At 49.9% G+C, this 115,343-nt stretch carries 96 protein-coding genes; 41 read left to right on the forward strand and 55 right to left on the reverse strand.

The window, feature by feature from the left end; genetic code table 11:
- Nucleotides 1-913: 913 nt before the first annotated feature.
- From Q0577_RS05605 to Q0577_RS05620, 4 genes are all read right to left on the reverse strand, one after another.
- Entirely contained in the window at nucleotides 914-1,183 is a 270-nt protein-coding gene (locus tag Q0577_RS05605; protein ID WP_298733569.1) for a helix-turn-helix transcriptional regulator, read from the reverse strand.
- Nucleotides 1,184-1,214: 31 nt separating this feature from the next.
- Nucleotides 1,215-1,883, reverse strand: coding sequence for a Vps62-related protein (locus tag Q0577_RS05610; RefSeq protein ID WP_298733571.1), 669 nt, complete (start codon nucleotides 1,881-1,883; stop codon nucleotides 1,215-1,217).
- 66 nt (nucleotides 1,884-1,949) lie between these two features.
- On the reverse strand, nucleotides 1,950-2,618 hold the full coding sequence (locus tag Q0577_RS05615) for a Vps62-related protein (protein WP_298733573.1): 669 nt from the start codon (nucleotides 2,616-2,618) through the stop codon (nucleotides 1,950-1,952).
- Between the two features lie 169 nt (nucleotides 2,619-2,787).
- Nucleotides 2,788-4,836, reverse strand: coding sequence for a glycoside hydrolase family 19 protein (locus Q0577_RS05620; protein WP_298733575.1), 2,049 nt, complete (start codon nucleotides 4,834-4,836; stop codon nucleotides 2,788-2,790).
- Nucleotides 4,837-5,078: 242 nt separating this feature from the next.
- On the opposite strand from Q0577_RS05620, the gene Q0577_RS05625 reads away from it, so the two are divergent.
- Entirely contained in the window at nucleotides 5,079-8,246 is a 3,168-nt protein-coding gene (locus Q0577_RS05625; RefSeq protein ID WP_298733578.1) for a carboxypeptidase regulatory-like domain-containing protein, read from the forward strand.
- A 70-nt stretch (nucleotides 8,247-8,316) separates the two neighbouring features.
- Here the strand turns inward: Q0577_RS05625 and Q0577_RS05630 are convergent, their stop codons facing one another.
- The 6 genes from Q0577_RS05630 to Q0577_RS05655 form a co-directional block, all read right to left on the reverse strand.
- Nucleotides 8,317-10,848, reverse strand: coding sequence for a zinc-dependent metalloprotease (locus Q0577_RS05630; protein ID WP_298733580.1), 2,532 nt, complete (start codon nucleotides 10,846-10,848; stop codon nucleotides 8,317-8,319).
- 60 nt (nucleotides 10,849-10,908) lie between these two features.
- On the reverse strand, nucleotides 10,909-12,369 hold the full coding sequence (locus Q0577_RS05635; protein ID WP_298733582.1) for a RagB/SusD family nutrient uptake outer membrane protein: 1,461 nt from the start codon (nucleotides 12,367-12,369) through the stop codon (nucleotides 10,909-10,911).
- A 12-nt stretch (nucleotides 12,370-12,381) separates the two neighbouring features.
- Entirely contained in the window at nucleotides 12,382-15,627 is a 3,246-nt protein-coding gene (locus Q0577_RS05640; RefSeq protein ID WP_298733584.1) for a SusC/RagA family TonB-linked outer membrane protein, read from the reverse strand.
- Between the two features lie 303 nt (nucleotides 15,628-15,930).
- Entirely contained in the window at nucleotides 15,931-17,136 is a 1,206-nt protein-coding gene (locus Q0577_RS05645) for a FecR family protein (RefSeq protein ID WP_298733586.1), read from the reverse strand.
- Nucleotides 17,137-17,217: 81 nt separating this feature from the next.
- Nucleotides 17,218-17,835, reverse strand: coding sequence for a sigma-70 family RNA polymerase sigma factor (locus Q0577_RS05650; protein ID WP_298733588.1), 618 nt, complete (start codon nucleotides 17,833-17,835; stop codon nucleotides 17,218-17,220).
- Nucleotides 17,836-17,966: 131 nt separating this feature from the next.
- The gene (locus tag Q0577_RS05655; RefSeq protein ID WP_298733590.1) at nucleotides 17,967-18,605 is read right to left on the reverse strand and encodes a hypothetical protein; all 639 of its coding nucleotides are present in this window, start codon (nucleotides 18,603-18,605) and stop codon (nucleotides 17,967-17,969) included.
- 137 nt (nucleotides 18,606-18,742) lie between these two features.
- Here Q0577_RS05655 and Q0577_RS05660 point away from each other — a divergent pair, with 137 nt between their 5' ends.
- Nucleotides 18,743-20,647: an AAA domain-containing protein gene (locus Q0577_RS05660; RefSeq protein WP_298733591.1), complete on the forward strand. Its 1,905-nt coding sequence runs from the start codon at nucleotides 18,743-18,745 to the stop codon at nucleotides 20,645-20,647.
- Nucleotides 20,648-20,724: 77 nt separating this feature from the next.
- Here the strand turns inward: Q0577_RS05660 and Q0577_RS05665 are convergent, their stop codons facing one another.
- Nucleotides 20,725-20,994 (reverse strand): S26 family signal peptidase, encoded by a 270-nt coding sequence (locus Q0577_RS05665; RefSeq protein WP_298733593.1) that lies wholly within the window; start codon nucleotides 20,992-20,994, stop codon nucleotides 20,725-20,727.
- 97 nt (nucleotides 20,995-21,091) lie between these two features.
- On the opposite strand from Q0577_RS05665, the gene Q0577_RS05670 reads away from it, so the two are divergent.
- The 3 genes from Q0577_RS05670 to Q0577_RS05680 are packed head-to-tail and all read left to right on the forward strand — an operon-like array spanning nucleotide 21,092 to nucleotide 23,784.
- A complete protein-coding gene (locus Q0577_RS05670; protein ID WP_298733595.1) occupies nucleotides 21,092-21,835 on the forward strand; it encodes an SRPBCC family protein in 744 nt (247 codons plus the stop codon).
- Nucleotides 21,836-21,839: 4 nt separating this feature from the next.
- On the forward strand, nucleotides 21,840-23,021 hold the full coding sequence (locus tag Q0577_RS05675; RefSeq protein ID WP_298733597.1) for a zinc-dependent alcohol dehydrogenase: 1,182 nt from the start codon (nucleotides 21,840-21,842) through the stop codon (nucleotides 23,019-23,021).
- 4 nt (nucleotides 23,022-23,025) lie between these two features.
- Complete coding sequence (locus tag Q0577_RS05680; RefSeq protein ID WP_298733599.1) at nucleotides 23,026-23,784, forward strand: OBAP family protein; 759 nt, start codon at nucleotides 23,026-23,028, stop codon at nucleotides 23,782-23,784.
- A 102-nt stretch (nucleotides 23,785-23,886) separates the two neighbouring features.
- On the opposite strand, the gene Q0577_RS05685 is transcribed toward Q0577_RS05680, so the two are convergent.
- Nucleotides 23,887-24,126 (reverse strand): hypothetical protein, encoded by a 240-nt coding sequence (locus Q0577_RS05685; RefSeq protein WP_298733601.1) that lies wholly within the window; start codon nucleotides 24,124-24,126, stop codon nucleotides 23,887-23,889.
- Nucleotides 24,127-24,349: 223 nt separating this feature from the next.
- Between Q0577_RS05685 and Q0577_RS05690 the strand changes: the two genes are divergently transcribed.
- Complete coding sequence (locus Q0577_RS05690) at nucleotides 24,350-24,577, forward strand: CDGSH iron-sulfur domain-containing protein (RefSeq protein WP_298733603.1); 228 nt, start codon at nucleotides 24,350-24,352, stop codon at nucleotides 24,575-24,577.
- Between the two features lie 73 nt (nucleotides 24,578-24,650).
- Here the strand turns inward: Q0577_RS05690 and Q0577_RS05695 are convergent, their stop codons facing one another.
- A complete protein-coding gene (locus tag Q0577_RS05695) occupies nucleotides 24,651-25,103 on the reverse strand; it encodes a cold shock domain-containing protein (RefSeq protein ID WP_298733605.1) in 453 nt (150 codons plus the stop codon).
- A 162-nt stretch (nucleotides 25,104-25,265) separates the two neighbouring features.
- Complete coding sequence (locus Q0577_RS05700; RefSeq protein WP_298733606.1) at nucleotides 25,266-25,883, reverse strand: trimeric intracellular cation channel family protein; 618 nt, start codon at nucleotides 25,881-25,883, stop codon at nucleotides 25,266-25,268.
- A 64-nt stretch (nucleotides 25,884-25,947) separates the two neighbouring features.
- On the opposite strand from Q0577_RS05700, the gene Q0577_RS05705 reads away from it, so the two are divergent.
- The 3 genes from Q0577_RS05705 to Q0577_RS05715 are packed head-to-tail and all read left to right on the forward strand — an operon-like array spanning nucleotide 25,948 to nucleotide 28,164.
- Nucleotides 25,948-26,793 carry a ThuA domain-containing protein gene (locus Q0577_RS05705; RefSeq protein WP_298733608.1) on the forward strand — a complete coding sequence of 282 codons (846 nt, stop codon included), beginning with the start codon at nucleotides 25,948-25,950 and terminating at the stop codon, nucleotides 26,791-26,793.
- Between the two features lie 9 nt (nucleotides 26,794-26,802).
- Nucleotides 26,803-27,843, forward strand: a complete 1,041-nt coding sequence (locus tag Q0577_RS05710; protein ID WP_298733610.1) for a sterol desaturase family protein — start codon at nucleotides 26,803-26,805, stop codon at nucleotides 27,841-27,843.
- Nucleotides 27,844-27,873: 30 nt separating this feature from the next.
- Nucleotides 27,874-28,164, forward strand: coding sequence for a hypothetical protein (locus Q0577_RS05715; RefSeq protein ID WP_298733612.1), 291 nt, complete (start codon nucleotides 27,874-27,876; stop codon nucleotides 28,162-28,164).
- A gap of 16 nt (nucleotides 28,165-28,180) precedes the next feature.
- On the opposite strand, the gene Q0577_RS05720 is transcribed toward Q0577_RS05715, so the two are convergent.
- Complete coding sequence (locus tag Q0577_RS05720; RefSeq protein ID WP_298733614.1) at nucleotides 28,181-28,873, reverse strand: molybdopterin-dependent oxidoreductase; 693 nt, start codon at nucleotides 28,871-28,873, stop codon at nucleotides 28,181-28,183.
- A gap of 61 nt (nucleotides 28,874-28,934) precedes the next feature.
- Between Q0577_RS05720 and Q0577_RS05725 the strand changes: the two genes are divergently transcribed.
- The 3 genes from Q0577_RS05725 to glgX are packed head-to-tail and all read left to right on the forward strand — an operon-like array spanning nucleotide 28,935 to nucleotide 32,499.
- On the forward strand, nucleotides 28,935-29,633 hold the full coding sequence (locus tag Q0577_RS05725; protein WP_298733615.1) for a YetF domain-containing protein: 699 nt from the start codon (nucleotides 28,935-28,937) through the stop codon (nucleotides 29,631-29,633).
- A gap of 12 nt (nucleotides 29,634-29,645) precedes the next feature.
- Nucleotides 29,646-30,323, forward strand: a complete 678-nt coding sequence (locus Q0577_RS05730) for a YetF domain-containing protein (protein WP_298733616.1) — start codon at nucleotides 29,646-29,648, stop codon at nucleotides 30,321-30,323.
- A 49-nt stretch (nucleotides 30,324-30,372) separates the two neighbouring features.
- Nucleotides 30,373-32,499 (forward strand): glycogen debranching protein GlgX, encoded by a 2,127-nt coding sequence (gene glgX / locus Q0577_RS05735; protein ID WP_298733618.1) that lies wholly within the window; start codon nucleotides 30,373-30,375, stop codon nucleotides 32,497-32,499.
- Nucleotides 32,500-32,572: 73 nt separating this feature from the next.
- On the opposite strand, the gene treY is transcribed toward glgX, so the two are convergent.
- Genes treY through malQ form a run of 3 tightly spaced genes read right to left on the reverse strand, consistent with a single transcriptional unit; the run spans nucleotide 32,573 to nucleotide 38,602 of the window.
- A complete protein-coding gene (treY, locus tag Q0577_RS05740) occupies nucleotides 32,573-35,248 on the reverse strand; it encodes a malto-oligosyltrehalose synthase (protein ID WP_298733620.1) in 2,676 nt (891 codons plus the stop codon).
- Nucleotides 35,245-37,089: a malto-oligosyltrehalose trehalohydrolase gene (gene treZ / locus Q0577_RS05745; protein ID WP_298733622.1), complete on the reverse strand. Its 1,845-nt coding sequence runs from the start codon at nucleotides 37,087-37,089 to the stop codon at nucleotides 35,245-35,247. The genes treY and treZ overlap by 4 nt, the downstream gene beginning before the upstream one ends.
- Nucleotides 37,070-38,602, reverse strand: a complete 1,533-nt coding sequence (gene malQ / locus Q0577_RS05750) for a 4-alpha-glucanotransferase (protein WP_298733624.1) — start codon at nucleotides 38,600-38,602, stop codon at nucleotides 37,070-37,072. The genes treZ and malQ overlap by 20 nt, the downstream gene beginning before the upstream one ends.
- A 174-nt stretch (nucleotides 38,603-38,776) precedes the next feature.
- Between malQ and Q0577_RS05755 the strand changes: the two genes are divergently transcribed.
- Genes Q0577_RS05755 through Q0577_RS05775 form a run of 5 tightly spaced genes read left to right on the forward strand, consistent with a single transcriptional unit; the run spans nucleotide 38,777 to nucleotide 45,933 of the window.
- Nucleotides 38,777-39,322 (forward strand): RNA polymerase sigma-70 factor, encoded by a 546-nt coding sequence (locus Q0577_RS05755; protein WP_298733625.1) that lies wholly within the window; start codon nucleotides 38,777-38,779, stop codon nucleotides 39,320-39,322.
- 44 nt (nucleotides 39,323-39,366) lie between these two features.
- Nucleotides 39,367-40,317, forward strand: a complete 951-nt coding sequence (locus tag Q0577_RS05760; RefSeq protein WP_298733627.1) for a FecR domain-containing protein — start codon at nucleotides 39,367-39,369, stop codon at nucleotides 40,315-40,317.
- Nucleotides 40,318-40,365: 48 nt separating this feature from the next.
- Nucleotides 40,366-43,524 carry a SusC/RagA family TonB-linked outer membrane protein gene (locus tag Q0577_RS05765; protein WP_298733629.1) on the forward strand — a complete coding sequence of 1,053 codons (3,159 nt, stop codon included), beginning with the start codon at nucleotides 40,366-40,368 and terminating at the stop codon, nucleotides 43,522-43,524.
- A gap of 10 nt (nucleotides 43,525-43,534) precedes the next feature.
- The gene (locus Q0577_RS05770; RefSeq protein ID WP_298733631.1) at nucleotides 43,535-45,076 is read left to right on the forward strand and encodes a SusD/RagB family nutrient-binding outer membrane lipoprotein; all 1,542 of its coding nucleotides are present in this window, start codon (nucleotides 43,535-43,537) and stop codon (nucleotides 45,074-45,076) included.
- Nucleotides 45,077-45,135: 59 nt separating this feature from the next.
- A complete protein-coding gene (locus Q0577_RS05775) occupies nucleotides 45,136-45,933 on the forward strand; it encodes a glycoside hydrolase family 16 protein (RefSeq protein WP_298733633.1) in 798 nt (265 codons plus the stop codon).
- Nucleotides 45,934-46,044: 111 nt separating this feature from the next.
- Here the strand turns inward: Q0577_RS05775 and Q0577_RS05780 are convergent, their stop codons facing one another.
- Nucleotides 46,045-46,797, reverse strand: a complete 753-nt coding sequence (locus Q0577_RS05780) for a ThuA domain-containing protein (protein WP_298733635.1) — start codon at nucleotides 46,795-46,797, stop codon at nucleotides 46,045-46,047.
- A gap of 7 nt (nucleotides 46,798-46,804) precedes the next feature.
- Complete coding sequence (locus Q0577_RS05785; protein WP_298733637.1) at nucleotides 46,805-47,431, reverse strand: HAD-IA family hydrolase; 627 nt, start codon at nucleotides 47,429-47,431, stop codon at nucleotides 46,805-46,807.
- Nucleotides 47,432-47,574: 143 nt separating this feature from the next.
- Between Q0577_RS05785 and Q0577_RS05790 the strand changes: the two genes are divergently transcribed.
- Nucleotides 47,575-49,947, forward strand: a complete 2,373-nt coding sequence (locus Q0577_RS05790; protein WP_298733640.1) for a TonB-dependent siderophore receptor — start codon at nucleotides 47,575-47,577, stop codon at nucleotides 49,945-49,947.
- Between the two features lie 57 nt (nucleotides 49,948-50,004).
- Here Q0577_RS05790 and Q0577_RS05795 read toward each other — a convergent pair whose 3' ends face one another.
- Complete coding sequence (locus Q0577_RS05795) at nucleotides 50,005-51,729, reverse strand: hypothetical protein (RefSeq protein WP_298733642.1); 1,725 nt, start codon at nucleotides 51,727-51,729, stop codon at nucleotides 50,005-50,007.
- Between the two features lie 120 nt (nucleotides 51,730-51,849).
- On the opposite strand from Q0577_RS05795, the gene Q0577_RS05800 reads away from it, so the two are divergent.
- Nucleotides 51,850-52,119, forward strand: coding sequence for a hypothetical protein (locus Q0577_RS05800; protein WP_298733643.1), 270 nt, complete (start codon nucleotides 51,850-51,852; stop codon nucleotides 52,117-52,119).
- Between the two features lie 2 nt (nucleotides 52,120-52,121).
- On the opposite strand, the gene Q0577_RS05805 is transcribed toward Q0577_RS05800, so the two are convergent.
- The 4 genes from Q0577_RS05805 to Q0577_RS05820 all read right to left on the reverse strand — a co-directional run bounded on the left by Q0577_RS05805 (nucleotide 52,122) and on the right by Q0577_RS05820 (nucleotide 54,407).
- Complete coding sequence (locus Q0577_RS05805; protein ID WP_298733645.1) at nucleotides 52,122-52,550, reverse strand: MarR family winged helix-turn-helix transcriptional regulator; 429 nt, start codon at nucleotides 52,548-52,550, stop codon at nucleotides 52,122-52,124.
- A 21-nt stretch (nucleotides 52,551-52,571) separates the two neighbouring features.
- The gene (locus Q0577_RS05810; protein ID WP_298733647.1) at nucleotides 52,572-53,432 is read right to left on the reverse strand and encodes a pirin family protein; all 861 of its coding nucleotides are present in this window, start codon (nucleotides 53,430-53,432) and stop codon (nucleotides 52,572-52,574) included.
- Nucleotides 53,433-53,555: 123 nt separating this feature from the next.
- Nucleotides 53,556-53,852 carry a GNAT family N-acetyltransferase gene (locus tag Q0577_RS05815; protein WP_298733649.1) on the reverse strand — a complete coding sequence of 99 codons (297 nt, stop codon included), beginning with the start codon at nucleotides 53,850-53,852 and terminating at the stop codon, nucleotides 53,556-53,558.
- A 21-nt stretch (nucleotides 53,853-53,873) separates the two neighbouring features.
- Nucleotides 53,874-54,407: an isoprenylcysteine carboxylmethyltransferase family protein gene (locus Q0577_RS05820; protein WP_298733651.1), complete on the reverse strand. Its 534-nt coding sequence runs from the start codon at nucleotides 54,405-54,407 to the stop codon at nucleotides 53,874-53,876.
- 93 nt (nucleotides 54,408-54,500) lie between these two features.
- On the opposite strand from Q0577_RS05820, the gene Q0577_RS05825 reads away from it, so the two are divergent.
- Complete coding sequence (locus Q0577_RS05825) at nucleotides 54,501-54,986, forward strand: DinB family protein (protein ID WP_298733653.1); 486 nt, start codon at nucleotides 54,501-54,503, stop codon at nucleotides 54,984-54,986.
- A gap of 9 nt (nucleotides 54,987-54,995) precedes the next feature.
- Here the strand turns inward: Q0577_RS05825 and Q0577_RS05830 are convergent, their stop codons facing one another.
- The 24 genes from Q0577_RS05830 to Q0577_RS05945 form a co-directional block, all read right to left on the reverse strand.
- Nucleotides 54,996-55,727, reverse strand: a complete 732-nt coding sequence (locus Q0577_RS05830; RefSeq protein WP_298733655.1) for a DNA-formamidopyrimidine glycosylase family protein — start codon at nucleotides 55,725-55,727, stop codon at nucleotides 54,996-54,998.
- Nucleotides 55,728-55,777: 50 nt separating this feature from the next.
- A complete protein-coding gene (locus tag Q0577_RS05835; protein WP_298733657.1) occupies nucleotides 55,778-56,206 on the reverse strand; it encodes a DUF983 domain-containing protein in 429 nt (142 codons plus the stop codon).
- Between the two features lie 13 nt (nucleotides 56,207-56,219).
- Nucleotides 56,220-57,101, reverse strand: a complete 882-nt coding sequence (locus Q0577_RS05840; protein WP_298733659.1) for an AraC family transcriptional regulator — start codon at nucleotides 57,099-57,101, stop codon at nucleotides 56,220-56,222.
- A 196-nt stretch (nucleotides 57,102-57,297) separates the two neighbouring features.
- The gene (locus Q0577_RS05845) at nucleotides 57,298-58,731 is read right to left on the reverse strand and encodes a capsule assembly Wzi family protein (protein ID WP_298733661.1); all 1,434 of its coding nucleotides are present in this window, start codon (nucleotides 58,729-58,731) and stop codon (nucleotides 57,298-57,300) included.
- Between the two features lie 345 nt (nucleotides 58,732-59,076).
- Nucleotides 59,077-59,841 (reverse strand): hypothetical protein, encoded by a 765-nt coding sequence (locus Q0577_RS05850; RefSeq protein ID WP_298733663.1) that lies wholly within the window; start codon nucleotides 59,839-59,841, stop codon nucleotides 59,077-59,079.
- Between the two features lie 251 nt (nucleotides 59,842-60,092).
- Nucleotides 60,093-61,478, reverse strand: a complete 1,386-nt coding sequence (locus Q0577_RS05855) for an undecaprenyl-phosphate glucose phosphotransferase (protein ID WP_298733665.1) — start codon at nucleotides 61,476-61,478, stop codon at nucleotides 60,093-60,095.
- 26 nt (nucleotides 61,479-61,504) lie between these two features.
- A complete protein-coding gene (locus Q0577_RS05860) occupies nucleotides 61,505-62,767 on the reverse strand; it encodes a WcaI family glycosyltransferase (RefSeq protein WP_298733667.1) in 1,263 nt (420 codons plus the stop codon).
- A gap of 87 nt (nucleotides 62,768-62,854) precedes the next feature.
- Nucleotides 62,855-63,445, reverse strand: a complete 591-nt coding sequence (locus Q0577_RS05865; RefSeq protein WP_298733670.1) for a WcaF family extracellular polysaccharide biosynthesis acetyltransferase — start codon at nucleotides 63,443-63,445, stop codon at nucleotides 62,855-62,857.
- Nucleotides 63,435-63,899, reverse strand: coding sequence for a VanZ family protein (locus tag Q0577_RS05870; protein WP_298733672.1), 465 nt, complete (start codon nucleotides 63,897-63,899; stop codon nucleotides 63,435-63,437). The genes Q0577_RS05865 and Q0577_RS05870 overlap by 11 nt, the downstream gene beginning before the upstream one ends.
- A complete protein-coding gene (locus Q0577_RS05875; RefSeq protein WP_298733674.1) occupies nucleotides 63,900-64,835 on the reverse strand; it encodes a glycosyltransferase family 2 protein in 936 nt (311 codons plus the stop codon).
- Nucleotides 64,819-65,949, reverse strand: coding sequence for an XrtY-associated glycosyltransferase XYAG1 (locus Q0577_RS05880; protein WP_298733676.1), 1,131 nt, complete (start codon nucleotides 65,947-65,949; stop codon nucleotides 64,819-64,821). Before Q0577_RS05880 ends, Q0577_RS05875 begins: the two co-directional genes overlap by 17 nt.
- Before the next feature lie 4 nt (nucleotides 65,950-65,953).
- Entirely contained in the window at nucleotides 65,954-66,754 is an 801-nt protein-coding gene (locus Q0577_RS05885; protein ID WP_298733678.1) for a glycosyltransferase family 2 protein, read from the reverse strand.
- 42 nt (nucleotides 66,755-66,796) lie between these two features.
- Nucleotides 66,797-67,711 carry a polysaccharide pyruvyl transferase family protein gene (locus tag Q0577_RS05890; RefSeq protein ID WP_298733680.1) on the reverse strand — a complete coding sequence of 305 codons (915 nt, stop codon included), beginning with the start codon at nucleotides 67,709-67,711 and terminating at the stop codon, nucleotides 66,797-66,799.
- Between the two features lie 14 nt (nucleotides 67,712-67,725).
- A complete protein-coding gene (locus tag Q0577_RS05895; RefSeq protein WP_298733682.1) occupies nucleotides 67,726-68,994 on the reverse strand; it encodes an O-antigen ligase family protein in 1,269 nt (422 codons plus the stop codon).
- 17 nt (nucleotides 68,995-69,011) lie between these two features.
- On the reverse strand, nucleotides 69,012-70,193 hold the full coding sequence (locus tag Q0577_RS05900) for a glycosyltransferase family 4 protein (RefSeq protein WP_298733684.1): 1,182 nt from the start codon (nucleotides 70,191-70,193) through the stop codon (nucleotides 69,012-69,014).
- Nucleotides 70,194-70,197: 4 nt separating this feature from the next.
- On the reverse strand, nucleotides 70,198-71,766 hold the full coding sequence (locus Q0577_RS05905; RefSeq protein ID WP_298733686.1) for an MATE family efflux transporter: 1,569 nt from the start codon (nucleotides 71,764-71,766) through the stop codon (nucleotides 70,198-70,200).
- A gap of 22 nt (nucleotides 71,767-71,788) precedes the next feature.
- Entirely contained in the window at nucleotides 71,789-72,886 is a 1,098-nt protein-coding gene (gene gmd, locus Q0577_RS05910; RefSeq protein WP_298733687.1) for a GDP-mannose 4,6-dehydratase, read from the reverse strand.
- Between the two features lie 69 nt (nucleotides 72,887-72,955).
- A complete protein-coding gene (locus tag Q0577_RS05915; RefSeq protein WP_298733688.1) occupies nucleotides 72,956-74,299 on the reverse strand; it encodes a UDP-glucose/GDP-mannose dehydrogenase family protein in 1,344 nt (447 codons plus the stop codon).
- A 25-nt stretch (nucleotides 74,300-74,324) separates the two neighbouring features.
- On the reverse strand, nucleotides 74,325-75,272 hold the full coding sequence (locus tag Q0577_RS05920) for a GDP-L-fucose synthase (protein WP_298733689.1): 948 nt from the start codon (nucleotides 75,270-75,272) through the stop codon (nucleotides 74,325-74,327).
- A 71-nt stretch (nucleotides 75,273-75,343) separates the two neighbouring features.
- The gene (locus Q0577_RS05925; protein ID WP_298733691.1) at nucleotides 75,344-76,360 is read right to left on the reverse strand and encodes a sugar phosphate nucleotidyltransferase; all 1,017 of its coding nucleotides are present in this window, start codon (nucleotides 76,358-76,360) and stop codon (nucleotides 75,344-75,346) included.
- Between the two features lie 104 nt (nucleotides 76,361-76,464).
- Entirely contained in the window at nucleotides 76,465-76,992 is a 528-nt protein-coding gene (locus tag Q0577_RS05930) for a UpxY family transcription antiterminator (protein WP_298733692.1), read from the reverse strand.
- A 269-nt stretch (nucleotides 76,993-77,261) separates the two neighbouring features.
- Complete coding sequence (locus Q0577_RS05935) at nucleotides 77,262-79,664, reverse strand: tyrosine-protein kinase (protein ID WP_298733693.1); 2,403 nt, start codon at nucleotides 79,662-79,664, stop codon at nucleotides 77,262-77,264.
- Nucleotides 79,665-79,781: 117 nt separating this feature from the next.
- The gene (locus Q0577_RS05940; RefSeq protein WP_298733694.1) at nucleotides 79,782-80,585 is read right to left on the reverse strand and encodes a polysaccharide biosynthesis/export family protein; all 804 of its coding nucleotides are present in this window, start codon (nucleotides 80,583-80,585) and stop codon (nucleotides 79,782-79,784) included.
- A gap of 184 nt (nucleotides 80,586-80,769) precedes the next feature.
- A complete protein-coding gene (locus Q0577_RS05945; protein ID WP_298733695.1) occupies nucleotides 80,770-81,456 on the reverse strand; it encodes a response regulator transcription factor in 687 nt (228 codons plus the stop codon).
- Nucleotides 81,457-82,397: 941 nt separating this feature from the next.
- Between Q0577_RS05945 and Q0577_RS05950 the strand changes: the two genes are divergently transcribed.
- The 3 genes from Q0577_RS05950 (at nucleotide 82,398) to Q0577_RS05960 (ending at nucleotide 84,630) form a co-directional block, all read left to right on the forward strand.
- On the forward strand, nucleotides 82,398-83,126 hold the full coding sequence (locus Q0577_RS05950) for a HAMP domain-containing sensor histidine kinase (protein WP_298733696.1): 729 nt from the start codon (nucleotides 82,398-82,400) through the stop codon (nucleotides 83,124-83,126).
- A complete protein-coding gene (locus Q0577_RS05955) occupies nucleotides 83,126-83,491 on the forward strand; it encodes a response regulator (RefSeq protein ID WP_298733697.1) in 366 nt (121 codons plus the stop codon). The genes Q0577_RS05950 and Q0577_RS05955 overlap by 1 nt, the downstream gene beginning before the upstream one ends.
- 65 nt (nucleotides 83,492-83,556) lie before the next feature.
- Entirely contained in the window at nucleotides 83,557-84,630 is a 1,074-nt protein-coding gene (locus tag Q0577_RS05960) for an alpha/beta fold hydrolase (protein ID WP_298733698.1), read from the forward strand.
- 3 nt (nucleotides 84,631-84,633) lie between these two features.
- On the opposite strand, the gene Q0577_RS05965 is transcribed toward Q0577_RS05960, so the two are convergent.
- Nucleotides 84,634-86,664 carry a gliding motility-associated C-terminal domain-containing protein gene (locus Q0577_RS05965; RefSeq protein WP_298733699.1) on the reverse strand — a complete coding sequence of 677 codons (2,031 nt, stop codon included), beginning with the start codon at nucleotides 86,662-86,664 and terminating at the stop codon, nucleotides 84,634-84,636.
- Between the two features lie 269 nt (nucleotides 86,665-86,933).
- On the opposite strand from Q0577_RS05965, the gene Q0577_RS05970 reads away from it, so the two are divergent.
- Nucleotides 86,934-87,650 (forward strand): hypothetical protein, encoded by a 717-nt coding sequence (locus Q0577_RS05970; protein ID WP_298733700.1) that lies wholly within the window; start codon nucleotides 86,934-86,936, stop codon nucleotides 87,648-87,650.
- A 73-nt stretch (nucleotides 87,651-87,723) separates the two neighbouring features.
- Here the strand turns inward: Q0577_RS05970 and Q0577_RS05975 are convergent, their stop codons facing one another.
- Nucleotides 87,724-88,611: a hypothetical protein gene (locus Q0577_RS05975; RefSeq protein WP_298733701.1), complete on the reverse strand. Its 888-nt coding sequence runs from the start codon at nucleotides 88,609-88,611 to the stop codon at nucleotides 87,724-87,726.
- A gap of 154 nt (nucleotides 88,612-88,765) precedes the next feature.
- On the opposite strand from Q0577_RS05975, the gene Q0577_RS05980 reads away from it, so the two are divergent.
- A complete protein-coding gene (locus tag Q0577_RS05980) occupies nucleotides 88,766-92,200 on the forward strand; it encodes a VCBS repeat-containing protein (RefSeq protein WP_298733702.1) in 3,435 nt (1,144 codons plus the stop codon).
- Here the strand turns inward: Q0577_RS05980 and Q0577_RS05985 are convergent.
- The gene (locus Q0577_RS05985; protein ID WP_298733703.1) at nucleotides 92,165-93,148 is read right to left on the reverse strand and encodes an acyl transferase; all 984 of its coding nucleotides are present in this window, start codon (nucleotides 93,146-93,148) and stop codon (nucleotides 92,165-92,167) included. The genes Q0577_RS05980 and Q0577_RS05985 overlap by 36 nt on opposite strands.
- A 99-nt stretch (nucleotides 93,149-93,247) precedes the next feature.
- Here Q0577_RS05985 and Q0577_RS05990 point away from each other — a divergent pair, with 99 nt between their 5' ends.
- The 5 genes from Q0577_RS05990 (at nucleotide 93,248) to bioB (ending at nucleotide 98,622) form a co-directional block, all read left to right on the forward strand.
- Nucleotides 93,248-93,703, forward strand: a complete 456-nt coding sequence (locus tag Q0577_RS05990) for a hypothetical protein (protein ID WP_298733705.1) — start codon at nucleotides 93,248-93,250, stop codon at nucleotides 93,701-93,703.
- An 86-nt stretch (nucleotides 93,704-93,789) separates the two neighbouring features.
- Nucleotides 93,790-95,328: an acyl-CoA carboxylase subunit beta gene (locus Q0577_RS05995; protein ID WP_298733707.1), complete on the forward strand. Its 1,539-nt coding sequence runs from the start codon at nucleotides 93,790-93,792 to the stop codon at nucleotides 95,326-95,328.
- A 6-nt stretch (nucleotides 95,329-95,334) separates the two neighbouring features.
- Nucleotides 95,335-96,201 (forward strand): UbiA family prenyltransferase, encoded by an 867-nt coding sequence (locus tag Q0577_RS06000; RefSeq protein ID WP_298733709.1) that lies wholly within the window; start codon nucleotides 95,335-95,337, stop codon nucleotides 96,199-96,201.
- 129 nt (nucleotides 96,202-96,330) lie between these two features.
- Nucleotides 96,331-97,431 (forward strand): M42 family metallopeptidase, encoded by a 1,101-nt coding sequence (locus Q0577_RS06005; protein WP_298733711.1) that lies wholly within the window; start codon nucleotides 96,331-96,333, stop codon nucleotides 97,429-97,431.
- Nucleotides 97,432-97,629: 198 nt separating this feature from the next.
- The gene (gene bioB, locus Q0577_RS06010; RefSeq protein ID WP_298733713.1) at nucleotides 97,630-98,622 is read left to right on the forward strand and encodes a biotin synthase BioB; all 993 of its coding nucleotides are present in this window, start codon (nucleotides 97,630-97,632) and stop codon (nucleotides 98,620-98,622) included.
- 100 nt (nucleotides 98,623-98,722) lie between these two features.
- Here bioB and aroQ read toward each other — a convergent pair whose 3' ends face one another.
- Entirely contained in the window at nucleotides 98,723-99,178 is a 456-nt protein-coding gene (aroQ, locus tag Q0577_RS06015) for a type II 3-dehydroquinate dehydratase (RefSeq protein ID WP_298733715.1), read from the reverse strand.
- Nucleotides 99,179-99,192: 14 nt separating this feature from the next.
- Nucleotides 99,193-99,762, reverse strand: a complete 570-nt coding sequence (locus Q0577_RS06020) for a UbiX family flavin prenyltransferase (protein WP_298733717.1) — start codon at nucleotides 99,760-99,762, stop codon at nucleotides 99,193-99,195.
- A gap of 39 nt (nucleotides 99,763-99,801) precedes the next feature.
- Here Q0577_RS06020 and Q0577_RS06025 point away from each other — a divergent pair, with 39 nt between their 5' ends.
- Nucleotides 99,802-100,398, forward strand: a complete 597-nt coding sequence (locus Q0577_RS06025) for a glutathione peroxidase (RefSeq protein WP_298733718.1) — start codon at nucleotides 99,802-99,804, stop codon at nucleotides 100,396-100,398.
- Between the two features lie 74 nt (nucleotides 100,399-100,472).
- Here Q0577_RS06025 and ytxJ read toward each other — a convergent pair whose 3' ends face one another.
- Nucleotides 100,473-100,814 carry a bacillithiol system redox-active protein YtxJ gene (gene ytxJ, locus Q0577_RS06030; protein ID WP_298733720.1) on the reverse strand — a complete coding sequence of 114 codons (342 nt, stop codon included), beginning with the start codon at nucleotides 100,812-100,814 and terminating at the stop codon, nucleotides 100,473-100,475.
- Nucleotides 100,815-101,106: 292 nt separating this feature from the next.
- Here ytxJ and Q0577_RS06035 point away from each other — a divergent pair, with 292 nt between their 5' ends.
- The 10 genes from Q0577_RS06035 to Q0577_RS06080 all read left to right on the forward strand — a co-directional run bounded on the left by Q0577_RS06035 (nucleotide 101,107) and on the right by Q0577_RS06080 (nucleotide 115,257).
- Nucleotides 101,107-102,465, forward strand: a complete 1,359-nt coding sequence (locus tag Q0577_RS06035) for a Mur ligase family protein (protein WP_298733721.1) — start codon at nucleotides 101,107-101,109, stop codon at nucleotides 102,463-102,465.
- Between the two features lie 145 nt (nucleotides 102,466-102,610).
- Nucleotides 102,611-103,384, forward strand: coding sequence for a 3'-5' exonuclease (locus Q0577_RS06040; RefSeq protein WP_298733722.1), 774 nt, complete (start codon nucleotides 102,611-102,613; stop codon nucleotides 103,382-103,384).
- Between the two features lie 70 nt (nucleotides 103,385-103,454).
- Entirely contained in the window at nucleotides 103,455-104,192 is a 738-nt protein-coding gene (locus Q0577_RS06045; protein WP_298733724.1) for a polyprenol monophosphomannose synthase, read from the forward strand.
- A 2-nt stretch (nucleotides 104,193-104,194) separates the two neighbouring features.
- On the forward strand, nucleotides 104,195-105,067 hold the full coding sequence (locus tag Q0577_RS06050; protein ID WP_298733726.1) for a DMT family transporter: 873 nt from the start codon (nucleotides 104,195-104,197) through the stop codon (nucleotides 105,065-105,067).
- A gap of 284 nt (nucleotides 105,068-105,351) precedes the next feature.
- Nucleotides 105,352-108,537, forward strand: a complete 3,186-nt coding sequence (locus tag Q0577_RS06055) for a TonB-dependent receptor (RefSeq protein ID WP_298733729.1) — start codon at nucleotides 105,352-105,354, stop codon at nucleotides 108,535-108,537.
- A 21-nt stretch (nucleotides 108,538-108,558) separates the two neighbouring features.
- Nucleotides 108,559-110,226, forward strand: a complete 1,668-nt coding sequence (locus Q0577_RS06060; RefSeq protein WP_298733731.1) for a RagB/SusD family nutrient uptake outer membrane protein — start codon at nucleotides 108,559-108,561, stop codon at nucleotides 110,224-110,226.
- 173 nt (nucleotides 110,227-110,399) lie between these two features.
- Nucleotides 110,400-113,171 carry a prolyl oligopeptidase family serine peptidase gene (locus Q0577_RS06065; RefSeq protein ID WP_298733733.1) on the forward strand — a complete coding sequence of 924 codons (2,772 nt, stop codon included), beginning with the start codon at nucleotides 110,400-110,402 and terminating at the stop codon, nucleotides 113,169-113,171.
- Nucleotides 113,172-113,406: 235 nt separating this feature from the next.
- Entirely contained in the window at nucleotides 113,407-114,243 is an 837-nt protein-coding gene (locus Q0577_RS06070; protein WP_298733735.1) for a DUF6597 domain-containing transcriptional factor, read from the forward strand.
- Between the two features lie 39 nt (nucleotides 114,244-114,282).
- On the forward strand, nucleotides 114,283-114,735 hold the full coding sequence (locus Q0577_RS06075) for a GNAT family N-acetyltransferase (RefSeq protein ID WP_298733737.1): 453 nt from the start codon (nucleotides 114,283-114,285) through the stop codon (nucleotides 114,733-114,735).
- A 3-nt stretch (nucleotides 114,736-114,738) separates the two neighbouring features.
- A complete protein-coding gene (locus Q0577_RS06080; protein WP_298733739.1) occupies nucleotides 114,739-115,257 on the forward strand; it encodes a cupin domain-containing protein in 519 nt (172 codons plus the stop codon).
- Nucleotides 115,258-115,343 lie beyond the last annotated feature (86 nt).

Here is a 115,343-nt window from a genome sequence, read left to right on the forward strand (position 1 = left end):
ACAAAAGTAACACCTACCTCAACAAAATCATAGGTGCTGTCTACCGCGACCTTACGGAGAAAAGGAGTATGTCTAGACAAAAAAATACAGAAAGTAGCCAGGGATTCAATAAATAACCCACAATGGGGTAATAATGCAAATATTGCTGGAATCCAGATCGGGGGCTGGTAGTTCTATTTGAGTATGGTATATTTAACTTTTTACAGGCATTTATAGGAGCTTCACTTATACAATATATTTGGGGGAATACTTCCTATAAAATACTATTTATTTCCTTATTAGTGGGACCCTCTGCTTTGATAAATCATTTGGCATTGTTTAAGAAAGATAAATACTTAGTTTATTTCAAGGAATTTGAAAAGATGCCAAGAGACGAAAGCAGAAAATGGAGGTGGATATGTTTTTGTTTAATATCAGGAGTACTAGTATTTATTGTGGGAAGTTTTGTGGCTTTAATACATCTATTGTAAGCGGTTGTTATTGAAATAGGTTTTTAATATCAGTTATTATTATGAGAAGATATATGAATAAGGATATAAAGAAATGGTGGGAATCACATAGATTGCAATTTAACATTTATACAGTCACAACAGGTGTGCTTTGCATGGTGCTTATGAAGTTTTTTAATAGTGCTTCTGTGAATTTTTTTATGCTGCCGTTTGGATTATTTTATTTGTTATGTCTTAATGTAATTTATACCTTGTTTTATATTATATTCTATCGACATGCCTCGGATAATAGTGAAAGCTTAAATACCAAGTTCTTTATTAAAGTAGTTGTTTTTGCGGTATTAATGAATGTCCTATCAGGCACATATTGTGTTGTTTCTATACCACATCATTAAAAATAAATTGCGTAACAAAGCCAGGTTTTTTAACCTGGCTTTGTTGTTAATATAGTACTCCTTGCACCTTCATTTAGTAATAAACGCATCAAGCATTGCATATACGTAATTGCGTTCAACTTCAGGTAATTTGGAAACATCCTGAATGCGTTTGATGGACTCATTATCCAGGAGCATATCAGCTTTGCCTGCCAGGTAGTCTAAAGAATCTTCCAGCGCTTCGGAGATTTTTACTGCCATCTCAATAGTGGGACGAATTTCATTGCGTTCATATTTACCATAGACATCTCCGTTAATACCGATCTCCTTCCCTATCTCCGCCTGGAATACCCTTTTCATTTTTTAACCAGCGTTAAACGCTCTCCCCCCGCTATTCCGGCGGCGCCTGTATCCTGTCATTAAAAACATAAATAATACCATTGAAGCTATCATAATTAGGCTGGCCGGTAAATGTCAGTTGCGCAGTATGAACAGCATTCCCCGGTGTGTAAAGCGCAATGCTCATATCTGCGCCAGACCTGCGATCATCCCAGATAAATGCAGGTGTGCCATTGAATACCTGCAGAAAATCTGCCCGTACGCACATATAGTTGCTGAGGCCCGGCTCCAAAAGACCTGCCTGCCCTACCCATCCCAGCGCTACATAACCCGTGGGGGCCACCGGCTGCCAGATGGAGCCTTCGGCATCACTATCCGTACCGGAGGTAGACCACATCATTGTATAACCCGTAGGCGGCAGCAGTACGGGATCATCAGGATCTTCATTTACCGCGTAAATAATATCCATGATCTCAGGATCAAACTCATAACCACTCACGGCATAATCACCGATGATAAAATAGTTCTCAGGGGTGGGCACCCGGTAGATGCTAACGCTGTAAACCGCATCGCTGCCTTTATCGTTCCATATCTCGCTGGGAGTATAAGGACCAGGGCCGCCACCCATCCCGACAACGATATAGGGAGCATTCGAGGCCTCAGCCAGGTCCGGACGACTGGATCGGACAATGAATTTCAATCCGGTTTTTATTGGTTCCATAGAATACTGTTGTACATAATTTGAAATGAGCGAATGAATTTACATATTTAGGTGTAGAGTAGTTATCTAGTACGGTAAGATCTGTACCCTGTCATTAAAATAATATATCGTGCCATCGAAGCTATTATAATTGGACTGACCGATAAATGATACCGGTGCATATTCATTGGAGTAATCCGGCCCATAGAGCGCGATGCTTTTCTCTGCGCCAGACCGGCGATCGTCCCAGATGAAAACGGGGGCGTCCTGGGTTATCTGCAGGAAATCTTCCCGTACGCACATATAGTTGCTGACGCTGGGCGTCGAAAGGCCCGCCTGCGCTACCCACCCCAGTGCAACATAACCGGTAGGAGCCTCCGGCTGCCAGATGGAACCAGCGGCATCACTATCCGTACCGGTGGTAGACCACATCATAAGATAACCCGTTGGCGGAACCAGCAGGGGATCATACGGATCGTCATTTACTACGGAAATAACAGGCAAAGTTACGCTAAGGGGATCATAATCACCCTGGGCATAATCACCGAAGATATAATAGCCCTCCTGGGGATCCACACGGTAGATAGCAACGCTGTACACCGCACCACTGCCCTTGTCGTTCCATACTTGGGTAATGGGGGTACCTGGCCTGTTGCCGGAGTAGTCCACAACAAGATAGGGGCCAGTACTGGTGTCAGCTAAGTCTGCACGGCTGGAACGGATCATAAACTTTGACCCGGCTCTCTTTGGTTCCATAGAATATTGTTGTACGTGATGGTTTGAAATGAGGACGTGAATTTAAGCATTTATGTCCAGAATAGTTAATTAGCTAAAGACTATTCAATGACAAACGCCCTGCATCAAAAAGGCCGCCCCCTGCCTTTATCTCAACAGGAAACGGCCTCTTAAATCTGCTGGCAGCAGCCTACTGCAATCGTACAATTTTGGCAGCACCTACCTTCACGCCCCGCTCATCATTCACCTGCAATATCCATATCCCGGTTGGCACATGGCTCATGTCTACCTGCAACTGCTGCCCGTTTTTACCGGATGGCACATACTGCCGTTGCAATACCGGTTGTCCGCTAACGGCATCCAGCACGACTACACGCAGTTTTTGCGCAGCGGCTGTATTTAACGCTACCTGTAATGTATTACCTGTTACAGGATTCGGAAAAACTTTCAGCGTAACTCCCTTCACGTCATCATACGCCACCGCAGCATTGGTAACCAGTGCAGGAGCAGCTGCACTGCAAATGCTCACAAACTGCCAGGGTTGACCATCTCCTGCGTTTTGATCAGGGCGATCACCCTGTGTCCACCATTTTGCTTTATAGATCTTTCCGTTGTAGGCCACCTCGCTGCCCGCGGTATAGATGCCTCCCTGCGTCCAGCCGGGCACACTGCCGCATGTCTGACCATTACCACCGCCATCTCCGCCATTTCCATTGCAGGTACCTGCTGCCGCCCAGGTAGTGTTGGTACCCGGTACATCGCCCGCACCAGCCCACCATTGATTGCGGTAAATGACGTTGTTATAGCGCACAATGTTACCGGCGCTGGTATAGGTTTTGGTAGCATCCCACAAAGGCAGGTAAGCACATCCTTCCAGTGTCTGGCTGTTCCATACGGCGAATGTAACGGTGCTGACAACGGAATCCTTACCGGGACGTATACCCACTGCCGTAGCGGTATACGACTTATACGCACCGGGCGTCCATTGTACGGAAGTACCGGCTAAACGCTGCCCGTCAATATTGATGAACACCTGTGTGATCTCATTACGCGGATCATTCTTTGCAACACTGAGCGTTACCGGCGACAATGACGTAACGCTTAAAATGCCGTTGGCAGGAGCAGTGAACGACAACGAAGTGATCTTGCTGCACTCCGCATTATCTATCGCAAAACGGCCCATATTGGCGCAACCGCAGTTAACCGGATTGTTACCGCCATCCAGCTCAAGGCTTACCTGTTTCAAACCCGTATAGCGCTGATAATGTCCAATGCGGCTTAGTACTTTGGCGTTCTCTGTTCCGCTACCGCATTCTATACCGCCGTTAATGATATTGACCGTGGCGCCAAAACCTGGCTTAAGGCCAATGGCGGTTTGTTCTGCAGCAGGCGTCCACTTACCGGGGATCATTACATCATGGCAGGATGGCTTGGGATACTGCTGCGCCATCCAGAACCATATCGCTGTCTGGAATGCGATCACACCTTCCTGGATCACTTTCTCGGGATTGGCCAGCAATACGTTCTTATCGCCAAAGATAAACTCACTGGCTTGTCCGTAATTATAGTTATAGCTCAGCTGGATGGGTCCGCGGCCGTGGTAAGATTTACCGGGTGCAGGCGGATACAGTGCATTGTTCTCGTCACGGTAACCAATATTGGAGGTGCCCTCATAGCCTACCTCCTCCCGGAAGTATAAGCCCCAGGCGTATTGTCCGCCGGGCGCAGCAGGCCAGCCGCCGGTAGTCTCCTGCGAGATGTTGGCCAGGAAAGCCATCAGCTCACGCTTGCGGGCCGCCAGATCGCCTTCTGCCGCAAAGGTACCATAGTCTATGGTTGCTGTGATGATGGAAGCAGCGGAGGTGTTAAAATCTGCATCGGTACGGATCACCACCGTTGCACCGGTGGTCTTATCCACCCTGGTAAGCCGGTAGGCATTGGTGCCGCAACGGCGTTCAGAGATGATCTTAATATTAGCCATACGGCGTACCGCTTCCGCGAAATTGGCGTAAGAATAAAAATCCTTTGCAGGTGTATTGGGCAATGTACCACTCCCCGTACGATCGTCGGGGTTATAACGGTGCGGGAAGAACACATCCCATTCTGCAGCCGTCATTACATCCGCAAACTGCTGGGCACGGGCAGAAAAGGTAATTACTAAAAGCAGTAAGACTGCCAGTATACTTTGTGAAAAGCGTCGAGCAACGGAGCTTTTCGGGCAATGAGTAAAGGTCTTCATAGGTAAGTTTCGGTTTTCGGTTAAACGGATGATGATTATTTTGAGCTCAATACTTCCCTAGTCGTTGCTGCGGGCTGTTAGTACTATTGTATGGCAAAAAATAAAAATTACTGCTATCTTTGAGATAGTACTAATGTAGCATACTCTTCTTTACACGGTCCATTGTTATTCTTAAGATGAACTTTTTGTTAACGATTTACGCGGCTATAGTATCCGCGTAGACACCATATTAATTTCGCGCTATGAAAAACGTTGTCAACCTACTATTCTGTAGTATTCTATGCAGTTTTATCAGTATTTCGCTGCACGCACAAACCACCCAGGCATCTATCTTTGGCGTGGTATCAGATGAATCCAGACAGGTGATCCCGGGAGCATCCGTACTGGTGCGCAATGAATCTACCGGCTTTACCAGCCGCACCATCACCAATGCAAAAGGTGAGTACACCTTCAGGGAACTGCCGCTGGGCGGACCTTACACGGTTACTACTTCCTTCATTGGCTATGCAGAACAGAAACAAACAGGCTATGCGCTTAACCAGGGCGATGTGCTGCGGGTGAATGTTGCCCTGAAGTCTGCTTCCGTCAGCATGAACGAAGTAACCGTATCTGCCTCCTCCCTCCGCAACAAAGCGGATAACTTTGGAGCAGCCACCACCGTTACCGCACGCGACATCGCCAAACTGCCGGTGAACGGCCGTAACTTCACCTCGCTGATAGACCTGTCTCCCCTGAGCAGTGGCAACAACCTCTCCGGGCAACTGGGCTCCTCTACCAACATTACCATTGACGGTACTTCTGCAAAGAACCCTACTTCCAGCGCAGGTACCAATACCCGTATCGGCGGCCCTTACGCCATCTCCATGGAGGCGATCCGCGAATTCAAAGTGGTGACCAACCAGTATGATGTAACCTACGGCCGCAGCGGCGGCGGCACTATCAGCACCGTTACCAAATCAGGCACCAACACTTTCTCCGGAAGCGCCTTTATGTTTGCCAGGGCAGATGAATTATCCAGCCCGAATGATATCAGGGGCAACAAACGCCAGAACGATTTCTCTACCTATCAATATGGTTTCTCGCTGGGCGGCCCTATCATTAAAGACAAAGCGCATTTCTTTATAGCATGGGATCACCAGGCGGATGCACGCCCGCTGCTGTTAGCGGATATACAATCGCCTGCAGACGAAAGAAGACTGAATGTTACACAAAGTACGCTGGACCAGTTCCTGGGTATTGCCCGCAGCAAATATGGCGTATCAAACGCTCCGCAGTTCGGCTCCTTCAACAAGAAAAGAAACACAGACGCCGCTTTTGCACGGGTAGACTGGCAGCTGAATGAAAAGAACCTGCTCACCATCCGCAACAACTATATCAATGACCGTGCTCCGTTAGGGCGTGACGACAACAGCGCCATCGAACTGTACGAAGTATATGCAGATGCACATGCCTGGAACAACAGTTTACTGGCCACCCTGCGAACAACGGTAAGTCCGCGGCTGACCAACGAACTGAAAGTACAACACCTCTATACGTTTGAGGAAAGTACACCTGGCGATCAGCTGCCTGCTGAAAATATACCACGCGCTATCGTTGAGCAGGTAAGCTCCAACATAGACGGCAAGCCTGCCCTAACTACCATACAGCTGGGCGGACAACGTTATTCACCGGAGCACTTCTACAACAATGTATTCCAGCTGGTAAATAACGTGTACTACAATACCAACAAGGCAAATTACACCTTCGGCGCAGACCTGATGTACAGCCATATGAATTCCCTGTACGGCAGTGAAATGAATGGCCGCTTCTACTTCAGGGGCATCGAGAAGTTTGACAGCCTGAAACCTTACCGCTACGCACGCGAAGTAGCTATGCAGGATGACCCTAGCGTAAAACAGGGCATCCTGAGCGGGGCTTTATATGCACAGATGCAGACACAATTGTTCAGGGGCTTTGAAATGATTGCCGGTATCCGCGCTGATTACACCACCTACCTGAACAAACCGAATGCTAACCAGCTGGTGCAGGAAGATCTTGGCCTGCAAACAGACCGCTCCCTGCGCACTTTCCAGGTACAGCCACGTATACAGTTCAACTGGGACATCAACGAAAAGCACAGGGACTACCTGCGTTTCGGCGCCGCCATCTTTGGCTCAGACATCAACAACTACGCCATGATCAACAACATGGTGTTTGATGGCACCAAAGTACTTTCTGTAGATGTGCAGGGCGCACTGGTGCCTGCGCCCAACTTCATCGATTACCGTAAGAACCCTTCCAGCGCACCGGGCAGGGACTTGTTCGACAAAGGCGTACCGCGCCTGGCCACCATCAACATGAATGGAAAAGACGCCAGGATACCGGTGGTATACAAAGCGAATATCTCCTACAACCGCCTGATCACCGACCGTCTTAAAATGGGTGTAACCTTCTTTGCCACCATTGCCCGTAACAACTACATGTATGTGGATCGTAACATGGCAGACCAGCCTTACTTCCGCCTGGCCAGTGAAGCCAACCGCGGCGTATACGTTCCTGCCAACACGATAGACACCACCAATGGCGTAGCCAACTGGCTGATGGGACGCAAATCCGATCGTATTGGCCGCGTACTGGAGCTCACCAGCGACGGTAAAGTGAACCAGTTTGCCTTTGTAGTAGATGGTACCTGGCGCTATTATAAAGACGGGGAATTTTCCTTCAGCTATACATGGAACGATACCAAAGACAATACTTCCTATAACGGCGATGTGGCCAACACGGCTACCCTCTCGCTGATGACGCCCGAAGATCCGCGCAACCTCAGCAGGATGAGTTATTCTGACAACCAGTTCCGTCATAAGATCGTGTTCTATGGTACGCTGCCCACCTTCTACGGTTTCAGCGTGGGCGTGCGTTACTCAGGTATTGGCGGCACCCGCTACTCGCTGGCGGTGAACGGCAATGTGAATGGAGACTTTGTCAGCTCTAACGATCTCGCCTATATTTTCGATCCGAATGATGCCAGTGTTCCGCAGGCCGTACGCGATGGTATCCAGGCCATACTGGATAACCCGCTGGCGGATCAGCGCCTGAAGGATTATATCACTAAGAACAAAGGTAAGATCGCAGAACGCAATGGCGGTGTGAACGGCTTTTATGGTGTTTGGGACCTGCGTGCCTCCAAGAAGGTTTTCTTTGCGAAAAAGGCACAGTTCATTGAGATCTCAGCTGATATATTCAACGTAGCCAACCTGCTGAATAAATCATGGGGCGCTACTAAAACACTGGACAAACAGAATATCCTGAACTTAAGGGATTTTAACCCCGGTACCTTAAGCTATGTGTATGCGGTGAATGCCAATACAGGAGTGATCACACCATCCGGTAATCCCTGGCAGTTACAGCTGGGTATCCGGTATGGGTTCTAAGGCTGCCTGCTTAAAATAATAATCCCGGCTACCAGAAGGCAGCCGGGATTTTCCTTTTGTGTCAACCATTCTAATTTACCTTTACGGGATGTAACGCCGTATTCAATCTTTCGTATAAATCCTGGAGGTGTTCACGTGACATGGTCTCCGCTACCAGCAAAGAGGCCCTTTGCATACCGGCCGCCAGTCTTTTAGCATGTGCCTTTACTATTGAAATACCATCATTGCCGGCGCTCAGGCCGCTCTTCTCTGCCATTGGCGGCAGTAAAGTGATGAGTTTTTCTACATAAGCTTTTTGCAGGTTCCGTCTGAATATACTGATGGGTTTATGTGTTGTCAGTTCAGAAAAAATACCTGCCTGCAGATCCTGCAGCATCCCGGCAGCCGTGTACACCTTGTGCGGTGCATACTCCTGCTGCTGCAGCATGCGGTTGATCAGTTTACCATCCATCAGTGCAGACAGGATCTGTTGCTGTACGGCGGCTACCATACTGAAGCCTGCATCAGTGACGGCAAACAATGCCGTGTCGTTTAACCATAAGGGTGTGGTGAACAGCTGCTCCTGCAAAAACGCCATGGCCCTTTTCTGTGTGGCTTTCGGCGTAATTTCATACACGGGGCCCGGCTGCTCCACTGTTTTAGGCGTGGTCAGAATGCCGCCAATGTTGGAGGCCACATGCCCCATATAACGCTGGTATTGCGTCACCAGCTCCTTATACATCTCTCCTGCCTTATCATAGTTCTCACCGGGCTTGCGCGTCCACTGCAGCAGGCCGGCTTCTATCCGTTTCAGGTTCTTAATGCCGTAGGCGCTGGCTTTCATGGCATCATCCCCCAGGTCTTCATTCTGGTTGCGTGGGTCCAGCCAGGTTCTGGGCTCCCAGGGAATTCTTTCAATGCCAAATGTGTATTGTTTACCGGAGGCGAGCTTACTGACCACCCAACGGTTCAGGGTATCCCGCTCTTCTTCGGCGCTCTTTGCACCGGGAATGTAACGGTAGCCCCATTCAATGGCCCATTCATCATAGGCGCCAATACGGGGAAAGATGCCTTTCTCGCCGATGTGATCTTCCGGTTGCGCTACATAGTTGAAACGGGCGTAGTCCATGATAGAAGGCGTATGGCCATGCGCTTCCACCCATTGTTTATTACGCAGGCTGTCTACCGGTACCGTGGCCGATGATCCGAAATTATGCCGCAGCCCCAGCGTGTGCCCTACCTCGTGAGAAGAAACAAAACGGATCAGTTGTCCCATCAGCTCATCATCCAGCTGCAGCTGGTGCGCCCTGGGATCAATAGCGCCTGCCTGTATGAAATACCATTTGCGCAGTACATCCATCACGTTATGATACCAGTTGATATGTGTTTCCAGTATTTCGCCGCTGCGCGGATCTTTGATGCTGGGGCCCATGGCATTGGCGATGCTGGATGGTTTATACACCAGCACGGAGTGCCGCGCATCTTCCAGGCTCCAGCTGCTGTCGTTCACAGGTGCTTCTTTACCGATGATGGCATTTTTGAAGCCGGCCTTTTCAAAAGCTTTCTGCCAGTCGTTGATACCCTGGATAAGATAGGGCGCCCATTTCCGGGGCGTTTGCGGATCGATATAGATCACGATGGGATGTGCGGGCTCTACCAGTTCACCGCGCCTGTAACGTTCCATATCTTCCGGTTTCGGCTCTATTCTCCAGCGCCAGATGTTGCTCTTTGTTTTCACGCCCTGGGGGTTGGCGTCAAAGTCGGTAAACTCATCTGCAAAGAAACCTACACGGGGGTCAAAATAACGCGCACGCATGGGTACTTTCGGCAGCAGCACAACAGAGCTGTTCAGCTCAAAGGTGAAAGTCTTCGTGGAGCCGTCCGGTGCGGGGCGGGTGCTGTAGGTCTTCACGGCTTTTATCTCGATGTTCATCGGGAATGCTTTCACACTTTCGATATAAGACCGGTCTGTTGCCTGCATGGTTAAGGTAGTGAGGTGCTTAACAGCAGGATCAAAGAACAGCACGGAATTATCGCCGTTGATATAGTCCGTTACTTCTATCACGCTGCTGCCAGCGGTATCATTCAACGCTTTGATGGGAAATGCCGCCTGTACGGGTTGCATATTACTGTTGGCCACAGAACGATAGAGCCCGTTGGCAGAGCTGTCTGCTGCACGTTCTTTAAACGTGACCTTCTTCAGGAATATACGGTTACCCGGTACTTTCTGGAAGCGGATCACGGACTCGCCGATCTGGTCGCCGGGAAAGCTGAACATACCACCGGGCAAACGCAGGTCTGCCGGCGATTTGGCGATACGGCCCACTACCAGTATATCGCGTTCCAGCAAAGAGTCGGGTATCTCCAGGAAATACTTCTCATCTACCTTATGCACTTTAAAGAAACTACGGCCCGTAATGGCGGTGGAGGGAATGATCTCCCTGTAAGGCTTCGGCGCATCCGGTTTGGGCGCCAGCAGCGCCTTTACCAGGGCAGAAGTATCCACTTTCTTACCGGTAGTATCTGTTTTTTTGACGGCATCTTTCTTCTGCGCCATAGCGGGCAGCACGAAGAGTATCATACACAGCAGCCATGCTCCTGTGCTAAAATGTTTCTTGCACATGAAATTGCTATTATAAATATTGGGTTTTGCGTTCAGGCAACAGGTATAGGGATAAATGTATCAGCTCGGATATCCCGGGTTCTGTGTCAGGTTGCGGTTGATCAACAGTTCTGCCTGCGGTACAGGCAGCAGCAGCCAGTTAGTGTTCCATACCCCGCCCTTCTGCGGTGTTACCACACTCATTACCTCGTTTGCCTTGCCGCTTCTTTTAAGATCAAACCAGCGGTGGCCCCATTCCAGGAAGAACTCTACCTGGCGTTCATGGAGGATAGCAGCCAGCAATGCTTCTTTTGTAGTTGCGGTGACAGCAGGCAGTCCGGCCCTTGTTCTTACAGCATCCAGGTCGGTTTGTGCGCCCGTTAAGTTACCCTGTTGTGCGCGTGCTTCTGCCCTTATGAGCAGCTGTTCTGACAAACGGAGCACCGCCAGGTATTCTGTGCCGGGCGTTTTATCCCTGTACTTGCGGGAGTACCAGAAGCTGCCCCCCGGTGTGGTGGGGGTGGCTGTTACATCATTGCGGCCCACCCATACGCTGAGGCGCTGATCTCCCGGCTCAAATGCATTTACCAGGGAGGCAGACATGGTAGCGGTGCGGAATGCATCCGGGCCGGAGGCTGGCGTAAGGGTATAATAATCGATATCAAGATTGGCAAAATTCGTAGAAGCGGTGAAGGCCAGCTGCCAGATCGCTTCTTTGTTGTTGGCTAAAAAAACCTTCAGCAGGTCTGTTTCCAGCTCATAACGGCCGTCTGCTATCAGCGAGCCCGCAAGCGCTTCCGCCTGCTGCCAGTTCTGTACGTACAGGTACACCCTGGCCAATAATGCAGTGGCAGCCTGCTTATTGGGGTGTGCTTTATCTTCTGTAAGATTGCCATCGCCTGTCTTATAGTCGTTATCCAGTAGTGTCTGGGCCTCCTGCAAGTCGGCGATGATCTGTTCGTACACTTTTGCCTGCGGGCTCCGCGTGATAGTGTTATTGATGACGTAGTCAGTAGTAAGCGGCATGGGTATATCACCAAAAAGATTGGTGGCATAAAACAATAAAAAGGCACGCATGAACTTTGCTTCTCCCAGCAGCCTGTCTTTTGCCGGCTGGCTAAGCGTGCCCGATTTACTGATGCCTTCAACAGCGGCATTGCAATTATACAATGCACCATAGAGGCTGTTCCAGAAAGGAGTAACAACAGCTGTGTTCTGCAGGTTGTTCTGGTAGTACTGCTCCCTGGTCACATTACTGGCGGCATGGTTCTGCAGCTCATCTGCATACAATCCCATCAGGTAGGGAATGCCGCTGGTGCCTTGTGTTAAAGCGGTATTGGCCGACATGATCTCAGCATAGATACCGGTTACCACCGCCGAAGCCGATTTATCTGTTGCATAAGCGGTAGCGCTGGTAATACCTGATATGGGCGGATCTACCTGCACAAAGCTTTTACAGCCGGTGAAGCCTGTTATCAGCAGCACGCTGACAACGGAAAGATACAGGAGCGAAGTATGTATAGATGTCGTTCTCTTTTTCATGTTGCATGCTTTTTACAAAGTGATCTGGAAGCCGCCGGTGTACTGACGTAAAGGCGGCAAACTGGATGAGTTCAGGTTCTCCGGGTCGGTATTCCTGTAACTGGAAATGGTGAGCAGGTTTTGTCCCTGCAGGTATACCCGCAGGCCGGAAATGCGCCATTTAAGTAATGTTGCCTGCGGCAGCTGGTAAGCGAGAGAGAGGTTCTGCAAACGCGCATACCTGGCATTTGCATAAGCACGTGTACTGCTCAGCACATTGCCCTGTGCAAAGAAACCCAGCAGGCTGGTGGTATAACTGCGGATATCGGTAATATCACCGGGCTGCCGCCAGCGTGCCAGTACATCGGTGGTCATATTCAGCATAAATCCCGGCGGAAACATTTGCTGCTGTGCAAAAGCACTGTAGCCTGTTCTGTTCATGAAGCTGAACAGCACATCCAGTGAAAAGCCTTTGTACTGGAATGAGTTATTCAGTCCCCCGAAATACTTCGGCGTAAGCTCGATAATGGCCGTTCTGTCTGTTGTTGCATTCGGTGTTGTTACGATACTGCCTTTGCTGTCATAAAAAGTATACTGGCCTGTTTGCGGATCAACGCCTGCAAAGTTGTATACCCGTACAATATCAACAGGCCGGTTGAGCAGATATTTGCTTTCGTCTGAAGATCCCGACAAGTTGGGGTATTCAACCAGCTTGTTACGGTTGGCTGAAATATTGAAATTGGTGCTCCAGGTAAAATTCTTTGTACGGATATTGGTGGTGCGTAATGTTATTTCCAGTCCCTTATTCTGGATGGTAGCAGGTGAGTTGCGGTTGATACCTGAAAAACCCGTTACGTTGGAAAGTGTATAACTCAGCAGCTGATCAGAACCGCGGTTCACATAATAGTTCGCCTCCAGGAAGATCCTGTCTTTCAGAAAACCAAGCTCGATACCGCCTTCCAGCTTTTTGTTCAGCTCCCAATGCAGGTCTGGATTGTAAAGGCGGCTGGCCGACAGGCCCTGTGTATTCTGGTAAGCACCTGCGGATGAATAAAGATCATAAAAGTTGTAGTCCCCTATCTGGTCATTACCCGTAGTACCATAACTGCCTCTCAGCTTTCCGAAGCTCAGGAAGGAAACATTGTTCTTAATGAAAGCTTCTTCTGTAAAGATCCATCCCACACCTGCTGAGCCAAAGAAATGAAACTGTCTGCCCGGACCAAACCTGCTGGATCCATCATAGCGGCCGGTAAGACTTAGGAGGTACCGGTTGTTATGGGTATATTTTATACGGCCAAACGCCGCATTATAATGATATACTGATTGGCTGAAGCCACTGATGCTGGTGGTATTTGCAGCGGCGGGGTTCTCCAGCAGGGCATCATCGCTGAAACCCACCGCGCTGATGTTCTGGCTGTTAGACTTTGTGCTGTTGAAAGTGGCCCCTGCCAGGGCATCCAGCACACCTTTACCAATGGCAATGGTGTAAACCGCCTGTGGTTCTATTGTCCAGGTATCTGTATTGAACTCACTGAAATCGCTTTCACTCACGTTATTGGGATTGGACAGCTGATTGGGATAGTAGTATGTAAGGGGCGTTCCCAGGAACTCGTTGATATCTGAATTATTATATCCCAGGGTGGTTTTCAGTTCCAGTCCTTTCAGGGGGCGATAGCTGATAAACGCATTCGCTACCAGGTTATGCCCTGTTTTCTTATAGCGTTTTTCCAGCTCTGTCAATGGGTTCCTGTTGGTACCAAACTCGTAATAGTTCAGGGATCCGTCCGGGTTATGCACCGGCGGCGCATTGGGAGGCAGCAGCAAACTGGTGGAAGAAAGATCTACCGCGCGTATGTTGTTGAAGTTGTAACTGTAGTTGCCTGACAGCTGCACCATCACTTTCTTGTTATTGGTTTCCGTGGTAGTGCTGAAGTGCATACTGGCACGGCGGTCGGCGCCATCGCCCAGCATCACGGAAGTCTGGCGGTGATAGCCGCCGCCTATCAGGAAGGTGGTATTGCCTGCACCACCGGATATACTTACCTGTGCATCGTTCACATAGGCTTTCTTCTTCAGGAAGTATTTCTGCCAGTCGGTAGAGCGGGTGCTGTCCCATGTGCCGTTAATGTCATAGTCTGTAGGCAGTATCGGCAGGCCATCATTCCGTTTGGCTTCATGCCGCATTTCCAGGTACTGCTGAAGGTTCAGCAGCTTTGGTGCGGTAGCGGCAGAAGAAAAACCGGAGTACATATTTACATCCACTCTTGTTTTGCCGGGCTTTCCCTTTTTGGTGGTGACCAGTATAACGCCGTTAGCGCCCCTGGATCCGTAAATGGAAGTAGCATCCGCATCTTTCAGCACATCGATCCGCTCAATATCGGCAGGGTTGAAATAATCGAGGTAGCTGCCTCCGCGTAAAGTTTGGTTCAGCAATGACAACCTGTTGGAGGGATAAGGCACGCCGTCGATGATAATCAATGGCTCATTGCCATTCAGGCTGTTGCGGCCCCTGATATTTATGTTAAAGCTGGAGCCGGGCATACCACTGTTCTGTGTAATGATCAGGCCAGGTACCCGGCCCTGTAAAGCAGACAATACATTGCTCACGGGATTACGCTGAATCTCTTCTGCTCGTACAGTAGCCACATCGCCCGTGTTGAAACGTTTACTGGTACGGCCATATCCTATTACCTGCACCTGGTCAAGATCATTGGTGGAGGGGCTCAGGGGGATGGTCATCACCCTGTCTGGAATGGCTTTTACGGTTACTACGCCAAAGCCTGTATAGGTGATCACCAATGCATTCTCCGCCTGGTCTGTTTTCAGCTCAAAGTAACCGTTGATATCTGTCTGCGTTCCTCTTTTGGTGCCTTTGATCATCACGGTAGCACCGGGCAGCGGCATACCGGTGATATCAGTAACACGGCCCCTGAGCAGTATCTGCGGATCTGGTGGTTTTACTGCAGATGTTGTTGTTGCGGGAGTTTCGCTCCGTGTGATGATGATCACGTTATTCCTGATCTCATAACGTAAACCGCGTTCGGTGGTGAGCTTTTCGAGCAGGGCATCTACCCGCATGTCTTTCACCTGCAGGGTAACCGGCGCGGTATATTCTGTTACGGCAGGACTTAACAGGAATTCGTGCCCTGTCTGGACGCTGAGCATTCTGAACACCTGTGCGATGGGGATGTTCTTTACATCCATTGTTACCCGCTGGCCAAAACTTTCAGCGCTTACGTGCAGCGAGGCAACTAAAATACAGGCAATGATCAATTTCATAATCAGCAAGCATTTAATAAGCGAAAGATTTCGCATACCTTTACCAGGTACAATCCAGTTCATACGTTTGTACATTTAGGGATTTACGGAAAAATGTTTCAGGCATTGCAAGTGATCCCGTATCAGCGGGCCCTGATTGCCGTCAGGACCCGCTATTTTTTTCGGGATCAGCGGTTGGTTGTTGCGCTTCTCTACATAGATTTCTTGTTGGTAGTGATAGTGATACTTTTGGTTGACCTAATAATAATCCTGGTTGATTTCCTGTCCTGGTTGCTTCCTGCTGATCAATTGATTTGTCCCCCCTTATTCCTTCCCCGGAATAACCGTTACGGTGCTCCCTGTTATTTTGAAATGTACTTCCCCGGTGGCTGCAATGGCGTCCAGCAGTTCAGCCGCTGTGCCTTTTTTAGACAGCACTCCTTCGAAGTATATATTTTCTACATTGCCCTGGTAAACCACCTGCATATCATACCAGCGGGTCAGCTGCCGCATGATGCTGCGGATATTGGTTTTACCGAACCAGAACTGCCCGTTCTTCCAGGCGATGATCTCTTCCACATTGGGCCGGCTGATGGTAAAGGCGGTACTGTTATCATATAAGCTGGCCTGTGTTCCGGGCCCCAGGGTAGTTGCCGCCTTTTCTGCCTGCACGCTTACCGCCCCGGTCAATACCGTGGTGCGGATAGCCGCTTCATCCTCATACGCCATGAGATCAAATGAGGTGCCCAGCACCTGTACTTTCACGGCTCCCGCTTTTACAATGAAGGGCTGGCCGGGCTGTTGTGCCACTTCAAAGTAAGCCTCTCCGCTCAGCTCCACTTCCCTGCTGCTGCCTGTGAAGGTGTTGGGAAAACGCAGCGAAGAAACGGAGTTCAGCCATACGCCCGTGCCATCCGGCAGCGTGATCCTGAATTGTCCGCCCCTGGGGGTAGACAGCTGATGGTACTCTACCAGGTCGCTATTGCCCTGGTACGCTATCAGGCCGCTATCCAGCTTTACTACATGTACACCGGCAGCGCTGGCCAGCTGACCCGTAGCCGCCTGATCCAGCTGTATCTGCTGCCCGTTGGCAAGGGTGAGCAGCGCTTTATTGCCCCCGGGCTGTAAAGGCTGTGCGGCCACCCGGGGCGCCGGTGAGCTTTTTTCCTGGCGCATAAACCAGATGGCGCCCGCTCCCAGTATCAGGAATAATACGGCAGCTGCTCCCCACCAGTAATTGCGCCGGGAACGCATGGGCACCACTGGCGTTTCCTGTTCTATTAAACCTTCCGCTTCTGTATCGCGGAAGGCTTGCAGGTTGTTCAATATATTATGGGCGATTGCGCTATCATATGCCAGTGCCCCTCCTGCCGCCATTAGCAGTGATTCATGCGCTGCTGCCAGCTGTTCCAGCTCTGCGCTCGTGGCTTCGTTGAATACCCAGTGGCGGAATGCGGCTGCCTGCGCTTCATCCACCGGCATACCGGCTGCCAGTGCTTCCAGGTGTTGTATTGCTTTGCTCAGGTTCATGGCTTATAGTAGTAAAGACGGCAGCCGGTCAGAAATTTTCACCGCGCCACCAGATTTTTTTTTCAGATGGAGTAATAAAGTTTAAACGCCGGCAAAAACAAGCAGTAACAGTAGTGTAAAACTTACGCCATGTCTGCCCAGGTGCTCCTTCAGGGTGACGATGGCCTGCTGCAGTGATTTGTGTACGCCGCCCAGCGACATGCCCATTGCGTCGGCAATCTCCTGGATGGTCTTCTCTTCGCGGATACGCAGCTGGAAGATCATCCGTTGCTTCTCGGGCAGCGCGTCCAGCGCGGCGCGCGCAATGGCCTCGTATTGATCGGTGAGTAGTTTGTCGTCAGAGCAGTAGTTGCGGGGCTGCACATAATCCCTTTCATAACCGGCCTGCTGCATCAGGCGTGACTGGCGGGCGCGCAGGAAATCATTGAGGGCATTGCGCGCCATGATAAAGACATAGTTCTTAAAAGAACGGACGGTGATCAGTGTTTCACGGCGCTTCCATACTTTCAGGAATACTTCCTGGCCAATTTCTTCAACATCCTGTTTTTCGGGAAGATAGACGTGCAGGTAATGGAGGATCAGCGGACTGAATAGCGCATAAAGACGGGTAAAAGCATCCCAGCTACCGGCTGCGGTTTCCGCAAGCAGGTCCCGTTCCTCTTCATCATTGATCACGGTATAGTTGATAGCTTCTTTCAATGTAATCTCTCCAAAGCAAAAATAGAGATTACAGATGGTATTTTAACAGTCTTCTCATAGTGTTCTGCTTGTGTTCTCTATGTGTGCTCCTTGTGTTATCCTTGTGGCAAAGGGTTTTTGTTAAAATAGTATCAGGGTGTGTTAATACGTACCTCGCGGAACACCCCTGTCTCCAGCACGGCAGGGTTATGGGAACCTACAAAAAGGCCCACGTATATTTCATCTCCCAGGTCTATATCAGTGACCTCCGTAGTAACAAAAGGCCTGCCGGACCGCGACACGCGCATAGTATAGGTATTACCCCTTCTTTCCAGCTGTATTACATCGGCATGGGTAATGGAAGACTTTACCTCTTCTGTCTGGGCTGCCTGCGTTCTTCTGAACTGCAGGGAGGTAAGGCCATCCCCATGCACTACGGCATTAACGTGCGGTGCGCTGCTGTCCAGGCTTTTACGGGCCATCCATCCTACCTTACGGTGCAGTTCCACCCCCTTGCCCACAAAAGCAGCACGGGCAGAAACGGTAAAATCTCCCTTGATCTTTTTCCATACAAACTGGAACTCGTCATGATCAAACCAGATGTTATAACCGGCGCCTGAAATAACGTACTCTTTCTTTGCAGCATGATAGACCGCTGCACCGGGCTTTACCCCCTTGCCGATATCGGTATGCCCCTCAAAAATACCGATGGCTTTATTTTGTGCAAAGGCAGTATGGGCCAACAAAAAACCCGTAAAGAACAGCAGGTGGTAAAGCTTCTTCTTTGGCATGCTAGGCTTGTTTATGGAAATTTACCCATAAAGCTTTACTAAGCGGCATCAGCAGCGTACTATTTTTTAAAATAGTAAACCGGCCGGGTAGCCTGGCAGACCAGGCAAATGTTTTTGTGAACCGCTATCTTTGCCGGATGGACTATTTCAAAAAGCAACTGGACCTGCTGAAGATCGAACGCGAAGAAGACCGGCAATCTTACCTGCAGCTGACCCAATCCTCCTCCATCGCTACCCGCCGCGAGAACGGGTTGTGCTGGTACCCCATCGCCATCCGGGATACGGAACTGGGCCGTGGCGACTACCTGACCGTAGAAGTGGAGCGTACCACGCACCAGGACCTGTCTCACCAGTTCCGCAGCGGCGTATCCGTTATGCTCTTCTCCAACCATGATCCCAAACAGGACAATATAGAAGGTACCATCTCTTACCTGGGCGGCAGCCGTATGAAGATTGCCCTGCGCACAGATGAGCTGCCAGAATGGTCCCGTGACGGTAAATTAGGGGTGGATCTGCTTTTTGATGATAACAGCTATGACGAGATGCAAAACGCCCTTAAACAGGCGGAAATACGCTATGAAAAGAATGAGGACGACCACATCATCCGGATACTGACAGGCGATAAGCCGGCTACCTTCCGGGATGATCTTCCTGCTGTGAATATCCCCTCCCTGAATGCCTCGCAGCAGGCCGCGGTGAACAGGATACTGTGCGCCAACGAAGTGGCCGTTGTACATGGCCCCCCGGGTACCGGCAAAACCACTACCCTGGTACAGGCCATAAAGGCCACTATCCGGCAGGAACGCCAACAGGTACTGGTGGTAGCGCCGAGCAACACAGCGGTAGACCTGCTCAGCGAAAAATTATCTGACGAAGGACTGAACGTACTACGTGTAGGCAACCCTGCCCGTGTATCAGACCGCCTGCTGTCACTCACGCTTGATAGTAAAATGGCAGAGCATAACAGCATGAAGGATATCAAACGCCTGAAAAAACAGGCCAGCGAGTTCCGCGACATGGCGCATAAATACAAGCGTAATTTCGGCAAAGCGGAAAGAGACCAGCGTAAGGCGCTGTTTGATGAAGCCCGCAATATCATGAAGCAGGTTGAAAATACGGAACAGTATATTATAGAAGACCTGCTGAATAAAGCACAGGTGATCACCGCCACCCTGGTAGGCGCCAACAACTACATGGTAAGGCAGCGGAAATATAAAACGGTCGTGATCGATGAAGCCGGACAGGCACTGGAGCCCGCCTGCTGGATACCCATCCTGAAGGCGCAGAAAGTAGTGCTGGCAGGCGATCATTTCCAGCTGCCGCCCACCATCAAATCCAACGAAGCCGCACAAAAAGGGCTGAGCACCACCCTGCTGGAAAAATGCGTGGCCCTGCACCCGGAAGCAGTTACCCTGCTGGAAGAACAGTATCGCATGCACGAAATGATCATGGGCTATTCCTCCGCCGTGTTCTATGAGAACCGCCTGAAAGCACATGCCTCCGTAGCACAGCACCTGCTCTTTGCCAATGATACGCCGATCTCCTTTATTGATACCGCCGGCTGCGGTTTTGATGAGAAGAATGAAGGCACCAGCATTACCAACCCCGAAGAAGCATCGTTTCTCTTTAAGCACCTGCGGCAGCTGGTAGCGGAACTAAGTGCACATTACCAGCCGGATAATTTTCCCGGCATCGCCATTATCTCTCCCTACCGGCAGCAGGTACAGATACTGCAGGACCTCCTGCCCCACGCTACCGCCCTGCAGCTGTACAGCCACCGGATCGCCATCAACACCATAGACAGCTTCCAGGGACAGGAACGTGATATTGTATACATCAGCATGGCCAGGAGTAATACCGAAGGCAAGATTGGCTTCCTGTCAGACATCCGCCGTATGAACGTTGCCATGACCAGGGCCCGTAAAAAGCTGGTGGTGATCGGCGACAGCGGCACACTGTCACAACTGCCCTTCTACGAAGACTTCATTGCCTACACGGCAGACAGGGACGCTTACCAGAGTGCCTGGGAATTCGCAGAGTAATTAACAACTAATTTCCCGGTCCGGTTACTTTATCTGTTTAAAGAACCGCTTCCACCTTAAGCCCTCCCCGCCATAACTCAGCCAGGTGATCCAGGCCTTGCCAGGGGCACCGCCAGTGGTGTAATGGGAATACGCGGACCATAGCTTACCTTACTTACAAACAGGTAGTTGTTCACCAGCAGTGTTCTCTCCATGGAACCGCTGGGAATACAATACGCTTCAAAGATAAAAGTACGGATCAGGGTAGCGGCGATGACGGCAAATACACCGGCGTCTATCCATTCCCGTAGTACCGACTTTTTACGGGGCTGTTCCGGATGTTTCTTTTTAAGGAAAGGGAGCTTCATAACAATGGTTTAGCATGCGGAAAATAGAAATACCTCAAAAGCCCCGCGGAAATGTTACCAGCGGTACGTAATTTGAGGGTTATTTAAAAAAACGCTTATGGACGCTGCGCAAACTCCCGGGAAAAGTTCCATCCGTATCAATATCCGCAAGACAGAACGTATGCTGTCTGCCGCAGGCGGCGCTTTCCTGCTGACCTCGGGCGTGCTGAATATGAGGAAGCACCCGGTTATGGCACTTTTAAAGACCATCGCCGGCGGCTACCTGCTGTATCGCGGCGCCACCGGGCATTGCCCGCTGCGGGAGCTGATCACTAAAGCGCTGGAGCAGCAGCAGTCCCAACCACTCCTGATCCGTGAAGCGCTTACGGTAAACCGTCCGCGTAACGAAGTGTACCGTTACTGGCGCCAGCTGGATAACCTGCCGCTTTTCATGAAACACTTAGTGGAAGTGAATGTGGAAAATGAGCAGCACTCACAGTGGAAGATGCGCCTGCCGGGCGACCTGGGCACGGTAGACTGGAAAGCTGAGATCGTGGAAGACCGGCCGGATGAGCTGCTGGTCTGGCGTTCACTGGAAGGCTCAGATATAGATACAGCCGGAGAAGTGATTTTTAATGATGCCCCGGGCAACCGTGGCACGGAAGTGCATGTTACGATGTTCTACCACGCCCCCGCCGGAGCGCTTGGCAAAATGGCCGCTCAAATATTCCACAAGGGGTTTGAAGTACAGGTACGGCAGGATCTCCACCGCTTCAAACAAATGCTGGAAACCGGCGAAACATCCACTATAGAAGGCCAGACGGCCGCCAGGGAGCATACCGCTTTGTACCTTAATCCCTGATCACATGAGAGCGCTGGTATGGAAGGGCATCAACAAACTGGGTGTTGAAACCGTCAAAGACCCGGGCATTCTCAACCCACAGGATGCCATTATAAAAGTAAAGCTGTCTTCCGTCTGCGGTTCCGACCTGCACCTCCTGGATGGGTATGTGCCCAATATACACGCAGGTGATATCATTGGCCACGAGTTCATAGGGGAAGTGGTGGAAACAGGGCCGCAGGTGCAAAAGCTGAAAAAAGGAGATCGTGTGGTGGTAGGCTCCGTCATAGGTTGCGGTGAATGTCACTATTGCCAGCACGATGCCTGGTCGCTCTGCGATAACTCCAACCCGCACGCCTGGATGGCAGCAGCCACCTTTGGTTATTCAGGTGCAGGCATATTTGGTTATTCCCACGCCTTTGGCGGATATGCGGGCAGCCATGCAGAATACATCCGCGTGCCTTATGCGGATAAAGGCGCATTCAAAGCGCCGGAAGGTATTACTGATGAACAGCTGCTTTTTTGTTCAGACGCTTTTCCTACCGGCTATATGGCGGCGGATATGTGCGGCAGCTTAGCCGGCAAGGTGGTGGCCGTATGGGGTTGCGGCGGCGTTGGACAGATGGCTATACGAAGCGCCTGGCTGCTGGGCGCCGCACGGGTGATCGCAATAGACCGCATCCCCGAAAGACTGACCATGGCCCAACACGTTGGACAAGCCGATGTGATTGATTATACGATAACAGATGTACTGGAAACCCTTAAAGAGATGACCGGCGGCCGCGGTCCGGATTGCTGCATTGATGCCGTAGGCATGGAAGCCCATACTACCGGTATGGAACAATTGTACGACCGTGTTAAGCATACATTGCGTTTGCAGACAGACCGCCCGGCTGTGTTACGGCAGGCTATTATGGCCTGTGGCAAAGGCGGTACCGTATCTGTTGTAGGCGTGTATGGCGGCGTGGTTGACAAATTTCCAATGGGCCCGGCCATGAACAAGGGTCTTACACTGCGCATGGGACAAATGCATGCGCAGAAATATATACCGCGTCTCCTGGATCATATACTGAAAGGAGCAGCCGATCCTTCTTTTCTGCTCACGCACCGCTGGTCATTGGAACAAGGTCCTGAAGGATATAGGATGTTCAAGGAAAAGACAGACAATTGTATACGGGTAGTATTTGATCCTGCTCAAAAAACCTGATCATATGCGTTTATGGTTCCTGTTATTACCCGCTGCACTGCTAACAGCCTGCGGCGGAAAGAATACGCGCTCCAAAGTGGAAGCTCCCGGGGCGGATAAGAAAACAGATACGCGCGCGCTTGAAGCCGGTGCTGATGTATTGCAGGATAAATCACCACTTAAACGGTTCAACGTTTACCTGGATGGTTTCCATTTTTACAACGGCAACATGCAGGCGCAGATGGAGGCGCATCACTATGTATCACAGCTCAATGAAGAGCTGCACCAGGCCGTGATCTTTGATGGCAATGGTGCTGACGCCAAGATCATGGGCGTTGAATACATCATCAGTGAACGGCTGTTCAAAACGTTGCCGGAAGAAGAAAAGCTGCTGTGGCACAGCCATCAGTATGAAGTAAAATCAGGCGAGCTCATAGCCCCCGGCATACCGGATGCAGCAGAGCATGCACTGATGAAGAAACTGGTGTCCACTTACGGCAAAACCATACACACCTGGCATACTGACCAGCAACGTACATTGCCGCTGGGCAGCCCCATGATCATGATGGGCTTTACCAAAGACGGTCAGCTGCAGCCTTCGCTGATACAACAGCGGGATCAGCGTTTTAATACTTCTACGGCGGATAAAAGACAGCAGCGTGCAGATATTGTGGCGCCACCGGTAGCTGCGGGCGCCAATGCCTGGGAGCGCGGCATCATCAGGCAGTTTGTGATAACAGACAAGGTTGATTCAGCGGCACATAAACAACAAATGCATCACTAAATAAAAATGGAACGCCGGAAGGTGTCACACCGGGGTTTCATGGGGATGAAGCCATGGTATTGGCATGACGCCCTCCGGCGTTCCATTTGATTTAACAGGTCATTAGTCGTGCCCTTCCAGTTTTACAACCTTGTTGTAAAGTCCCATTAATAAGAAAGGCGCTGCCCATTGACCAATAAACAGGCTCTTGTGCTTAACGCCTGTCAGCTGTAATGCCAGTGATACGCCCATTGCGCCAATAGCGGCCCAGAGATAAACATCTGAGGGTATCTTGGCAGTTTGTTTCTCTATGGCTTTTGCCACCTTTCCTTCCTGATGCTCAGGGTTAAAACTTGTTGCCATATGCATGGTTTTTAAGTGATCGTTTCACGTTTACACTATAAGAGGCGCTAAAATTTATGCCAAAGCTTAACGCACGGATCGCTTCACAGGGAAGAAATGACGATAACAGCAGCGGTTTTGTTTCAGACAGCCGTTGCTGTTGCCCGCATTGCACGCTTTGTGTTGAATATTTTCTCAAAATGCCGTTTGAACTGATTATTTTTGGCCGTCTAAAAAAACACCAATGGCTACAACTAAGATCACCGTAAACAGTAATGGATCGCTGAAGATAGAAGGCGACTTTGAGATCGTTGACAAGAATGGTAATAAGTATGATTTAGGGGGAAGAGAGGTAGTATCTATCTGCCGCTGCGGGCTTTCCAAAAACAAACCGTTCTGCGACGCTTCACACAAGGGGCATTTTGAGCATGAAGCCATCGCTTTCGCCCTGCCTCCCAGGAAAACCAGTTAATAATATACAAGCGCTGCCCGGTATGTTGATAGCCGGGCAGTGCTGTCTTTGACAGCGGGTACGCCGCTCCGCATTATCCTTTCTTCACGTTAACGGCGCTGGGGCCTTTATGTCCCTGCTCTATCTCGAACACCACTTTGTCCCTTTCCTTAATGGGCTCCTGCAGCTGACGGATATGCACGAACACGCTTTCCTGGGTATGCTGATCGATGATGAACCCGTATCCTTTGGATTCGTTGAAAAACTTTACAACACCTCTGCGCAGGCCGTCTGCCGGTGCTGCTATCGTTTCCTGCCGGGGCACACCCAGCTGGATCTCTTCGAGGCTAATCTCTCTTTTTTTACTGGGGTCTGGAGGGGTGGAGGTAATGTTTCCGTTCTCATCCACATAGGCCAACATATCTTCAAATGAGGTGCTATGTTTACTTGCCTTACGTGCTTCTTTCTTCTCTTGTTTTTCCTGTTTATGTTGCCTTTTCTTCTTTTCGTTTTCCTGTTTATTGGAGGACTCGTTGGGTCTGGCCATATTGCATTGCAGTTTTTTTGTGTATTAAAGTTCTTGATTTTCTCTCAAAAATAATCGTCATTTTATTGTCAACGAAAGCTTTTAATGGCCTCATGATAGGAATTCTACAACTATAAAATATTTTATCATATGTTGACTGCTGAAGCTGATTTATTTTCTCTTTTAGTGCCACTCTTCCTGGTATACAAATTTCGGCATTTGCCACCTGAAACGTATAGCCAGCAGGCGAAGCACCAGCCCTGCTACCGCCGCTATCACCGTTGCCAGGTGTACGCTGCCCCCCAGGGCTTCTATACCCAGGTAGATAGCCCCCGTCACAATCGCGGCGCTGGCATAGATCTCTTTATGGAACAGCAGCGGAATATCATTGCACAATACATCGCGCAGCACACCCCCGGCGCAGCCGGTGATCATCCCGCTCAGCATGACGATGATAAAGGATAGCTGCATTTCCTGCGCCACCTGGCAGCCAATGATGGTAAAGACCACCAAACCCAGTGCATCCAGGTACAAGAACAGCATTCTCAGCCTGCCCATAAAGGAGGCTATCAGCCCGGCAAAAATAGCGCCGCCGGCAGTGATCAGCAGGTACTCCGGATGGGCTACCCAGGTCATCGGGTAATGCCCCAGTAATATGTTGCGGATAGTACCACCGCCGAGAGCCGTTACCCAGGCAATGATACACACCCCTACCCAGTCCATATTACGGCGTCCGGCAGAGAGGGCGGCGGTCATCGCTTCTGCCGTTATAGCGATGATATACAGTATGTGAAGCAGCATACCCCCAAAGGTAATAATTGATGAAAGGCTGGAATAAATAGCCAAAAAAAATTAGCTTTATAGCATGAAATTCCACGGTACGAGGATATGGTCCATCCTGCTTTGTGCGGCATGGTGCCTGGTCATGACTGTAGCAGCGGCACAGAACCCTTCTCCCCGGTTCAAAGTGATCGCCTTTTACACAGCAAAGAACGACCAGGCGCACATCAGCTATGTGCACGAAGCTAACCAGTGGTTCCCCGCCATGGCGCAGAAATATCACTTCAGCTATGACTCAACAGATAACTGGGATAACCTGAATGCCGGTTTCCTGTCGCAATACCAGGTAGTGCTCTTTTTAGATACCCGCCCCGAAAAACCGGCGCAGAGGGAGGCATTCAAGGCCTATATGGAAAATGGCGGCGCCTGGATGGGGTTTCATTTTGCAGGTTTTGCACTTACGCCGTCCGACTTTCCGCAGAACTGGGACTGGTATCACAATGAATTCCTGGGATCCGGTTCCTATGTCAGCAATACCTGGCGGCCTACCTCCGCTTTTCTGCGGGTGGAAGACAAGGCGCACCCCGTTACACAACACCTGCCCGCTGTATTTAAATCGGCGCCCAATGAATGGTACCGCTGGAGCAATGACCTGCGCCGCAACCCGGATATACGAATACTGCTGTCTATAGACAGTACCAGCTTCCCGCTGGGCACCGGCCCCAGGCAGCATGAAATATGGCATAGCGGCTACTACCCCGTAGCCTGGACTAACCAGCGTTTCAAAATGCTGTATTTTAATATGGGCCACAATGATATTGACTACGAGCATAAGAGCAATAAGACATTATCGTACACATTTGCCAACGAGCTGCAGGACCAGCTGATCATTGATGGCCTGTTATGGCTTGGCGGCAACAACAAAAAATAATTACCCGTTATGGCATTTTTCGAAACATTACTGAATGAACTGACCGGCTTCCTGGGTATTGGCGCACTGCTGGAAATGTATAAAACCGGCGATTACCACCGGCTGCTTACCTTGAACGGCATACTGGGCGCCATATCTCCCGTGATACCGTTCCTGTTGCTGATAGAGATCGGGCGTGCATTGCTGTATAAGAAGTTCAAGATCGAAGACTATAAGATGCCCTTCCTCATCTTCGTGGTGAACCGCTTTATTTCCCGTTTCCTTTCCATTGCGGCAGTGGCATTCTTCATCGGGCTATTGGAGAAATATGCCCTGTTCAAAACCAGCTTTACCTGGTACTGGCTGATATACGGGTATATTGTGTGGGAGTTCTCTCACTTCGTGTATCACTACCTGGGGCATAAGATTCGCCTGTTCTGGTGCCTCCACTCTACCCACCATACGCCGCAGACCATGAACCTTTCGGTAAGCTATGCGCACTTCTTCCTGGAAGCGCCCTATGCAGATACCATCCGCACCAGTATCTGTATACTGGCCGGTGTGAACCCGCCGCTGTTGTTCTTTATTATGTTCATTGACGGCTTCTGGGGCGCATTCATCCATGTAGGTGAGAACATCCTTCCCAATGCCAGGCTGGGCTTCCTGAACAGGATCATCCTTACGCCTTCCCATCACCGCGTGCATCATGCCCGCAATCCTTTGTATATGGATACCAATTTCTGTAACCTGCTGAACATATGGGACAAACTATTCCGCACCCACCAGCATGAAAAAGAAGACCTGAAAATAGAGTACGGCATTACCCGGGAAATGAATCCCAATAATTTTATGGACGTATATTTCGGGGAATTCTACGCTTTGTGGAAAGACCTGGTAAAAGCACCTGGTATCAAAAACAAGTTGCTATACATTGTTATGCCGCCGGGATGGAGCCACACCGGCGATCATAAAACCGCCAAAGTCACCAAACAGGCTTACCTGGAGCAACTGCAGCAACAGCAGCAGGAAAAGGAAAACATCACCGTACAGGCTGGCAGTGTGGTGGCCTGAAGATTGCTGTTCAACAGCTAAACGAGCAGTATGACAAGGCAGATCACTATTACGGTGGCCGGCGTTCAATACATGGTAAACGTGGATATTGAAAGCGGGCAAACCGATATTGTTTACCATGTAAACACCCCTCAGCATTTCAGAAAAGAGCTACCGGAAACCTTTGACATTGTAAAGCGGGGAAACGAACAGCAACCCAGGTACGATATACAGCACCTTGAAGGAACAGGCAGGGAGGTAGCGGAGGCGGTATGGCAGCAGCTTTGCACACTGCCCCCGCAATTCAAAGGTGCCCGCGGAAAGGAAGAAACCGATCTTTAACCGGATCGCTGCGGCATCAGCTGTAACGGTCATTCCTCCAGGGGTAAGCCGTATTGGAATATCCTCTTTCTTCCCAGAAACCCAGTTTGTTGTAAGGCAGGAATTCAATCCGTTTTATCCACTTGGCGCCTTTCCAGGCGTACAGCTGTGGTGTGATCATGCGCACCGGTCCGCCATGCGGTATGGGCAGGGGCTGCCCGTCTACGGTATGCGCCAGCAGCACATCCGGCTTCAGCGCTTCTTCCAGTGAAACATTGGTGGTATAATCGTCATACCCGTAACAGAGTATGTGGGTAGCCGTTTCCTTCGGCAGCACCAGCGCTGCAAGGTCCAGCAGCCGAACGCCTTTCCATTGCATATCCAGCTTTGACCAGGTGGTTACGCAGTGAAAGTCGGAGGTATCGTCTGTCTGCGGCAACGCCATAAATTCCTTCCAGTTGAGTGTTACCGGGTGTTCTACTTCACCGTCCAGCTGCAGCGTCCACTCATCCAGCGGGATCTCCGGTTCAATGCCCAGATCCAGCACCGGCCATTTGTGCGTGATGGTCTGGCCAATGGGTACCACCGGCATACCATGACGGTTAGGCTTGCCGCTACCCATCGGCTTATCATCTGCCACCGATGGTGTACGCTTCATTTTTTCCTCAAAGCGGGATTTTAATTTCATCCGCGCTTCCACAATCCGTTTTAGTTTTTCTCCTTCTTCCATATACCGAAGGTAAGAAAATTGTCACGCATGCATTTTGCTGCGGGTAAGGAAAAGTATTACCATGGAGGTTTCAGAGATCAGCCTGTCGGATATTAAAAGGATCTTAATGGGCGAGGCCCCTTTCAGCTTCCTGCTGGAAGTGGTGATAAGAACGCTGATCATTTACTTCGTGCTGCTTGTTGCCATCCGCCTGATGGGCAAAAGAATGACGGGACAGCAGACCTTAACCGAGATGGCAGTGATGATCGGGCTGGGCGCTATTATATCTATCCCGGCGCAAACCTATGACAGGGGCATACTACAGGGGGCGCTGCTACTGGTATTGGTACTGGGCTTTCAGCGCGGCACCACTTTGTTATACATTAAAAATCACCGGTACGAAAAAATGCTGCAGGGCAACGAAACCCTGCTGGTCAAAAACGGGGTGATACAGGTATCGCGACTGAACGCTGCCAAGATCACCCGTGAACAGCTCTTTGCAGTACTGCGCAACAAGGGCGTTACACAGCTTGGGCAGGTAAAGCGCCTCTACCAGGAAGCCAGCGGGCTTTTCAGCGTTTATACACAGCAGGCGCCCAAACCCGGACTTTCCATACTACCCGGAACAGATAAAGACATCCTACAATCACAATCCCACCCGGATGAAGCCCTGTGGGCCTGCTGCAGCTGTGGAAACACGGAAGCCATCCCGCCGCCAGGATCTGACCCCAGGGTGTGCAAATACTGCGGACGCCAGGAATGGGAACTGGTGGTTTTATAAAAGCGAAACATCATGTTATCATCCGTTTATTTGATAGATATAGTGCGGATCCTGAATGGCAACACCCCTGCCGTGTTTTTCATAGAGCTCGTTATCCGCGCCGTGCTGATTTATGTTACGCTGGTGGCAGGCCTTCGTTTTATGGGCAAACGCATGGCCTCCCGTATGAGCCGCAATGAGCTGGCCGCAATGGCCAGCCTGGCGGCAGCTATCGGCATACCCATACAAACGCCCGACAAAGGCCTGCTACCGGCTATTGTAATGGCAGGTGTGGTGGTAATGGTGCAGCGCATCATCGCCACACGTTCCATCAAACACCCATCGTTTGAGCGCCTCACCCAGGGAGATATCAGCCTGCTGGTAAAGGATGGATGTATGATGCATAAAGAGATGGAGAAAACACGCGTGAGCCGCGAACGACTGCTGTCTGAGCTGCGCTCCAGCGGTATCCGCCAGCTGGGGGAGGTAAAACGCCTGTACCTGGAGGCTGGCGGCTACTTTACGCTGATCCGTGATAACGATGCACCGCCGGGTCTGTCTGCCATACCCGACTGGGACAAAGAATTCGAGGCCGAACAGAAGAAAGCGCCTGACAAGACCGTATGCCATTATTGTGGCTGTGAAGTACCCTCCGGCAATAAAGCATGTCCCAACTGCGGGAAGGATGAACTGGAGCAGGCCATCTACTGAACTAACAGGCACCAAACTTGTTAGTACTCTCTGCAATCACTGTTGATATATGAGTATAACATCTTACCCGGGTCAACCCTACCCTTTAGGCGCCACATGGGATGGAGAAGGCGTCAACTTCGCCCTGTATGCTGAGAACGCCACCACTGTTGAATTATGCCTTTTTGATGAGCCTAAAGACGCTAAGGAGCGGGAATGTGTACGGCTGGCAGACCGCAACAACCATGTATGGCATGTTTACCTGCCGGGTGTAAAACCCGGGCAGTTGTACGGCTACCGCATAGATGGCCCTTTTGAGCCTGGTGAGGGCCACCGTTTTAACCGCAACAAAGTACTGATAGATCCGTATGCCAAAGCCATTGCGGGAACCGTGTCCTGGCACGATTCCCTGTTTGGGTATGAAATGGGACATCCGGACCAGGACCTGAGCTTTAACGCTACTGACAGCGCTCCCTTTATTCCCAAAAGCGTAGTGGTGGATGGAACGTTTGACTGGGAAGGTGATAAACCGCTTAAAACACCCTATCATGAAAGTATAATTTACGAAACACATGTAAAAGGCTTCACCAAACTCCATCCCGAAATTCCGGAAGAACTGAGAGGCACCTATAAAGGCATGGCGCATCCTGCCGCCATTAAATACCTGAAAGAACTGGGAGTTACCGCCGTGGAGCTGATGCCCGTGCATCACTTCATCACAGACAAATACCTGCTGGATAAAGGGCTTAGCAACTACTGGGGATACAACACCATCGGCTTCTTTGCCCCCGATGTACGCTATGCCTCCGCCGACCCGCGCGGCGAGCAGGTAAAGGAATTCAAGGAAATGGTAAAAGCCCTTCATAAAGCCGGCATTGAAGTGATACTGGACGTGGTATACAATCACACCGGAGAAGGCAACCACCTCGGCCCTACCCTGTCTTTCCGCGGTATAGATAATGCCGCTTACTACCGCCTTACCGAAGACAAACGTTATTACATGGATTATACGGGTACCGGCAATACGCTGAACGCCCGCCTGCCCAGCGTATTAAGGCTGATCATGGACAGCCTGCGCTATTGGGTGCTGGACATGCATGTAGACGGCTTCCGCTTTGACCTGGCCGCCACCCTGGCCCGTGAACTGCATGAAGTGGACCGCCTGAGCGCATTTTTCGATATCATACACCAGGACCCCGTCATATCCCAGGTGAAGCTGATTGCTGAACCCTGGGATATTGGCGAAGGGGGATACCAGGTAGGTAAATTCCCCGCAGGATGGGCAGAATGGAATGGCAAGTACCGCGACTGTATCCGCGATTACTGGCGCGGGGCAGACAGCACACTGGCAGAATTTGCCTCCCGCTTTACCGGCAGCGCAGACCTGTATAAAGATGAATTCCGCAGGCCTACTTCCAGCATCAACTTCGTTACTGCACACGACGGTTTTACACTGGCAGACCTGGTATCTTACAACGAAAAACACAACGAAGCCAATGGCGAGAATAACCAGGATGGCGACAGCCATAACCGCTCCTGGAACTGCGGTGCCGAAGGCCCTACCGATGATGTGCATGTGAATGCACTGCGTAAAAAACAGCAGCGCAACTTTATCACTACCCTGTTCCTTTCACAGGGCGTACCCATGCTGGTAGCAGGTGATGAAGCCGGACGCACCCAGCAGGGCAACAACAACGCTTACTGCCAGGACAACGACATCAGCTGGCTGCACTGGGACCAGATGGACCAGGAACTGCTTGATTACACAAGGAAAATGATCCACCTTCGCTTAGCGCATCCTGCTTTCAGGCGCAGGCGCTGGTTCCGCGGAGAAGCCGTAGCGGGCAGCAAAGTAGAAGATATTGCCTGGTTCCAGCCCGAAGGCCAGGAGATGACAGAAGAGAACTGGGATACAGGCTTTGCCAAATCACTGGCCGTATACCTGAATGGCATGTCGCTGAGAGCAAAAGACCCAAAAGGCCGCGAAATACTGGACGACAGCTTTTATATCGTCTTCAACGCACATCATGAGCCGATCACATTTGTATTACCTCCTTCCAATTATGGAAAACAGTGGGAGCTGGTGCTGGATACCAGCATGGGGCAGGAAGCCGGTAAACACTTCAAGGCAGGTGAGCAGGTAAGTGCAGCAGAATTATCGATTATCTTACTGAAGCATGAGAATGTAAAAAGCTGATCCGGGATGACTACCGTTTACTGCGGGGAGCGCAACTTGCTGCAGCTCCCCGCAATAACGCAACCCGCTATCGTCAGCCGCTGATCAGCAAAGCTACCGGGAACCTGTCTGCTATATCAGCCGGCAATTTCCCCTCCTTCACCATCACCTGCTCACCGGTAAACACATTCCGCCATTCGCCCGGTGCGCCTGCAGGTAACGTAATCCGCCGCTTCACCTTATCTTCTCCATGCCTGCATGCCGCCAGTAAGGGCGCTACCACCACGCACCACTGATCATGATAACGGCGTGCATACGCAATAACCGCATGCCCGTTATCCGCATAGATCGGAAGGTATTCACCTTTGGTGAACAGCTCGGGGTATGCCCGCCGCAGCTGCAGTGATTTCCAGGTAACATACATTTTTTCCAGGCCCTCCATTCGCCGTTCTTCCAGGAAAGACAGCAGCTGTGGCATACCTTGCTGCGATGCTTCCTTCAACACTGACAGCTGGTGTTTACGCAAGCCGTAATCCACCGGCCGCCGGTTGTCCGGATCTACAAAGCTCAGGTCCCACAGCTCACAACCCTGGTATATATCAGGGATACCGGGCGCCGTGATCTTCACCAATGTCTGCGTAAGACTGTACACAGCAGCATGCTCACCTACCTTTTCAAAGAAGGCGTGCACGCTGTGCGGGAAAGAGCTGCCGGCAGCAAAGAGCTGCTCAATAAAATGCAGGCTGGCCTTTTCATATGCCTCATTGGGTGCCGACCAGTTGCTGTGTACTTTAGCCTCGCGCAGTACTTTTATAAAATAGTCTGACAATCTTTTAATGAATGACTCCGTGATAACGCCATCTGCAGGATAGCCCGCAATAACAGACTGGTAAATGAAATATTCATCGTTCAGATCCGGCGCGGTGATCTCATCGATGTCCGTGCTATACACCTTATTCATGGCATGCCAGTGTTGCACCTGGTGTATCCACTGATGCGGATGCAGGGTAAGCGCGTTCAGCCGGATCCGTCCATCCTCTCCCCGCTTGGTATCATGGGTGGCGGTAGCATTCATTGACAATGGGCGATGACGATACTTGTTCACGGCACGTTCATGGAACAGTGCAAGTGAGCAACGGCAGCCTTCCGGCGCATCGCCAACTTCGTTGTGCGATATCAATGCGTTGTACACGTAAAACACGGTGTCTTCCACTCCTTTGGCGGTGAGCGGACCGGTGAACTGCATAACCCGCTGCAGGAAACGCAGCACAGACGTATTGTGCCTGTTCTGCAGCCACCAGGAACGGATCATTTCAAATACCCGGGTCAGCGCAGGTTCTGTACGATAAGCGCCGTGCACCGCGTATTCAAGCAAAGAAAGATCGCGGGTAGACAGCGGCTTATGTTCCAGGTAAATGCGATACACCGGCAGATGTACCATAAAGAGTCCAAGGGCCTCTTTGAATTCCTCCCTGTCAAGCACCGGTGGGATCACACCCAGCTGGTAGGCATAGTCCACCAGGTTATCCCATTCACCCGCCATCTGCGTAGTGAGGATCAGTTGTTTTTTGCTGACGGCCAGGCGCTCATACTTTGCCAGTTCAGGAAAATGACTGCGATAGAAACGTGCGATCATCTCCATGCCCAGCTGATCGGTGAGCAGCTGGTTCACATCTCCCAGGAATTCATAGCCTGTGCTGCCCTGCAGTTCCCAGTCGCGTGGCATTGTTTCATTGCCCGCCAGTATCTTTTCTGCAATGATATAGCACTCATTACCAAACAGCTTGCGCAACCGTTTAATGTAGGTGCCCGGTGCATAAAGCCCGTCAATATGATCAATACGAAGGCCCTGGATCAGGCCTTCCCGGTACAGCTGATGCAGGAAGGTATGATACTCATCAAACACCTTTTCATCTTCCATCCGCAGGCATATCAGGCCATTCACGGTAAAGAAGCGGCGGTAGTTGATCTTTGTTTCCGCATCGCGCCAGTAGTGAAAAGCATAGTACTGGTTATCGAGCAATGCTTTTAACAAGGCAGGTTGCTGGTTTACGCGTTGGGCCAGCTGCGCCAGTTGTGCTTTATCAACTGCATTAAAAAGATCTTTCTTCCGCTGCTGCCATTCTTCCGGCACGTAGTGTTTTAATACACTTTTCTTCAGGCCGCAAAGCAGCTGTTTGATATCGCCTTCACCGGGTTGCAGCGCAGCCATCAGGATATCATATGCGCGGGCCGACAGTGGTAGCTGCAGGTAATCGGTACCCAGCCGCCATCCGTCTGCAGCAGGCGCCATCTTTATCTCTTTTTCCGCCAGGCATTCCTGTAATGGCTTACCCAGGAAGGGCAGCATCAGCTTACCTTTGACAGCAGGATCGGGATACTCCCAATCAATATCGAAGTAATGATAGTAGGGCGATAAGGGGCCTCTTTCCAGCACATCCATCAGGCGGTGGTTGGCAGGGTCCAGGGACATATGGTTAGGCACTACATCCTGGATCCAGCTCATACCCAGCGCCTGTAGTTTGCTGCCCAGCACGCGCCATTCTTCCAGCGTGCCGATCGCGGGGTTTACCTTATGCGGGTCTGTAACATCATAGCCATGCGTGCTGCCCGGCGCTGCTTCAAAAACAGGGGAAGCATAGATGGTGGTAATACCCAGCTCATGCAGGTATTCCAGGTTGTTTTCAAGGTCTTTGAAAGTGAAAGCCTCGTTAAACTGCACCCGGTAGGTAGACACGGGGGTAAATACATCACTGGTCGTCATCTTCATAATAATTTCATTTCATAAACTACCACGGAAAAGGGAGGTATAATGATATCGCCACTTTCCGCACTGCCGGGCGCCTTGGCGCCGGGACCTTTCCACTGGATGTCTGCAGAATCGATCAGTTTCTGCAAACGCTGCGCCGGGGCGTTGGTATACACCTGCTCTTCCCCGCTGAAATTGAAAAGCATCAGCAGCCGCTCATTGTTTACCGCATCCTTACGTTCCAGCACCAGCAGCGCATCATGCTGCAGGGCTTTTACACTGGTGCCGCTGCGGCTGAAATTACGCAGGGCGGCATTGCTTTTACGCAGACTGATCAGCTGCCGGTACCATGCTCTCAGCACAGCATTATCCGCCTGCTCCAGATCCCAGCTCAATAAGGATGCCTCGAACGTTTGTTCCGATTGCGGATCAGGGGCGATACCCTTGCTATGGAATTCTGCAAACTCCTGCCGCCTGCCTTCTCTTACTGCTTTGATCAGTTCGGGATCTTCAAAAGAGCAGAAGAAGAGGAACGGATGTGTTTCACCGTACTCCTCTCCCATGAACAGCAAAGGCACAAAAGGAGATAACAGCATAGCCGCCGCAGCCAGCTTTAGCGCTTCGAAAGGCAGCAATGCGCTCAGCCTTTCGCCCAGCATCCGGTTGCCTACCTGGTCATGGTTCTGAATGAACGTAACAAAACGGCTATACGGCAGGTTCTCCGGCGGTAACCCGAATCTGCGTTTGCGGCCGGGTGAATACTGCCCGGTATACACATAAACATCCGCATAGGATTTTGCCAGCAGGCTTAGTGCGCCAAAGTCTTCATAATAGCCGTTACGCTCGCCGGTAAGGCGGCTGTGCAGTGCATGATGGAATTCATCTACCCACTGGCCCTGCAGGCCATAACCGCCTTTGTCAGTGGCCGTTACATAGCGGGGGTTGTTGAGGTCCAGCTCTGCTATCAGTATTTTCCTGCGGCCTGCGCGGCGTTCCAGGCGGCGCACTGCTTCTGTCAGTTCCTGTACGATGTGCAGCGCGCTGGCGTCCCAGTAAGCATGCACGGCATCCAGCCGCAGCCCGTCTATCTGGAACTCTTCCAGCCACATCAGCGCGTTGTGTATGAAGAAACCCCGCACCGGGTCGGAGTGGGCATCATCAAAATTAATGGCCTTGCCCCAGGGGGTTTTATAACGGTCTGTAAAATAGGGGCCGTAGTCATTAAAGTAATTCCCTTCGGGTCCGATGTGGTTGTATACCACATCCAGCAGCACAGCTATACCCAGTTGATGCGCCCTGTTCACAAAACTTTTCAGGTCTTCGGGGCAACCATAGGTGTTATGTAACGCATAGGGGTATACGCCGTCATAGCCCCAGTTGCGGTTACCCGGGAACTGTGCCGCCGGCATGATCTCGACAGTGGTAATGCCCAGCTCTGACAGCGCAGGTAAACGCGCTTCTGCTGCCTTCAGCGTACCTTCCGCGGTGAAGGTGCCGATATGCAGTTCATAGATGATCATCTCCGGCAGGTCCATCCCCTGCCAGTGATCGTCTGTAAAAACAAAGGAATAAGGGTCTGTTACTGCAGAAGGGCCATGCACGCCTTCCGGCTGGCAGCGTGATGCGGGATCAGGCCTTTGCAGCTCGCCGTCCAGCAGGTAATAATAGCGCATACCCGGATGCACGTCTTTCACCATCACCTCCCAGTATCCCTCCTGTTCGCGCTGCATGTCATACTGCCATTGTTTGGTTTCGGGCAGCAGCAGCGCTACCTTTTCCCTGAAGGGCGCCCACACCCTGAACATGCATTCTCCCGGTCCGTTCAATATTGCACCTTGTCTTTTATAGCTTCTTGTTGTCATCCTTATCCGTTCTGTTATATATGATGGTCCATTTTTTCAGGCGTGATATGCAGCCTTCGCTGAACTGATCCGGCAGCATACGCCAGGCCCAGTTGCCCGCTGCTACGGCAGGGATGTTCATACGGGCCGATGCGTCCAGCCGCAGCACATCCTGCATAGGCAGTATGGCGGTGCGGGCTACCGAGGCAAAGGCCATCCGGCCAAGCACATCGGGAGATGCTTCTTCCACCACTTTCAGGCCCGTATATTTGGCAAGCCGCTCGTGGTCTTCCGGGCTGCTGTCATGGCTATACCATCCCCTTGTTGTATTATTATCATGCGTACCGGTGTACACAACAAAATTGTCGGTGTAGTTATGCGGGATATGGGTGGAAACCGGCATGTCCTCTCCAAAAGCGAACTGCAGCACTTTCATGCCGGGCAGCCGGAACTGATCCCGCAGCTGCAGCACCGGCTCGTCTATCTGTCCCAGGTCTTCCGCCACAAAGGGCATCGCCGGGAAAGCCTTTTGCACAGCTTTCATCAGTGAGGCGGCGGGCCCTGGTTTCCATGTGCCGTTCTTTGCCGTATCTGCGCCAGCAGGTACTTCCCAGTAAGCCGAAAATGCGCGGAAATGATCCAGCCGCAGCAGGTCGTACCATTCCAGGTTGCGTCGCAGGCGGTTGATCCACCACTTATAGCGTTGCAACCGCAACGCCTTCCAGTTATATACAGGCATATTCCACAGCTGGCCGTTCTCATTGAAGTAATCAGGCGGAACACCGGCTACTCCCAGCATACGCCCTTTTTCATCCAGCCGGAAAATGTCCCGGTTAGCCCATACATCTGCTGCATCATAGGCCACATAGAACGGCAGGTCGCCAAACAGCTGTATACCCAGCTGGTTACAGTGTGCTTTCAACACCATCCACTGGCGGTTAAAAATGAACTGACACCATTGCTGTTTTTCCTTTATGGCATTTATACTGCGCGGTATTGGCTGTTCCCTGTCGCGATACTGTTTCCGCCATTTAATCCATGGCTCATGTTTATGCCACAGTGATAATGCTTTGAACGAGGTAAAATCATCCAGCCAGTAGGCATGCTGTTCGCAAAAAGCCTGGTATTCTTTTCTAAAAAGCTTCTCACTGCGGTTACAATAATTGTGATAGGCCAGTTCCAGCAGTTTTATTTTGATGTCGCGGGCCTTGTCGAAATCCACCCTGGCGGTGGAGGGCAATGTAACCTCCCGCAGATCTGCCTGGCTTAACAAACCGTCTTCCACCAGCAGTTCAGGACTGATCAGCATCGGGTTGCCCGCCATGGCAGACATCGCGCTGTAAGGAGATGTTAGTCCTGCTCCCGGCGGGGTTAACGGTAATAATTGCCAGTAACGTTGGCCGCTGCGCTGCAGTTTACGCGCAAATTCCAGTGCCGCAGGACCAATGTCTCCTATTCCAAAAGGCCCTGGCAGGGAAGTGATATGCATTAATATTCCTGCACTACGTACAGCGTGGGTTGGGCCTGTATCCATAACGCCAGCACGTTCAAAAGAAATGCCTAATTAGCGGCGCTCCCAGCAAAGCAGATATAGCGGATACCTGTGTAGATAAAAATTCACTCTTTGAGGAAATTGACCCGGTAAGTTTTTATTAATTTAAAAAAAGAAATACTTTGTACCACCTATGTTACCTTTTTAGTACCTCACATGACAGATATCTCTGCCGGCGCAGTTACCCAGGCGCTCAGGAACCACGATCAGGCCGTTTTTCAGCACTTGTACAATACCTACAGTGAAGCGTTATACCTGTTGGCTTACCGCTGGGTAAAAGACAGTGCGCTGGCTAAAGACCTGGTGCATAACCTGTTCCTGCACCTCTGGGAAAAAGGCGACCAGATCACTATTACGGGCCAGGTGCAGCATTACCTGTACCGCGCTGTCAGCAACCGCGCTATCAATGAGCTGAAGAGACAATCCAGGCAGGTAAGTGAAGAGGTTTTGCTGTTCCTGTCTGACCAATCCTCTTTTTACGAAACAGCAGATTACATACTCCTGCAGAAAGAGTTGTTACAACACGTACAGGGCATGCCGCCCCGCTGCCGTGAGATATTCCTGCTCAGCCGCATACATGGCCTGGAACCGGCGGAGATAGCCACGAAACTGAACATCAGCCTCAATACGGTATACTTCCAGTTGTCGCAAGCCCTTAAAACACTCCGGGAAACAATGCTGTCAAAAAAAATTTCCCCTTAACATCAAAGTATCCCATTTCTGAACTGTCATTAATAGAGCAATACATGGAAAACGAGCATTATGCATTCATCGCCGGTTGCCTGGCTGATCCCGGTAATACCGCAAAGCAGCAGGCGCTGCGCGAATGGCTGGCGGCTTCTGCTGAGCACCGGGCATTGTATGAAGCGCTGAAAACGTTGTGGGAGACTGCAGGTGACTTACCGCCGGTGCCATTAGACCGCACAGCCGGATGGGATGTCTTGTTGCAGCAGCTGTCTGCCCCGCGGCCCGCGCCGCGAACCAGGCGCATATCCATGCGCTGGTGGAAAGCAGCCGCTATACTATTGCCGCTGCTTACCGTAGCCGGGTACTGGTTATACCATACAAAGCATAACAAGCTTGTTACCTATACTGCTCTTCATGCAAAAGACAGCGTTGTATTGCCGGATGGCAGCGCCGTCTACCTGCAGCGGGGCGCCCGGCTTTCGTGGTCACGTAACTTTTCTGAAAGGCAGGTGCAGCTGGAAGCAGGAGAAGCTTTCTTCCTGGTGGTAAAAGATGAACAGCACCGCTTCAGCATTACGGCCCCCAACGCCACGGTGAAAGTATTAGGCACCTCCTTTAACGTGAGTACCCGGGCAGGCACTACGGATGTGGTAGTATGGGAAGGAAAGGTGAGCCTGGATGATGGCCGTCATCCGCCAGTCGTGTTGAGGACCGGGGAAATGGGCATAGCAGGCGGCGGCCATGACGGCGTGCGTAAACAGGAAGGTGATCACCGGTACCGCTGCGGCTGGGCCAATAACAACCTGGTATTTTACAACCAGCCGGTAGAACGGGTACTGCAGGTATTGGCATCACACTATCAACTCGGCGTAATGACACCCAACCCAAAGTTGCGGGGCCGCCGTGTTACCGTGCGGTTCGATCACCTGGGGCCTGAAGAGGCCATAAACGTTCTGAATGCGCTGCTGGATGATGAACTGATCAAGCTACAGGATACGCTGCGCCCTTAACCGGCGCAGCCACCGATATATCCTTACATGAAAAACCTGTGTATAACCATGATGGCCTTATTCATGTGCACCTGTTCCTTATCGGCACAGGATAATACCGCTATTCTTCAGAAAAAGGTAACGATCATTGCCAGCAACAGATCCCTGTCAGACATATTGCAGGTGCTGGGAGCAGAAGCAGGCGTTTTCTTCGCCTATTCCAATGACATTGCAGATATGCAGCGTGCAGTGTCCCTGCTTGAAAAAGAGGCGCCCCTGCAACAGGTGATAGAGCGGCTTTTCCCACCGGAACAATTCAGGATCAGGGTATACGGCCAGCAGATCATCATCAGCAAAAAAAAGCCGCATCCTGTGCAAGATACCCTGCCAATGCTGCGCAAAGTGCAGATGAATACAGTAGTGGTAACAGCGCTGGGCATCAGCCGCCTGCAACGTTCCCTGGGCTATGCATATACAGCCATCAGGGGCAGCGAGCTGACAAAAGCAAGAGAAACTAACCCCATACGTACGCTGAGCGGCCGCGTGGCAGGCTTAGACATAACACCCGTAAACAGTGGTCCCGGTGGATCAGTAAAGATCACCCTCAGAGGAGTGAAACTCATCGGCGGTGATAACCAACCGCTGTTTGTAATTGACGGTGTACCGGTGAACAATTCATCACCCGGACAGGCAGACAAGTACGGCGGCTATGATCTTGGCGATGGCAGCGGTATTATCAACCCGGATGAAATAGCCATTATCTCTGTACTGAAAGGCGGCGCTGCTGCGGCCTTATACGGCAGCCGTGCGGCCAATGGTGTTGTGCTCATTAACACCCGGAAAGGGTGCATAGGCAAAGAACTCTCCTTTAGCTCCAATATCACCATAGAAAGTCCGGTCAGCAACTACGACTTCCAAACGGATTATGGCAGCGGGCGGGATGGACTGCTACCCTGGGATGCCGCCAGCGCACGCGACTTTCCACAGCTAAGCTGGGGACCACGTTTAAATGCCGATAGTATGGTGTGGCTGTGGAACGGGCAGCAGGTACCTTATGTAAAAGCACAGCATGGCCCGCAACAATTCTTCCGGGAAGGGCTAACGGCAACACATAGCGTTACTGCAGCAGCAGGTATAGCCAGCTCACAGCTGCGCTTTACCTATACGCACACCGGCAACAAAGATATTGTGCCCAACAGCGGTTTACACCGGCACCATTTTTCACTGCGCGGTACAGCCGAGCTGCACCAACAGCTAAGCATGGATGTCAAAATAAGCTATCTGCATGAGGAAGTCAAGAACCGTCCTGCCTTGTCAGATAATCCTAACAACATCGGCTATACGCTTGCAGGACTGGCCCCGAACATTGACGTTCGCTGGCTGAAAGATTATAAAGATCCTGTGAGTGGCAACTACATCAACTGGAATAACAATGTTTACCAGGTGAACCCCTACTGGGCTATTAACAAACAACCTAACAACAGCCGGCAGGACCGCCTCAATGGGTTCATACAGCTGAAGTACCAGTTACTGCCTTCGCTGTACATACAAGCCCGGACGGGTACAGACTATTCGCAGTTCCGCTTTTCAGCCTTCACGGATTATTCCACGCCATACAATGAGCAAGGCTCCATCTACCTGCTGAACAGGACCTTGCGCGAGGTTAATTCAGAACTGCTGTTGCATGTTGATAAACAGGTGGGGCCTTTCCTGCTGAGCGCCTGCGCAGGGGCCAACCGCATGGACTATGAAGAAGAACTGCTATATACCAGCGGCCTGCATATCAACACGGCGGGCATACAAAACATCAGCAATTTTAAAACAAGGACCGGCAACGGGTTCCTGAACAGGAAACGTATCAACTCTCTTTACGGGGCCGTCAATATTGCCTACAGGCATTGGCTGTACCTGGATGTTACGGGGCGGAACGACTGGTCTTCTACGCTGTCAAAGGCGCACCGTTCCTATTGCTATCCTTCAGCATCCGCCAGCCTGGTGTTCTCTGAATGGATGCAGGGGCAAAACCTGCTTTCATTTGGCAAGCTGCGCTTTTCTGTTGCCCAAACAGGTACGGATGCCATTGATCCTTACCAGCTGACGCTCAGCTATGGCAGCGATCCTGCCATTCCCTCAACAGGTGGCTACGCCATTGGCGGTGTGGCGGTGAACAAAGTACCCTTTGAAGCGCTGAAACCCAGCATCAGCACTGCATACGAGGCAGGCACGCAACTTATCTTTTTTAACAACCGTATCAATCTTGACCTGAGCTGGTACCGGTCCAATACCCGCTACCAGGTATTGAATGCACCCCTCTCTCCTGCTACGGGCTATACCAGTGCCGTGATCAATTCCGGTAATGTGCTGAATAAAGGGATGGAGATCGCCCTGGGTGTTAAGCCGCTTGCCGGCTCTGTTTTCAGCTGGGAAATGAACATCAATGCTGCGTATAACCGCAACCGTATATTGTCGCTCAGCCCGCTGGTATCCGGCTATTATACGCTGTCAACCGCCCGTTGGGGCAATGTATCTATTGTGGCGCAGGAGGGCGCTGCCTATGGGATGATCATGGGCCGTCAATTCCTGCGGGATGAGCAGGGACGCCTGATCCTGGATGCCAGTTACCTGCCGCAGTATGATCCCGCCGCCGCTACATTGGGCAACAGCCAGTATAGCTGGACAGCCGGTGTACAACAGCAGTTCAGCTATAAAAATCTTTCAGTGAGTATCCTGCTGGATATCAAACAGGGTGGCGATATCTATTCCATGACCAACCTCCTGGCATATGCCAATGGAAAACATAAAGGCACGCTGGAAGGGCGCGATGGCTGGCTGCAGGGCAGCGGCGGCTACCTGGTAAAGGGTGTACAGCAAACCGGAACAGACGCCGACAGGCAGCCCGTCTACCGGGAAGTAAGCGCCTATGTTAATCCCAGGTTGTATTGGCAGCGGGTAAGCGGCAATATTCCCGAGCCCTTTGTTTACGACGCTTCTTTTATAAAACTGCGTCAGCTGAGCCTTGACTACCGTGTGCCCGCCGCCTTGCTGCGCAATACACGCATCAGGGAAGTGACCGTTTCTTTGGTGGCCCGTAACTTTTTAACGCTTAGCAAACACATACCCAACGTAGATCCTGAATCAGTTTATAACAATAACAATGCGCAGGGATTTGAATACGGATCTTTACCGGTCCGGCGCTCCTGTGGTATTAACCTGTATGCAAAATTTTAAATCAAGGTATATGTCAGCAAAACACCGGCACCTCCTGCGCATCCTGCTCTTTGCAGGGCTGCTGCCATATGCCTGTACCAGAAATTTTGATGCCATCAATACCGATCCGCTGCGTGGAAAAGACATTGCACCCGGGCAGCAGCTCTCGGCGGCTGCCTATTACCTGAACGGGGGCCGGGAAACCGGTTATCCCAACCTGTTCCTGTTCCAGCCGGCGGTGCAATACATTAACGGCGCTGAAGACATGCGGGCAGGCAGTAAATATATACGCGACGACTTTGCGAATGACCGTATCTGGGAGATCTTTTACGGCAAAAGCATCAAACAGCTCACAGACCTGGTGGAGCGCTGCAGGCAGGATACGGCACTGGTGAACTATGTAGCTGCGGCCCGTATACTGAAGGCGTACATCTTTTCCATCATCACAGATACCTATGGCGATGTGCCTTATTCGGAAGCGGGACTGGCGTACTATGGCAAGATATATACGCCCAGGTATGACCGCCAGCAGGACATCTACCAGGATCTTTTTGATGAACTGGCTGCAGCAGCGGCACAATTTAATCCATCGCAGCAGGCGCTGGACAACGATATTGTTTACAAAGGCAATATTGATCAGTGGAAACGCCTGGCTAATTCCCTGCGCCTGCGCCTCGGTATGCGCTTAACCCGTATTGATGCTGCCATGGCCCGCAAACAGGTAATGGCAGCTATCGCCGGAGGTGTCATGCACCACCATTCAGATAATTTCCTGGTGATCCATGAAAACGCCGCCTACCCAGATCTGCGGGGTAATGGTTATGCACAGGCCCTGCAGGAAGCGCAGACTTACCTGCGTACCATTGGTTGCAGCACCTTTGTGAATTATCTCAAACGGGAAAAAGATCCGCGCCTGGGCGCCTTCTTCGTTAACCGGGATGAAAAGGGAAAAGATATTACGGCATATACACATTACCTGCCCATCCCGCCGGGTTTATACTGGTGGGATGAAAGGGCCGATTATACCGCGTCAGACGGTACAATCATCCCGCATAACAACAAGTACTGCGTGATCAGTCCGCCCTTTTACCAGCTGGAAGCGCCCTTTCTGCACCTGTCTTATGCAGAGGTACAATTTCTGCTGGCAGAAGCAGCGGTCAGGGGATGGTATAATGGAAACGCCCAAACGCTTTACCGGCAAGGCATACGCGCTGCCATGCAACAGCTGGAAAACTATCCCGGCATGCAGGCTATATCCCCGCAAACCATTGATTCCTTTGTGGCCGCACACCCGCTGCTTGCCGAAAATGCCCTGGAAGAGATCAATATGCAGAAATGGGTGGCTTTCTTTCCCAATGGCTACGAAGCCTACGCCAACCAGCGCAGGAGCGGATGGCCCGTACTGGCGCCTATCACAGACATTGGCGGCGAGTCGGAAACAGGCGGCAGGATATTCAGACGGCTTTTCTATCCATCTGCAGAAGCTTATACAAACACCCGTCATTACCGTGAAGCGGTGGATCGTATGGGCGGAAAAGACGACTGGCTGCAACATGTGTGGTGGGATCCCTGACAATAAGAGATAGCTATCAATCTATAAGTAACCCTTTTTTTCACCATTAAAACTTTACCATGAGAAAAACCATTATGCTGGCCTTTACCCTTGCCGTGCTTGCAAGCTGCCGCAAGGAAAACGCCACCACCTCAGAAAACCCTTTGAGTAACGAAAATGCTGTGCAAGGCGCCGATGTAAAAATTGCTGCAGAAAGAACCATCTCTTTCAGCGGCATCAACTGGACCGTAAGAGACCAGGCAGGGCCCAGTGGTCCACATGATAACTACTGGAGCGGCAGCACCAGCAACGTATGGGTAGATGGCGCCGGTCGCCTGCACCTGAAGATCAGGAAAGACGCCGCTACGGGCCGCTGGTACTGTTCAGAGGTGATCTCCCAGCAAACCTTCGGTTACGGTTCTTATGTCTGGCAGATAGAAGCGCCGCTGGACCTTTTGGATAAGAATATTGTATTCGGATTGTTTAACTACAAATCAGGAGACAATGGCCATCATGAAATAGATATTGAATTTGCACGCTGGGGCAATAATGCCTGGCCCAATTTCAACTACACCGTGTACCCGGCTTACGGCGATCCGGAGACCAAAGCGCACCATGAGTTTGAACTGGACCTGAACGGTACTTACAGCACGTACAAATTCTACCGTACCAGCTCCTATGTGTCTTACACGGCCTACCATGGACATACGGAAAACCCCAGCAATGCCTTCTTCCCCTGGACCACGCCTGCCGGGTTCCCAGTAAGTACAGAAGCTTTACCGGTACATATGAACCTGTGGCTGTTTCAGCACCTGCCGCCGTCTAACGGCCAGGAAGTGGAAATTATCATCCACTCTTTCAAGTATACGCCACTTTGATTGATATAGGATAATGCACGCTCATGTATGACGTGTTGTGAGCGATGCAGTTTTTCGGTTTTAGCGGGCCGGCTATCCAGCCGGCCTTTTTATTGGCCGATCTGCTGCATACTACCTGCCCGCTGCCCAGAAAATAGCATTGCGGAACAGCCGTTGATAATTCTCATTCCTGAAAAGGTCGGGGGAATGTCCCATGAAGATATATACATTCCTGGCGGGGAAACGGGTATTTGTCCAGATGACGGGGTGGTCGCCCATCTTTTTGTCTGAAGGCGGCATATAAGTGCTTTCATCTACGCTGGCTATTATATGTACATCGGCACGGGGGCTTCTGTCATAGGTATACCATTCGTCTTTCTCTATAACAAATGAAGTGGGCAGGCCCTTCATCACCGGGTGCGCATTATCTTCCACCTTCACTTCAGCCGCGGCAAAGCCGGCTATATAATCCTTGAAACGGATCTTTCCCATAAATGCATAGAACCATTGCCACATGGGGTAGCCGTCAAATTCGCCGAGCAAGGTAGCGTGATGGAACCCTATCCAGCCACCCTGCGCGGTACTGATATAATGCTCAAAAGCTTTTACGGCTTTCTCTTTCCAGGCGTAAGGCGGGTAATCCAGCTGAATGAAAAGACGGTAGCGTTGCAGAAAGGCTTCGTCAATACTATCGGTGTTTTTGATATAATCAATGGCAAAGCCGCTGTCGGCAGCCAGCTGGTTAAGCCATACCCTGGCCGCCCGGGAATAGGCAATGTGATGGCCGCCCGGTTCTGCAATGGCTAATGCCCTGAATGACTGTGCGAAGGCATTACAAGCCAGTAACAGGAGGATGATGACGGTGGATAGTGATCTTCGCAGCATGCGATCATTAATCGGGTAAGGTAAATCCAAAGGCGGCCAGCTTGTCGCGGGTGCTGGTATAGTTTTCGTGCAGCAGACCATGAATGCCGAGGCCTTCGGCAACAGATACAAACATGGCGCGGTCTTCCACGTAAACCACTTCCTGCGGTTTCACCAGCGCGATGTCCAGTGCAATGCGGAAGATGTCGGCATCCGGTTTACGGAAGTGTACGAAGCAGGAAGAAACAAAGAAATCGACAAACTTGTTCAGGCCAAACCGGCGGATGCGGTATTCATTCAGCTCACGGCCTTCATTGTTCACGATGGCGATCTTTACGCCGTAAGTGGCCTTGATCCTGCAGATCATGTCTATCATTTCCGGGTAGGCCTCTGTTTGCGCATACATAAACTCTTTAAAGGCCTCACGGGTAAAAGCGCGGGGTTCGTAGAACACGATCCTGTCCAGGTATTCGTCCAGGGTCAGCTTCCCTTCCTCGTAAGTGTCAAAAGTGAGGTGATGCCGTTCCTCGAACTCCGGCAGGTCCAGCGAAAATTCCGCTGCTGCACGTTTACGGGCGGCACGGTCCCAACCGTTGCTCAATAGTACGCCGCCAATATCCAGGAATAAGGTGGTGATTGGAGTTGTCTGTTGCATGACTTTAAAAGTAGGAAAAAATTCCCGATCACGTAAATAATTTACCCGATTGCGTAAACGGATAGCCGCTGTTCACACGACCTTTGCGCCCAGATTTTAACATCACGGGGGAAGAACGCCTATATCGAACTAAAAATATTATGATGAACAGACGAATTGTACTCATGTTGGTATGCCTGCTGGCATCCACACTTACTTTCGCCCAGAAGGGGGGCGGCAACATCTCAGGAAAAATCATCTCTCCAGACAATCACCCGGTAAGCGGGATCACCGTAGAACTGGTAGAAACAGGCAGCAACGCCGTTTCTGACCAGGAAGGCCTGTACCATTTCAGGAATGTAAAAGCGGGAGAATATACCCTGCTGGTCAGCCTGCGCAATCACGAAGAGATACGCCGCAGCGTTACCGTTGAGAACAACAAGACCACTACCGTTGACCTGCAAATGAGCCTGCAGGTGGGCGAGCTGCAGGGCATTATCGTAACCGGGAACAGGAACAGCTTCAAGGCGGACCGTACTTCCCAGTCGCTCCGCATCACTACCCCCCTGCTGGAAGTACCACAAAATATTCAGGTAGTGAACAATAAAGTGATGGCCAGCCAGACCATCACCTCCATGAGCGATGGACTGATCAAGAACGTGAGCGGCGCTACCCGCCTGGAACACTGGAGCGATATCTATGCCCGCATAAACGCCCGCGGCGGCCGCCTGGCAGCCTTCCGCAACGGGGTGAACGTAACTTCCGACTGGGGTCCGCTGACCGAAGACATGAGCTTTGTAGACCATGTAGAATTTGTAAAAGGCCCCGCAGGCTTCATGATGTCTAATGGCGAACCCGCAGGTATCTACAACGTGGTAACTAAAAAGCCTACGGGCATCAAAAAAGGAGAAGCGGCCATGACCTACGGCAGCTTTGGCCTGTTCAGGTCTACACTGGACCTGGACGGCAAACTGGATCAATCCGGCAAACTGCTGTACCGCTTCAATGCAATGGGACAAACCAGGAACTCTTTCCGTGATTACGAATTCAATGACCGATACAGCATTGCACCCGTAGTCAGCTACCAGCTTGACGAAAAAACGCTGCTGACAGCAGAATATACCTATCAGCATGTAACCATGTCTGACCTTGGCTCTGCCTATGTGTTCTCTACAGAGGGTTATGCACAATACCCGAAAGAGTTCAGTATGTCGAACCCCGGCATTACGCCCAACAAAGCAAAAGAGCACGACGCATTTCTGAACCTGCAGCACCAGCTGAATGACAACTGGAAATTCACTGCGCAGGTGGCATACTTCAGGTACAAACAAATCTCCAGCGATATATGGCCCGACGCCGTACTGCCCGACGGCAAGGTGATCCGCAGGCTGTACGCATTTGATGCAGATCTTAAAAATACTTACGGACAGGCATTTGTGAACGGTGATCTGAACACAGGCAGGATCCACCACCGCATACTGGCGGGCGTGGACCTGGGCTCAAAAGAAGGCCTGTACGACTGGGGGCAGTCTGCCCTGCTGGACAGCGCCAACGGCGGTGAATTTGACGCCCACAACCCCAACTACGGTACACCGGCTTACGGTTTCCCTACCTTTGACCGCACTACCCCGCTGGATCAAAGGGCGGTATCCCGCAGGAACCAAACCTACACCGGGCTTTATTTCCAGGACGAGCTGGGCTTTTTTGAGAACAAACTGCGCCTTACCCTGGCTGGGCGCTATACTTATGTAAAAGAAACTGATGGCACCACCCTGGAAGAGAACAGGTTCACCCCAAGGGCAGGCCTGAGCTATTCTGTAGACCGCAATACGTCTGTTTACGCATTGTATGATCAATCTTTCATTCCGCAGGCGGGCAGGCTCAGAAGCGGCGTTCCTCCGAAGCCTATTACCGGCAACAACATCGAAGCCGGTATCAAACGGCAATGGTTTGACGGTAAGTTAAGTACCTCCGCTTCCGTTTACCGTATCATCAAGAATAATGAGCTGTCTGCAGACCCCAACAGTACACCGGCAGAACCTTACTCTCTCCAGCTGGGACAGAGCAGGGCCGAAGGCGTGGAACTGGACATTATGGGTGAGATCGTAAGCGGACTGAGTATCGTTGCCAACTACGCATTTACCGATTCTTATGTAAGCAAAGACGGTGGCTCTGTAAGCAATGTAGTGAAAGAAGGTACACGGATAGCCGGCTTTGCCAAACACAATGCCAATGCCTGGCTGACCTATACCATGCAGAGCGGCGTACTGAAAGGTGCAGGTATTGCCGCCGGTTTCAGCTACCAGGCCGACAGAAGCACCTGGACCTGGACCGAAGAACCCAGCAGGATGCAGCTGCCCGATTATTTCAGGCTGGACGGCGGTTTGTTCTACGAAAAGAAAAAAATCCGTTTAACACTCAACGCCTTCAACATCCTGAATAAATATCTTTATTCCGGCGCAGACTATGGCGCTTATTATTACTGGCAGGCAGAAGCCCCGCGTGATATCCGTTTCAGCGTAGCGTATAAATTCTGATTGCGTAAAAGAGCTGTAAAAAGAGAAAAGCCGTCCGCCAGTTGGGGACGGCTTTTTTTAATCTGTTATACGCGGGAACATGTAATCCACCACCCTTCCATCCACCCTCAGCCAACCCTCTTTATGTACTACTTGTGCATTGGCAGGCGTGAACACCAGTACCGCTGAAGAACGCGGTTGCAAGGTAAAAGCATAATTGCCCTGCGCCTTACGGGCAACAAAGGAATGTGTGATGGTATTATAAACGTCAACCGCCTTCTCTCCCAGCTCTACATGAATGGTTTTAGCAGCTGTGTAAGGATTATAGTATAAGAATGAAGGCCAGGCTTCATCCCTGAAAAAATCTGTAGCCAGCAGATCAAGCTGCAGGATACCATCTACATCTGTAGGGCGTATAATGCTGCCGAAAATGCCCACATGCCCGCTGCCATAGATACTGAACTGCGATACGTCCGGGTTACCTTTTGCCCACAGGGGACCATCTCCCTGCGCTACCGGCGCTTTCAGGTGTGCATACTGCGGGTAGGAAGGCGAATGTATAATGCCTTCATAACCTATTACACCTTTGGTAACGGCTGCCTGTTCCGGGATGGTTTCATGATCATCCGGCATGTACTGCGTATAGAAAAAACGGGCAGCATTGGCGGCGTTCAGCATCCATTTGCCAATAGCGTCTGCATAGGAGGCATCGTAACGCACCAACGACACCAGCGGCCAGGCGGCGTCAAAAGTGTTCATCAGGAAACCATAACCACCTCTGTCTGTTGTGCTGCCTATAATACCGGAGATATCCATCCCGTTCCATTTGCCTGCAAGTACGCCCCAGCCCTGGCGGCACTGCGGATCGCCGTTAAAGGTCCATTCCAGGAATCGCTTTACCTTATAGTGTGTTCTGATTTCTGCATTCAGCCTGGCGGCCAGGTATGCAGCAAAGGGCATGAACACTTCATAGAAAGTATTGTTGTGTTGCTGCTGCAGCCACAATAAAGCTGTTGCAGCCCGGATCAGGTAACGCCGGTCGCCAAACTTTTTATAAGCGGCATAAAGCACCCAGGCATGACCGGCAGCTACATCCTGCTGTTTACAGATGTCGTTATCCATAGGACGCATCTGCCCGTAGTGGAAGAAAGAATGATCATAGTTTCCTGCCAGTATAGAATCTGCGGCATAGAACTTTTCTGCTATACTGCGGGCCAGGGTATCAAAACCCGGCTCATCGGGGTAACGGTCATAGATGGCGTAGAACAGCATGTTGGGATAAACATCGTACCACCAGTCCCGTCCATAGCCGCCACCCAGCAGGGCCACTTCAGGACAGGTATTGTTCATCATGATATTCCAGCCAGTTTCCCGGTTAAAGTAATTCTTCAGCATGGCCACATAGTTCAGGCCCTGCTGGCGGCGTTTGTCTATCCCGGCAAGGGTGGCGCCCAGCGTGGCGCCCATGGTAGCCAGGGCCTCATGGAACATGCCTTTGTTATGCGTGCCCTGGCGCTGATCGTCCATGGCGGTATAAAGGCCTACCACGTTCTGCGGAAAATTGCGGCGGCTGCTGTCCCACCATACCACCGGCCAGTGTGGACCTATGGCATTGAAATCGTATACGGTGCTGTCAAAGCGGCGGGCCATATCATACCAGCTGATGATCTGTAAGGGTTGTGGAATATCTGCCATGGAGTCTATACGGGGCAGGTGTACCTGGGTAACGGCGGGCAGGGGCTTTTCACGGCAGGATATCACCAACAGGCTCACTACCAGCGGTAAACGAAAACAGTTTTGCATTTTTGCCATCTATTTCACAAAAAGTTAAAAAAATAATGGTGAAACACACAACTTTTCCTTTACAATGAAAAGACGGGGGTATACGGCCTTCTTTTTGTAGCAGATAGAAAAACGGACACTATGAATATGCAACCCGTCACTTTTGATCTCCTGCTGGAGCAGGTGCCTTATTCCATCAGGGCAGTACCTTATCCTTTTAATAACGAAACCCGGTTCCGGGTACGCTATAACGACAGCCCGGAGTTCGTTTTTGCCTGGGATGAGGAGGCTGAGCAATTTATTGCCATCGGAGATGAAGCATCCACTATACCCGATGAGGTGGAAGAAGCAGTAGCCGTAAGGTTGTTGCAGATAGTAACGGACGGTAAAGGCGGTCTGATAGAGGATTAGCGTTAAGCAAGGTTCTTCAGCACTTTCTTCAGCAGCTGATCAAGTAGCTTTTTTTCGTCGGCAGACAGGTCTTTAAGGGTTCTTTTATCCAGCTCACTCCAGATCCTGCATGTAAGGGCCTGTACTTCCCTGCCTTTGGCAGTGAAATAGATACGGTGCGCCCTTTTATCATGCGGGTCAGCTTCCTTCCTGATAAGACCATTGGCCTCCATTCTGCGTATCATGGTAGACAGCGTGGCTGCCTGTACACATACCTTGGCGGCCAGTTCAGACATGGTTTGCCCGTCGGCTATAGCCAGGTAATGCAGCAGGATGTCCTGCCCTTCGTACAGATTGGCCTCGCTCAGCAGCTCGTTCTTTTTATTTCTGCGGCGTTTGCAGATCTCAATGAACAGCATGCCGATGCTTTCATTTTGCTGTTGTTCTTTCACGGGGTAAAGATAGGAGAAGTGTTAATAGTCCAGCACGCCGAATTTTCCGGCGGCAAAATCTGCCTCCGCCTGGTCCAGCTCTTCGGTAGTATTCATTACGAAATTGCCCCTGGCAGCCACCGGCTCATCGATAGGCACGGCAGAAAGATACAGGAGGCGAACATTTTCTTTGGCAGTGACGGTCAGCCCGGTGCCTGCTTTGCTGAATACTACCAGGTGCTGTTTATTCACCGGTTGGCGGTCGTTAATAAGCACCGTGCCGTCCAGTACGTATAGCAGCGTCCAGTCGCCTTCCCGGGGAAAGAAACTGATCGTTTTACCGGCCTGCATGCTGCCGAATATGGAAGTAACAGGGGTAAATGACTTGTTAACCGGGCCCCTGAGCTGCTGGTAATCTCCGCTGACCAGGTGCAGATCTATGCCGGGGTCTTCGCTGATGGCAGGCATTTGTTCCGCGGCGGCCTGCTGATAGAAGGGTGTTTCCATTTTGTGCTTTGCAGGCACATTTACCCAGAGTTGTACCAGTTCATAGGTACCCCCCTTTTCCAGGAATGCCTGTGAAGGGCCTTCGCTATGCAACAATCCACTTCCGGAAAACATCCACTGTACTTCCCCGGCTTTCAGGATGCCGCTGTTACCCTGGGAATCGCGGTGATAACCTTCTCCCTGGAACAGGAAAGTAACCGGTGCAAAGCCCCGGTGTGGATGGGGATGCAGCCTTTCAGGGGGAGATCCTGCCGGGTAAGTGGTAGCCGGTAAGTGATGCACTACAATAAATGGACTCGCAAAACGGAAATCTTTATGAGGCAAAGACTGCAGTACCGTTTCCTCACCGATGCGTTTGGTTCTTCCTTCAAGGATATGTTCTATCTGCTTTTCCATCAGAAAGTATTTAAGGGTTAATTATATTTCGGCCAGCAGCTGGTGCTGATGCACTTCTATATTCGTAGTATACAGTTCTCCACTGTTTTCCGCTGCTGCGGTAGCAATGATCTTTGACACTGACTATTCTTTATTTTTCCAGATATCGGCATACATTTCCGGATGCCGTTTAAACTGCGCAAATACATATGGGCAAAGTGCAATCACCATCAAATTGTTCTTACGGGCATAATCTGCCATATGCTCCAGCAGCTTCTTACCGATCCCCTTCCCTTCTCCGCCGGAGAATACTTCCGTATGATAGACGGTAAGATCATTGTCCTTAATACCTATTACCATCTCTCCCAGTCGCTCTTCGCCATCCATGAAATAAAAAGCACCGTGATGCTTCTGATTTAATTTCAAAGTGATTATTTCCATATGCTGCTGCGTATCAATGATCTAGTATTCGCTGAAATGCGCTTTCATTACTGTTTCCTCCTGCCTGATCCTGACAGCCAGCGGTACCAGGTAGATGATCATACCGGCGATCAGTGTGATCCATGCATGAAAGAACAGCGCAAATCCGATCAGCTCCGGGATAATGTTCAGGAAGTAGTTCGGATGCTTAATATACTTAAATAATGGCGATTTGTTAATAACATGATGGGCTTGGGGAGCGATAATGAGCTTTACCGTCCATACATAGCGAATGGTATAGATCACATAGTATAACATCACAATAGAGAATGCATATATAGCCAGTCCAAGATAACTGAGGCCATCGTAGAAAAAGGCGCCCTGCAGGCTGCCTTCCGTAACCGCCGCAATATAGTAGGCAAAATGGGCTACTACCAGTAACAGGGAATTACCCTTACCATATTCTACGGCCCCTATCTTTTTCAGCTTACGTTCGTTGGCAGCGGAGATAAATACGGAGATCAGACGGGCGATAACCAGTACATAGAAGACGAACGTCAGTATGACATGTTGCATATCCGGTAAAAAATATGGGCAAATGTAGACAAAAAAAGTGTTCATTGCTGTTTACAAAATTTGCCTAACTTTCGCGCTCAAAATTAAATACCTATGGGTCAGCAGCAATTATTTGTAAAGATGGCCATGCATGCATGGGATGTACACATCAGAAGAACCAACAAGCTATTAGGCGAGCTTTCAGACGAAGATTTATTACAGGAAATTGCGCCGGGTAAGAACAGGGCGATTTATTTGCTGGGGCATCTTACGGCAGTACATGACGCTATGCTGCCTATACTGGGCCTCGGTGAAAGGCAGTACCCCCAGTTGGACGAAGCTTTTATCAAACATCCTGACCGAACCGTCACAGATCTGCCCAGTGCAGGAGATCTGAGGGAATACTGGAGTAATATCAACAGCCAGCTCTCCGTTCACTTCAGCGGTATGCAGCCTGCCGAGTGGTTTCAGAAGCATTCACTGATCTCTGCCGAAGACTTTGAGAAGGAGCCGCACCGTAACAGGCTGAGTGTGTTGATCAACCGTACCAACCACCTCTCCTATCACCTGGGGCAACTGGTATTGCTGAAGAAGAAATAGTCAGTATCCTTACTGGTACAGCACCTGGCAATTGTTGCAGAAAAAACTGCGGCGGTTTGTTTTGCCAAGATGTTCTTTGATCAGGGGAATATTACAGCGCGGGCATATCTTTTTAGTATGGGCCAGCCAATGCTTTTTCAGCACAAAGGCTTTTTTCCATTCCAGGAAATCATAGCTGTAATTCACTGCTTCTTTAATCAGAAGATTCAGCTGTTTAGCGGGCAGCTTACCTACTTTACTCCTGGGATGTACCCGTATACGGAACAGCACTTCATTCTTGATGATATTGCCGGCGCCTGCGAAAATATTCTGTTCCAGCAATGCATCACATACCAACAGATCCGGCAGGGCCTTCAGTTTTTTGCGGGCCTTGCCCGGGTCCCAGGTATCACTCAGCACGTCGCCACTCCAGTCATATACTTCGTCCAGCGGCTCTGTGATCAGCTTAACGGAGCAGGCGTAAAAATTCAAAGCCCCATTTTCAAACTGCAGTCCCAGCCGCGGCGGCGTATCCTTCTCTTCGTTAATACGATAGCTTCCAAACAGCATAAAATGGATGCGGATAGTAACCCTGCGGAAACAGATGAGGAAGTGTTTTCCCCAGCTCTTAAAATCAATGACACGTTGCCCTTCCAGTACAGGCATGGCGACCTTTGTATTCCCGCTCACCTTTACCACCTTCTTTCCTTTGAAAGACTGTACGGCTTCCTTTAGTATCACTATAGAAGGGCCCTCAGGCATTTGACGAACATTTGTCTGATGAACATCAAAAGTTACGCCAGCTATCTGTGTTAATGCCGGGGCAATGGCTCTTTGCGCCAGTTGCGGTCATAGTAGATAAAGAAAGACAACCAGATGATCCTGGACAGGCGCATCAGTAATGGCTGTATAATGATCAGCAATACTGCGTTAACACCTATCCACCAGAACAGGCGGTTATCATCCAGTGAAAAGCCGATCAGCACCCACCACGCAATAAAAGTGGCTACGCTGATAGCAACAGATAATGCATAACTAACATACCCTGTTCCGAAAAAGAAACCTGTTTCAGGTTCTGAGGCTTGTCCGCATACATCACAGTATTCCTTCATCTTCATAAAATCCTTCAAATGCAGATAAGGATTGGAGTGTTCGTACAGCTTTCCTTTACGGCAGCGGGGACATTTATTTTGTAGTACGCTTACAATCAGGTTGGGCTTGGATTCGTGATAAGCACACATGGCATAAAGATTTTTAATGAACAAGTTGTTTTCTGAATGCTTCCGGGGTCATACCTGTGTTCTTTTTAAAGAAACGGTTGAAGTAGGAATTGTCCTGGAAATTCAGTGCATAGGCGATCTCGGTAATAGTAAGGGATTCATTGACCAGCATCCTTTTGGCTTCCAGCAATATGCGGTCGCGGATCAGTTCACCAGCCGTTCTTCCCAGCAGATCCTGGCATAAGGCGTTTAAATGATTAGGCGTTATGTACAGCAGTTCCGCATACTCCTTTGGCAAACGGATAGTATTATAATGCTTGTTGATCAGCTGCCGGAAATTGGCCAGCAGCAGTTGTTTCTGTTGGGGCACCTGTTTCTTTTCACCTTTCCCGCAGCATCTCTCCACCTGCATAAAGAATTGCAGCAGGTACATACGGATCATATCCAGCCCGCCTTCTTCCGGCTGTTCCAGCTCTTTCAGGATCTGTTCAAACAGCTGCACCACACCTTCACGGAGCGGCGAAGGTATCTTTAGTACACCATCGTTGCTGTTGCCGCGTAAAAACGGGAAACGTTCCAGGTATTGCTGGTCCAGCAGGAATGATTGAAAAAATGCAGGAGAGAAATGTACCAGGTAACCATCCGGATCAGGGCCTTCAAAATGCCAGCTGTGCACCTGGCCCGGCGCCATGAAATATACCTGGTAAGGTTGTACATTAAAACTGGAGAAGTCAATGGTATGGGTGCCGGCGCCTTTTGTAAATAGCACAAGATGGTAAAATGAGTGGCCATGCTGCCGGTAAAGGTGTTTATGCTCCCGTACATAAGGCCCGAAACGTGCTACCATCAGATCCTGCTGTGTGTGGCCATGACTGATGCTATAGATATCGTACACCGGTATTTTGGGCTTTGCCATTGTACTTTTGTTTTAACAGTACAAAGGTACGAAGGGCCCTTATGCGCCAATTGCACCAAACGGGGCAATTATGGTACTTTTTACCGATTCAGACATATTAGTTTGAGGTTTGAAGTTCGTTCAAAGTTGAAGGTCCTGACATATGACCCGGCCATTAAACAACACCTGTAACATTTAACCAACCTCAAACCTCAAACTATTTTCTAAACTGCCAGTTCACCCCTAATATCAAACCGGCATTATCGCTCAGCTCTCCCCAGTCCACGGCTACGCCGGCTTTGATGGCGAGCGGTATGGCAGGCAGCTGGTAGCTTACCTCCTGCAGGGCATATACCTGTGCCCGGGAGGGCGAAAAGAGGCCTTTCTGGTCATTACCGAAGTTCTGGGTGTAGGTAAGCATGGTTTTGGCAGACAGCTCGCCTTTGATGGTATACAGGAAGCCGAGGTGGCCGCCAATTATGCGGTTGTTGATGATATTCCAGCCTCTTCCTCTTACAGAATCCCAGGGCTGGTTCCAGTCGAAAGGTTTTACCTGGCCCGGGAAATACTCGGCGCCCCTGGTCCTGTTAATGAACAGGGGAGTACCAATAATGCGGCGCTGGTATTCCCAGCCTGTGAGGTAGACACCATTATTATAATAGCTTTCGCGGTACTGTTTGTCGTAGAAATCATTCATTTGTTTGGTATAAATGAATTCACCCACTACTTTTTTCAGCCAGCTTTCTTCTCTTTTGTTGGTATAAGCAACGCCCAGCAAACGGTCTATATTACGGATGTCTATACCTTGCCCGGTTTCAAATGGCATTTGCATGTAAAAATGCAGCCCGGTAACATCATTATCCCAGTCAATCGTTCCCTCCAGCACACCGCGATGGTCGCCGGAGCGGTTGGGCAAATCCTGCCCGCCTACCGTACCGTCATTCGATTCTTTCACCAGGAACACGTCCCAGAAGTTCTTCTTTATATCAGGCAGGCCGGCTCCGTGGCCGCCCCATATAGCATAATGCTGTATACCGGCTCCTACTTTCAGTTTCCTGGCTCCTACGCGCAGGTAGAAGGTTTTCTGGTGCAGCCAGGCATCTTTGACAAACCGGTCATCTCCCATCCAGCCATGGCTGATCTGGCCTTTTACCTGCAGCCAGCCGTTGGTATAGGGCACATCCACGTAATCCGTGAGGGCGATACCGATCTGTGGTATAGGCAGCGCGTTACCGCTTACACCAAAGGATCCGCTGGACAGATCCTTGTCCATCTCCCCGATCTTTTCCTCATAGCGCCCTGCGCGGAATTCCAGGTGCTTATAACCAGCCTTGAAATAAGCCTGCTCCAGGAACACCTCCTTAAAGTGATCATTATTGAAGAGATCGACGCCATAACGTATGTAAAAGTCTTTGTTATCGCCGTTTCCAAACATGTGTACGTTGCTGAAACCTATCTGTGTAGAGAGATCCGACTTGCGATCGGTGATCGTACCAAACCGCTGTGATGTGATCCACAAAGGCTGATAGTCTTTTGTAGCTATTGTTCCGGTGGTACCTACATTGATCTGTATGGAGTCCAGGAATTGCGCAGTTGAATCAGTAACACACAGGTGGAACAACATGATCAGCAGTATGAGATGCCGCTTCATAGTAAATGCTGGTTTTTCGATTTTTCAATAAAATATTTCAATTGTAAAACAGGAGTACTGTGCAGATGCAACATGGATTTCCTTTTTACGCTCCCTTAGCCGCTGGCAAGTAGACATAGCGCTAATCAACTGCAAGATAGATGCCAATACGGGCAATAAATACTACTTGATCAAGTATAAATAATAACCGAAATCAGGGGATATAGACATACCCCCTATAGTTTTAACCTTATCTCATTGCCTTACCCTTCTGGTAAAACAACAAAAACGTCAGGGCGGTGCATAAATGCGACCGCCCGCTATCTTTATAAAAACAGTATGTAATGATTTCCCGCTTCGAAAGTATTATAGCATGTAAGAAGGCTTGTAAGGGATCTTCACCAGGATCTCCACATCTTTCTCCGCCTCCAGGTTAATGTTAAAACTGCCATCATGCAGGTCTACTATATAAGAGATCAGGTAGTATATCCGTTGGTTCAGCAGCTCGGTATCGAAGTGTAATTTTCCTCCGTTTTCGTACGATTTGCCTGCTGCCGCATAGGAAGGGAAAAAGTAGCTGGCCGCATTGGCAGAAAAGCATCCTTTCAGCTCAAAGCAATCATCTTCAAAAATAAAACTAAGCCTGGGTGTCTGATTGGTAGGAGAATTCTTCATCATCCAGAAGAAGATGTTCAGCACCAGCTGCTTTATCAAAAATTCATCAATGTAGGCGTCTGTATGCTCCTTGTTCACCTGCATCTCTACGGATGAACCAAACAAGGTATCATAAGGCTCATCATGAATAAAGTTCCGCAGGAAAAAGCTCACACTGGTAAGCCCTTTCTTGGGTTCAAAAGTCTTATTCATAATATGCTGGATGATCCTGATATTCTGCAACTGGAACTCCAGCTCAATCACCTGCGATTTGATAGCCCGTGCCTGACGGGTGATCTTTCCGTTGGAAGAAGGCTTTTCCACCTGATGATGATGCCCGTTGGCGCCGCCATACAACTCGATCAATTCAACACTCGACAAAATACTTGAGAGTATCGATTTAAGTTCGTGGAAAATATCTTCCATCAGCCCCCTGCTTTCCAGCAGATCAACACTAGTTATGGATGAACCTTTCATTGTGAAACCCAGATTTCAGTGTACCCAATTAGTTTAGATGTCTTAATGTAATGAGGTATATGGATCCGTATCTATACGCGTAATGATGTGCCCTAAGTTAGTTACTTCCCGTGCTTCCTGTTTAATCGTGGTGCAATTTGTAGATCTTTTTATAAAATCTCACTACTATAATCAGTACAATATAATGCTTTTTGCGGTCACCAGCCGCATTTTTACTACTAATTAATAAGACAGTCCCCCCATGGACCTGCTTAATAGGCGTTTTTGTCTCCTCTGATCGTATTCATCACTGTCATAAACATGATACGCAGATCAAGATATACTGACCAGTTTTCCATGTACCAGATATCGTGCTCAATACGTTTTTTCAGATGATTCTCCTCAAGGATCTCTCCGCGGAAGCCATTTACCTGGGCCCAGCCGGTAATGCCGGGCTTCATAAAGTGACGCACCATGTATTGCTGGATGATGCGGGAAAATTCTTCCGTATGACGCAGCATGTGCGGGCGCGGCCCCACGATAGACATGTCTCCCATCAGCACGTTCAGGAACTGCGGCATCTCGTCCAGGTTGGTCTTGCGCAGAATGCGGCCCAGCCTGGTAAAGCGGTCATCATTCTTTGTTGCCTGCTTCACGTTCGCATCATTGTTCACCTTCATGCTGCGCAGCTTCAGACAGGGAAAGGTCTGGTTGTTACGGCCGGTGCGGTGCTGGATAAAAAAGATCGGTCCTTTGGAATCCAGCCTGATCAGCAATGCCAGTAAGGGTATCAGCCAGCTGAGAATAAAGATCGTTACCAGTGAGCTTACCACTATATCAAAAATACGTTTGCGTATACGGTTGGCAATATCGTCCAGTGGTTCAGAACGCAGGGAGATGATCGGGATATTATTGAAATAGTCCACATAGATCTGGCGGTTCACGAACATCCTGAAATCCGGCACAAATCTGAAACGGATAAAATGCTTCTCCGCCTCATGGGCCAGGGTGTAAAGATAGGGGAACTGCTCAGGCGACAAGGTAGAGTAAATCTCCTGGATATTGTTTGACTTGGCATAAGGCACACAATCTTCCAGGTTACCGATCACCGGGTAATAAGACAGCTCATGTACTTTACTGTACTCCTCAAAAAAACCTTCAAACTGCAGGTTGCTCTTTACATCAATGAAACTGTCCACCAGCCTTTTGGATACATCGTTATAGCCCAGTATCACCACTTTTTTCTGTATGCCCTTGCTGTGCAGGATGTAGTTGGTAACAAGATAGAAGATGAAACGGTCTATCAGTACTACCAGTATAAATAGTGAACAGTAAAGTATTACGAATGAACGGGAGTTCAGTTGCCGGTACATAAACAGGTACCCCAGCAGCAATAAGAGGTACAGCAGGATGCCCTGTACTGTTTTACGCGCTACCCTTTCATAAGACAATTGCTGGCTTACAAAATAGATACCGGTGGTATATAAGGCGATCATCCAGGCAATATTGGCGCCTATCAAAAATGTATCCACATCCACATTGATCGGTTCGCCTGTCTGGTTCAGCCATGATCTTACTATGTAAAAAATGGCATTGAGCCCGATGAAATCCAGCACAACGATCTGGATGCTGCAAATTTTAAGATATCGATCTAACATAAAAGACTACGACTAATGACTAACTACTAATTTTGTACTACCGTTTCTTCAAATCGTGACATGATCTTTCCTATTGAAAGGAATGTTTCTGCATAGCTGCGCGCATTCTCCTGTAAAGTAGCGGCATCTGCATCTACTGCCCTGCAGATACCCTCGTCCAGCGCCTGCTGATCTTCTGCATTCACCAGTATGCCCATGTTATAGCGCGTCACCAGGTCATGCAGGCTGGTGCCCGGGTTAGCTGTGATCAGCGCCAGCCCGCCCACCGCCAGTATGGTGGTCAGCTTGGAAGGCATAACCAGGTCACTGGCGTTGGCCTTCTGGATCACCAGGTGCACATCCGCCATATTCAGAAAACGGTTGAACTTTTCGAAAGGCTGCAGCGGGAAAAAGATCACCTGCTGCAATCCCATAACGGCTGCCATCTCTTCCAGCTTTGCCTTGTAAGGACCTGACCCGCAGATCAGGAATTTCAGGTCTTTACGGTGCTGCAGCTTCTGCGCTGCATATAGTATAGACTCCAGTCCCTGTTTTTCACCGATAGCGCCGGAATACAGGATCACTTTGTCTTCAGGAGCAAAGCCGAACTCCCGTTTCAGGGCGGCTTTATCATCCAGGGGATGGAATAAGGTGACATCCACCCAGTTGGGGAAGAAGAAAATATCCTTCCCTGCTTTCTCATGTATCTTACGTATCATACCATCTGATATACTGCTTACTACATCTGCCTGTCTGAAGATATAGCGCTCCAGGCCGAAGAGTAAGCCGATGAGTTTTTTGGATTTGATCATCTGCAGGTCTCTCGCCGCTTCTATCTGCATATCCTGGATGTGGTACATCACCTTTGCCCCGCGGATCTTCTTGTACATTACCGCCAGCAGGCCCAGGTGAAAAGGCGGCACTACTGCTATTACCACATCAAATTTCTTTCGGAACAGCAACTGTGTCACCTTGAAAAATGCAGAAAGGGCGAAGGAAAAATCCAGCATAATCCGTTTGGCGCCTGATGGTTTTGCAGGTACATACTGGGGGCAGCGGTGTATCTGCAAACGGCCCGTACCATTTCCGTTCAGCGTAGTTGTTACGGGCAGCTCTTCCTTTTTATACCAGGACTTTACCTTCTCATACGGCTCCTGCACTTTCCATTGGGGATAGTAGGGATAGGAGGTGATAACGGTACAGTCATAGCCATTGGATGCCAGCCATTTCATCATCTCGCCGTTATACTTGCCAATTCCTGTTGGTTCAGGCGCAAAGTTTCCACCAATAAGTAAAACTCGTTTTCGCATACTTTTATTTAGTCGTTAGTGCTCAGCCGTCAATCCTTAGTGATCAATATGCAGCGAATGACCGCTGTGATTACTAATGATCAGCGACTATTGACTGATCACCCTTTTTCTTACAGCTTCTGCAGGATTGCCGGCATAAATGGTCCACGCTTCGAGTTCCTTCGTAGCAACAGCTCCTACCGTCAGTATGGCATGTGTTCTGCACACCACACCGGGGCAAACGGTTGTCTGTGCCCCTATCCATGCGCCGCTTTCTATGCTGATCTTACCCAGGCGGTAAGGAAAATCACTCTTCTTATAATCATGATTACCGGTTAACAGCAATGCGCCCTGTGAAATACATACATGGTCGCCAATGCTAACATCCTCCAGGTTATCAATCCATACAGATTCTCCTATCCAGCAATGGTCGCCAATTACGAGGCGCCAGGGATTCTTGATACGTACCTTGGTTTTTATCACAAGGCCCTTGCCTACACTGGCGCCGAACAGGCGTAGCAGCCTGCTCTTAATGCTGTAAGGCCAGGGAAAGGCGCTGTTAAAAAAATAGTAATTGATAAAATACCATACCAGCACCTTTAACCTGGAGGCGCCCGGATGATAACTGCCGGTATCGAACTTCGACAGATCAGTTGGTACAGACTGTACCTTTTGTTCTATTGTCAGATCAGTTTGCATTTGTTGTTTCAATGTTAAGTAAGCGCATTGTAAACCTGCACAGCCAGATCCCGATCCAGGCACTGAATGTGTTCAGCAACACATCGTCTACATCAGCCACTCCCAGCCTGGCAAAATATTGTACCGTTTCAATGACCACACTCAGTAAAAAGGCCGCTGCCAGTATAAAAGGCGTTTTCGATACCCTGAACACCACGATCATGATAAAGGAGAAGGGAACGAACATCAGCAGGTTACCCAGAAAGTTGAGCAGGAAATTTCCCCAATGCGTAAGGGGATCCTGATGGCCTTTTGGATAGAACATGTCGTCCACTATCCCTTTTAAAGGTACCAGCCTCACATGTTCAAATCGCTGCAGTGCCAGCGGCCGGTGTGTTCGCAGTGGTGTCAGGAATACCACGTATATCAGCATGAAAAAGTATGCTGCAACGGCCGCTGTTTTCAGTACCTTCATCTACACCACGATCTTGTAATCCTGCCTTAATATTTCGGCCAGCCGTTCTTTACTGTTATCACCGTTCAGTTTCTCTTCAAATTCCTTTACGTTCACATCCACCAGCAGGCGGTACCAGAAGCCCTGCATAAAGTGGAAAACAAATCCGCGGTAGCCATCCAGGAAACCCAGCCTTATGAAAAAGCGGTAAAAGAAATAGATGGAGGCTCTTACACTGGGCGACAACGCCGAGTATACTTTCTCTTTCAGTATCCTTTTCCGCTTTGCCTGCGAATTGCTGGTACTGGTGTTCAGCAACCTGTCGTCAGTTTCAAAGAAGCGATACTTGATATTCATCAGGTCTGCCATTTCCTTGATGGCATAGTTGTTATGCTTATTGATCCACCAGTGAATGGAATTCAGGTTGTAATCCACCATATTTTCCTTAAACATGATGGTACGGCCGCCGGATACGACAATGTGCTCATCCATCATTCGCCTTTCCAGGCTTCCCTGTCCGTTCCGCCAGATGCGCATCAGTATATGCGGATAGAAACCACCGTAACGGATCCATTTACCTTTAAACAACACTTTGCGTTTCAGGTAAATGCCGGCTACATCATCGGGCATCTCCGGCATACGCCTGTTTATTTCTTCCACCAGCGCAGGTTCCAAATATTCATCCGCATCCATCCGCATCAGCCAGGGCGCTGTAATACCACAGTTCCGGAACGCCCATTCAAACTGCTCTGCATAATTCACCCATTTATTCTGGAACACCTTTGCGCCGTAGCTTTCGGCTATAGCCACGGTATCGTCAGTAGAATACGCGTCGATCACATAGATCTCATCGGATATCTGGCGCAGGTTCTGCACACAGCGCCCGATATGCTTTGATTCATTCAGGGTGAGGATGATCACCGCTATCCTTCCTTTTCCGTTATTTACAGTGCTCATATAATTCTATATAGTCCTGTGCCAGTTTTGAATCATTGAAATCATGGTTGATGATGCCCCTGGCTTCTTTTGTAATACGCCTGCGTTCTTCACGGCTGTTGTAAGCCAGCGTAAGGTTTTCCGCAATCTCCTCAATACGGTCGATCCCGGTTATCCATCCCAGCTCACGCTCCCTTACGTATTGATAAAGCCCTACGTTATTGCTGATCAGTACGGGTGTGCCCACACAAAGCGACTCGATCACCACCATGGCGAAATTTTCATTGTGCGAGGTGAGCGCAAACAGGTCTGCTTCTGCCAGGAAGTGAAATTTCTCCTCTCCGCTTTTCCAGCCGGCCCATTCCACATGCTCCTGTATGCCAAGATCAGCAGCTAGTTGTTTTAGCTGAGCCATATAGGCTTCATCTCCTGATCCGGCTATGCAAAGACGGTACGGAAACTGCACCGTGGCCAGTGCACGCATTAGAATATCCAGCCCTTTCTTGGGATCTACCCTTGAAAGGAAGCTAATGGTAAATATGTCATTCTCCCGTTTTTGATATTCCTTCACGGGCAGGTCTACCAGGTTGAAGATGGTATCGCCCTGCCAGTCTGTATTCAGCCGCAGGCACTCCTGCCACTCCATCTCTGACGTTACGTGCAGGTAGGTATTGGCCAGGAGGCGTTTACCGATCAGTTTATGCAGCAATTGTTTTTTACCGCTGTTCCTGGAAGTAAAAACATACTCGCACAGCATGCCGCGGGGCGACAATACCGGCTTAATATTCTTCATCTTCAGGATCATGGAGGCACCCAATACCAGGAAGCTCCACCACGAGTGGATATGTACCACATCGAATTGCTTTGCATCTGACCATATTGCCCGCCACAATGCAGGCGATACATGGGTATGATCCTTTGTGATCCTTTTGAAATATCTTACTGCCACGCCATTTACCATCACCGGTGCATCAGAAGGAATATCCAGTTCCTTTTCTCCGTTTGCCGTAGTTGTATAAACAGTTACCCGGTGTCCCAGCTGCGCCAGCTGCTCTGCCAGTTTGGAAACGGATACGATCGGTCCTCCGTATATATATGCCGGTTTGTATGATGGTACAATAAACAGGATGTTCATGCTCTTAATTTTTCCGTATCCTCGTTCCTTTATAAGTTAGCTTCTTGTAAATGCCTCCTGCGTTCTTCACCTTAGTGATCATTTCGTAAAATGCCCATTCCAGTTTACTCCCGCCCATGTTCAGTTCCCGTTCTACCCGGTCGTGCTCTGCCTGGTGTTTATCAGTCAGTGAAACTGAGATAGAATTGCTGTGCATCCTGAATTCACCCAAAGGCAGCGGGACATAACCTTTTTTCACTTTGGGGTCCAGGCATACCTGCAGCAGAAATTTTGAATCGGCAGAATAACGGTATGATTTATCGATGCCACCTTTCTCTTCATAGATGCTGCGCGTCCAGAAAGAGCTCTGCTGCGCGAAGGGTACCCTGCGCAGGCGGCGGATGGCCCGGGGACCAAAGTTCACCCCCTTGTAACTGTATATGATCTCGCCTGTTTCATTGATGTAGTTCACATCTCCGAAAACAATGCTGTAGTTACCCTCACTGAATTTTTTTGCCACCTTTTCAAGCGACCAGGGCAAGAGACGATCATCTGCATTAATGTAGCACATGTAATCGCCTGTTGCTCTCTCAAAACCTTTCTTGAGGGCATCATACATACCCTCATCCTTCTCAGAGATCAATGTCTTGATATGGGAGCGGTTCTTCTCCTCAGACAGGATCTGCATAGTATTGTCGGTAGAGCCGCCATCCACCACGATCAGCTCATAGTGCGGATAGGTCTGGCTGAAGATACTATCCAGCGTCTCTTGTATATAGGCTGCCCCGTTATATACAGGCACCACTATTGAAAACAATTTTGACATAGTAATTAAGAATTATAAACACTTACATCCCCAACTCCGCAATTATTCATTATTCATTATTAATTGTCTCTTCTCTTGTTTCAGCAGGTAGATCTTCTCCGAGATCCGGCTGTTGATCCGCTCTATTACCTCGTCTTTTGACAGGTAATAATGATCGATGGATGATAAGGTGCTAAGCAACTCCTCCTTTACCACTTTCTTCACCAGGAAATCCACATGCACCATGTTAGCGCTGAGCTTCTTTACCCATTGGTGTACCGCAGACTTACGGTAGAGTTTAATAAAGGCCGTTTCGGTGGTGGGCAGGTCAATGGAGTATAACCAGTCCATCCACTTGTATTCAGATACCTTCAGGCCCTCGGTAACGGGCGTGGTGAGCACAAACCTGCTCCAGGGCACCCGGAGTATATCAGAGATAATAGCACCATGCATCGCTTCTGCGATCACATATTTTGATGCGGCGATCTCGCGCAACGTATGCTCTATGCCGTGTTCAGCACAGGGAGATATATAGTGGTATCCCAGTTGTTTGCAGAGCTGCTCCCAGTCAAAATAGGCCAGTGATTTAAAATAAGGGATCACGCTGACCTCGTATTTCTTCTCTGTATTTTTTATTCCATTAAACTCATTGATCAGTCCCAGCGCATAGGCAGCATCCGCTATATACTCGTACTGGTTGTTAAAGGCATAGGATGACAAAGGCCCCCGCAGGAACCTGATATCCCACGAGTCATCGTATGTGAAGGGCTGCCAGCCTGGCCGGATGCCCGTACCGAATACGATCTTTCTTTTACCGGAAAGGTTCCTGAACAATGGTGAATCATTTGCCAATATAGAGCCAATACCCACGAACGCATCTCCATCCGGCCTGGCCTCGCCAAAGAACTTTGGCCATAACCAGGCATTCAGATCGTCTCCGAAATTGCCCTTTGAATCTTTATAATAGATGTATTCCATACAATTTATACTAACTAATAAACCACATGTTCTGCTGTTGTTTCCTCTACCTGCTCGGCATCGCCTTCCTCCTCTTCATTGTCCTCACCGTATTTAAGATAATAGTATGCGCTCAGCAGCATAGCACCCCATTGCGGCACACTGTATCTCAGGTGTTGAAATGGCGAGAAGCAGAACATCCAGATCAGGCCCACCGTCATGATTACAACGATAGGGTACATGGTGAGCGACTGTCCCCTGGCAATCACATAAAAGCCTGCCTTCATCAGGTAGCAGAAGATAAGGAACACGGCCAGGAAGCCACCTACACCATAGTTCACCCAGGCGCCCAGCAGTATCGAGTGACTGGGTACCAGCTGATCTTTTTCCAGCGCCTTCTTCAGGTTCAGGTCTTCATCATGCACGGCCAGCAGCATTTTATAATACTTCAGGTCTTTATCCACCGCCCAGGAGCCGTGCCCAAACCAGGGCTTATCACCGATAGCGGTTACGGCCACATAGGTTTCACCCCTTCCCGTGATCAGCAGCTCAAAGGGATTATAGGGGTTATCAAGCCGCTGCAGCTGTTCCAGAGAGTGCTGTCCCCCCAGCTCGTGGCTCAATACCGATTTAACATAGAAAATATAGACGCCCTGGAACAGTAAGGCGCCCGCAATACAAAACACAATTATTTTCTGACGGGTAACATTCACATTGGTATAAAAGTAAATGAGCACAGTAGAGATCAGCAGGCTCAGTGCACTGGATCGGGTATCATTGGCCAGGCACACCACGCAGTAAACGAAGATGGTGCCATACAGCAGTTTCATATTTCCTTTCTTATAGAAATAATACACCAGCAGGTACACGATATTCGATAAGATAGGCGCGATCTTGAATTTGAAGTAGCTCATTTCAGAGTCAACGATATCATCTGTAAAAACAATGTTCTTGACCATTGTAAAAAAGATGAAGATGATAATGGCCTCTTCGTCCTGGAACATCTTAAAGATGACGAAAAAAGACAGGATCGGCATAATGATGGAAGCCGATCCACGCAGGAAGTTCTGGGGCGAGTTATTGACAACAAAAAGATCGGTGATCAGCTGAAAGCAGAGCAGCAACACCAATGCATAGACGATCTTCCTCAGCAGCGGGTAATCCCTGAGGTCATTCTTCTGCACGCTAAAGGGGAACATCAGTAACACCAGGATCTCGCTGACCTTAAACTGGCCAACGAGATTGATGCTTACACCACTTCCCAATGCATAAAGCGAAGCTTTAATCTTTTTGATCCATGTCATAACTCACAAATTTCTGTTCACTGTTCTACGCTTATTGCCGGTTCGCTTATTACTTTCGTTTCCTTCCCCTTTACCGCATAGTTAATTATATGATCCAGCCGGCGGCGGTTTACCTCCGCGCTGTATTCTCTCATAAAGTCTTCCCGCAGGGCTTCTCCCGCATGGGTACTGCCCTTAAATTCCATAATAGCGCTTTTCATACCGGCGGCACTGTCTGCGATAATGAAGTTATTACTCACTACTCCCTCCACCCCTTTAGCCGTGCTGATGATGGGTGTTCTGAGCGCCATTGCCTCCAGGCATTTCAGGCGGGTGCCGCTGCCGTGCAGCAGTGGGATGATCACACCGCTGGCCACGGATATGTACCACTTCACATCATCCACCTTTCCAAGCGCCACAATATTTTTCCACTGCTCACTGCCGGTGATCTGCTGCAGCGCTTCCTTGGAGTTCCTTCCTACCAGCCAGAGATCAAACTCCGCCGCCAGCGTATCATCCCACACCTCTTCAATGAACCATTTAAGGCCCGTGTAGTTCATGTATACGCCAAAGTTGGCGGTCATCACCAGCACCTTGGACTGTTTCTTGTTCACCAGCGTGTACTCTGTTTCATCCAGGAAATTGGGTACTACAAATACCCGTTCCTTTTTCAGAAAGCGCTCATGATATTTGCGGTCCTGGTCGCTTACCACCAGTATCGCAGCAGCGTGTTTGAAGTACAGCCTTTCATGCAGCTTTTCCAGGTTTACCAGCTGGAATTTCCTCAGCCGCTGGAAAAGGCTCTTTGCAGGCACCTGCTGGGTGATCATGGGCTGTGCGTTGTGCGTACCCAGTATCACCGGTATCTGGCGGCCGGTAAAGAAGCTGATATACTGCCCGATTGTTCCATAGTCCAGCAGTGCAGCATCCACCCGGTACTTTTTACAGATCTCCCCGAACAGGCGGATGATCTCCGCATCACGCCGGAACAGGTGTTTCCAGGTGATGCGCTCCATTATGGTCAATGGCTTTTTAGGATGCGTGTAGAATGTTACATTGTCAATACCATAATTAGCCAGGTTAACATTTTCTTCATTACAGATCACGGCAATAACCTTATGACCTAACTGGGATAAGGCTTTCAGGAGGTAATAACTCCGGATCTTTTCACCTCCGTTTGCAGGAAAGGGCGATATGTTTGTAAAAAATAAAATGGTCATAATGTTATGCCTGTGTTTTTATAACCGCAAATCTTGCCGCAAATCTTGGGCTCACCTTAGATACCAGCTTTGTCAACATATCTGTTATCTTACTGATCTCATAGGGCGTCAGCCCCAGGAACTTCACGAACACAGTAAGTGCACATACGCCGAGACAGCCGGTTAGCAGGAACCGCACAAATCCTTCGTCCAGGACAAATTGTGGCAGCAGGGCGATGGCCGCTGCCAGTACTACGGGTATCACCGCCCGCAGCACTACCTTATTCAGGTATTCAGGTACAGGCATGCCTGCAATCCTGTTGGCGGCAATGATCCTGTAGCCAACCGCTATCACCTCCATGCAGATAGCGCCTATCAGTACTGCCTGCGGCGGCGCGCCTGCTCTCAGCAGCAGGTAGGCCACCGGCAGGTTCAGGATGACCAGGAAGCTCACCACCATCTGGTAAACCTTGATCCTGCCAACAGATTGAATCGCCACCTGTACGCCCTGCGTCAGCTGGTTCACCAGGCTGCAGACAATGATCAGCCTGCAGAGGACCACCGTATACTCAGGCACATTCTTCAGCCACATCTTCAGGATAAAGGGCGCCTCTATAATCACCGGTATAGCGAAGAAAGACAACAGCAGAAAGGAGAACTTGCTGGCTATCATGGCCAGCCGCAGCATCCTTGGCCGGTCGCCGCTTCCTTCACTTTTGATGATCTGCGGGTTCAGCGACTGCAGCATGGTCACAGAAAAGTAGGTCAGCTGCGCGTTCACCTGGTTGGCAATGCCATAGGCGGCATTGATCACCGTACCAAAGAACACGTTCAGGATCATGGCCTGCGCCTGGTTTCTGGCCACCACACTGCTGGCCCCGAACATATTCCATCCTGCATAGGAGAACATCTCCTTCAGCAGGCTTTTGTTGAAATACTTCCTGACCCTTACCTTGCTTTCCGCATATTTGAAAGAACAGTACAATCTTTTAATCAGCAGCAACAGCACCGTCAGGCTGGCCATTAAGGCGCCATAGGCCACCAGCTTATCACCACTGACATAATGCAGGGAGATGGCGATGGCCAGTTTTGACAAACCTTCGAATACACCCAGCACGGCTATCAGCGGCATATTTTCCCTGGCGATCAGGGTAGCATCGTAAGGCACCGAAGCGATGGTAAAGAATGTGCTGACCACCATGAAATGGAAGATGGTCTTGGCAGTAGCGATCCTGTCTGCAGGCATATTCAGCACGTGGTCAAACGCGTAAATGCCCACTACCTCGAACAGGACCACCAGTGTGATGCCCATAATAAAATGCAGCATTACACTGGAATTAAAGACCTCTTTCAACTTTTCGATATCGCCTGATCCAAGATGGTACGACATATACCTTTGCGTAGAGATGGTCATCGCCATATTTAAGAATGATAACATGGCTATCACACCGCCTACCAGGTTAAAAATGCCGTAATCCTGAGCACCCAGCGCATTCAACACCAAACGGGTTGAATACAATGAAATGAAAATGGTGATCAGCATTCTCCCGTAAAGCGCTCCTGTATTTAATACTACCCTGCTGGCTGCTTGCATAATGCTATTGTGCTAAAAATCACTATCCTACCAAATGTTCCAGTTGTGTTACGTCCTTCTTACGGAATAATTCCACGTCGCCTGCCACCATCTCCTTCACCAGGGCGGGCAGATCATAACGGGGCTCCCATCCTAATTTTGTTTTGGATTTGGTAGGATCTCCGATCAGCAGTTCCACCTCTGTAGGGCGGAAATACCGGGGATCTACCGCTACTATTTCCTTGCCTACCGGCAATGTAAACTCTTCGTTGTTGCAGGCGGTCACTACACCGATCTCATTCACACCTTCACCGGTGAAGGCTACGTCGATACCAACTTCTGCAAATGCCATACGTACAAAATCACGCACAGGCGTAGTGATGCCCGTAGCGATCACATAATCCTCCGGAGTGTCCTGCTGCAGGATGCGCCACATGGCTTCTACATAATCTTTGGCATGGCCCCAGTCGCGGCGCGCGTCCAGGTTACCCAGGTACAATTTATCCTGCAGGCCCAGCGCTATTGCAGCTACCCCGCGGGTAATCTTGCGTGTTACGAATGTTTCGCCGCGCAGCGGGCTCTCGTGGTTGAACAGGATACCGTTGCAGGCATACATACCGTAAGCCTCGCGGTAGTTCACCGTGATCCAGTAAGCATACAGTTTAGCTACTGCATAGGGGCTGCGGGGATAGAAAGGAGTGGTTTCCTTCTGCGGCACTTCCTGTACAAGGCCATACAGCTCGGAAGTACTTGCCTGGTATACGCGGGTCTTTTTCTCCAGCTTCAGGATACGTAATGCTTCCAGTATACGTAAAGTACCGATGCCATCTGCATTGGCGGTATATTCAGGTGTATCAAAGCTCACTTTTACGTGGCTCATGGCAGCCAGGTTGTAGATCTCATCCGGCTGTGTTTCCTGGATAATGCGGATCAGGTTGGTGCTGTCCGTCATATCGCCGTAATGCAGGCGGAAGCGAACATTATCGCTGTGAGGGTCCTGGTACAGGTGATCGATACGCTCTGTGTTAATAAGGGAAGCGCGGCGTTTAACACCATGCACCATATATCCTTTTTCCAGCAGCAGTTCTGCCAGGTAGGCGCCATCCTGTCCTGTAATACCGGTAATTAACGCAACTTTCATATATACTTTTGAATTTTAAGCAGTTTAATAATGTTTGAGGTTTGAAGTTCAAACTTCAAACGTTCTAACCTAAACGAGAATGGTAGATGTATTGAATTTTGTAAGACCGATGCCATAATAAATAAAGCCTTTCTTCTGCAGTACCACATCATCATAGATATTCCTGCCGTCAAACACCACCGGTGTTTTTACGGAAGATTTGATGCGGCTCCAGTCGGGCAGGCGGAACTCGTTCCATTCTGTTACCAGCACGATCGCGTCTGCGCCATCGGCGGCATCGTACAGATCTGTACTCCAGCTTACGCGTTCGCCCAGCTCTTTCTTTGCCTCGTGCATAGCTACGGGGTCAAACACCTTTACCTTGGCGCCGGCGGCCAGCAGGCTTTCTATCAGTACCAGGGAAGGCGCTTCGCGCATATCATCTGTATTGGGTTTGAATGAGAGGCCCCAGATGGCGAAGGTCTTTCCTTCAAGGTTATTGTCAAAGTGACGTCCTATTTTGCTGAACATGACCTTCTTCTGATCCTCGTTCACGGCTTCAACAGATTCGAGTATACGCATGGAATGGCCATACTCCCTGCCGGTGCGGATCAGCGCCTTCACGTCCTTGGGGAAGCAGGAGCCGCCGTAGCCAATACCGGGATATATAAAGCGGTCGCCTATACGGGGATCGCTGCCAATACCTTTACGCACTTTATTCACATCTGCCCCTGTGAGCTCACACAGGTTGGCAATATCGTTCATGAAAGAGATCTTGGTAGCCAGCATAGCATTGGCGGCATACTTGGTCATTTCTGCGGAAGCAATATCCATGAACACAACGGGACGGCCGTTCAGTACAAAGGGATGATACAGTTGCTCCAGCACCTGCTGCGCTTTCTCGGTGTTTACACCGATCACGATACGGTCAGGTTTCATGAAGTCCTGCACCGCAGCGCCTTCCTTCAGGAATTCGGGATTGGATGCCACATCATAGTCCAGCAGCACATCCCTTTCCTGCAAAGCCTGTTTGATGGCCCTGTTCACTTTTACGGCAGTACCTACAGGTACGGTGCTTTTGGTAACCACTACCAGGTAGCCGCTCATGGAGGCGCCTATCTGTCTGGCCACCTGCAGTACATATTTCAGATCAGCGCTGCCATCTTCGCCGGGAGGTGTACCTACGGCGATGAACACCAGCTGTGCACCGGGTATTACTGCGGCTAGGTCTGTGCTGAAAGACAGGCGGCCGTTCTGGTAGTTGCGGTGTACCACTTCTTCCAGGCCCGGTTCATATATCGGCAGAATACCTTTTTGCAGATCATTGATCTTGGCTTCATTCACGTCCACACAAACAACGTTGGTGCCTACTTCTGCGAGACAGGCGCCCGTCACCAGCCCTACGTATCCTGTTCCTACTACGATTACTTTCATGTTCCAGATTTTTAGTTATGCCTTTTTACACTACATTGAAATAAGATTGGCGTTTCTTCAGGAAATCTGCATACGCCATTACGATACCTTCTTTCAGGCTGGTGCTGTGTTTCCAACCCAGGCTATGCAGTTTGGAAACGTCCATCAGCTTGCGCGGCGTACCGTCGGGCTTGGAGCTGTCAAACTCCAGGCCACCTTCGTAGCAAACCACTTCTTTTATGGTTTCCGCCAGCTCGCGGATAGTCAGATCTTCGCCAGTGCCGATATTTACCAGTTCCTTTCCATCATAGTGCAGCATCAGGTAAACACAGGCATCTGCCAGGTCATCTGCGTACAGAAATTCCCGTTTCGGTGTTCCTGTTCCCCATACTGTCACGGTCGGTTTACCAGCCTCTTTTGCCTCATGAAACTTGCGGATAAGCGCAGGTAATACATGCGAATTTTCAGGATGGTAGTTGTCGCCAATACCATACAGGTTGGTAGGCATTACGCTGATAAAATTGCAGCCGTACTGATCGCGGTAAGCCTCACATAATTTGATGCCGGCAATCTTCGCGATGGCATAAGGCTCATTGGTATACTCCAGCGGCCCCGTAAGCAGGCTGCTCTCCTGCAGCGGCTGCGGCGCCAGCTTGGGATAGATGCAGGAACTGCCGAGGAACATCAGTTTCTTCACACCCTGCTGGTAAGCGGCATGAATGATATTTGATTCCATGATCAGGTTATCGTACAGGAACTCCGCACGGTAGGTATTGTTGGCATGTATGCCACCTACCTTTGCTGCTGCAAGGAACACATAATCAGGTTTTTCTTCGGCAAAGAAATCATTCACCGCTGCCTGGTTACGCAGATCCAGCTCTGCTGAAGTGCGGGTAATAATGTGCTGATAGCCTAATGTTTCCAGTCTGCGTTTAATGGCGCCTCCCACCATTCCACGGTGGCCTGCTATGTATATCTTATCGGTTAGTTTCATTTATAATTAATAATTAAGAATTAATAATTAAGAATTGCGAAGCAGTAACCTTTATACTACTCCGCCTCACATCACAACAGTTCCGGCCTGTTCTCCTTCACCCACTGATGCAGTTGCTTGATCTCCTGTCCTTTCCCTTTTTTCATAATGAGCAGGGCTTCAGGCGTGTTTACAACTACCAGGTTTTCTACGCCAACAAGGGCCACCAGCTTTTCTTTGCCGATCACCATGTTGTTGCCGCTTTCAATAGATACGGCCTGGTGGTTGTGATAACTATAGTGTTGCACCAGTGCTTCCGCCAGCGCTTCGTAGCTGCCTACATCGCTCCACTCCATGGTGCTGGGCACCACTTTCACGCGGTTGCTTTTTTCTGCTACCGCGTAGTCGATGCTGGTAGACGGGATGGCCTCCATGCTGGCTTTGGATAAATGGCCTTTGCTCAGCCATTCGTCTGCCGCCTCGCCGGCTGCCTTATATATTTCAGGTGCATGTTGTTTCAGCTCCTGCAGCAGGATGCCTGCCTTACAGCAGAAGATGCCGCTGTTCCACAGAAAATCGCCGCTTTGCAGCATCAGGCTGGCATTTTTTGCATCCGGTTTTTCTACGAAGCGGATCACATCATGACCGCTGTATTGAATGTATCCGAAACCAGTTTCGGGATAGGTGGGCTGCAGGCCTATTGTTACCAAGCTGTTGCCGGCGGCCAGCAGCTGCGCTGTTTCAATGGTTTGCGCATAAATGTCCGGCGTACCAATCAGGTGATCGGCAGGCGTAATTAAAAGGATGGTTTCCGGTGCAGACACAAAGGCTGCCAATGCGATAGCGGCTGCAGTATTACGGCCTACCGGTTCTGCCAGCATGCGGAGCTGTTCAGCGCCGGCTTCCAGCAGCTGTTCTTCTACCATATTGGCATGCTGTTCACTTACAATAGCCAGCACGCTGTCGCATGCCGCCTGGTTACGCTGGTAAGCCAGTTGCAGCAGGCTGCGGCCTTCAAAAAGGGGCAGCAGTTGCTTGGGTGTTTGCCGGTTTGATAAGGGCCATAAACGGGTACCTGACCCGCCGCAGAGAATAATATGCTGCATCATAAGAAGATGGAATTAATAATTAATAATGAATAATGAATAATGAATAATCATGAGGTAGTGGGCTACCCCGCAGGTATTATTCATTATTAATTACTCATTATTAATTAAAAAATTGATTCGGTAACGGCTCTGTTAACTACTACAACTTCTGTAGTTGGTACAGTGGCGATCATGGTATACCCAAGGCTGGACAGCTCTGCTTTTACCTTGTTCTTGCCTATTTCGATGATCCTGCCCCGCTGGTTCATCAGCGGACCAGACGTGATCTCTACCAGGTCGTCCTGCCGCAGGGGGAACTGTTCAACAGTTACATCCTTATACTCACGGAGGAAGCGTTTGATCAGTTCGATCTCATGATCAGCGATCACGGCCGGTTTACCCAGCCAGTAAACGAAGTTGATGATCCCATCGGTTTCGCGCACCACCCATTTTCTGCTTTCAGGTATACGTACAAAAACATAGGATCTGAACAGCGGTTCTGCCACTACCTTCCTGCGGTCGCTCCATTGGCGCTCAACCGGGTTCAGGGGACAGTAATTCTCGATACGCTTACGGGTAAGCAAATCTGCCACTTTCTTTTCCCATCTTGCTTTGGTATACACAGCATACCAAGTAGATAATTCCTGTTGCATGGGCATCTCATTTTAAGGTTAATACGTTGGTTAACATTGCGCAGCTTTTGCTATAACGGGGGATCTGTAAAGACAACGATGCTATTGCCGTTAAACATTTCATACATTCGGTTTTTTCAAATAAAGACATTCTCGTTTATCCCGGAAAAGCTTCGCTCTCTCAGTCACATGAGCTGGATAACAAAGGGCTTTCCGGATTATTTTCCTGCTGAACGCTGAACGTTAAACGCTGAATGCGTTAGGCGTTTTGCTTGAAGCGTCCGGCCTGTTTATATGTTAAAAATTCCTTTAAAAAATTGTCTGCGGCGTGCGCCCTTTGACTGCTCAATATAACCGTAGCCGTAACCATAGCCATTCGCATCATAACCGCCAGCGCCGCGCGGCTGTATACCGTTGAATACGATATTCAGGTTGCCGAGTTCCTTGTTCTGATAGATATCGTTGATCATCTTCAGGTAGAGTTTAGGCGTTACCTGGTGACGGACCACATACAAGGTAGCATCTGCATATTGCGCCAGCAAGCGCGCATCTGTTACGAGCCCAACGGGCGCGGTATCTATAATTACGTAATCAAACTTCGTTTTCAGGTGGCTGATCAGCGTTTCCAGCTGGCCATTCAATATCAGTTCTGTTGGGTTAGGCGGTATCACACCGGCCGGCAGTATATACAGATATTCATTACCAGGCACCGGCTGCATGATGCTGAGCGCATCTGCCTGCCCTACCAGGTAATTACTGATACCCGGCTCTCTCGACACATTCAGCATGGCGCTGATCCTGGGTTTGCGCAGGTCAAACTCCAGCAGGGCCACTCTCTTTTTCACCAGCGAGAGGCTCACTGCCAGGTTAACAGACACAAAGCTTTTACCTTCACCGGAGATGGAAGAAGTAACCAGCAATGTTTTACGGTGTGGCGTACCGTTCACGCCATTACCATTCAAAGTACCGTTGGCGCTTACTCCTACATAAGACAATGATGTGCGCAGGGTACGGAACTGTTCTGCAACAAAGCTCCGCTTGCCTTCAGCAATCACCACTGCTTCCTTGCCGTCATTCTGTACGATCTCTGCCAGTATCGGTGCATCTGTAGCTTTTTCTATCTCTGAACGATGAACAATTTCCTTCTTCATCAGGTCGCGCAGGGTGATCAGGCCACCTACTCCTGCGATGGCTGCCAGCACGGAGATGCCGAGTACAATAGGCTTTTTCGGACTGATAGGCCAGGGTGATGCTTCTGCAGCATCAACAATGCGGCTGTCTGATACGGCAGCAGCAGAAGCTACTGCGGTCTCTTCCCTTTTCTGCAGCAGGAAGGTGTAGATGTTGTTCTTTATTTCCTGCTGGCGGCTTACTTCCAGGAAAGCTTTTTCTTTCTGCGGTACACCGGTAAGCATACCGGAATAACGCTGGTTATCTGCCTGTATCTTCAGCTTGCTGGCCACCAGGTTAGCACGCAGGTTGCGTACATTCTGCAGCACGCTTGGTTTCAACTGTGCTCTCTGCCTGTTAAGGCTTTCCAGCAGCGGACTGTTTTCACCGGTCGTTTTTCTCAATCTTTGCAGCTGCAGTTCTACTTCAGACAGCTTGGAGATGAGGTCAAGCAGTACCGGGTCTGTCAGCCCCAGGGTAGCAGGCACCAGTGATTCATCATCCTTGGCGCTGGTAAGGTAACCTTCAATTGAATCCAGCACAGACAACTGCATATCAGCTTCTGCGATCTTCTTATCATTACCGGATACACTTTCCAGGAAGATCTTGCTTTGTTCAGTAAGATCTACGATCCCTTCACGCTGTTTGAAATTGGCCACCTGGCTTTCTACCTGGTTCAGCTCCTGGGTTACCACCCGCAGGCGGCTGTCCACGAAGTTCATGGTATTGGCAGATGTCCGGTTCTTATCTTCGATGGATGCATTGTTATACACCCTGATCAGTTCATTGAGGATGTCTTCTCCCCTTTCAGGATCGGCATCGTTATAACCAAGGCCGATGATCGTTCCCGCCTTGGTGGTAGGATTTACCTGCAGGGAATTCTGGATCATTCCAGCCAGTACTTTTTCACCGGCAACACGTAGGGTATATTCTTTATTCTTCACATCTACCTGCGCGCCAGGTTTGGGTGTGATCACCATTTTACCCCAGGTGGTGTATATGGTATCATACAAAGGATACGAGGTACCATTGAGGAATACCCGCTTACTGGCCGCATCATATTTCATGGACATCACGCTGTATTCATCCCCCCGGATCGAATCCGGCTCCAGGAAATGAAAACGCAGCGGGCTGCTCTTATAGGCAACATCGTCCCTGATCTTTCCTTTTACTGTTACTTCCGCGTAAAGGTCCAGGTTACGGATCACCTCTTTAGCCAGTGTACGGGATTTAAGTATTTCGATTTCGTTTTCTATTACTTTTTTTGATCCGGAAATTGAAAGTGAACTGAGCAGATCAGCTTCGTCCATTCCGGTTTTCTCATCTTTTACCAGTAAAGTGGCAGACACCCAGTATACGGGTCTGGCATACCTGAGGTAAACAAAGCCGGCAGTAACTGCAAGCACCACAGCCAGTAAGAATAATGGCCAGTACGGTAGGTACCGCTGACGGATCAATGGCAGCAAATCCAATTGCTCTTCCGTTTGCGGACGTCGTAATTTGTTCGAATTAATCTGTTGCATATCTATCCAGGCCTCATCAAGTTTGGTTATTCAATAATGTTTACTACGCGATATGGTCTTCATGAATATGGTCTGGTCCTAATAGGTTTCCGCTCTTCTAATGGTTGGGCATGCACCCTAGTTATTCAGGATCAGCCTGTCAAGGACGATCACACCCAGTGTAAGGGCACTGATAATAACCGGTAGCAGCATGCGGCTTTTTTCTCCTGTATATTGTTTGGCTTTGTTAGGTTCAACATATACAACGTCGTTAGACTGTAAATAATAGTAGGGAGAGTTCAGCAGGTTCCGGTCGCTCAGGTTTAGCCGCTTTATTACTCGTTTACCTTCCTGATCCCTGATCAGGAGCACATTCTCTTTCTTGCCGTAGATGGTAACATCTCCTGCCATACCGATCGCCTCCAGTATGGAGATCTTTTCATTGGTTACGTTCACCACCATCGGTTTATTTACTTCTCCCAATAAGGTTACCCTATAGTTCAGAAAGCGGGCGCTTACCACCGGGTCTACCAGCAGCTTACGCTGCACGAGCTGATCTTTAATATTATCTGTCAGCTGTTTCTTGGTCAGCCCTTCTGCTTTAACGGTGCCCAGCATGGGATATTGTATATTACCCTGCTGGTCTACCAGGAAGCCTCCCAGCGCAATGCCACTCATGTTTGCGCCGCCACTTGTAGGAGATACCGAATTGCCTGCGTTATATATTACGGCATCGTCCGGGTTGAGACTGCTAACATTGATCTGCAGCACGTCATTCTTTTGGATCAGTGGTTCAAAGTTTCCGTTTATCGTTACTGTTGTATCTCTTATATCCTGCAGATAGAGCGTATTCTTTTGAGTGGCACAAGAAGTTACTAAACAACTTAGAACAATCAACCCTAAAACAAGCAATCTTAAACTGGAGTCCGTTCTCAAGAGCATTTTAACACGTTTAATATTAAGCCTAAAAGTTTAATACTTGTAAAGGGGCACAGGCTCATTGTTCGCACTACAATATTAGTTCAACCTGTACCCGGACACAACTACTTACTAGAGTATAAATCCTACCGTATGCATAAACACGTCTACTAGTTAAAGTAGTGCGTTTTGGCAGGCCTGATTTACATTAAATAATTGTTACATTAATTGTTTGAATGGCAGAAATACCAATAAGCAACCAACTGAAAAGATTGTTGGACCAGATCTTTGAGATCAGTTCTGACTTCGAAGCAACATTCAGTTTCTGATAGATCTTCTTCAGATGCTGATTAATGGTAAATACCGTTACATACAATTTATCCGCCATCTCTTTGTAAGAATATCCTTCCTTCAGCAAGGCCAGTAATTCGTACTCGCGTTTCGTTAATTTGTGCTTGATGTTCTCGAGCGGATCCTTGTTGATGTAGCTTATCAGCAGATGAGCTGCCTTGGGAGACAAGGTGCCTCCCTGGTTCACTGTATCCAGTATGGAATGATAGATCTCCATCAGGCGGCTGGTCTTAATAATATAACCGCTTGCGCCATTCTTGATAGACTCTATTACATACTGTTTGCCGTCATGCCCGGAAAGCACAATTATCTTCGCTTCCGGATAGATCTGTTTCAGCTCCTGCATACCCTGGATGCCTGATTCTCCCGGCAAAGAGATATCCAGTAATATTACCTTCACATCAGGATTCTTAAAGGGCAGTGCCTTGAATTCCTCCATCGATTTACACGCAAAAACTACTTTACACTCCTGGAAATCCTCAAGGAACTCCTTGTAGTTATTGAGCTGAAAATGGTTGTCCTCTATGATTCCTATATTGATCATCGTGTTGACAAAGGGTAACAATTGATATGGCTCAATTGATATGGTTTCTCAAATATGTTTTTCAATAATATAATTCAAATATAGCGCCAAATAAAGTGCGAAAAAAGGGTGTTTTTGCAATCGGCTGAAAATGTATTAACTATGTGTTAAATGTTTTTCGCCTTAAACATTAGTTCACTTATTATAAAAAATTATATTCAGAGACGATCCATTGAATTACTGAATAACTTGTCACAAGATACCATGAATTCGACGTTGTTGCTCTTACTATAATAAGTAGTTTATGCTACCGCCGTTTGATACACCCTCCCCGCCCTTTTGCGCTGAGAATGGCCGATAAATCAACACATATATTACTGATTTAAGTGGATAAACGAAAACCATCACAAATAATGCAGTAGATATCAGGCTCGTTCCGCATTGCCCTGCGTAACAATGACTTTAAAGCTGGCACCTTACTAATTTCAGGTAATTTAAAGTTGGCGTTGCATCCCTCGCTTTACTCCTGCACCGTATGTTTGTACGGTTAGATTTCTTATCCTATTTTCGGGACCTGATTAACCATGTCCTCCATGAAAGCTCATCTTTCAATTATCATGCCATATCAAGTACTATTGACTTCACTACCATTACCGGTAGTCATCATATCCCGCACAAAAGAACAGGTATTGTTCACCAACAAGCCTGCCGAATCATTATTTAAAAAAATAACTAACACGAAAAGGGGGTTATCTTATTCAGATATTAAAATAATTTTACCGGATATTTTGAAAACTGGAGGAAACGGTGAATTCACCAATTTTGAATGCCAACTTCCCGTTAATGGAAAAAAAGCATCCCTATGGCTGGAAATAAGCACTAATACTGTTAAACAGGACAACGAACAGTATACTATTCTCCTAATAACTGATGTCAGTGATCGAAAAACAAAAGCATTGAAAATGATCCAGTCCCTGGAAAAAGAAAGATCCCTCCTGGAGATGAAAACCCATTTTATCTCTATGGCTTCACATGAGTTCAAAACACCACTAACCGCCATCTCTTCCACAATGGAGCTGCTGCAGACCAAACTGCAGATGGATAACCTGCTGGACCAGTTCTACACACATAACATCTCCAAGATCTCTTCAGAGATATTTAAACTGAATACGATGCTGGATGAAATCCTCACCCTCAGCACCATTGTGTCCAATAATATAGAAGTTCGGAAACAAGCTGTGGAAATAGAACGTGTAATTGCGGATATTAAATACCAGTACTTCTCAGAAAGAAAAGACGACCGCGTACTGAACCTCAAAGTGTCCGGCACACCACAACCCATCTACGCAGACAGGAACCAGCTCTCCAAGATCTTCACCAACCTGGTAAGCAACGCCTTCAAATATTCCAGCAGCAACCCCGTAGTAAAAGTTCATTACCAGAAAACCAGGGTAGTCATTAAAGTGACCGACGATGGCCTTGGCATCCCTGAAAAAGATATGCCCTACCTGTTCCAATCGTTCTTCCGTGGCAGCAATGTGGATGCTATTGAAGGTACCGGCCTTGGACTATCTATCGTGAAAGACTTCGTGGAAAGGAACAACGGAAACATCTTTGTTGAAAGTAAAGAGAACAAAGGGACCACTTTTACCATTATATTTAAATACCCGGATCATATTCCGGCAGCATAATGAATAAAACCATTCTGCTCATAGAAGATAAACCTACCCTGCTTGATACGCTCAAAAGCCTGCTGGAGCTAAACCACTATAAGGTAATAGTAGCCTCCAACGGCGCCGAAGGAATGGAACAGGCAAAACTAAACCGCCCCGATCTCGTGATCAGCGATATATATATGCCTGTCCTCAACGGTTACGAACTCCTGGAACTGCTGAAAAAAGATGACATGCTCCGTAATATACCCGTCATCATGCTCACCGCCAAAACCGAAATAGACGAGATAGACCTCGCCATGCAGAAAGGTGCAGACGGCTATGTAACCAAACCCTTTGTGTTCAAGAACCTGCACGCTATCATAAAAAAATTCCTTCATTAGCCGTTAGCGATTTAACCGGATCTTGTATACATTTATACGGATAACCGACGACTAATAATTACCTGATGACGAAGCTTCAACTTTTACTTGCTGCGCTGTTCCTGCTCACTTCCCATACCACATACTGCCAGTCACAATATCCTGCATCTGCAGAAGGGAACTATATTATTAAGGACTTCCATTTTGAAAGCGGTGAAACGCTGCCCGAGCTAAGGCTGCACTACTACACCATCGGTACCCCGCAGAAAGACAGTAAGGGACATATTAAAAATGCAGTGCTTATCCTGCATGGCACCGGCGCTGCCGCCCGTAATTTATTAAGCCCCGGCTTTGCAGGCCGGCTCTTTGGCCCGGGGCAGCCGCTGGATGCCGCCAGCTATTTTATCATCCTTCCTGATAATATCGGTCACGGAGGATCCAGCCGCCCCAGTGAAGGGCTGCACATGAAGTTTCCGCAATACAATTATAATGATATGGTGAAAGCACAGTACCAGCTGCTGACCGGGCAACTGCATGTGCAGCACCTCCGCCTGATCCTGGGTACCTCCATGGGCGCCATGCACGCCTGGATATGGGGCTACACCTACCCTGATTTTACTGACGCTTTGATGCCACTGGCCAGTCTGCCCGTTGAAATTGCAGGCCGTAACCGCATCATGCGCAAAATGGCCATAGACCTTATTAAAATGGATCCTGCCTGGCAGAACGGCGAATATACCACCCAACCGCAGATAGGGCTGACCGGCGCTACCTCCTCCCTTTTCTTCATGAACAGCAGTCCGCAGCACCTGCAGGAAGCTGCCCCTACCCGTGAACAGGCAGATGCCCTCGCTGAAAAGATCAAAGCCGGCAACCTGCGCTCACTGGATGCCAATGACTTGATCTACGCCCTGGAAGCTTCCCGCGGATATAATCCGGCCCCGCATCTCAGCGCCATTAAAGCCCGGGTATTTGCTATCAATTCAGCAGACGATGAGATCAATCCTCCCGAACTCGGCATCATGGAACAGGAGATCAAGAAAGTAGCGCATGGCAGATATATACTGCTACCCGTGTCAAAACAAACGGCCGGACATGGAACCAATTCAATGCCCCAGATATGGGGACAATACCTGGTGGAATTGATGACAACCCACTAACTGCTACCTCACCAGCGTCACCGTCCCTTTCAGATCATGCCGCACATGATCCCTGTCCGTATACGATGCCACATATATATAAGTCTGCGGATCCTGGGGGGTACCCTTGTACACGCCATCCCAACCGGTGCCGGGGTCATTGCCTTCATAGATTACAGCTCCCCAGCGGTTAAAGATGCGGATATGATAATCATGGATTTCGTCATATACCTTGGGCCGGAACACATCGTTATTCCCGTCGTGATTCGGACTGAATGCGGAGGGCATTATCACCAGGCAGTTCTGAAAGGGCGAAGTAATGGTAATGGAACCGCTTACCCCGCATCGTGCAGCATCTTCTACTTCATAATAATAAGTACCGGGCGGCAGCTGGCTAAAAGTATGGTCAGTTTGCCAGGCGCCGCTATTGATGCGGTAACGGTAAGGCGGCTTGCCACTTTCCGCCGTTATGATCAGCTGACCATTCAGCGCTTCACTGCAGCTGGCCGGCTTTACAGTAACATTCACCGCCGGCGCCCTTGCAGGATCCACCGTTACATTCACTTCGCCACTGATGTGGCAGGAGGCCTCACCCCTGATTTCGTAAGTATAGATGCCCTGCTGCAGATCGCGGAATACGCTGTCTGTCTGCCAGTTGCCGTTACCCATACGGAACTCGTAGGGAGGTACGCCACCGCTGACATGTAAAACAAATTCTCCATTACTGGCCCCACCACAGCTGGCGGGCGTTACAGCCGGATGCACCGCCGGTGTCATGGCAGGGTCAATGGAGATCCTGGCAGTGCCACTGATGGAACATGCATTGGCATCCTTCACTTCATAGGGATATGCGCCTTCCTTCAAATGCCTGAAAACACTGTCCGGCTGCCAGTTGCCGCCGTTAACCCGATATAAATACGGCCGTTTACCGCCCTGCACACGTGCAACAAACATACCGCTGGTATCTTCCTCACAGGCAACATTCCGTACGGTTACTATCCCGGTCAGGGGCGGAGGCGGCTGCACTTTCAGTGTAAAGGTGTCTGCACATAACTGCTGATCACTTACGATCAATGCGTAATCCCCCGGCTTCACATGTTCTATTATATTGCTATCAGACGGATGCCCGTTGAGTGTATAGCGGTAAGGCGGCATTCCACCGCTCACGGTGAGGCTGATACGGCTGTTGTCGTCATTATAACAGGAAGCAGTGCTTACTTTTGCTGCAGCGGCCAGATCAGAATTACCTACGGTGATCTGTTTTTTCACCACAATACCATTTGCAGCCGTGGCAGTTACCTGGTAGATCCCCGCAGGCACATCCCTTATTTCAGCGGTAGTATAGTTACCGGGCGTCCATTGGTAGCGCACCGGCTGCCGGGCCCCGGTTAAGCGGATAGTGGCGGTGCCGGTAGCCTGGTTATTACACGAAGGTGTGCTGCTGGTCTCCGCTTTCACCACCTGCTCTATAGTGGGCGAAAAATTATCAAGCAACAACGCCACACCTACCTCTGTTTTTACACAGGGATCTGTTGGATAAGCCCAGAACGATATATATTTATAACTGCGCTTCGGTGTAAATACCGCTTCATATCTTTTCCATTGCTGGTGGGTGAATACGCCGGAGGTCCACAGGAGCTCTGTTGAGTCAGCGGGCGAATCGCCCCCGAAGATGGCCAGGTTGCCATAACAATTCTCATACAGGTACTTCAGCACATACGCCATATCAAAGGACAGCTTATACATCAACCCGGCTTTAAGACTATCGGGCAGATGCTGCCCGATGGCCTCCATTTTGGCAGGACCGCTATGCAGGCCCTCGTAATGCTTCCCGGCGGATGCGTGATTACCAATATTATATACACCTGGCAATATGTCTGGTGTGCCAGCTACCTTGATCCAGCCCTGCGGCACCTTGCTGACGCCTGCAGAGGTGCCCTCCAGCGAGGGATTGGCGAGCACAATGTGCTGGGCTATCGCATGACCCGCAAACGCCAGTAAAACAACAATAAAAACAGTACCGGTCAACACGCACGATCGGAACCGGTTTCTCATCAGGATTGGTTTGCTACAAAACTTCATAGGACGGTTAAATATTTATTCAGTGTACTCCGGCAAAGTTCCCCGACAATATGGTCCCAGAATGGCATTGGCCATCAATTTTCAATGTTGTGATTCCTCTCTCTATGTTAGTTGGGGGGGATGAAAAAGAATGCACTAAAAGTACAACTTATATCCCTGGCAGTGTCTACTACTTCCAGTAAATAATGCCGTTTCAAGCGAAAAAAACGTAAGTTTACCCAGCAAAAAAAGGCTATACACGCATGAAGAATGAGCTGCCCCACGTAACAGCTACCTATTTTATTGCCCTCATCAAGGCCTATTTACAAGGGGTCAAAACAAAGCAGGAGATCATTTCCGAAACATCGGGGATGCTGCCCCTCCCTGAGCCCGAAAACGAAGACCCCGCCAATATCACCCATCAGCTCATCGCCGCAGCCACCCAATTCAACGAGCTTTTCTATTTTGAGATCGTCGAGCAGGTCTCCCAGGCAGCAGATACCACCCCTACCCGTGAAGGCCTTATACATCACCTGGAAGCATTCATTGCAGGTAAGATCACCGATAAGGACCTGCTCACCTGGGCTACTACCTGGTATAATGAAGATGAAATGACAGAGGCCTGTTTTGAAGGCGCCTGCGTAGAATATTGCTGTCTGTTCTGGCTACCGGCCAACAGCACCGGTATAAATATAAAAACCATGCAGCAGGTGCTGGATATTTTCCGGCTCAATTGCGGTAACGTACTAAAAGAGAAGGTGGCACTGGTACTGCTGACTGAAAAGGAACAACAACATTTCCTTTTCTTCCTGCGGGATTATGCAGATCACTATAAAACTGCCGAAGAACTCGACATTTATCTGCTGAAGAAATTTGGTATGGACCACCAGAGCTTTCCCTATATGGAAGAACTTCGCCAGGTAGTCCAAAAAACACTCACCCTGGAATCATTACTACAAAAGGCGCGACTGATAGCCTAAATGTTTGAGCGTTTGAATGCCGCCTTGCATAACAGGTACACTTTCAAACTTTCAAACGCTCAAACCTTCAAATTCACTTATTAATATCTGCAATCCGTACTTTTCTCGGCTCACCCATAATGATCTCAGTGGTGGAAGTGATCACCCGCTCTCCGTTACCATAATCCAGCTCCATTTCCAGGGGTAGTACCACCGGCGCGTAGGATCCTTCAATGCGCATTTTCTCGATCAGTATCTTGTACTTGTCAGGGATCAGTCCATAGCCATGGAACAGGGTATGCGGCTCCATGGGTATCCACACATGCGCCGTCATCAAGGCATGATGGGTATTCAGTACACGCGGATCATCCTTTGCATTCTGCGCCACGTATTCTTCACAGGCCACGCCTGCAATCACCTTCTTGGCGCCCGTTCGCAGCAGCTGGTTCAGATACCCGCTTTCTCCGGGGAAGACCGGCTCCATACTGTTCAGGTCCAGCACTTCCTTATCGCCGCTGGCAATCCCGTTGATAGCGGTAATGCTCAGCTGCGATTCCTTCTGAAAATCAGCAAAATAATGGTACCTGGCCGAAGTGCTTTTACTGGTCATCTGTATGCTGAACTGTGGCGCCTTACTGCTGTAGTAGATCACAATATCCTCTCCCCCGTCTTTTACCAGCTGGTTGCCCTGGAATGCCGCGGTTTCCTGGTATACGGCCACATCAAACTCAAAAGTGCTGTCTATCCTGACTTTTTCGTCTCCCCCGATGATCAGGGAAGGATCCTGCCTGGCCGGCTTCCTGATACTGAGCGGGTCTCCCTCCCCGTCGGCCGGTACGGCGTCTTCTTCATCTTCCTTTGCCTGCGCCGGAGCACTTTGTGCCGGCTGGCCTTTTATCTTATCTGTCATCTTTTTTAACCACTGTGCCTGCAGGGAAGATACGCACATGGTTAACCACACAAATAACAATAATGGTTTCATAGGTTAGTTTCAGCAGCAAGGTACAAATTAGAAATTAATAATATAAGTAGGTAGGCGGTACTGCACTACCTTACCCGAAAAAGAAGTATCTTAAATACGAACAATATAGGAGCAGATCATCACGAAGCAAACGAAGAAATCAAAGGAAACAAAGATGTCACAGCCAGGCGAAATAATTTATGCAGGCAGCATATCACAGGGTCAGTCCGGATCCTCCCAAGGTCTTCCCTGCCCCTCATTGCGGGGAGCAGCAAAGCTCTTTTTGTTCGCCTTAACCGTTATCCTGTCTGCCTGCACCACCAGGCAAACATCGCCGACCCTCTTCCAACAGCTTCCCTCCTCCTACACCAATATTGATTTCAGCAACGATCTCCGCTACGACGAGCGTTTCAATATCTATACCTACCGCAATTTCTATAACGGTGGCGGTGTAGCCATTGGCGATATCAACCTCGACGGCCTCCCGGATATCTTCTTCACCGCCAACATGCTTCCCAACCGCCTTTACCTCAACAAAGGCAATATGCAGTTTGAAGACATCACCCGGCAGGCTGGTATCCGCAAGAAAGGGAAATGGTCTACCGGCGTCAGCATGGCAGATATCAATGGCGACGGATGGCTGGATATCTATGTATGCAACAGTGGTGACGTACAGGGAGAACAGCGGGAGAATGAACTGTACATCAACAACGGCAACGGCACCTTTACAGAAAAAGCAGGTGAATACGGACTGAACGACCGCGGATTTTCCACCCACGCTGCCTTCTTTGACTATGACCATGATGGCGACCTGGATATGTTCCTCCTCAATAATTCCTTTAAACCCATCGGCCGCTTTAACCTGCACGAAAATGAAAGACATAAGCGCGACTCTGTCGGTGGCCATAAATTCTTCCGTAACGACGGCCATCACTTTACTGACATCAGCGAAGCAGCAGGCATCTATGGCAGCGCCATTGGCTTTGGCCTAGGCGTTACCGTTGGCGACGTGGATAATGATGGCTGGCAGGACATCTACGTATGCAATGATTTTTTTGAACGCGATTACCTGTACATCAACCAGCACAACGGCACTTTTAAAGAATGCCTGGAAGACCAGATGTACAGCATCAGCAGTTCCTCCATGGGCGCTGATATGGCAGACATTAACAACGACGGCGCACCGGAGGTATTTGTAACGGAAATGCTGCCCGAAGACAACGCACGGCTTAAAACCAACACCACCTTCGAGAACTGGGATAAATACCAGCTGAACCTGCGTTACGATTATTATCACCAGTTTACCCGCAATACCCTGCAGCTGAACAACGGCAACAACACATTCAGCGAAATAGGCCGCTTTGCAGGCGTAGCCGCTACAGACTGGAGCTGGGGTGCGCTCATCGCCGATCTTGATAACGACGGCAGAAAAGATATCTTTGTGGCTAACGGCATTTACCAGGACCTTACCAACGAAGATTACATACAATACATCTCCAACGAAACCTTCTTCAAGGAGATAGTGGCAGGTAAAGCCAATTTCAAGAAACTGATAGACCTGATTCCCTCCCGCCCGGTTGCCAGCTACGCCTTCTGCAACAACGGCGATCTTACCTTCACCAACAAAGCGGCCGAATGGGGGCTGGACCAACCGGGATTCAGCAATGGCGCCGCCTATGCAGACCTGGACAATGACGGTGATCTAGACCTGGTAGTGAACAATGTGAACATGCCCTGCTTTATATACCGGAATGAAACCATGCAGCAATACCCCGGGCATGCGTTCCTCAAAGTAAGCCTTGACGGACAGGGTAATAACCGTTTCGGCATCGGCGCCAACGTGACCGTGTACTATAACAATACCATTGCCTGCCAGGAGCAAATGCCCATGCGCGGGTTCCAGTCTACAGTAGATCACCGCCTCAACTTCGGCCTGGGCCGCACCACCGGTATAGACTCCGTTGTAGTGAAATGGCCTGACGGGAAAGCGAACATTATCCACCGGCCATCTCTTAACACGCATATCACCGTAAAACAAAGCGAAGCGCTGCCCGCTCATCATACCACCGTTACACCTGCAGCTACCCTCTTCACAGCCGGCAATAACAACTACGGCATTGATTTTATACACCATGAAAACGAGTTTGCAGACTTTGACAGGGACCGCCTTATTTACCATATGCTCTCTACCGCTGGTCCGCGTATAGCCAAAGGCGATGTAAACAAAGATGGCCTGGAAGACATCTTCATCTGCGGCGCCAAAGACCAGGCAGGCGCTTTATATGTGCAAGGCGCCAATGGTCATTTTAGGCGGACCAACGAAGCCTTGCTGGAAAAGGATAAAGTGAGTGAAGATACAGACGCCCTGTTTTTTGATGCTGATGGCGACGGTGATGCCGACCTCTATGTATGCAGCGGCGGTAATGAATTTGCGCCCGGCGCTGCTGCATTAACAGACCGTTTGTATATCAATGATGGCAAAGGCCTGTTCAGCAAAGCTGCACGGGCGCTGCCCTCCGGTATTTTCGAAAGCAGCAGCTGTGTGCGCGCAGCAGACTATGACGGAGATGGTGACCTGGACCTTTTTGTAGGCGTACGGTTAATACCGCACCAATACGGTTATCCCTGCAACGGATACCTGCTGAACAACAATGGCAAAGGCGTGTTCACTGACCAGACATCCACCGCCGCACCCAGCCTCCTGAAAACAGGTATGATGACAGATGCTGCCTGGACAGACATTGATAATGATGCCAAACCTGACCTGGTATTATGCGGGGAGTATATGCCGGTGCGCATTTTTCATAACCAGGGCGGGCGCCTGGAAGAAATCACTACCGGCGCAGGCCTGGAAAAAAGCAAGGGCTGGTGGAACCGGCTTGCTATAGCGGATGTTAACGGCGACGGCTACCCTGATATTGTTGCCGCCAACCATGGCCTGAACTCCCGCTTCAAAGCCACTGCCGCCAGGCCGGTATGCATGTACACAGCAGATTTTGACAACAGCGGCGCCGTAAAGCAGATCCTTACCTGCTACAATAAAGACACGGCCTATCCCCTGGTATTGCGTCATGACCTTATCAGCGTAATACCTCACCTCAAAAAGAAATACCTGCAGTATGAACAGTACAAACAGCAGCGCATAGAAGATATTTTCACGCCTGCGGAGCTAAACAGGGCCGTGAAGATGGAAGCATACACTCTGCAGAGCGCCGTATTGATCAACAACCGGAAAGGCGGCTTTACCATGGAGCCATTACCGGCGGCGGCCCAGTTCTCACCCATGTATGGCATGGTGGTGGCAGACTATGACGGCGATGGTAAAACTGATATTCTAATGGGTGGCAATTTCTACCAGAGCAAGCCCGAAGCAGGCATTTATGACGCCAGCTATGGCACACTGCTGAAGGGTGATGGCAAGGGCCATTTCAGCGCGCTGACAGCGCAGCAAAGCGGCATTCGTATCCGCGGGGCTGTACGTGATATGACCTTGCTGAAAGCCGGGAACCGCCAACTCCTGCTGGCAGCCATGAGCAACGAAGCCGTAAAAGTGCTGGTTGTTAACAGCCTGCCTTTAACTCACCATCAGGCTGCATCCCCGCAGCGCTGAATTATCCAAACGCCCCAGTACTTCAAAACTGCCGTCGGCATGCAGCCTGCCAATATCTTCCGTGGCAATGAACGCGCAGGAATATACGTTGGCCAGGTCTATTACATTGATCACACCGGACGATTTGCCAGTGAACAGCTGGAAAGGATCATTTTCATCGCGCAGCAGCACCTTCATCCAGGGAGGTGTGTTGAAGATGCCCTCGCCATAGGAATAGGCCTGCGACAATAACTCTGTCATACCATATTCTGCATGTACGGCCGCTACCCCCAGCCGCTCCTGTAAAAAGGCATGCACCTGTGAGCGGGTCCATTCTTCCCTGCGGCCTTTCATGCCGCCGGTTTCCATAACGATGGTATGTTTCAGGGAGAGGCTGTATTTCTCCGCAAAATCGAGCAAACCGAAGGTAACGCCGATGAGCAGGGCCTTTTGCCCGCGGGCTTCCATTTCCTGCAGCTGTGCATACAGCTTTTCATGTTCGTACAGGTAAAAGCCGCTGCCCGCATGCCCGCTGCGGCGGATCATTTCCTGCACCATGACCACCAGCGATGAATGCTGCCGTTCCAGGTAGGAAGGCAGCAATCCTACCACCACATAATCGCTTACAGGGCCGTAAAACCGTTCAAAGGCAGTGATAAAGCTACGCTCATACAGCGCCGCCTCTTTTACCAGGTGGCGGCTGTTCACCGTTTGTGTGGTGCCGCTGCTTTCAAATATCAGCTCCGGCTCAAAGCTGCCGGTGGTAACGGCATGCGTTTTAAAGAACTGTATAGGCAGAAAAGGAATATCGGTAAGGCCATTCACCGTTTCCGGCCGGATGTGCAGGGCATCGGTATAGGCCTGGTACAGGGCGTTATGCCGGTACTGATAACGGAAAAGGTCAAGGGCCGCCGGTTCAATATCCGGCCCCTGCAGGGTAAAAATACGTTCCGGGGACACGCCGTTCATGATCATTTTTAAAAACGGCACAAAGTTACGACCGCCCGGGTAACAAATGGCACCCTAAACGCGTTTATTAATATAAAATAATTAACGTAGGTTTGTTTTATGAAGAAAATACTTCCACTGTTTGCGGTGGCCGCCCTGGTACTGGCTACCGCCTGCTCAAAGGATGATAACCTTGGTACCAAACCGCAGATCAGCTTCAAGTCCTATTCCATCCCATATATTCTTGACAGCCTGGTAGACAACTTTGATGTGACCTTCCAGATAAAAGACGGGGACGGCGACCTTGAAAACCTCTTCTACTTCCTTCCTATCATTGACAGCGACCCTGCTACCGCCACAGATACGGTTTTCCAGTTCCGCCGCATGCCGGATATCGGCACGCACAGAGGTGGCAAGATAGATGCAGAGCTGATCTATAATATGGTAGGGACCGACTTTAAGATCTATAACAGCACCACCCAGCCAGACAGCCTGCGCCTGAAGGTTTTTGTAGTGGATGAAGCAGGCAACAGCAGCGACACCATCCTGACTCCTAAATTGGGTATCGTCAAATAATTACGGAATAAATAACTTAGTTTGTGAAAGGATTCCTTTTTTACAGGAATCCTTTTATTTTTTAGCTTTACCCCTCATTTATACACATGGATAAGATCGAACAACTTCAGGATAAGATAAAGGAAGCAGCCCTGGGCGGCGGAACTGCCCGTATTGCCTCCCAGCATAAGAAAGGCAAGCTCACTGCCCGCGAAAGACTGCAGCTGCTGATGGATGAAGGCTCTTTCGAAGAGCTGGACATGCTGGTGGCCAACCGCAACCGCGGCCTGACCACTGACCAGGAACAGTTCCTGGGCGATGGGGTGGTTACCGGTTATGGCACGATCCATGGCCGCCTGGTATATGTGTTCTCACAGGACTTTACTGTATACGGCGGCAGCCTTTCTGAACCGCATGCCCGCAAGATCTGCAAGATCATGGACCTTGCCATGGAGAATGGCGCACCTTTGATAGGGCTGAACGACAGCGGAGGCGCCCGCATCCAGGAAGGGGTGGTAAGCCTGGGCGGTTATGCCGACATCTTTTACCGCAACACCCGCGCATCCGGTGTGATACCGCAACTGTCTGCCATTATGGGGCCCTGCGCCGGCGGGGCAGTGTACTCCCCCGCCATTACAGACTTCATCCTGATGGTTGAGCAAACCTCCTATATGTTCGTTACAGGGCCCAACGTGGTAAAGACCGTTACCCATGAAGAAGTAACGGCAGAGGAGCTGGGTGGCGCCCAGACCCATGCCAGCAAGAGCGGGGTAACCCATTTTGCCTGCGCCAACGAAGTAGAATGTATTCAATACATTAAACGGCTGCTCACTTATATACCGCAAAACTGTGAAGAAAATGCGCCGGTATATCCCTATGAGCCCGTCAATGAGCAACGCGAGCCGCTGAACACGATCATCCCCCTGCATCCCAACCAGCCGTATGATATGAAGGAAGTGATCGAACAGATCGTGGATGCCGGGAGCTTCTTTGAGGTACACAAGGATTTTGCAGAGAACATCATTGTAGGGTTTGCCCTCATTGCCGGCCGCAGCATTGGTATTGTAGCCAACCAGCCCGCACACCTGGCCGGCGTACTGGATATACACGCCTCCGTTAAAGGCGCCCGTTTTACCCGCTTCTGCGATGCTTTCAATATTCCTTTGCTGGTGCTGGTAGACGTACCGGGTTTTTTACCCGGTACAGACCAGGAGTGGAACGCCATCATCACCAACGGAGCCAAACTGCTGTATGCCCTGAGCGAGGCTACCGTACCCAAGATCACGGTAACCACCCGTAAGGCTTACGGTGGCGCTTACTGCGTTATGAATTCCAAACACATCGGGGCCGACCTGAACTTCGCATTCCCGCAGGCGGAGATAGCCGTAATGGGCCCGAAAGGCGCCGTAGAGATCATCTTCAAAAAAGAAATAGAGACCGCCCCCGATCCGGAGGCGCGTATGAATGAACTGGTGGCAGAATATACTGAACGGTTTGCCAACCCATACCTGGCAGCAGAAAAAGGATATATTGACGAAGTGATCATGCCTGATCAGACCCGCATAAAGCTCATCAAAGGTTTTAAGATGCTCGAGAATAAAGTGATAAATATGCCCAGGAAAAAACACGGTAATATACCTTTGTAATGCACTATGCGAGCATTTTTTAACTTCTTCATCTTCAGTTCCGTCTATATCGCCCTGTGTGCCTTTCTGATGATCTGGCAGACAGACAGGGTCCTTGGACTGCAATGGGACTGTCAATCCTATGCTGACTATTTTAATTACTATGCTTTTGCTTTCTTTTCCACCATCTGCAGCTATAATTTTCACTGGTACCTTACACCGGCAGATTATTCCACCTCAGAGCGCATCCTCTGGGGCGCCCGGCATAAAACGCTGCAGCTGGCACTCTGCGCCATTGGCGCTATAGGCGCGCTGTATTTTGCCTGGTCGTTGAAACACCACTGGCTGCCCCTGAGCGGCGGCGCTGTGCTCACCTTCCTGTACTCAGCGCCCAAACTGCCGCAGAAAGCCTTTGTGTGGCTGAGAAAGATCGCCATTGGCAAAACCGTGTTCCTCACCTTTGTGTGGATGTACGTCACCTCCGTATTACCGGTACTGATCTCCTGCTCGCCCATTACACCGGCAGCCATCTATTTTTGCCTGCACCGCTTCTTCCTGATCTACGCCATCTGCATTCTCTTTGATTACCGCGACGTGGAATCAGACAAACAACAAGGCATCCGCAGCCTGATTACCTGGCTGCCTGCCAACCAGCTGTTCCGTATCTACTACTTTTCCCTGGTGCTGGCCGCAGCCACAGCGCTGCTACTTCTGCCGCACAGCTCCCTCCCGGTAGTGGCCACCCTGCTGGTTCCCGTCATCATCACTGCCCTGCTTACACGCAATGCCCGCTATAACCGGTCCGACTATATGTACTATTTCGTACTCGACGGGCTCATGATGTTGTCAGCCTTACTACACCTGATGCTCAGTTTGAAGTTTGAGGTTCGTTAGATGTTGGAGGCTTAATTAGTGTCCCGCCACACATCACGAACCTGTAACCTTCAACGAACTTCAAACCTCAAACTTCAAACTTGAAACGTTGAACTTTTCCTATTTTTGCCTGATAATAATCCGTTGATCATGGCTAAAAAGCAAAAATCCATACTGACGAAAGAATCACTGGCTTTTCTGAAAACATACCTGAACAATCCCTCTCCCACGGGGTTTGAAAAGGAAGGGCAGAAACTGTGGCTGGAATACCTGAAGCCTTATATTGACGAGCATATCGTGGATCCTTATGGCTCTGTAGTAGGCATTATCAACCCGAAAGCACCCTTTAAAGTGGTGATAGAGGCACATGCCGACGAAATATCCTGGTTTGTGAACTATATCTCGCCGGAAGGTTTGATCTATGTGATCCGCAACGGCGGCTCTGATCAGCAGATAGCCCCTTCCAAAAGGGTGAACATACATACAGAAAAAGGTATTGTAAAAGCAGTGTTCGGCTGGCCGGCCATCCATACCCGTAACCGTAACCCGGACGGCAAGGAGCCACAGCCCAAAGTAGACAATATCTTCCTGGATTGCGGGGCCCGCTCCAGGAAAGAAGTAGAAGACCTGGGCATTCATGTAGGCTGCGTGATTACCTTTGAAGACGGCTTTGAAGAACTGAACTATGATTATTTTGTATGCCGCGCCATAGACAACCGCATCGGCGGCTTTATGATCGCGGAAGTGGCCCGTATGCTGAAAGAGAACAAGCAGGAGCTGCCTTTTGGCCTGTACATTGTGAACGCCGTACAGGAAGAAGTAGGTTTAAGGGGCGCAGAAATGATTGCCAAGCGCATTAACGCCAACGTGGCCATCATTACAGACGTAACACACGACTCTACCACACCCATGATCAACAAGAACGTGGAAGGCGAGATCCGCTGTGGCAACGGCCCCAGCATCACTTATGGTCCTGCCGTGCACAACATCCTGCGTGACCTGATCATCAAAACGGCCAAAAAGCAGGACATTCCCTTCCAGCGCCACGCCGTAAGCCGCAGCACCGGCACCGATACCGATGCCTTTGCCTATACTGCCGGCGGTACACCATCCGCCCTTATCAGCCTCCCGCTGCGCTATATGCACACCACCGTGGAAATGGTGAAAAGGGACGATATTGAAAATACCATTTCCCTGATCTATCATACATTACTGAATATCACTCCTAAAACAAACTTCCAATACTTGTAGAACGTCAAGTTCCATAATCCAGATTCCAAAATCTGAACTTCAAAGGAGGGAAGATGAACAGCCTGGACCCGGAATCTGGAACCCGGTCCTCCGAATTTGGAATCTGGAATCTGGATTTTGGAATCTGGATTTTGGAACCTGGAATTTGGGATTTGAAATATAAACTTGTAGGTTTGCTTCCTATTAAATATTACCATTATGCAAGATGTGCAGATCCGTCATGACTGGACCATTGAAGAAATAAAGGCAATTTATAATACACCGCTGCTGGAACTGATGTACCGTGCAGCTACCATCCACCGCCAATACCAGGCAACTGCAGAAGTACAGGTTTGTACCCTGCTGTCTATCAAAACCGGCGGCTGTTCTGAGGATTGCGCATATTGCCCTCAGGCCGCCCGCTACCATACCGACATCAAAGTGCACGGCCTGATGAAAAAGGACGAAGTGCTGGATTATGCCCGCAAAGCCCGCGAAGCCGGTTCTACCCGCTTCTGTATGGGCGCCGCCTGGCGTGAAGTGCGGGATAACCGCGACTTTGACCGTGTACTGGACATGGTAAAAGGTGTGAACGAGCTGGGAATGGAAGTATGCTGCACACTGGGCATGCTGACGGAAGACCAGGCTAAAAAGCTGGCAGATGCCGGGTTATATGCCTATAACCACAACCTGGATACTTCCGACGAATATTACGGTGAGATCATTACCACCCGCACCTATGACGACCGCCTGAAAACGCTGGATAACGTACGTAAGGCAGGCGTAAGCGTATGCTGCGGCGGTATCGTAGGCCTGGGTGAAAGCCATGAAGACCGCATCAAGATGCTGCACACCCTCTCTACCCTGCCTAAACACCCTGATTCTGTGCCCATCAACGCCCTGACCCGCGTAAAAGGCACCCCCCTGGAGCATATGCCCAAGGTTGAATTCTGGGATATGGTACGCATGATCGCCACCACCCGCATACTGATGCCGGGCGCTATGGTACGCCTCAGCGCCGGACGTGCGGAAATGAGCATCTCCGAACAAGCCATGTGCTTTATGGCCGGCGCCAACTCCATCTTTACCGGTGAAAAGCTGCTGACCACAGACAACCCCTCCTTTGAACAGGACCACATGATGTTCGAACTGCTGGGCCTCAAAGCCAGGGAGGCGTTTAAAGACGAAAAAGCTACAGCAGAAGCCTGCTGAGAATTAATACCGAATGAATAATTAATAATTAATAATGCCGGCACCAATACGGTCTTAGCACTTTATAGGGGTTCTTCAGCAATTGCTAATTATTAATTATTCATTTGTCCCTACCAATTAACCCCACACCACTCCCATTGCCGCCCAGAAAGTACTGCACCCCTAAAGCATACCCTTTCATACCCAGGCCACAAATGCTGCCTGCACATTTGGGGGCGATCAGGGAAGTGTGCCTGAACTCCTCGCGGGCATATACGTTACTGATGTGTATTTCTATCACGGGGGTTTTAATGGCGGCGATGGCATCGCGGATAGCAACGGAGGTATGGGTGTAGCCACCTGCATTCAACAGGATACCATCTGCTGAAAAGCCCTGCTCATGCAGCTGATTGATGATCTCTCCTTCCACGTTGCTTTGGAAATAGGTGAACTGAACTGCGGGAAATTGCTTTTGCAGTGCGGCGAAATAATCTTCAAATGATTCACTGCCATAGATACCTGGCTCGCGTTTACCCAGCAGGTTGAGATTAGGTCCGTTTATAATGACGATATGCATATTATAAGTTACTATTAAACTATCTGGTCCCCCCAACGGTACGTATCCTGTTCAATTCCCGCCAGGTCCAGTACCCGATCTGTTACGGTGGCTGCTACCGCCTCCAGGCTGGCGGGCTTGCTGTAAAAAGAAGGAGTTGCCGGGCAGATGATACCACCGGCTTCCGTAAGGGTAAGCATATTGCGCAGGTGCATCAGGTTGTAGGGCGTTTCCCTTACTACGCAGATCAGTTTGCGGCGTTCTTTCAGCACCACATCGGCGGCGCGGGTGATCAGGTCGTTTGAAACACCGGTAGCAATGCGGCCCAGGGTTCCCATAGAGCAGGGACAAATGATCATGGTGTTGAACTGGCCGGAGCCGCTGGCAAAAGGTGCATGGAAATCCTGCTGGCTGTAGAAGCGGAAAGGCAGCTGCTCATAGCTCCTGTCTTCCAGCTCTGTTTCCCACACCGTTTTGGCGTTCTCTGTCATCACCACGGCCACGGTGTCAATCTGTACGGCCGCTGCCTGCAGCTTGCCCAGCAGTTGCCGGGCATATATGGAACCGCTGGCGCCAGTAACAGCCACTACTATACGATGCTTCATTATTTTGTATATGTAGTGCAAACTTAGGAAATTTGACTTATGACAGGCAGACAATCTTTTCTACAAAAGTTCTATCCGTTGATCATGCGCTTTGCGCGCACATTAGGCAAAAAGGGCCGCATACTGCAAAACAGGCAGGAACAAAAGCCGCGGGTGGCCTTTTCCACCCTCACCATGGTGAGCAATAAAGGCGATATGATACCCATGAGTCAATTCAGCGGCAGGCACCTCCTGCTGGTGAACACCGCCTCTGATTGCGGCTATACGGCGCAGTATGCCGAGCTGCAGGAGCTCCACGAACGCTTTCCCCAACTGGTGATCATCGGGTTTCCGGCAAATGATTTTAAGGAACAGGAAAAAGGAGATGATGCAGATATTGCCCGTTTCTGCCAGCTGAACTTTGGGGTCACCTTTACGCTGGCAGCCAAGAGCAGTGTATTGAAAGGTCCGCAGCAGAACAACATCTTCCGCTGGCTTACAGACCCGGGTCTTAATGGCTGGAATCACCAGCAGCCTGAATGGAATTTCAGCAAATACCTGGTAAACAGTGACGGGATGCTGACACACTATTTCGGCCCGGCAGTATCTCCGCTTGGCAAAGAAGTACTTGGGGCAGTAGGTGTAATTAGCCGTTAGCTATTGGCTGTTAGCTGTTGACATTTGCTTTAATGCGAGCTGGCAGCTGGTAGCTAATAGCTAGCAGCTGACAATCAGGAGCCAACAGCTAATAGCTGTTCTCTCAGTTCATCCATTGAAATGCCGCTGTGGCTTTGATCGTACACACATGCTCCATTACGGATAAGCAATACCTGCGGCGATTCATGCTCAACCGCGTACTCATCAGCAATCCTGTTGGAGATGGAACGATGCCTGATCAGATCGAGATAATAGAAGTTTAGTCCCTGCGGGGCGCCGTCACGCTCAAGGCGTGCCTTTACCATAGCGCTGACAGCACAGCGGGTACTGTGCTTAAAAATAACAACGGGCTCTTGTGCCGATACTGTCCTGATTTCTTCCAGTTGCGATTCGCTATCCAGCGTGATCCAATTCATTTAACACTCCTTCGCTTTTTGCGCGGGAGCCGATTTAGAGATCTTCATCGGGCATCCCAGTTTCGAATGCGTTGCACACGATGTGAATAAAACCGCAAAGATACAAACAAGGCCGGCAACGCCCAACATTTTAAAACGAGCAGTCATGACTGGAAATTTAGATAATAATTGAAAATTCATAGGGAATAAATAATCTCTTTGTTTAATCGTGCTTTGTAACGTTACTTTGCAAATATAAAAAATATATTAAAAGAAAACAAAATATCACCTTCAGACCTTTCTCCTGACTATTATGAAAGTTCACTTTATTGCTATTGGCGGCAGTGTTATGCACCAGCTTGCCATTGCATTATACCATAAAGGGTACCAGGTTAGCGGCAGTGACGATGAAATTTATGAGCCCGCGCTCAGTAACCTCGCAAAGGTAGGCATTTTACCCGGTTCAATCGGCTGGGATGCCTCCCGTATCACCCCCGACCTGGATGCCGTGATCCTCGGCATGCATGCCCGGGCAGATAACCCGGAACTGGTACGTGCACAGGAGCTGGGACTGAAGATCTATTCCTTCCCGGAATACATTTACCAGGAAAGCCTGCACAAAACCCGCGTGGCCATTGGCGGCAGCCACGGTAAAACCACTACCACCGCCATGATCATGCATGTACTGCAGGCCCGGCAGCGTGCTTTTGACTACCTCGTGGGTGCCCGCCTGGAAGGCTTTGCCCAATCCGTAAACGTAACTTCCGCTCCGCTTATTATATGCGAAGCCGATGAGTACCCGGCCTCTGTCGTGGAAAAACGCCCTAAATTCCATTTTCTCCATCCCCATATTGCCGTGCTCACCGGTATAGCCTGGGACCATATAAACGTATTTCCCACTTTCGATATCTACCTGGAACAGTTTGCCATCTTCATCCGGCAGATGGAGGCAGGCAGTACCCTGATCTATAACAATGCAGATGAAGAGCTGCGCAGGCTGGTGGCAAAGGAAGGCGCCCATCTGAAACTGGTGCCCTACAACCTGCCTATCAATATCATCAAAGACGGCATTACCCGGGTGTATTTTGATGAAGGCTTTGCAGACCTGCAGGTGTTCGGCGCTCATAACCTCCTGAATATGCATGCCGCCAAACTGGTGTGTAATGAACTGGGCATCGGGGATGAGGAGTTCCTGGAAGCGATAGCCAGCTTTAAAGGGGCCGCCAAACGCCTGGAACTGGTAGGACGGAATGCACACTGCGCCATTTACCGCGACTTTGCACATGCGCCCTCCAAGGTAAAGGCCACCATCCAGGCCCTGAAACAACAGCAACCGGAGCGGAAGCTGATCGCCGTACTGGAACTGCACACCTACAGCAGCCTGAATGCCGGCTTTATGAGCCAGTACAAAGACGCTATGGAGGCTGCAGACGAGGCAGTGGTATTTTACAGCCGGCACGCACTGGAAATAAAGCGGATGCCTGATCTGGACCCGCAGCAGATCATGAAGGGATTTGGGAGGAATGACCTGCACGTGTTCAATAAACGCGCTCAACTTGAAAACTTCCTGGACGTACAGCACTATATCAACACTAATTTGTTGATGATGAGCTCTGGCGACTATGAAGGATTGGATGTAAATTCGTTAAAAAAATATCTAACAATAAAGTAGTTTGAGGTGGAATGTTTGAGGTTTGAAGTTCGTTTAGATGTTACAGGTTCAACAGCAGTGGCATACACTAATTTTTGACCACTAACATCTAAACGAACTTCAAACCTCAAACCTCAAACTTCAAACAATCTTTCAAACTTTAAAAATGCCCACTTTACAACTCAACAGGCCCCTGGCCGTTATTGACCTGGAAACCACCGGCACCAATGTAGCAACAGACAGGATCATTGAGATCGCGATCGTGAAAGTGTTCCCGGACAGGACCACGCAATCAAAGGTGAAACGTGTTAACCCAGAAATGCAGATCCCCGCTTCTTCTACCGCTATACATGGTATTACAGATGAGCACGTAAAAGATTGCCAGACCTTTAAACAGATGGCGAACGAAATGCGCCAGTTCCTGGATAACTGTGATATAGCAGGCTATAACTCCAACCGCTTTGATATTCCCATGCTGGTGGAAGAATTCTTACGGGCAGGGCTCGAGTTTGATGTATCCAACCGCAAATTCATCGACGTACAGAAGATCTTTCACCTGATGGAAAAACGCACGCTGAGCGCCGCTTATAAATTCTATTGCGACAAACAATTGGAGAATGCACACAGCGCGGAAGCCGATGCGCTGGCCACCTACGAGATACTGGAGGCCCAGCTGAACAGGTACGATACCCTGCGGGCCGATGTAGAAGGCCTGGCTGATTTTACCCGCGAAGAAGAATATATTGACTTTGCCCGCCGTATGGTGATGCAGGGCGGTAAGGAAGTGTTCAATTTCGGTAAATATAAAGGCCGCCCGGTACGTGAAGTGCTGAAAATAGAACCCCAGTATTACGACTGGATGATGAAAGCTGATTTTCCGCTGAACACCAAACAAAAACTAACAGAAATTTATCATAGTATGATGTTAAAAAAAATGTAATATTTTTTAGGAACATCCTATCTTGCGCCCTGATTACACTATTTTCGCAGTCCAAAATAATGTTCGCTGATTGGAAAAGCTTGTCATAATACCTACGTACAATGAGAAGGATAATATCCGCAAGATCATTGACGCTGTGTTTTCCTTGCAGCAGGGGTTTCATGTGCTTATCATAGACGATGGATCGCCGGACGGAACGGCTAACATCGTGAAAAGCTTGCAGCAACAACACCCCGGAGAACTGTTCCTGGAAGAAAGGAGCGGCAAACAGGGGCTGGGTACTGCGTATATACACGGCTTTCGCTGGGCAATAGCCAGGAATTACGATTATATTTTTGAGATGGACGCCGATTTCTCCCATAACCCGGCAGACCTGATACGCCTGTATGAGGCCTGCGCAGTGGGCGGAGCAGATATGTCCGTAGGATCCCGCTACGTAAAGGGCGGCCGCACCGAGAACTGGCCCTGGGACCGTGCCGTGCTCTCTTACGGCGCTTCCATCTATGTGGGCATCATTACCTGGATGCCTGTACGAGACGCTACAGCCGGTTTTGTCTGCTATCACCGCTCCGTACTGGAAGCCATTAAATTTGACGCTATCCAGTTTGTGGGATATGCGTTCCAGATAGAAATGAAATTTACCGCCTGGAAACTGGGCTTTAAAATAAAAGAAGTACCCATCACCTTCAAAGACCGCAAGGAAGGCTATTCCAAAATGAGCAGGGGCATTGTGAAAGAAGGTATACTGGGCGTACTGAAAATTCAACTGCAAAGCCTTTTCCGCCGGTACGAAAAAAGACATAGATAAGTTTGAAAAAAGCATTCCTCCAACTCCATCTCTCCGTTTTCCTGGCCGGCTTTACCGGCATCCTTGGAAAGCTGATCACGCTGAATGAGGGATTGCTTACCTGGTACCGTTTACTCATCTCCGCTGTTACATTATACCTGTTATTCCTGTGGCGCGGCATGCTCAGAAAGCTGCCTGTCCGCGATGTATTGAACATTGGCGCTAATGGCCTGATCATTGGCCTGCACTGGATCTTTTTCTACGGCAGCATCAAATATGCCAACGTATCCATCGGCGTGATCTGTTTTTCGCTCACCAGCCTGTTCACCGCCATCTTTGACCCGCTGATCAACCGGCGCAGGTTTGAAGTAGTGGACGTGCTCCTTAGCCTGCTCACCCTTTGCGGCATACTGCTCATTTTCCATTTTGACACGCAATACCGCACCGGTATTATACTGGGTATTATATCTTCCATGTTTGCCGCCCTGTTCACCGTATTCAACAAAAGGCTGCTGCAACGTTTTGATACTTATACCGTTGGTTTTTATGAGCTGCTGATGGGAACCTTGTGTGTGAGTGCAATACTGCCTTTCTACCTGCGCGCTTTTCCGGTGGTGTCCCTTCTCCCCTCCTGGAAAGATACGGTTTACCTGCTGGCGCTTTCGTGGGCCTGTACCATCTGGCTCTATGCGCTGAACCTGAATGCGCTGAAAAAGATCTCCGCCTTCACCGTCAACCTCTGCTTCAACCTGGAGCCGGTGTACAGCATACTGCTGGCCTTTCTCCTTTTCCAGGAAAACAAATACCTCAACCTTTCGTTTTATGCAGGCCTTTTCTGCATTGTATTATCAGTAGTGCTGCAAATGATGCGCGTGATCAGGTTGCACCGCCGGTAACAATGAATTAATTTATACTTTCTGGCAAACATTTGCTAATTTTCAGGAGTAGAGAGTAATTGAACCTATACGTACTATGTAGCTATACCTCCAGTAAGCTCCATAATTTTTTATTGTAACGCACGCATCATTCGCCTGCTGTAACATATAGGCAGTGAACAATAACATGCTGTACTGTACGCAGCCCGCTATAACCGTAGCGCGGGATCGTCCTATGCATGCAAACCCGGGGATAATGATTTCATATATGCAACTTGTTATTTCAAGAACCAAAATCTAACTGTATGCAGACACGCAAAATCCTTTCTTTGCTCGCATTATTATGCGGGCTGGTCACCTGTGCATGGGGACAAAAGATCAGCGGGACCGTCTTTGACAAAGGCACCCGGCAGGCCATTATCGGCGCTACTGTTTCGGTAGACAAAACACATGGCACCGTTACCGACGAAAAGGGACAATTTACCCTCCAGGCGCCGCCTGGCACCGCTTCACTGCAGGTGTCCTTCATCGGGTACAAAACGCAAACCATCATCCTGAACGGTTCCGGCAACTATGACGTACAGCTGGAAACAGACGGGCGCTCCCTCGAAGAGTTTGTGGCCGTAGGCTACGGCACCCAGCGAAAGGTGCATCTCACCGGCGCCGTTACCACCGTGGATGTGAACAAAACTTTCACGAACCGTCCGCTTACAGACCCCAGTAAAGCCCTGCAGGGTGTGGTACCCGGACTTACCATCACCTACGGCAACGGCGGTCTTACCACAGGACCTGCCATCAATATCCGCGGCATCGGCTCCGTGAACGGCAGCAGCCGCCCTTTAATACTGGTAGACAACGTGGAAACCAGTGATCTCACCCTCATCAACCCCAGCGATATAGAAAGCGTATCCGTATTGAAAGATGCCGCCTCCGCCTCCATCTACGGGGCGCGTGCCGCATTCGGGGTAGTGCTGATCAAAACAAAATCAGGCTCACGGAACATGCGGACCACCGTCAGCTATTCCAACAACTTCTCATGGAACACTTATACCAAACTGCCCGACTATGCAGATCCGGTAAAAGAGCTGACCGGTATTATCGAAGGCGCACAGCGTTCAGGCGTTACCGATCCTGAGCTGTTCGGCATGAAACTGGCTACCCTCCGAGACGGCATTGCCAACTGGCAAAAGAACTATGCCAATAACCGCACCAGCAACGAAATGGTATTGGGAGAGGATTTTGAAAAGAATGCAGACGGACGCCTGTACTTCTACCGCGTATGGGACGTGAAGGATATGATGCTGAAAAAGTGGACGCCGCAGCAGATCCACGACATCAAGATACAGGGCGGCAGCGAAAAGATCGGCTACTACCTTTCTGCAGGTTACAGCCAGCAGGGCGGCATCATGAAAATGAATCCTGAAAACCTGAAGAAGTATAACATTATCGGCGGCCTGGACGCCTCCGTTACCAAATGGCTGGATGTAAGGGCCCGTATGCTGTACCGCAATTTTGAATATGAGTCTCCTTATAATTACCAGGCCTACTGGTATTATATGATGCGATGGGGCTCCTATTTCCCTTACGGTACTTACCAGGGTAACTACTTCCGCCACGTACCGGCCTACCTGGCGGGAGCGCAGACAAACTCGGTGCAGGGTATTTACCAGCGTATAGACTTAGGCGCCACCATCAAAATAAACAAGCATCTGAATATACGGGCTGATTATACCATCGGCCGTGATAACTCGCTGCGTCACGAAGTGGGCGGCCCCATTATGGCATGGGATTTCTGGGGAAATGGCAACCTTGCAAATATTGCCAGCGCTTCTCAGAATGACGTGGAATACGGCAACGGAAGGTACAAGGTCAATACGCTGAATGCATATGCTACCTATGAAAGAACACTTCCGGGTAAGCATAAGATCAAATTAATGGCAGGTATCAATGCCGAAGAAAACGAGTCCCTTAATTTCACCGCTAACAGTCTTGGATTGCTGGATCCTACCAAAGGTGAGCTGGATCTGGCTACCGGCGCCAAAACCGTAAGCGGCAGCCACCTGAATGACGCTTATGCAGGCTATTTTTCCAGGATCAACTATACCTACAAAGATAAATGGATGCTGGAGCTGAACGGCCGTTACGATGGTTCCTCCGCCTTTCCCAATAATGATAAATGGGCATTCTTCCCCTCCGGCTCCGTAGGTTACCGCGTTACAGAAGAGCCTTTCATGCAAAGTTTCAAACGCACCCTCAGCGATATGAAGCTACGCGCTTCTTACGGTACACTGGGTAACCAGGATGTTGGCGGTAAATATTTTATTCCCCAGATGCCGGTAGTAGGGAATATGTACTGGGTTACACCGGATAACATGATCGCACCGGGCATCGGGGCGCCGTCGGCAGTAGCACAATCCCTCACCTGGGAAAAGATTAAGATGCTCAACGTGGGCACAGACATCAGCCTGTTCAACAACCGTATAGGCCTTACCATAGACTGGTTTGAACGCAACACCACCGGTATGCTTACCAACAAGGGTGTAGGCGCTACCTTCGGTACCACCGCCCCAAGAGTGAACGATGGCGACATGCGCACACGCGGCTGGGAGATCAGTATAGACGGTAGCTATAATATCACGCCCGATCTGGCGGTATATGGCATTGCGACACTGGCCGACAGCAAATCTACCATCACCAAATGGGATAATCCTTCCATGCTGCTGAACCAGAACTATACGGGCAAAACCATCGGAGAAATATGGGGCTTTGAAACAGACCGCTATTTCACCACGGATGATGATATGGACGATAAAGCGTCTGTTCCCGATCAGAAAGCCCTGGCGAACGGTAACTTTGTATACGGTCCCGGTGATGTTAAATACAAGGACCTGAACGGCGACAGCGTGATCAACGGTGGTAAGGCAAGTGCGCTGGATCATGGCGACCTGAAGGTGATCGGTAATAGCCTGCCGCGTTACCAATACAGTTTTCGTATAGGCGGCAGCTGGAAAAACTTTGACCTCGACATTTTCTTCCAGGGTGTTGGTAAACGCGAGCTTTGGGGATGGGGCGATGTAGCGCTTCCCCTGTACAGGGGATCGGATATCCTGTATGACCACCAGCTGGATTACTGGACAGAAGACAATACTAACGCAAAGTATCCCCGCCCATACGCAGGCAACGCCACCGGTAAGATATCCGGTTTGCAAAACGGCGGCAATAACTTTTACCCGCAAAGCAAATACCTGCTGAACCTCGCCTATCTGCGACTGAAGAACCTGACACTTGGCTACAGCTTCTCACCGGAACTGCTGAAACGCATACACCTGCAGAAACTGCGTGTATACGTAAGCGGTCAGAATATCGCGGACATTATCTCACATGTAGGCATCCCGCTGGATCCTGAGATCACCACCGGTGAATCAGATTTTATCGGGCGCACCTTCCCCTTTCAGCGCAGCTACTCTTTTGGCTTACAAGTGATCTTCTAACCGCATTAAAATCATTGACAGATGAAAAAGACAATACTATATATACTTCCCGCCCTGCTGTATTTTGCAGTGACCGGTTGTACAAAGTTTATAGATAAAGGTTTGCCGGACACCTTTGATGATACGGATTTCTGGACCTCCGAAGACAAGATCCGGACCTACAGCTGGGAGTACTACAACATGTTCACCGGCTTTGGTAATGGCTCAGGCACCGGCGACTTCTACTTCACTTCCTTTACAGACGATCAGGCAGCGCCCACCTTTGCCAACTACGCCGTTTCAGCACCTGCATCTTCCAGCGAATGGGACTGGAAATACATCCGCAAGGCCAACATCATGCTGGAGCGTATAGACCACGCGCCTATACCCGACGAAGCAAAGAACCACTGGAAAGGCATCGCCCGCTTCTTCCGCGCCTTCCGCTATTTTCAACTGGTGCAGGCTTATGGCGATGTACCCTGGATAGGCCGCTCCATGGATATTTCAGAAACCGGCGAGATCTATAAACCGCGCGACTCCCGGGTGCTGGTGATGGACAGCATACTGGCAGACATTGATTTTGCCGCCGCCAACCTGCGAACCAACGATAACTCCAATACGGTAAACAACAATGTGGCATTGGCACTGAAATCACGTATAGGCCTCTACGAAGGCACCTACCGTAAATATCATACTGAGCTGGGGCTGACAGGCGCAGATAAATTCCTGCTGGCGGCAAAGGATGCAGCCGGCAAACTTTTTACTGCAGGATACGTGCTGTCTGAAGATTACCAGGCTGTGTTCAATACCATTGATCTTTCCGGCGGACCGGCGGCAAAGGAAGTGTTGCTTTTCAAAAGATATGTGCCGGGCATCCTTACCCATTCTGTAGTAGGCTTTCTCACCGGCACCACGCAGATGAGAGGTTTAACAAAATCGGCAGTAGACGCCTATCTCTGTGATGATGGCCTGCCCATTTCCCTTTCTCCCAGGTACATGGGTGACGATGGTATCCAAAACCTACGTGCCAACCGTGACAAACGTATGCTCATTACCGTAGATACCTTCCTTTGTTACAACGGCTCACTCGTGAACGGCCTGAGCTCCAGCACCGGCTACCGTCCTTCCAAATACCTGCAGCCTAAAATTGCCAATGAGCGCTCTCCCTACAATGATACGGATGCGCCCCTTTTCTGGCTGGCGGAAGTATACCTGAACTATGCAGAAGCCTGCGCAGAACTGGATCAGCTGGGCACCCCCATCACCCAGGCAGATCTTGATAATTCCATTAACAAGCTGCGCGACAGAGCGGGTATGCCTCATCTGCAACTGAACGGCGTACAGGGTGTAGCCGTGAACGGTACCCCGTACACAGACCCAAAGAAAGATGCAGACATCACTTCCCTGGTATGGGAAATACGCCGCGAAAGAAGAGTAGAACTGATGATGGACGGCTTCCGCTACCAGGACCTGATGCGCTGGAAAAAAGGCCGCTATATGGACAGCCAGCAGAACCCCGACATCTTCCTGGGCGCCAAAGTACCGGACAATGGTAAAGTGCTGCGCAATGCCGACGGCTATATTATGCCTTACAGCGCAAGCACCAAACGCACCTTCATTGATCCGAAACATTACCTGTCTCCCATACCCACCGGGCAGATAGCCCTCTACCCGAATGGGGAACTGGAGCAGAACCCGGGATGGCAGTAATACCAAAGCCAAATACCAAAATCCAAATACCAAATACCAAAATCCAAAATTCCAAAGGGGGCAGTTGCTTCTCAAAAATTGGTTGCCTTTAGTTGCTTGCCTTTAGCAGGAACAGCTGTTTTTCAGGCTTTGGATGTTGGTATTTGGAATTTGGATTTTGTAACTTAGCCTACATGAGAACCACAGCACTATGGGCAGCCTTCCTGGGACTGCCCCTTTTCAGTTATGCACAGCAAAATGCTAAACCACCATTAGACCACAGTGTATATGACACCTGGGAAAGCGTCAGCAGCAAGGCTGTCAGCAACAACGGACAATGGATCGTTTATACCGTCAGCCTGCAGGAAGGCGATGGCCGCCTGTTGATATATCATCCCGGCACACAGCGCAGCCTGGAAATACCCCGCGGCAACAGTGCTGTGATCACGGAAGACTCGCGCTTTGTGGTGTTTGCGATAGACCCCTTCTTCAAAGATACCCGGCAGGCAAAGATCAAAAAGAAAAAAGCCGCAGAAATGCCCAAAGATTCACTGGGCATTGTTGCACTGGACAAATGGCAGGTATGGAAAACACCCCTGGTAAAATCATTTAAAACGCCGGAGAAAGGCAGCGGTACGCTGGCCTACCTGCTGGAAAAAGGGCCTTCAGATAAAGACAGCACCGGTGGTGCACCGCTCGTGATCCGCCAGCTCGAAACAGGCCGGGAAGATACCATCCATCATGTAGTGGAATATGCTTTCAGCAAACCCGGGAACAAGCTGCTGGCAGCCACCACGGCTTCCAAAAAAGACAGCCTGGCCAAAGCAGCCGTACTGTTATGGGACATTGCCGCCCGCCGTGCAGATACCCTGAGCCGCGGCGCCGCACAGCGGAAGGCCTTCACTTTTGATGAGGAAGGCCTGCAGGCCGCCTGGATCAGTACCCGTGACAGCGCCAAAGCCCTGCAACATAGCTACCAATTGTACTACTACCGCCCAGGCCAGGATAGCGGCGCCATTGCGGCCGATAGAAATACGCCCGGCATACCGGAAAAATGGGGCGTAGCAGATACCAGCAGGCTTTATTTCAGCAATAACGGTCAGCGCTTGTTCTTTGGCACCGCGCCGGTTCGTCCGCCAAAAGATACTACCATCGTAGACTTCGAAGTAGCAAAACTGGACATCTGGCATTACCAGGACGATTACCTGCAGCCCATGCAGCTGAAAAACCTCAACAGGGACCTGAAAAAAAGCTACCTGGCCGTATACTACCCAGACACCCGCCGGGTGGTACAACTGGGCGATACCGATCTTGAAAACGTGCTCACCGCCAATGAAGGGAACAGCGACTACGCGTTGGGCTATACGGACAAAGGTCAGCGTGTTCCCCTGCAGTGGACCGGCCGCACACTGAAAAGCGCCTGGCTGATCAATGTAAAAGACGGTAGCCGCCGGCTGGTGAAGGAAAAACTGGATGGCACCTTCTACATCTCTCCCAAAGGCAATTATCTGTACTGGTACGATATGGCGGCCCGGCACTGGTTCAGTTATGAATGCGCCGGTGGCGCCATCCGCAATATCAGCGCCGCCATACCTACCGCCATGTTTGACGAGGAAGATGATCATCCGGATGCACCCTATGACTACGGCAGGGCAGGCTGGCTGCAGGACGACCGCCGCATACTGCTGTATGACCGCTATGATGTATGGGAAGCAGATCCCGCAGGCGTTGCAACGCCCAGGAACCTTACCGGTATTGGCCGAAGGGACAAGACCCGCTTTCGCTACCTGAAGCTGGATGAAGATGAGCGCTTTATTAAAAACGGGCAGGATTTGCACTTCAGCGCATACAATGAGCAAAGCAAATACAATGGATTTTATATTATAAAAGGCGGGAAAGCTCCGCTGCAGCAACTGGCAATGGGGCCTTACGCATACCAGTTCCTGGCAAAGGCTAAACAGGCAGACCGCTATCTTTTTAATAAGAGCAATTACCAGCAGTCGCCGGATGTGTATACCGCCGTCTTGTCCGGGAAAATACCCACTTTTGATAAAGCCATGCAGATAAGCCATATCAATCCGCAGCAGCAAAACTACAACTGGGGTACGGCATCGCTGTTCAAATGGACGGCCTATAACGGCAAGCCTGCAGAAGGCATTTTGTATAAACCCGAAAACTTTGACAGCACACAGCAGTACCCGATGATCATCTACTTCTATGAGAAACTGACAGACCTTTTGTACAATTACCAGCCGCCCGCGCCTACACCTTCCAGGCTGAACATTCCCTTCTTTGTAAGCCGCGGTTACCTGGTTTTTGCACCGGATATCAGCTATGATAACGGCTATCCGGGCAACAGCGCCTATAACTATATTGTAAGCGGCGCACGGGCGCTTGCAAAACACAGCTGGGTAGACAGTACCAACATCGGTATTCAGGGACAAAGCTGGGGCGGTTACCAGGTGGCCTACCTCATCACCCGGACCAACCTGTTCAAAGCCGCATGGGCGGGAGCGCCCGTGGCCAACATGACCAGCGCCTACGGGGGTATCCGCTGGGAAAGCGGCATGAACCGCCAGTTTCAATACGAGCATACCCAAAGCCGTATTGGCGGCACCCTTTGGGAAAAGCCCGAACTGTATATTGAGAACTCGCCGTTATTCCACCTGCCAAAGGTGAACACCCCCCTGGCTATTATGGCCAATGACGCAGACGGGGCCGTGCCCTGGTACCAGGGTATTGAACTGTTCACCGGCCTTCGCCGCCTGGGCAAACCGGTGTGGATGCTGAACTATAACAACGAAGCGCATAACCTGGTTCAAAGGCAGAACCGCAAAGACATACAACGCAGGGAACAACAGTTCTTTGACCACTTCCTGAAAGGCGCACCCGCTCCCCAATGGCTGGAACGCGGGGTCCCCGCCACAGAAAAAGGCATCAACTGGGGCTGGGACACCGGCCGGTAAGTAATATTTTTACCCCTGTCACAAGATAAAAGAGCGCCGCTTGTTCAGCATGCGGCGCTCGTCATTTTCCGGCTGCGCCGTTTTAACAGTATCAGCTCCTAATCCATTCAGAATTAAGCCAAAATTGGCGCAGATAAATTCCTTTCTGTATATAATACATTTTCACTATATTTACGTAGCCAACGAGAATGAGGGAGTACAGGGAACAAATTCAGAACCACAACACTTTTTTCCTATGAATTTCCATATCTACCGTCCTGCAGCCAACTTGCATCCTTATGTAAAACATTATTACTACTGGCATGATGATACTACGGGGGTGATCACATTGCCGCAAAGCCTGTTATCACTGGGAGATCAGTATATGGTATTTCTCCAGGAGGGAGAAGTGAGCTGTCAGCCTTGCCATCATGCCGCCTTCCAGCTGCCGGAGGCATCGGTGATAGGTCATTTTACCTGCTCCAGCCAGCTTAAAGTGAAAGGCCCTGTGAAAATGGTGGTGGTACAACTGAATGCCTACGGCGGCCACCGCTTGCTGGGCCTTAATATGCACGCCATCAGTAATTACTTCCGTAACCTGGCTAAAACCGGGAATGACAGCTGGGAAATGCTGACGGCACATTTGCGCACGGCAGATGCCGGGCAGGTGCCCGCGCTGCTGGATCAGGCTTTGCAGGCAGCGATGCAGCAACAGAATTACAATAAACAGGCAGTAGAAAAAGTGGCCGATTACCTGCAGCAGCAGCACGGCCATGTAAATATAGCGCACCTGGCCAACCGCTTCAGGTTATCGCGGCCTACACTGGAAAGAATGTTCATGGAAGTGGTGGGATTGCCACCTAAGCTGTACGCCAGCATGCTGCGCTTCAAAAAATCGATGCGCGTTATGCAGCAGATAGCCATGCCGCAGTGGCAGCCGCTTACAGGCAACGGGCAGTACTACAACGAAGCGGTGCTGCGGCAGGATTATGTATACTTTAATGGTCAGACACCTTCTTTCTTTATGCCCTCCGGCACCAGCGGCGCAGTAGCGCAGATGCCGTCAACGGACGCAGGGGTGGCAGTAGCTTGATAGCAAACATTTCGCTATTTTGCCGCCAAATAGCATCTCATGGAAATCATGCAGGTACAATCAGGCGAATATTTGATCAGTACAGACAGTGATAAGCTGGACCTGGACCTTATTCATTCTTTTCTGAGCGATACATACTGGGCCAAAGGTATTCCACGCAGCACAGTAGAACGGTCATTACGGCACTCCTTATGTTTTGGCCTTTACCACGAGCAGCAGCAGGCAGGATTTGCCCGCATTATCACCGATTATACCACCTTTGCCTACCTGGCAGATGTATTTATCCTGCCATCCTACCGCGGAAAAGGCTTGTCCAAATGGCTCATGAAGACCATTGTGGCGCATCCTGAACTGCAGGGGCTGCGCAGATGGATGCTGGCTACAGCAGATGCTCACGGGCTGTATGCACAGTTTGGCTTTACTCCGCTGTCCCACCCGGAAAGATTTATGCAGATACACTATCCTGATGTTTATAAACAAACACATCCATAACCCATGATCACTACCTTAAGAACAGCCGACTACTGGCGGGAACAATTGCAGCTGACCACCCATGTGGAAGGAGGCGCTTTCCGTGAAACCTACCGGTCAGCCTGGATCCTCCACAAGTCTACCCTGCCACCCGGCATGAAAGGCAACCGGCATGCATCCACCTGCATTTATTTCCTGCTGGAATATGGCGACTTTTCCGCTTTTCACCGTATAGCGGCTGACGAGATATGGCATTTTTATGATGGCGAACCTTTAAGTATATACGAACTAGACAGTACAGGCCGCCTGCACGTTCATAAACTGGGTCGTAACCTGCACCTGGGAGAACAGCTGCAGGTGGTGATCACGGCAGGCAACTGGTTTGCCGCCCGTGTAGATGTGCCCGGCGGCTTTACACTGGCTGGCTGTACTGTGGCGCCTGGCTTTGATTTTGAAGACTTTGAACTGGCCCAGCGTAAAAAACTGCAGGCACAGTACCCTCAACACAAGGAAATTATCGGGGCGCTCACGAGAGAGGAGTAAAAGTTTGAGGTTCGAGGTTGAAGTTTGTTGAAGGTTACTGGTGCATCATTAGTAACCAGACGCTAAGTCAAGCCTCCAGCTTCTAA

Origin of the sequence: uncultured Chitinophaga sp., assembly GCF_937898475.1 — a bacterium.
Lineage (GTDB): Bacteria > Bacteroidota > Bacteroidia > Chitinophagales > Chitinophagaceae > Chitinophaga.

Excerpts from the sequence above, each read along its gene's own strand:
- Q0577_RS05605 (WP_298733569.1), bottom strand. The coding sequence starts at position 1,183 with ATGAAAAGGGTATTCCAGGCGGAGATAGGGAAGGAGATCGGTATTAAC.
- Q0577_RS05610 (WP_298733571.1), bottom strand. The coding sequence starts at position 1,883 with ATGGAACCAATAAAAACCGGATTGAAATTCATTGTCCGATCCAGTCGT.
- Q0577_RS05615 (WP_298733573.1), bottom strand. The coding sequence starts at position 2,618 with ATGGAACCAAAGAGAGCCGGGTCAAAGTTTATGATCCGTTCCAGCCGT.
- Q0577_RS05620 (WP_298733575.1), bottom strand. The coding sequence starts at position 4,836 with ATGAAGACCTTTACTCATTGCCCGAAAAGCTCCGTTGCTCGACGCTTT.
- Q0577_RS05625 (WP_298733578.1), top strand. The coding sequence starts at position 5,079 with ATGAAAAACGTTGTCAACCTACTATTCTGTAGTATTCTATGCAGTTTT.
- Q0577_RS05630 (WP_298733580.1), bottom strand. The coding sequence starts at position 10,848 with ATGTGCAAGAAACATTTTAGCACAGGAGCATGGCTGCTGTGTATGATA.
- Q0577_RS05635 (WP_298733582.1), bottom strand. The coding sequence starts at position 12,369 with ATGAAAAAGAGAACGACATCTATACATACTTCGCTCCTGTATCTTTCC.
- Q0577_RS05640 (WP_298733584.1), bottom strand. The coding sequence starts at position 15,627 with ATGAAATTGATCATTGCCTGTATTTTAGTTGCCTCGCTGCACGTAAGC.
- Q0577_RS05645 (WP_298733586.1), bottom strand. The coding sequence starts at position 17,136 with ATGAACCTGAGCAAAGCAATACAACACCTGGAAGCACTGGCAGCCGGT.
- Q0577_RS05655 (WP_298733590.1), bottom strand. The coding sequence starts at position 18,605 with ATGCCAAAGAAGAAGCTTTACCACCTGCTGTTCTTTACGGGTTTTTTG.
- Q0577_RS05660 (WP_298733591.1), top strand. The coding sequence starts at position 18,743 with ATGGACTATTTCAAAAAGCAACTGGACCTGCTGAAGATCGAACGCGAA.
- Q0577_RS05665 (WP_298733593.1), bottom strand. The coding sequence starts at position 20,994 with ATGAAGCTCCCTTTCCTTAAAAAGAAACATCCGGAACAGCCCCGTAAA.
- Q0577_RS05670 (WP_298733595.1), top strand. The coding sequence starts at position 21,092 with ATGGACGCTGCGCAAACTCCCGGGAAAAGTTCCATCCGTATCAATATC.
- Q0577_RS05675 (WP_298733597.1), top strand. The coding sequence starts at position 21,840 with ATGAGAGCGCTGGTATGGAAGGGCATCAACAAACTGGGTGTTGAAACC.
- Q0577_RS05680 (WP_298733599.1), top strand. The coding sequence starts at position 23,026 with ATGCGTTTATGGTTCCTGTTATTACCCGCTGCACTGCTAACAGCCTGC.
- Q0577_RS05685 (WP_298733601.1), bottom strand. The coding sequence starts at position 24,126 with ATGGCAACAAGTTTTAACCCTGAGCATCAGGAAGGAAAGGTGGCAAAA.
- Q0577_RS05690 (WP_298733603.1), top strand. The coding sequence starts at position 24,350 with ATGGCTACAACTAAGATCACCGTAAACAGTAATGGATCGCTGAAGATA.
- Q0577_RS05695 (WP_298733605.1), bottom strand. The coding sequence starts at position 25,103 with ATGGCCAGACCCAACGAGTCCTCCAATAAACAGGAAAACGAAAAGAAG.
- Q0577_RS05700 (WP_298733606.1), bottom strand. The coding sequence starts at position 25,883 with ATGCTGCTTCACATACTGTATATCATCGCTATAACGGCAGAAGCGATG.
- Q0577_RS05705 (WP_298733608.1), top strand. The coding sequence starts at position 25,948 with ATGAAATTCCACGGTACGAGGATATGGTCCATCCTGCTTTGTGCGGCA.
- Q0577_RS05710 (WP_298733610.1), top strand. The coding sequence starts at position 26,803 with ATGGCATTTTTCGAAACATTACTGAATGAACTGACCGGCTTCCTGGGT.
- Q0577_RS05715 (WP_298733612.1), top strand. The coding sequence starts at position 27,874 with ATGACAAGGCAGATCACTATTACGGTGGCCGGCGTTCAATACATGGTA.
- Q0577_RS05720 (WP_298733614.1), bottom strand. The coding sequence starts at position 28,873 with ATGGAAGAAGGAGAAAAACTAAAACGGATTGTGGAAGCGCGGATGAAA.
- Q0577_RS05725 (WP_298733615.1), top strand. The coding sequence starts at position 28,935 with ATGGAGGTTTCAGAGATCAGCCTGTCGGATATTAAAAGGATCTTAATG.
- Q0577_RS05730 (WP_298733616.1), top strand. The coding sequence starts at position 29,646 with ATGTTATCATCCGTTTATTTGATAGATATAGTGCGGATCCTGAATGGC.
- glgX (WP_298733618.1), top strand. The coding sequence starts at position 30,373 with ATGAGTATAACATCTTACCCGGGTCAACCCTACCCTTTAGGCGCCACA.
- treY (WP_298733620.1), bottom strand. The coding sequence starts at position 35,248 with ATGAAGATGACGACCAGTGATGTATTTACCCCCGTGTCTACCTACCGG.
- treZ (WP_298733622.1), bottom strand. The coding sequence starts at position 37,089 with ATGACAACAAGAAGCTATAAAAGACAAGGTGCAATATTGAACGGACCG.
- malQ (WP_298733624.1), bottom strand. The coding sequence starts at position 38,602 with ATGGATACAGGCCCAACCCACGCTGTACGTAGTGCAGGAATATTAATG.
- Q0577_RS05755 (WP_298733625.1), top strand. The coding sequence starts at position 38,777 with ATGACAGATATCTCTGCCGGCGCAGTTACCCAGGCGCTCAGGAACCAC.
- Q0577_RS05760 (WP_298733627.1), top strand. The coding sequence starts at position 39,367 with ATGGAAAACGAGCATTATGCATTCATCGCCGGTTGCCTGGCTGATCCC.
- Q0577_RS05765 (WP_298733629.1), top strand. The coding sequence starts at position 40,366 with ATGATGGCCTTATTCATGTGCACCTGTTCCTTATCGGCACAGGATAAT.
- Q0577_RS05770 (WP_298733631.1), top strand. The coding sequence starts at position 43,535 with ATGTCAGCAAAACACCGGCACCTCCTGCGCATCCTGCTCTTTGCAGGG.
- Q0577_RS05775 (WP_298733633.1), top strand. The coding sequence starts at position 45,136 with ATGAGAAAAACCATTATGCTGGCCTTTACCCTTGCCGTGCTTGCAAGC.
- Q0577_RS05780 (WP_298733635.1), bottom strand. The coding sequence starts at position 46,797 with ATGCTGCGAAGATCACTATCCACCGTCATCATCCTCCTGTTACTGGCT.
- Q0577_RS05785 (WP_298733637.1), bottom strand. The coding sequence starts at position 47,431 with ATGCAACAGACAACTCCAATCACCACCTTATTCCTGGATATTGGCGGC.
- Q0577_RS05790 (WP_298733640.1), top strand. The coding sequence starts at position 47,575 with ATGAACAGACGAATTGTACTCATGTTGGTATGCCTGCTGGCATCCACA.
- Q0577_RS05795 (WP_298733642.1), bottom strand. The coding sequence starts at position 51,729 with ATGCAAAACTGTTTTCGTTTACCGCTGGTAGTGAGCCTGTTGGTGATA.
- Q0577_RS05800 (WP_298733643.1), top strand. The coding sequence starts at position 51,850 with ATGAATATGCAACCCGTCACTTTTGATCTCCTGCTGGAGCAGGTGCCT.
- Q0577_RS05810 (WP_298733647.1), bottom strand. The coding sequence starts at position 53,432 with ATGGAAAAGCAGATAGAACATATCCTTGAAGGAAGAACCAAACGCATC.
- Q0577_RS05815 (WP_298733649.1), bottom strand. The coding sequence starts at position 53,852 with ATGGAAATAATCACTTTGAAATTAAATCAGAAGCATCACGGTGCTTTT.
- Q0577_RS05820 (WP_298733651.1), bottom strand. The coding sequence starts at position 54,407 with ATGCAACATGTCATACTGACGTTCGTCTTCTATGTACTGGTTATCGCC.
- Q0577_RS05825 (WP_298733653.1), top strand. The coding sequence starts at position 54,501 with ATGGGTCAGCAGCAATTATTTGTAAAGATGGCCATGCATGCATGGGAT.
- Q0577_RS05830 (WP_298733655.1), bottom strand. The coding sequence starts at position 55,727 with ATGCCTGAGGGCCCTTCTATAGTGATACTAAAGGAAGCCGTACAGTCT.
- Q0577_RS05835 (WP_298733657.1), bottom strand. The coding sequence starts at position 56,206 with ATGTGTGCTTATCACGAATCCAAGCCCAACCTGATTGTAAGCGTACTA.
- Q0577_RS05840 (WP_298733659.1), bottom strand. The coding sequence starts at position 57,101 with ATGGCAAAGCCCAAAATACCGGTGTACGATATCTATAGCATCAGTCAT.
- Q0577_RS05845 (WP_298733661.1), bottom strand. The coding sequence starts at position 58,731 with ATGAAGCGGCATCTCATACTGCTGATCATGTTGTTCCACCTGTGTGTT.
- Q0577_RS05850 (WP_298733663.1), bottom strand. The coding sequence starts at position 59,841 with ATGAAAGGTTCATCCATAACTAGTGTTGATCTGCTGGAAAGCAGGGGG.
- Q0577_RS05855 (WP_298733665.1), bottom strand. The coding sequence starts at position 61,478 with ATGTTAGATCGATATCTTAAAATTTGCAGCATCCAGATCGTTGTGCTG.
- Q0577_RS05860 (WP_298733667.1), bottom strand. The coding sequence starts at position 62,767 with ATGCGAAAACGAGTTTTACTTATTGGTGGAAACTTTGCGCCTGAACCA.
- Q0577_RS05865 (WP_298733670.1), bottom strand. The coding sequence starts at position 63,445 with ATGCAAACTGATCTGACAATAGAACAAAAGGTACAGTCTGTACCAACT.
- Q0577_RS05870 (WP_298733672.1), bottom strand. The coding sequence starts at position 63,899 with ATGAAGGTACTGAAAACAGCGGCCGTTGCAGCATACTTTTTCATGCTG.
- Q0577_RS05875 (WP_298733674.1), bottom strand. The coding sequence starts at position 64,835 with ATGAGCACTGTAAATAACGGAAAAGGAAGGATAGCGGTGATCATCCTC.
- Q0577_RS05880 (WP_298733676.1), bottom strand. The coding sequence starts at position 65,949 with ATGAACATCCTGTTTATTGTACCATCATACAAACCGGCATATATATAC.
- Q0577_RS05885 (WP_298733678.1), bottom strand. The coding sequence starts at position 66,754 with ATGTCAAAATTGTTTTCAATAGTGGTGCCTGTATATAACGGGGCAGCC.
- Q0577_RS05890 (WP_298733680.1), bottom strand. The coding sequence starts at position 67,711 with ATGGAATACATCTATTATAAAGATTCAAAGGGCAATTTCGGAGACGAT.
- Q0577_RS05895 (WP_298733682.1), bottom strand. The coding sequence starts at position 68,994 with ATGACATGGATCAAAAAGATTAAAGCTTCGCTTTATGCATTGGGAAGT.
- Q0577_RS05900 (WP_298733684.1), bottom strand. The coding sequence starts at position 70,193 with ATGACCATTTTATTTTTTACAAACATATCGCCCTTTCCTGCAAACGGA.
- Q0577_RS05905 (WP_298733686.1), bottom strand. The coding sequence starts at position 71,766 with ATGCAAGCAGCCAGCAGGGTAGTATTAAATACAGGAGCGCTTTACGGG.
- gmd (WP_298733687.1), bottom strand. The coding sequence starts at position 72,886 with ATGAAAGTTGCGTTAATTACCGGTATTACAGGACAGGATGGCGCCTAC.
- Q0577_RS05915 (WP_298733688.1), bottom strand. The coding sequence starts at position 74,299 with ATGAAAGTAATCGTAGTAGGAACAGGATACGTAGGGCTGGTGACGGGC.
- Q0577_RS05920 (WP_298733689.1), bottom strand. The coding sequence starts at position 75,272 with ATGAAACTAACCGATAAGATATACATAGCAGGCCACCGTGGAATGGTG.
- Q0577_RS05925 (WP_298733691.1), bottom strand. The coding sequence starts at position 76,360 with ATGATGCAGCATATTATTCTCTGCGGCGGGTCAGGTACCCGTTTATGG.
- Q0577_RS05930 (WP_298733692.1), bottom strand. The coding sequence starts at position 76,992 with ATGCAACAGGAATTATCTACTTGGTATGCTGTGTATACCAAAGCAAGA.
- Q0577_RS05935 (WP_298733693.1), bottom strand. The coding sequence starts at position 79,664 with ATGCAACAGATTAATTCGAACAAATTACGACGTCCGCAAACGGAAGAG.
- Q0577_RS05940 (WP_298733694.1), bottom strand. The coding sequence starts at position 80,585 with ATGCTCTTGAGAACGGACTCCAGTTTAAGATTGCTTGTTTTAGGGTTG.
- Q0577_RS05945 (WP_298733695.1), bottom strand. The coding sequence starts at position 81,456 with ATGATCAATATAGGAATCATAGAGGACAACCATTTTCAGCTCAATAAC.
- Q0577_RS05950 (WP_298733696.1), top strand. The coding sequence starts at position 82,398 with ATGATCCAGTCCCTGGAAAAAGAAAGATCCCTCCTGGAGATGAAAACC.
- Q0577_RS05955 (WP_298733697.1), top strand. The coding sequence starts at position 83,126 with ATGAATAAAACCATTCTGCTCATAGAAGATAAACCTACCCTGCTTGAT.
- Q0577_RS05960 (WP_298733698.1), top strand. The coding sequence starts at position 83,557 with ATGACGAAGCTTCAACTTTTACTTGCTGCGCTGTTCCTGCTCACTTCC.
- Q0577_RS05965 (WP_298733699.1), bottom strand. The coding sequence starts at position 86,664 with ATGAGAAACCGGTTCCGATCGTGCGTGTTGACCGGTACTGTTTTTATT.
- Q0577_RS05970 (WP_298733700.1), top strand. The coding sequence starts at position 86,934 with ATGAAGAATGAGCTGCCCCACGTAACAGCTACCTATTTTATTGCCCTC.
- Q0577_RS05975 (WP_298733701.1), bottom strand. The coding sequence starts at position 88,611 with ATGAAACCATTATTGTTATTTGTGTGGTTAACCATGTGCGTATCTTCC.
- Q0577_RS05980 (WP_298733702.1), top strand. The coding sequence starts at position 88,766 with ATGTCACAGCCAGGCGAAATAATTTATGCAGGCAGCATATCACAGGGT.
- Q0577_RS05985 (WP_298733703.1), bottom strand. The coding sequence starts at position 93,148 with ATGAACGGCGTGTCCCCGGAACGTATTTTTACCCTGCAGGGGCCGGAT.
- Q0577_RS05990 (WP_298733705.1), top strand. The coding sequence starts at position 93,248 with ATGAAGAAAATACTTCCACTGTTTGCGGTGGCCGCCCTGGTACTGGCT.
- Q0577_RS05995 (WP_298733707.1), top strand. The coding sequence starts at position 93,790 with ATGGATAAGATCGAACAACTTCAGGATAAGATAAAGGAAGCAGCCCTG.
- Q0577_RS06000 (WP_298733709.1), top strand. The coding sequence starts at position 95,335 with ATGCGAGCATTTTTTAACTTCTTCATCTTCAGTTCCGTCTATATCGCC.
- Q0577_RS06005 (WP_298733711.1), top strand. The coding sequence starts at position 96,331 with ATGGCTAAAAAGCAAAAATCCATACTGACGAAAGAATCACTGGCTTTT.
- bioB (WP_298733713.1), top strand. The coding sequence starts at position 97,630 with ATGCAAGATGTGCAGATCCGTCATGACTGGACCATTGAAGAAATAAAG.
- aroQ (WP_298733715.1), bottom strand. The coding sequence starts at position 99,178 with ATGCATATCGTCATTATAAACGGACCTAATCTCAACCTGCTGGGTAAA.
- Q0577_RS06020 (WP_298733717.1), bottom strand. The coding sequence starts at position 99,762 with ATGAAGCATCGTATAGTAGTGGCTGTTACTGGCGCCAGCGGTTCCATA.
- Q0577_RS06025 (WP_298733718.1), top strand. The coding sequence starts at position 99,802 with ATGACAGGCAGACAATCTTTTCTACAAAAGTTCTATCCGTTGATCATG.
- ytxJ (WP_298733720.1), bottom strand. The coding sequence starts at position 100,814 with ATGAATTGGATCACGCTGGATAGCGAATCGCAACTGGAAGAAATCAGG.
- Q0577_RS06035 (WP_298733721.1), top strand. The coding sequence starts at position 101,107 with ATGAAAGTTCACTTTATTGCTATTGGCGGCAGTGTTATGCACCAGCTT.
- Q0577_RS06040 (WP_298733722.1), top strand. The coding sequence starts at position 102,611 with ATGCCCACTTTACAACTCAACAGGCCCCTGGCCGTTATTGACCTGGAA.
- Q0577_RS06055 (WP_298733729.1), top strand. The coding sequence starts at position 105,352 with ATGCAGACACGCAAAATCCTTTCTTTGCTCGCATTATTATGCGGGCTG.
- Q0577_RS06060 (WP_298733731.1), top strand. The coding sequence starts at position 108,559 with ATGAAAAAGACAATACTATATATACTTCCCGCCCTGCTGTATTTTGCA.
- Q0577_RS06065 (WP_298733733.1), top strand. The coding sequence starts at position 110,400 with ATGAGAACCACAGCACTATGGGCAGCCTTCCTGGGACTGCCCCTTTTC.
- Q0577_RS06070 (WP_298733735.1), top strand. The coding sequence starts at position 113,407 with ATGAATTTCCATATCTACCGTCCTGCAGCCAACTTGCATCCTTATGTA.
- Q0577_RS06075 (WP_298733737.1), top strand. The coding sequence starts at position 114,283 with ATGGAAATCATGCAGGTACAATCAGGCGAATATTTGATCAGTACAGAC.
- Q0577_RS06080 (WP_298733739.1), top strand. The coding sequence starts at position 114,739 with ATGATCACTACCTTAAGAACAGCCGACTACTGGCGGGAACAATTGCAG.